The following is a 114,890-nucleotide window of genomic DNA, read 5'->3' as shown; positions in this document are numbered from 1 at the left end:
AAATACCTAGAAACGGGTAGTCCCCATGCAAGGCGTGAAACAACTCAATCGTATGGGTATAGTCTTTCGGATGCCCGGGACCGGGTGACAACACGATGGTTGTCGGGTGCATGTCACGAATCTGTTGTTCCGTTATAGCGTCGTAGCGAATAACTTCAACATGCTCCCCGAGTTCCGCGATGTACTGGGCAAGATTATAAGTAAACGAATCGTAATGATCGATGATCAAAATCATTGGAACACCTCCAATAGTGATTTTGCTTTGTGCAAGGTTTCTTGGTACTCACTGAGCGGGACAGAATCGTAGACGATACCAGCTCCTGCTTGAATGTCGATGAGGCCGTCACTGATGACAGCCGTGCGAATCGCAAGTGCTGCATCTAAATTGCCCCCTGCACTGAGGTACCCAACAGCTCCAGCGTACACTCCGCGTTGTACATCCTCCAGTTCGTTAATCAGTTGCATGGCACGGATTTTAGGTGCACCAGAAACCGTACCAGCTGGTAAACAAGCGGTAAACGCGTCAAGAGGATGAACGTCTTCTCGTAGCGTGCCTTCGACTTCTGAAACCAAATGCATGACATGCTGATAACGTTCGATATCTTGGTACTTTGTCACTTTGACGGTACCGGGGACGCTTAGTTTGCCTACATCGTTGCGGGCCAAGTCGACGAGCATATCGTGTTCAGCCCGTTCTTTTGGGTCGTTTTTGAGACTCTCTGCGTGTTGAATATCTTCCGCGTCGGTCTTTCCTCGAGGACGTGTGCCGGCAATGGGGTTCGTCTGTAGCTTCCCATCTGCGACACGGATGAAGCTTTCCGGAGAAGCGCCTAAGACAACGGCATCGTCAAAATCGATGTAGAACATGTACGGAGAAGGATTCACTCGCCGTAACTTTCGGTAATACGCAAATGGCTTCTGATCAATGGTGGCCGACAATCTCTGTGAAAGCACCAATTGAAAAATTTCGCCTTGTCGAATCCATTCCTTGACCTGGTCTACTTGCTTGAGAAAATGGGCTTCGGTCACGGAAGAAGTAAAGCTAAGTGAAGCTGCCTCATCCGGAAGTTCCGTGTCTGGATACGTTTGAAGTGCCTTCACTACACGCTCGACTTCCGATTGATTTCCTTCACTATTTAAAACGGTGACGGTATGTGACTGGTGATCGTACACGACGATGGTCGGGTACCACAAAAAATAAAGGTCTGGAAGCGTTCGGTCTTTTGTTAAGGTCTTTCCGGTCGGTTCGTTATGTCCGAGCACTTCATAGCCGACATAGCCAATCGCCCCAGTGGAAAACGGAAATGGTGAAGGGGAGAGAGGTGCAGGTAAATGCTGTTTTAACAGGGTCATCGCATCTCCAGAAAGTTCTTGTCTCTCGCCGGTTTGCAGGGAGGTGATTGTCAGTTTTCCTTTCTCTCCTCGGTAACTCTTAGTGGGTTCACTACCGATAAAAGAGTAGCGCCCCGATTTTTCGTGTTTCAATGAACTTTCTAATAAAAAATGGTGGCTTCCCGGAAGGCGATGAAAAATCGATATCGGGGTTAACGAATCTCCATTGATGGATTGTTGGATGTACATATATAAACTCCTCTCATTCAGGAGCAGAGCATGAAAAAAAGCCCTCCACAGGAAAAATCCTGCAGAGGGCGACGGGTCGCGGTACCACCTCTGGTTTAGAGTCAACCGACTCTCTCCACATCCGTTAACGGGGATGATCCGTTCTCCCTTTTCAGGAGACACTCCAAAGTCCATTCCATCAGCTGTCATGACCGGCTTGCACCTACCGCCGGCTCTCTATACATCACACACTGTGTACTCATCTTTGTCGAGGATTTCTCAGCTCTGCTCATGCTCTTCTCTACTCAACTCACACTCGGTCTAACGGGCGATGGCGGCTCTCCGGCATCTTCTACCCAATCCGAACAAAAAGTTTCATTTATCTTATCGCGTATGAAATAGAATGTCAACTATTCAAATTGTTTCATTTGGACAGCTAGTTTTGAAAGATAAGCTGCCGCGTCTTTCATCTTCGAGCCGTACCAAAACATCTCACCCTCTACCAAAATGCTTGGCGTATCTGGTAGAAATTCGGCAAGTTCCCGTTGGTGTTTCTCTGAAAAAGGAAATGGTTCACTACTTAACAACACAACATCAGGGTCGAGTTCTTTGAGCAGTTCAGGAGTGATAGCGGGGTAACGGCCTTCTAAATGTTTCGCGGTATTTTCTATTCCCAAGTGATCCATTACGGACTGAATATACGTGGTATCCCCAACGACCATATATGGCTTCCGCCACATCATATAAACAGCTCGTTGCCCAACTACCTGTGGCAATGCGTTCCAAGCCTGTTGAATTTCGTTCACCAATGCTTCAGCAGCTTCCACACGCCCAATCAATCTTCCTACATCTCGAATGAGCCGGTAGGAATCTGACACAGTTTGAACTTCTAGTACAGCTACTGGGGCGATTTGTTCAAGCGTTTCCACATTTTCTTTCGTATTCTCTTCTTTTTCCGCTAAGATCAAGTCGGGGGAGAGAGCACGCACCTTTTCCGGATCTGCATCCTTCGTTCCACCTACGACAGAAATTTTTTCGACTTCTTTTTCCGGAAAAATGCAGTATTTCGTTCGACCGACAACTGCACTTCCTGCTCCTAACGCATGCAAGGTTTCAGTAATGGCTGGACAAATCGAAACGATTCGCTGGGGAAACTTGGGTACATTCATTTCCCTATTCAAATGGTCCGTAAACATGAATTCCACAAAAAATCCCCCTTTTATGTTTAAGTATAACGTAAATAGGGGAAGTATTAATGGTGAGGATTTTTTATCTAGCCTGATTTTTCCTCAACTGCATTAGGTAAAAAACAAAAATCTCCCGGCAATGAATCATTCGAAGGAGTTAATAAATCATGAATTGGTATACAAAGTTAAATCAATATTTCCCAGTAGAAGAAATGAAGTCACGTGAGCATATGGAAACATTGCTCAAAGAAAAAGATAAAGTGTATCGTAAAGACGAAGGACCAAACCACGTATTAATGTATGTGGAATTTGAAGATTTTATATTCGTTGACTACCTTTTTGTTTCAACATAAGCACGCGGAGAAGGGCTCGGTCGCAAGTTGTTACAAAAGTTAAAAGACACAGGCAAAACGATTTTACTTGAAGTGGAACCCGTTAATTATGAAGATACAGACACGGAAAAGCGTCTTCGCTTTTACAAGCGTGAAGGCTTTGTCCACGCCACACAAATCGGGTACAACCGTCGTTCATTAGCAACTGGCGAAAACACAGTTCTCGAGATTCTTTACTGGACGCCAAAGCCTCGAGACGAGAAAGACGTCTACGAAGCGATGAAATGGACATATGAAAACATTCACACATATAAAGACGAAGAGTTTTACGGTGAATCATATGACCCGACCAACAAAGTCTTAACATACCTTACAGATACCCGCGATTCCATTTTAAAAGACTAACTAAAGTTGCCCGTCCTGCGTCTGCAGGGCGGGTTTTTGATGTGACGACCGTGACGGCGACACGGTCGGACCCAGGGTCGCCGGGTAGGAACGCGGGTAGGACGCCGACACGGTCGGACCCAGGGTCACCGAGTAGGAACGCGGGTAGGACACCGACACGGTCCGACCCAGGGTCGCCGAGTAGGAACGCGGGTAGGACGCCGACACGGTCGGACCCAGGGTCACCGAGTAGGAACGCGGGTAGGACGGCGACACGGTCGGACCCAGGGTCGCCGAGTAGGACCGCGGGTAGGACGCCGACACGGTCGGACCGAGGGTCGCCGAGTAGGAACGACCGTCCCACGTACCGTCGGTCCGACCGTGTCAAAACAAATATCTTGAATTCGAGATAATAATCCGCTATACTCAAAGTACAAGATCAAAAGGAGGCACGACACATGAACGAATTAAAAGGAATTCACCATGTCACTGCAATCACAAGCAGTGCAGAAAAAAACTATGAATTTTTCACGTATGTATTAGGTATGCGTCTTGTGAAGAAAACGGTCAACCAAGATGATATCCAGACCTATCATTTATTTTTCGCAGACGACCGTGGAAGTGCAGGGACCGATATGACATTCTTCGATTTTCCTGGCATTCAAAAAGGTTCGCACGGGACCAATGAAATCTACCGCACGTCGTTCCGCGTTCCGACAGATGCAGCTCTTGAGTATTGGGTGAAACGTTTCGATCGTTTGAAAGTGAAAAATCAAGGGGTTGAAGAGCTCTTTGGCCGCAAAGTCGTGAAGTTCTCAGACTTTGATGACCAGCGCTACCAGCTCATTTCCGATGAAAATAATAAAGGGGTTGCTTCGGGTACGCCTTGGCAGAACGGACCGATTCCAGTGGAATTTGCGATTACAGGTCTTGGACCGATTGTGATCCGCTATGACCGCGTGGACTTCTTAAAAGAGATGTTGGATAAAGTACTTGGCTTCCGCGAAGTAGCAACTAAAGGCGACTTGACGTGGATGGAAGTTGGTGAAGGAGGCAACGGGGCAGCCGTCATCATCGAAAAGAATGTGATTCTGCCACCAGGACGCCAAGGATTTGGAACGGTTCACCACGTGGCGTTCCGCGTAGAAGATACGGATGCCCTGAACTTCTGGATCAACCGGTTGAATCAAATCGGTATCCCGTCTTCCGGGTACGTCGACCGGTTCTACTTTGAGTCACTCTATGCGCGTATTGCGCCGCCGCTCCTCTTTGAGTTTGCGACAGACGGCCCTGGATTTATGGATGATGAGCCGTATGAGACACTGGGTGAGAAGCTTGCGCTTCCGCCAAAACTTGAAGGGCGTCGCGAACAGATTGAAAAGCTCGTTCGTCCGATTGACACCATACGCAGCACAAAAGATATTCAAAAAGAATACGAATAAAAAGATGCTCGTGGCCCAAGAGAGGGTCACGAGCTTTCGTCGTTATTTTGAGATTTCGTAGGTGGTCACAAAGCTAGGTCTTGAGAAGATAGATGGGCGTTTGTCTATGCCTTCGTCTGTCCCGCGTTTTGCATGGGCTTTGGAATAGGCTTGCGATGTTTGCCAGTCTTTGAAGTTCTCTTCTTTTTCCCACTGAGTCAAGATGACATACGTATCGGAGTTCATCGGACGCATGACACGAATGGCTACAAATCCGGGTTCGTCCTCAATAGCACGAGCGCGGTTCATGAAGCGTTGTTCAAAGACCGGACGCCCTTCGTCGGTCACAGGAATATTGTTCAGTACAAAAAATCCTCGTGTCTCAATTTCACCAGATGCATCGATGACTTCATAGCTATGTCCAGCGAGCTCTTGTAAGGTTTCGTATTCGCCTAAGTGACGTGTCGTTTCGCCTTCGAGTGTAAAGGAATTTACTTGTGGTTCATCGGTTAAATAAATGTACATGGTATCCTCCTTATCCCACTTCCATGGGCTGCAGATTTTTTAAAGCTTCAAGAGCTTCTTTTAATCGTTCGGTATCTTGTACAAGAGCAATGCGCGCAAAACCTTCACCTTCTGTTCCAAACACAGAGCCAGGTACCATGACGACGCCTGTGTGGCGCAGCACATGAAACACGAATTCCATGTCTTTCATTGGGAACGGGTACGCGGCCCAAATAAACATGCCACCGTTTGACGGAGCGACTTTCCAGCCGAGGTCCTCGAGTCCTTGGCGGAGAACTTGGTGGCGTTCAGAAAACACCTTTCGCAACTCGTCCGTCAACTCGTCCGCCATAGAAAGGGCAGTGATGGCTGCTTCTTGAATTGGTTCAAAAATGCCGTAATCGAGATGAGATTTTAAACTTTTCATGATGCCAACGAGTTCTGCATTCCCGGCAATGTACGCAATGCGAGCACCAGCAAGACTGAAGGTTTTCGATAAGGAGTTGATTTCAATCCCTACGTCCATCGCACCAGGCGTGGCAAGAAAACTTTTCGGTCCACTATTGTCAAAATAGAATTCAGCGTAAGCCGCATCGTGTAGTACGATGACATTATATTTCTTCGCAAACGCCACAACTTGTTCAAAAAATGCGGCGTCGGGTAAAGCAGGCACCGGATTTCCTGGTAAATTCAAGATCATCAGTTTGGCGCGCTCTGCGATATCTTCCGGAATACTAGCAATATCGGGTAAGAATCGGTTAGTTTCATCTAAAGATAAATAATATGGTTCTGCACAGGCTAAATGGATCCCAGCATCATACGCAACATACGCCGGATTGGTCGTGATCACGATGTCGCCTTCATCACAGAATGCGAGAGGGAGGTGGACCAGTCCTTCTTGAGAACCCATAGTCTGGACGATCTCTTTTGCAGGGTCGAGTGTGACACCCATCCTGTTTTTGTAATAGCCAGCGACCGCTTCATAGAAACGCTCGGTGCCTGTCAGTGTATAGCCATAGTAAGCGGCCCCGGCACTTTTGTCAGATAGGGTTTTGCGCACCGCATCAGCTGGTGGCAGGTCAGGACTACCTAAGCTCAAATTATAGACAGGGAGTCCATTTGCTATCCGCGTGGCGGCGGCTTTTTTTAGTTCACCGAAAATAGATGTTGGAAAGCGTTCCATACGCTTCGCTTGTTGAAATTGCACGTTGCGTCACTCCTATCTAGATGTCAGATACTACTTTAGTATAGCAGATGTGAGTAGTGTGTACGCGAGGGACAGACAATTGTTCTTATTTTTTAATACGCTCGTAAGCTGCTAATGCGCGAGCGCGAGCTTCTTTATGGTCCACGATTGGCGCGACATCTTGGTCCTTGGTAAATTCGTGGACATATTCTCCATTCGAATCAAATTTCTCAAGTTGGGTTTCCGGGTTAAATATCCGGAAGTAAGGAGCGGAATCGATTCCTGTTCCCGCCACCCATTGCCAGCCCATTGCATTATTCGCTTCGTCATAATCGACAAGGGTCTCTTTGAACCAATCAGCTCCCCATTGCCATGGTAAGAGTAGGTGTTTTGTTAGGAAGGAAGCGGCGACCATTCGCACACGATTGTGCATCCAACCTGTCTCCCACAGTTGTTTCATGCCTGCATCGACTAGGGGATACCCGGTCTCTCCACGTTTCCATTTGTCGAAATCACTTTGGCTATCGCGCCAAGGGAATTCGTTGAACTCGGTTCGGAGCGGCTTTGTCTCGAGTGTCGGGTGTTGCATCAGCTGTCTACGGGCAAACTCTCGCCATACCAGTTGACGAAGATACGGTTCCGCATGCTCCCGTCGACTGGCAGCATAATAGACGGCTCGCACACTAAGATTTCCCCAGGTCAAGTAGGGAGAGATCCGAGAAGTTCCGTCTGCATCCGGAAAGTCTCGCATCTTTTTGTAATCAGCGATATCATCATCAGCAAATTGTTTGAACTGCTCGATACCGGCCTGTTCACCAGGTGTCCAGTACGCTTCAAACTTTTTGTACCAGTCTCTCTCAGGGAGAAGCTTCAACTCGTCGAGCGATTTCAATGCGTCTACTTGAATGCTTTGCCAATCTTCCTGAAGAGCTACTGGACGTTTTACAGTCTCTTTTTGCGACCGTTTATAAAAAGGCGTAAAGATGCTGTAGGGGTCCCCGTTGTCTTTTGTCAGTTCATGTTGAGGAAACAAGACGTCACCGTAACAAGCTTCATACGAAATGCCAGCTTCTTCGAGTACCTTCTTTAGCGCCACTTCTTCTTTACGCTCATCCGTTGTATAGCTGTCGTTCCAAACCACCTGGTTGATTAAATAAGTCTTCACGAGTTTAGGTAGGACAGACGTAGGATTTTCATCTGACAACAACAAAGTGACCCCTTGTTCATGAAGGGCTTTCTGCAGAGAGAACAACGAGTGGTGCAACCACCAACAGGAAGCCTCGCGCTTACGCATGTCATCTGAAACGGTAAAGATAGCGGCCACGGGTCCTTGTTCAAGGGCTTTAGCAAGCGCCAGATGATCGTGCAGACGCAGGTCTCGACGGAACCAGACAAGAGTACGTTTAGTCATGGGCAGCAACCGCTTGTTCTTTGGATTCTTCTTTTAATACGCCATCTGTCATTTTGAAGACACGGTCACAGTAGTCGATGAGACGCGTGTCGTGGGTGACAACAAGAGTGGTCGTCTTCTTTGCCTTTGTTTCTTTTTTCAATAAATCCATCACTTCGTAAGCACGGTCCGAATCGAGTGAAGCAGTCGGCTCATCCGCGAGGAGGATGGAAGGGTTCGTATACAATGCTTTCGCAATCGCCACACGTTGGCGCTCCCCTCCGGACAGATCGGAAGGATATTTGTTTTTCAATTCTTCAATACCCAGGTCACTGTAAAGCTCCTGAAGCTTTTGATCATCTAATGTATCTTTTTTTACTTTCTTCAGTAATTTCATTTGGTTGTCGACGGTTAAGAAGGGTACCAAGTTGGACGCTTGTAGAATAAAGCCAATTTCGTTCAAACGTACTTTAGACAGCTTTTTTTCATTTAACTTCGCAAGTGAGGTCCCATTAATAATTACGTCTCCCTCCGTTGGTGTCTGAAGACCTCCGGCAATAGTTAAAAACGTACTTTTTCCGGACCCGGAAGGCCCTATGATCGCAATCATTTCCCCGGCTTCTGCTGAGAAGTCTGTTGTTTTCAATGCTTCCACTTTCGTACGTCCGCTACCAAATGTTTTATTGGCACCTTTCAGTTCAAGAATAGCCACATTCATCACGCTCCTATCGCTTTTAATGGGTCGATTTTTACAATGGTCCAGACAGAGAAAATGGCACCAAGAATCGCAACGGCAATAAGTACGACGCCGTATATCGCCATCGCCACTAAATCAAATTGGACGGGTACGGCATTTGGTAAGAATAGACCCGTAACAATTGTTAAGACGTAGCCAAGAGTCACACCGACAGCTGCGAGTATGAAGGTCTGAGCTACGACGGAGCGCGCTAGATAGCCGTTTGAAATCCCTTGTGCTTTCATTACGCCGAACATGTTTATTTTCTGTACAGTCAAGACATATAAGAAAATCGCAACAATCGTTGCAGAGATGATAAATAAGAAATAAATCATGAAGTTCAGTGTTAAACTTTGTTCTGTATAACCTGGAAGATTTTCTATGAATGTTTCAGTATCCACAATGGCGAAGTCACTACCAGCATCAAGGGCAGCCAAATCATCCGAGCGAATCACGATGCCGTTCACTTGGTCTGCATTCTGTTCCGCAGCTTCCCCGAAGCGTACTTTCTGAAACGTTTCTAATGTCGCATATAGCACGGGTGCCGCGTTAAATCGTGCGTCTTCTGTAAATCCAACAATCGTCAATTCTTCATCAGAAGAAGAGAGGGTCAATGTGTCACCAATTTCAAATCCTTCTTCTTGTAAGTAGTCAGCAGCGACCACTTCATTTTCTGTTGCGAACAACTCACCTTCTGACACGTCAGGGGTAATGAACTCTTCTTCTCGGATTCCAAAGATTGCAACACCTTGTTTGAGGTCACCGCTTGTGACGATGGTGTTCAGTTGACCAAGTACAGCGGTTTCCGCATCAAGTGAATCCGCTTCCTGTACCGTCATAAAGGATTGCGGTAAGCTCTGGTCGGAGTCTTCTGTCAGCAGAATGCCATCCCCGTCCCACTTATCGACGGCTTCTCTATTTAAGTTGGCTAGTCCGTTTGCAAGACCTGTGAGGAAAAAGACCAGATACGCAACTAAAAACAATACGCCAACAACGAGCGCGAATCGTAGTTTATTTTTCTTTATTTCATTCCAAGCTAAAAACATATGTGTTCCTCCTTACGATTTGTTGAATCTTTGTAGAAGCCATGCGAGGGCCCATCCGTAAAGTAAGTGTCCCGTTAGCCACCAGAATAAAGCACTTCCATCTGTCACTTCCGGGGTACGACCTGAGAATCCTGTGGTCGGGTAAATGACAAGACCAATTACGAGCGAAGTCACCACTGTCCATAAAAAAGGTCGTTTCCATTTGGTCCATAAAAATGTATAAGTACCCGTGAGTACTAGCGAGACAATCAAGTGAAAGCTGATTTCTATCCATTCCGGAAAGGCGTAATTCTTTAAAACAGGAAAGTAGTCGACATTTAAAAGCAGTGTATATACTTTGTCACCTGTCATCCGCTCAATCAATTTAAAATAGTAGTTTAAAAGGAGTCCGGTACTGAAACCGATGCCCACTATGCTCATTACCTTTTTCATCTGTCCCTCACATCCTTTCCAATGATTATACAGACGGTTTGTTTTGAGCGTCAAATTATTGTATAATGTTTTCGTGAAGAAGTGATACAAGTATTGTATAAACTAGGGAAGGGGGAGGACGTTGAAAGGCAACTACAACATTCAGCAGGTCGCTGATGTAACGGGACTCTCAAAACAAGTCATTCGAAAGTGGGAGGAACGGTACCAGCTGATTGTACCTGAGCGGATGGATAACGGGTACCGTATTTATCAAGATCACGATATTGCCACACTACTTCGTGTGAAGCGCTTATCCGATGAAGGCTATTCAATTAAACAAGCGGCGATTTTGATTGCTAAAGAGCGAGAAATTGGAACCTCCAGCGAGGCGTTGACGCCGCTTCCACATGTTGAGGAATGGAATGAGTATGTTTTCCAACTGCTTGAAAACGGAGCAAACTGCGAAGAACTTGAAATCAACCGGATTCTCCATCAAGCTCATCAGGACCTCGGACTGGATAAATTTTTGAACAATGCCGTTTTGCCGTTTTTACGTGAAGTAGGGACACGCTGGGAAAAGAAACAGTGGGACGAGCACCAAGAGGCAGTGTCGAGTATGGTCGTCCGAGATTTTCTGGTGCAGATTCGCAGGAACTATCCGTATCGTGATGACGCCCCACTTGTCTTAGGGGCCTGCCTCCCTGGGGAGCTGCATGAAGTGCCTCTTCATATTTTGTTGCTTCAATTTATGGTACGTGGATGGAAGTCGTTTATGATTGGTGCATCCCCAGCTCCGGGATCGATAGAGGCTCTGATTGAGCGTCTACGTCCAAAGATTGTCTTATTGTCCGCGTCGACATCTGTTCCTCTTCTTGAGCATCCGGAAACACTTGAGAAGCTCGACTTGTTCGCAAAAGCCTATCCGAAAATCAACTTTTATGCGGGCGGCATAGGGATAGAAAAGTACTTAGAGACCCACCCGCTTGATGCCATTCACTATGCGCCAGATTTAGTGTCCGTTTTATCTAAACAGAACACAGTACACTAAGACCTGTCGCGTGGTGACAGGTTCTTTTTTTTGTGCTACACTCAAATTAATAGTAGGTACTAATAACAGTTAACAATGGAGGTCCATATGCGCGATTTAATTAATTTGTCTGGAAAAAATGTAGTGGTCATGGGTGTCGCCAATGAACGTAGTATTGCTTGGGGTGTGGCAAAATCTCTTTTTGATGTAGGAGCGAATGTGATTTTTACATACCGTAAAGAACGTTCTCTCGGAAAGATTCAGAAAGTACTTGAAAAAGAAGGCCGTGAAGCAACCGTCGTGCAATGTGACGTGAACAATGACGCCAGCATCAAGCAAGCGTTTACTGAAATTGGGGAAAAGTTTGACGTTATCCATGGCGTCGTGCATTCGATTGCCTTTGCTCATGCGGAAGATCTGCACAACAATTTCTTGCAGACGTCTCGTGATGGATTTGCATTTGCGCAGGATACGAGTGCATACTCGCTGATTGCAACGGCTCGAGAAGCAAAACCGTTTATGACAGAAGGCGGCTCTATCATCACGATGAGTTACCTAGGTGCAGAGCGTGTACTCGATGGCTACAATGTCATGGGTGTGGCGAAAGCATCATTAGAAGCATCCGTTCGCTACCTTGCCAATGATATCGGAAGAGACGCTATCCGCGTCAATGCCATCAGTGCAGGTGCCATCCGTACACTGGCTGCAAAAGGCGTTCCGGCATTCAATGAAATTCTGCATCAGATTGAAGACAAAGCGCCTTTAAAGCGTAATGTGACACAGCAAGAAGTTGGGGACATGTCTGTTGCTCTCCTAGGAGATACGGGTCGTGGCGTGACAGGCGAAGTTATTTATGTCGATAGTGGCTATCATATTATGGCGTAATTTTATAAGCTGTATCATTGGGAAACCTATTCAAAAATAAATAGAATAGGTTTTTTTCTTTGTGAATAGGGAAGAGAAAAATGTAATGAACAGGTAAGTCCCTATTTAAAAGGAGGAAGCCCATTGAACAATAATGAACCAAACAAGAAGCAACAGCAACTCGATCAGTTCCGTGTCAATGACAAAGACAAGGCCCTCACAACCAACCAAGGACTCAAAATGGCCGAAGATGAATTCTCCCTTAAAGCTGGAGAACGTGGCCCAACCCTTATCGAAGACTTTCACTTTAGAGAAAAAATGACCCACTTTGACCACGAACGAATTCCAGAACGTATTGTCCATGCCCGCGGAGAAGGGGCGCATGGGGAATTCCAACTCTATGAATCTCTTGCAGAGTATACAAAAGCAGACTTCCTAAACGATACATCTAAAATTACACCCGTATTTGTGCGTTTCTCAACGGTAGCAGGATCGCGCGGGTCAGCTGACCTAGCCCGTGATGCACGAGGATTTTCAACCAAGTTTTATACCGATGAAGGAAACTACGATCTGGTCGCAAACAATATTCCGGTATTCTTTATTCAAGATGCCATCAAGTTTCCGGATCTCGTGCATGCGGTGAAGCCTGAGCCACACAATGAAATGCCGCAAGCTTCAGCTGCCCACGATACGTTTTGGGATTTTGTTGCGAACAATCAGGAATCAGCTCATATGGTGATGTGGGCGATGTCGGACCGTGCGATTCCGCGTAGCCATCGTATGATGGAAGGGTTTGGTGTACACACTTTCCGCCTTATCAATAAAGAAGGAAAGTCACACTTCGTGAAATTTCACTGGAAGCCTGTGCTCGGAACACACTCTGTTGTCTGGGATGAAGCTCAAAAGATCAACGGAAAAAATCCAGACTTCCATCGTGAAGATCTGTGGCAAAACATTGAAGATGGAAACTTTCCGGAGTGGGAGCTCGGTCTTCAAATCATTGGCGAAGATGATGAATTCAAGTTTGATTTTGATATTCTTGATCCAACAAAGCTATGGCCAGAAGAAGAGGTACCAGTCAAATTGGTCGGGAAACTGACCCTTAACCGCAATCCGGACAACTTCTTTGCGGAGACAGAGCAAGTGGCGTTCCATCCAGGGCATATCGTACCGGGTATTGATTTTACAAATGATCCACTTTTACAAGGTCGCTTGTTCTCGTATACAGATACGCAGTTGATTCGTCTGGGAGGACCCAACTTCCATGAGTTACCGATCAACCGTCCTGTATGTCCATTTTATAATAATCAGCGTGATGGGTATGGTCGTCACACCATCAATGTCGGACGCGTGAGTTACCATAAAAATTCGCTGGCTGGCAATACACCTCATACCACACCGGAAGAGGAAGGTGGATTCAGCCACTACCAAGAAAGAGTAGAAGGACACAAAGTCCGTGCGCGCAGCGAGAGTTTCAAAGATCACTTCTCTCAAGCGACGATGTTCTTCAACAGTATGTCTGAACCTGAGAAGAAACATTTGATTGACGCCATGAGTTTTGAGCTTGGTAAATGTAAAGAGCCGAGTATTCGAGAGCAAGTGGTGGAAATGTTTAGTCACGTGCATATTGACTTGGCGCGTCCAGTGGCGGAAAGTCTTGGTATACCAGTGCCTAGCGACAAAGGACCTTACAATGACAAAAAGTCGCCAGCGCTTAGTCAGTTGAATACAGTGATGAAACCAGATACACGTAAAGTAGCTCTACTTGTCTCTACACAAGATGCTGGTCAAGTTCAGGCGGTGAAAGATCAACTGGAAGCGTCCGGCATGACGGTGGAAGTAGTGGCAGAGCGTCAAGGGAAACTAGATGGCGGAGTAGTAATCGACCACAAGTTCTTAACGGCAGATTCTGTTCTATATGATGCGGTTGTCGCCCTGAGCAGTCCGAATGCTTCCGACGTATATAAGAAAGAAGCATCGACATTCTTGAAAGAAGCATTTGACCATGTGAAACCTTTAGGGGCCGCAGGAGAAGGAAAAGCACTTCTTGACGAACTCGGATTCACAGGTGAAGCAGGGGTCATTGGAAATGTTCTAGAAGGATCATTTGCAGATGTTGTAGCGAAACATCGCTACTGGGAACGTGAACTAAGCGGGAAAGCGAATAACAAACAATAATAGCGTCGATCCGCCTGACTTCGTGTCAGGCGGATTTTTTGCGTGAGTATATTGCAGGAACTTTTGGGGTAGAAAGAGAATAACGCTAAAAAGGAGAGTGGACAGAATGAGATACGTCATCATTGGAGGTGATGCGGCAGGTATGAGTGCCGCAATGGAAATTGTACGCAATACGGAAAAGCCCGAGATCACCGTGCTTGAACAAGGCCATATTTATAGTTACGGACAATGCGGTCTCCCCTACGTCATCAGTGGAGAAATTGAGAAATCATCTGACGTCATTGCCCGAAGTGTCGAAGAGTTTCGTGACAAATACGGAATCGATGCCCGAACTGGCCATGAGGTAAGGGAAGTCGATACGCAAGCGAAAGTGGTACGGGGCCAGATTTTACACTCTCTTGAAAATTTCGAAGTAGCGTATGACAAACTGTTAGTGGCAACGGGAGCGGCACCCATCTGGCCAGCTTGGGAAGGAATACAGTTGAAAGGTATTTATCCGCTCAAAACCATTCCTGACACGGAACGAATCCTGACGCATCTGAAAAAAGACGTGAAGCATGTGTCCATTATCGGTGGAGGTTACATAGGGCTAGAGCTCGCGGAAGCGTTTCGCGAACTGGATAAAGAAGTGCGTATATTCCAGCGAGGTCCGCAGCTTGCAAACATCTTTGACCCAGATATGGCGGAACTCATTTTGCGCGAAGCCGAACGGAAAAATGTACATGTTCACTTAGAGGAAGAAGTAGTGTCGTTCAGTGGGGATGAGACCGTCCGAAAGGTTCATACGAATAAGGGAGAGTATGAAGCGGATCTCGTTATTGTGGCCATCGGAGTTCGCCCGTCGACTCAGTTTATTAAGAATGTGGAGAAGCTAGAAAACGGTGCGATTGTGGTAAATAAACATATGCAGACGTCCATTCGCGATATCTATGCAGCGGGTGATTGTGCAAGCCACTATCACTTGTTAAAAGAAACGCCGGACTATGTGCCACTTGGAACCACGGCGAACAAACAAGGTCGCATTGCAGGGCTTCACATGATTGGCTTCAACAATTCATTTAAAGGTATCCTTGGCACGTCCATTCTCAAATTTTTTGATTTGGACCTCGGAAAGACAGGGTTATCCGAAAAAGAAGTAAAGAGGATGGGTATTGACTATGTGACGAATACACGTGTTGGTCACGATGTCGCAGGGTACTATCCAGGAAAAGAGTCGCTCTATACCAAATTAATTTGGGAGAAAGAGACTCAGTGCTTGCTAGGGGCCCAGATTATTGGTGGGGACGGTGTCGATAAGCGCATTGATGTGCTCGCTGTCGCCATCTCTCAGAAAATGTGCCTCGGCGAGATGCTCGACCTTGACCTCAGCTATGCACCTCCCTACAACGGAGTCTGGGACCCTGTCCAGCAAATTGCGAAGCGGAACTGGAAGCTAGTGAAGGCGGACGGGGAGCATGGATGATTTAAGAAAGCTCCAGATGTTTAGTCATATAAAATAATGAGAAAAAAACAGAGGTGAGCCACGCATTTCTTGCATGGCGCACCTCTGTTGTTATTTCTTCTTTTTTAATTGTAGTCGTACCAGCGGGCTCTTTACTAATCCACGCCTTGCAAAAGTTACTCATCTTTCTACGGGTATGGGCTACCAACAAAGCTTACATTAGGATGTAAAAGATTTTGTGCAAGCGCTTGCATAATGCCGGCTGAAGCATTAAAATGAGAGAAAGCAAAACTGGGGAGGCATGCCACGTGACACAAACCGCATGGTGGAAAACTAGCGTCGTCTATCAGATCTATCCGCGCAGTTTCATGGATTCAAACGGTGACGGCATCGGAGACATTCCTGGGATTCTCTCGAAACTCGACTACCTGAAACACCTGGGCATTGACGTTATCTGGTTGAGTCCAGTGTACGATTCACCAAACGACGACAATGGCTATGACATTCGAGACTACCAAGCCATTCATGAAGAGTTTGGGACAATGGAAGACCTCGAACAACTGATAGACGAAGCGCGAAAGCGTGGCATTCGCATCGTAATGGACCTCGTCGTCAACCATACATCAGATGAGCATGCCTGGTTCACACAATCAAAAGACCCAACCTCTCCTTACCGAGACTATTACATATGGAAACAAGGAAATCCCCCGAACAACTGGGGGTCTGTATTCTCTGGTTCTGCCTGGGAGCGAGCGGAAGACGATTGGCACTACCTGCACTTGTTCTCAAGGAAGCAACCGGACCTCAACTGGCGGCATGAGCCACTCCGAAACGATATCTATGACATGATGACATTTTGGCTGGAGAAAGGCATCGGCGGTTTCCGGATGGATGTCATTAACTTTATTTCAAAGCATCCGGAGCTTCCGGACGGAAAGCAAGACGACGGTGAGGCGTATGGAGACGGCAGCCCGTACTTTATGAACGGACCGGAAATCCATGCCTACCTTCAGGAGATGAATCGCAACGTCCTGCGTCACTATGACATTTTGACTGTCGGAGAGATGCCTGGGGCGTCCACAGAGGATGCTCTTCTTTATACAGACCCTGAGCGAGATGAGTTAAATATGGTATTTACTTTTGAACACATGGATCTTGATTCGGGTCCTGGGGGCAAGTGGGACGTGAAGCCGCTCGCCCTTCCGGACTTGAAAAAGAATTTAGCGAAGTGGCAGCATGCCTTATTGGACAAGGGATGGAACTCGCTGTACTGGAACAATCATGATCAGCCGCGCGTGGTGTCACGGTTCGGGAATGATCAGGAATACCGTGAGCATTCCGCAAAGATGCTGGCGATTGTGCTGCACGGGTTAAAAGGGACGCCTTATATCTATCAAGGAGAGGAGCTGGGGATGACCAATATCCAGCTTCCTTCGATCGACCAGTATCAAGATATTGAAACGAAAAATATGTATAACGAACGACTCGCTTCGGGCGAGTCTCCGGAGTCTATTCTTCAGCGCATCTATACAAAAGGCCGTGACAATGCCCGGACACCGATGCAGTGGACGAAAGAAGGCGGGTTCACTACAGGCACACCGTGGCTTGCGATGAATCCGAATCACACCAAAATTAATGTGGAAGAGAGCCTTGCCAATCCGGATTCGATTTTCTATACGTATCAAAAACTGATTCAGATGCGAAAAGAGCATGCCATTTTGACAGAAGGCTCATTCGAATTAATGCTCGCTGACGATTCAGAACTGTTTACCTATAAACGATTTTACCAAGGGGAGACATGGCTAATTGTTGCCAACTTCTCGAAAACGACACGAACGGTTACGAGGGACGAGTTGCACATGCCGCATGATTCGTATACGCAACTGATTGGAAATACACATGTAAATGAGACAACCGAAGGGTTTCAACTGGCACCATATGATGCCTTCATTTTGTCATTTACAGAAGGAGACCTACAATGACACATGTATTAGGCATTGATATTGGTGGAACAAAGATTCGGATGGGTGTCGTGTCAACAGACGGACATGTGCATGCCGACTGGACGATTTCCACAGAAATTCCGCTCTACCCTTACCTCGAACGCCATGTGAAGGATGCGCTGGAAAAGCACCCAACAATCGTAGCAATCGGCATTGGGACACGGGGCATGGTCGAACCAGGCACCGGAAAAATCGTGTTTGAAATGCAACTGGAAGGCTGGGAAGGAACACCTGTAAAACAGTGGCTTGAAGCCGCGACGGGCCTCCCGGTCGAAGTCAATAATGATGCCAATGTGGCAGCCCTTGCAGAAGCCGTTCTTGGCGCGGGACAGGGCTACAAAAATGTAGTAGCTGTTACGGTGGGGACTGGTCTTGGCGGAGGTCTCGTGTTCGACGGAGAGATTATTGATGGCAAGCACGGAGGTGGCGGAGAAATTGGTCACTTAATCCTTTACCCAAAAGGACTTCCATGCGGATGTGGACGACAAGGATGCAGTGAACAATACGTATCCGGAAGTGCATTGCACCGCTTAATTAAAGAACACGATGTCCGCAGTGCGGAAGGGGAAGTAGTGTCTCCTCGAGACTTATTCCCATTGGCTGCTCAAGGCGATGTGAAAGCACAAGCTGTCCGGCACCGCTTTGTGGAAGACTTAGGAATCACCATCTCCACACTTCAAGCTATTTTAGATATGGATGTTGTTGTGGTTGGCGGAGGCGTCATCGACTCAAGCGACGCGTGGTGGGACGAGTTCATTAAAACTACAGAGCCTTTACTTCTTAAGCCATTGACGATAACAAGAGCACAATTCGGAAATGAAGCAGGTATGTTAGGTGCAGCGATGCTCGTGCGTAACGTAGCGGCTGACAGCGAGAAAGGACGTAACGTATGACAACCATTACTTTAAAGAATGTAACCAAACGCTATGACAATAAAGTGCAAGCTGTCACGGATTTTAATTTGGAGATCGAAGACCGTGAGTTTATCGTATTTGTTGGACCTTCCGGATGTGGAAAATCGACAACACTTCGTATGATTGCAGGGCTGGAAGACATTTCAGAAGGCGACTTCTTGATTGACGGCAAGCGCATGAACGATATTGCTTCAAAAGACCGTGACATTGCGATGGTGTTCCAGAACTATGCCCTCTATCCGCACATGAGTGTGTTTGATAACATGGCGTTTGGTCTGAAAATCCGTAAAGTAGCCAAAGACGAAATCAAACGTCGCGTGGAAGAAGCAGCAAAGATCTTAGGCCTGGAACAGTACTTGGATCGTAAACCAAAGGCTCTTTCTGGTGGACAGCGCCAACGAGTGGCATTAGGCCGGGCGATTGTTCGTGACGCATCGATTTTCTTGATGGATGAGCCGCTGTCTAACTTGGATTCCAAACTGCGAGTTCAAATGCGTTCAGAAATCATCAAATTGCATAACCGCTTAAAAACCACAACGATTTATGTGACGCACGACCAAACAGAAGCGATGACGATGGCAACACGCATTGTCATTATGAAAGATGGAGTCATCCAACAAGTCGGTACCCCAAAAGAAGTCTACGATGTACCGGACAATATGTTTGTCGGCGGATTTATCGGGTCCCCTTCCATGAATTTCTTGAACGGTACGGTGACCAATGGCGACTTCAAGATTGGCAACGTCACGATTCAATTAACTGAAGATCAACAGAACCGTTTGAAACCCTATGAAGGAAAAGAAGTCGTTCTAGGAATTCGCCCGGAACACGTAACAGATGAAAATGGTGCGTACGATGTGACGCATGCTCACCGTGTGCCTGCCCATATTGAAGTGGCGGAACTGACGGGTGCAGAACAAATTCTGTACGCAAATATCGAAGGACAAGACTTTATTGGACGTGTAGATGCGCAGAATGCCATCGAGCGTGGACAAGACATTGAACTGATTTTCCATATGGAACGTGCGCATTTCTTTGATAAAGATACAGAGCTTCGCATTGGCGCAGCTGTGCCCATTCCAACAATCTAACGAAAGGGGGCGATTGCTGTGGCTGTCACAATTATTGATGTAGCGCGGGAAGCGAATGTCTCTCCGTCTACAGTGTCTCGCGTCATTACGGACCACCCAAGAATCAGCGTAAAGACCAAAAAAAAAGTACGAGAAGTGATGGAACGTCTCCAGTATTATCCGAACTTCCAAGCACGCAACTTGGCGGCACGTTCGACGCAGACCATTGGCGTGGTCATGGCCAATTCGGCAACGCTCGCTTTTCAAAACCCTTTCTTCCCCGAAGTTATCCGGGGAATCTGCACAAAGGCCCATGCTGGTCAGTTGGGAATTTATTTGTCAACCGGCGGGACGGAAGAGGAAATCTTTCAAGAAGTCGTTGCTATGGTTCAAGGACAAAAAGTAGACGGCATCATTCTACTGTATTCTCGTGTAGATGATAAGACGCTTAATTATCTCCGAGAAATGAACTTCCCATTTACGATTGTGGGTCGACCTTATGAATATGAAAATCAGATTGATTTTGTGGATAATGACAACCGGAAGATAGCCCAAGATGTCGTTAATTATCTTGTGGAATTAGGTCACAAGAACATCTCCTTTATCGGTGGAGATTTGAAGTTCGTGGTCTCCAGCGACCGTTTAGAAGGTTATCAGTCGGCCCTCGCAAACCACGAATTGACGTATCAAAACCAGTATTTTATTCATGATTTTGCATATGAACAAGAAGGAAAAGAAGCGATTCGTCACTTGATGACGCAGGAAAACCCTCCGACGGCACTCGTTGCTCATGATGATTCTGTTGCGTACGAAATCATCCGCTTTTTAGAAGAGCTTGAGATTCGGGTACCTGAAGATGTCTCCATTATCAGCTTCAACAACCATGCTCTATCCGAGCACGTCAAACCGCCGCTCACGAGTGTGGATATTCACATTTTTGAACTCGGTATCAAAGCAACTGAGCTCTTGCTAGATCGAATTAAACAACCTGAGAGAGAAGCCGTTCATCAGTTTGTGGACACGACGTTGATTGTCCGCAACTCGTGCCGATCTCTTAATCCAAGGGAGAAGTAAGTGGGGGAACCTATGAAAAAAACATGGTGGAAAGAAGCGGTCGCGTACCAAGTGTATCCGCGCAGCTTTCAAGATTCAAATGGCGATGGAATCGGTGACCTGCAAGGTCTGATTTCACGCTTAGATTATATTCAAGACCTGGGAATCGATATTATTTGGATCTGTCCGATGTACAAGTCTCCAAATGATGACAATGGCTATGATATCAGTGATTATCAGGACATTATGGATGAGTTCGGGACGATGGAAGACTTTGATTTATTGCTCGCGGAAGTGCACAAGCGTGGCATGAAATTGATCATTGATCTGGTCATCAATCATTCATCAGATGAGCACCAGTGGTTTATCGAGTCTCGTCAGTCAAAAGATAGCGACAAACGCGACTGGTACATCTGGCGAGATGGCAAAGACGGCAAAGAACCAAATAACTGGGGAAGTATCTTTGGCGGTTCCGCGTGGGAGTATGATGAAACAACGGATCAATACTACTTACATTTGTTCTCTCGCAAGCAACCGGATTTGAACTGGGAAAATAAAGATGTCCGGAATGCGCTTTATGACATGGTCAACTGGTGGCTCGACAAGGGCATCGATGGTTTCCGTGTAGACGCGATCAGCCATATCAAGAAGGATTTGACGTTCTCCGATATGCCAGCAGAAGAAGGCAAAGAGTACATCCATGCGTGGTCGAAATACATGAATGTCGACGGTATCATGTCATTCCTTGAGGAACTAAGAGACAAGACGTTTGCGAACTACGACATCATGACGGTCGGTGAAGCAAATGGTGTCAGCAGTGACCAAATCTCAGAATGGGTGAACGAGCAAGACGGCAAGTTCGATATGATCTTCCAGTTCGAACATCTCGGATTATGGGATGACAACGGCTTAAATATTCTGGAATTGAAAAAGGTATTGTCACGTTGGCAAGATGCATTAGCAGCAGACGGCTGGAATGCCTTGTTCCTTGAAAACCACGACAAGGCTCGTATCGTATCGACTTGGGGCAACGATGATAAGTACTGGGCACAAAGTGCGAAGTCGCTTGCAACGATGTACTTCTTCATGCAAGGAACACCTTTCATCTATCAAGGTCAAGAAATCGGTATGACGAATGTGCAATTTGATACGATTGAGGACTATAATGACGTGTCTGCAAAGAACATGTACAGGGAGCGAATTGCAAACGGAGAGACACACGAAGCGATTATGCAAGATTTGTGGCAGACAAGCCGCGACAATTCTCGTACACCTATGCAATGGTCCGAAGAAGCTAACGCTGGCTTCTCGACAGGTGCACCGTGGATTGGGTTAAATCCAAACTACACAGAAATCAATGTGGATCTACAACTTGCAGATGAAGCGTCGATTTTAAATTACTATAAAGCGATGATTCGCCTTCGCAAAGAGCACGAGACGCTTGTGTACGGAAGCTACGAACTACTTTTAGCGGACGACTCTCAAGTGTATGCGTACTCTCGTACGTTGGAGGATTCACAGTTCGTTATTGTTACTAACCTGACGGATAAGTCCGCTTCCACCGAAGCCCTACTGGACTTGATACAGGACGCTGAAATCGTTCTCAGCAATTCCGATTCAGAAGGACTCGAGCTCGCACCATTCGAAGCCCGCGTCTACAAAACTCGCTAAGTTTCAGCCGTCCTTTCTTTCGAGAGGGCGGTTTTTGTATGGGTTTTATTAGAAAGGTTTTAGGACGCTAAGGTCTTTTAAGTGGGGAAAGACTTTCTAGGAAGGGCGGGGGTGGTGGATGCGAATCATCCCGCCCCAGTCAAAAATCGTACCATTCAAATCAAACGACACCCCCTACTTACGCTATACTGAAATGAGTAAGCATAAGGGAGGCAGCACTATGAAACTAGCCATATTTGGCGGCACGGGTCGCGTAGGGAAGCAAGTGTGTGAGCAGGCCATCGAGGACGGGCATCAGGTGAATCTTCTCGTTCGGGCCGAAGCGGATTGGATGCAGCACCCGAACATCCAAGTGACCGTTGGCGACGCGAAGAAAGCGGAAGACATCGAAAAGGTCTTAGACGGCGCGGACGCAGTATTCAGCGGCCTTGGCACGGACAAAACTACAACACTCACAGAGTTTAGCGAAGCCATCATACCGCTTCTCACTAAACACGGAATCTCGCGGATTGTCACCATCGGGACGGCGGGGATTTTAAATAGCCGCCACGAAGAAGGAAAGTACCGGTTCCAGACCAATGAGTCGAACCGGAAACTGACCTTTGCGGCAGAGCAACATGCGCATGTCTATGAACGATTTGCGAGAACAGATCATCAGTGGACCATCGTCTGTCCAACTTATCTCCCGGATGGTCTGATGACGGGCACGTACCGTACAGAAGTGGACTACCATCCGGAAGATGGCAATCAGATTTCTACAGGCGACACTGCGTACTTTGCCTACAAGCAACTCCACCAAAAAGACATAACTCCAAGTCGCATCGGAATTGCCTATTAAAAAAGCTCGCACCTTCCATTACAGAAGGTCGCGAGCTTTCGTTTTATTAATACCCAGGTTTATTGAGTATACGGAACATGTTGACTTTGTATTCTTCCACTCCGGGTTGGTCGAATGGATTGATGTCGAGCAAGTATGCGCTATACGCACAGCTCAGCATGTAGAAATAGAGCAAATAGCCAATTGTGTCTTCATCAAGAGCAGGAATGCTGAGCGTGATCAACGGTACGCCACCAGACAAGTGTGCTTCCGCAGTGGCTTGTTGGACAGCGCCGTTCACTTCATGTAATGACTTACCTGCTAAGTAGTTGAGTTCATCACTGTCATTTGCAGCTTGTTGCATCACGAGGTCGTCCCCAACTGATTCCACGTTCACGAACGTCTCAAACAACATACGCTTGCCGTCTTGCACGTATTGACCTAGAGAATGAAGGTCCGTTGAGTAGAGAACAGAAGCAGGGAAGATCCCTTTGCCTTCTTTTCCTTCACTTTCCCCAAACAGTTGTTTCCACCATTCTTGCACAAAGGTCAAACGTTCTTCGAAGACTGCCATAATTTCTACCGGGTAACCTGCACGGTACAAGTGGTCACGTAAAATCGCGTACTGGATGGCTGGGTTTGTATCCGTATGGACTTCCACAAGTTCTTGTTCTGCACGTTTTGCTCCAGATAGTAGGGATTCAATCGAATACCCGGCTGCAGCAATCGGTAGTAACCCGACGGATGTAAAGACGGAGTAACGACCGCCGATATCATCCGGCACCACAAATCGTGCGTAGTCTTTTTCTTTTGCCACGTCTAGAAGTGCCCCTTTTTCCGCATCGGTTGTTACATAAATACGCTCAGCCGCTTTTTGGCCGTAACGTTTTTCCATATAGTCTTGCAAGAACCGGAAGGCGATTGCGGGCTCCGTCGTTTTTCCGGATTTCGAGATGACATTGACAGCGACTTCTTTGCCATCAAGGTAGGTCATCAAGTTTTTAAGATACGCGCCACTCACTAAGTGTCCTGCAAAAATAATTTCAACCCCTGTTGCGGATTTGAATGGCTCACGTAACGCCTCGAGTACAGCTTTCGACCCAAGATAGGATCCGCCGATACCGATGACGACAAGCACGTCTGCTTGCTGTTGGATTTTCTTCGCTGTTTCTTGAATGCGTGACACAAGCTCGGCATCGATTGTAGACGGCCAGTTTTTCCAACCTAAAAAGTCGGAACCGGCTGCTGTGCCATCGTTCATCTTGTTTGCGATTGTCTGAAGACGCTCCGTTAGTTCTGGGGAAACAAGTTCTTGATAATTTCCTGAAAAGTTTACGTTCACTGTCATGAGAAAACTCCTTTAAAATAGCTTAATTGTCTCTTAAGTATACCATAGAAAGCTTGTCAGACTGCGTTTTCCTTGAACTAGAAGGGAGTCGTTGTTTCGTGTATAATGGGGAACGACACAAAAGAAAGAGAGTGACCAACTATGGGACGTAAATGGAATAACATTAAAGAAAAGAAAGCATCCAAAGATGCCAATACGAGCCGTATCTACGCAAAATTCGGTCGTGAAATTTATGTAGCTGCTCGCCAAGGAGAGCCAGATCCAGTTTCTAACCAAGCCCTTAAAGTCGTGCTTGAGCGCGCGAAAACATATAGTGTACCAAAACATATCATTGATAAAGCGATTGAAAAAGCAAAAGGTGGAGCGGAAGAGAGCTTCGACGAACTTCGCTATGAAGGTTTCGGACCAGGGGGGTCCATGGTCATTGTGGATGCTCTGACAAACAATGTGAACCGTACAGCATCAGATGTACGTGCAGCATTCGGAAAAAATGGCGGGAACATGGGTGTCAGCGGTTCGGTATCCTACATGTTTGATGCAACAGCCGTGATTGGGGTCGAAGGGAAATCAGAAGACGACGTACTTGAACTTCTGATGGAAGCAGACGTGGATGCACGCGATATTCTTGCAGAAGATGACGCAGTGATTGTCTATGCAGAACCTGATCAGTTCCATTCTGTACAAGAAGCTTTCCGTGAAACCGGCGTGACGGAATTTTCTGTAGCCGAACTTACGATGCTCGCTCAGAACGATATCCACTTAAGTCCAGAAGAACAAGCGCAATTTGAGAAAATGATTGATGCAATTGAAGATCTAGAAGATGTTCGCCAAGTTTACCACAACGTGGATCTCGGCGAATGAGACGCACGTTTCTCCTAACCCTCGCATTTCTGATGCTCCCGATATACGCACTGGCGAACTATTCAGGTTTTTTTGTCGTGTACGACGAGCATGTCTATGAGCTTTCGAGTGAAAGTGTCGAAGAAGTCGGAGAAAAGCTTGGTGAAGTGACGGAATATGCGGACCGTGCAGAATTCTATAAGGGCAACTTTTCAAATGCCTATGAAGTGGGAACCTCCTACTTCGAAATTCCGGGAATCGATCCTACTGAAAAAATTGCAGTTGAGGAATCCCCAGGCGTTTATATTGTGGGTACCCGTACCGTTGAATTTACAGCAGAGGCTGTGAGAGAAAGCTCATTAAGTACACAAAATATTGGTTCCATCTTTTCATTTATCATCTTGGGACTCATCGGATTTTTCATATTCCGTCGAATCTCTCCGAGGCGCATGAAGAAAGAAGAGCGAGACTAACAAAATAGCCCGCATCCTTTTAACAACAAGGATGCGGGCTATTCACATTATGAAGAGATGCTTCGGCGGTATTTCCATTGTTGGTACTGGAATCGAATGAAACAGCCGACACAGAAGCCGGCTAAAGCGACTGCTGCAGCTACACCCACCATGATGCTTGCTGCAAAAAAGAGGAGGCTGCTTCCGAATAACGCGCCTGCAATGGCGACTGCTAAAAATCCGACCGCCATCATTTGGTTAAAACGGAGTTGGGCCACATCTTCTTGCACATAGGAAGACATGGGCTTTTTCAATAACTTCTTAGCGGGAGCTAAAATTGGATGGAATCCAAATACGAGACTCATACCGTTTGCGATAAACGGGACAAGTAATGGCCAAAAGGACTGAGTGACAAGCGCCAAGATTACAGCGACTACAATAATCCATTGATTGAGAGTCACAAGTGGTTTCGGAATTGTTTTCATGTATAAAACCTACCATTCATATATGATTAATTTTAATTTCAATCATACAAAGAAATGTACGAAAAGTAAATAACTCTGCTTATCTGAATAAAAATAAGTGAAAAACCATACATATTCTTGTACAATTAGCATTAGTACTTTAGGGAGGTAGTGTAATGAAGCAATTAGATGCATACGAAATTATTTCGTACATACAGCACGCAAAGAAATCCACGCAAGTGAAAGTTTATGTGAACGGAGACAATTTAGATACCCTTTCATTTGGTGAACATACAAAGGTATTTGGAGAAGGCAATTCACGCATTCTATTTGGCGAATGGTCGGAGATTCAACCAGCCCTTGAGGCAGCCAAGGATTCGTTGACGGATCTCGTCATTGAAAACGAAAGTCGAAATTCCGCGATTCCACTTCTTGACTTAAAAGAAATCAACTCACGCATTGAGCCAGGCGCTATTATTCGTGACCAAGTCCATATCGGCAGCAATTGTATCATCATGATGGGTGCTATCATCAACATCGGTGCAGCGATTGATGACGGTACGATGATTGACATGGGCGCTGTACTTGGCGGCCGTGCAACGGTTGGTAAGAACTGTCACATCGGCGCAGGAGTAGTTCTTGCGGGTGTCATCGAGCCGCCATCTGCGGATCCTGTTATTGTGGAAGATGATGTTTTGATCGGTGCAAATGCCGTTGTTCTGGAAGGCGTGAAAGTTGGTAAAGGTTCAGTAGTTGCAGCAGGAGCTGTGGTAACGAAAGATGTTCCTCCATACACAGTCGTTGCTGGTACACCAGCAAAAGTCATCAAAGACATCGATGACAAGACCCGCTCGAAAACCGAAATCATGCAAGAGCTACGCCAACTATAAATGAAACTGGAACTTAAAGAGTTACGACAAGCGTTTCACAAAATTCCGGAACCTGGTTTTCATGAATTTCAGACGAAACAATTGATTGAAGACGTCATTGCGTCGTTTCCGCAAGAGCATTTAGAAATCGTTCATTGGCGGACGGGACTGATCGTGAAAGTAACTGGTACGGAACCGACCCAGACCATTGGTTGGCGCACGGATATCGATGGGTTACCAATCACTGAACAGACCGGCGTACCGTTTGTATCGGAGCGTCCGGGGTTCATGCATGCCTGCGGTCACGACGTACATATAACGATTGCACTCGGCTTACTGGGTGCGCTGAGTGCACAACCAGCGAAACAACACGTGGTCATCTACTTTCAGCCAGCGGAAGAGTCTCCAGGTGGGGCCCTTCCGATGCGCGAGTGGGTGAAAGCGAATCGTCCGGATTTACTTCCGGATGCGTTTTACGCGCTGCATGTAGCACCTGAGCTTCCAGTAGGAACGATTTCAACAAAGCCTGGCATTTTGTTTGCGAATACGTCCGAGCTTTACATCGACCTGCATGGTGTAGAGGGACACGCCGCTTTTCCTCACCAGACAACGGATATGTCTGTTGCGGTGGCGCATCTGTTGATTCAGCTGCAGTCGATTGTGAGTCGCTCGATTGATCCGCTTGAACCAAGTGTCGTCACCATTGGCAAGATGACGTCCGGAACTGTGCAGAACATCATTTCCGGTCACGCACGGCTTGAAGGGACCATTCGGACGATGAACGCTGAAGTTATGACGCGAATTAAAAAGCGGATTGAAGCAATCGTCGCTGGCGTGGAACAAGCCTTCGAATGCGAGGCGACTATTGATTACGGCTCGTCGTATCATCAAGTCTTTAATACACCAGAACTCGCGGAAGCGTTTCAGGCATTTACGGAAGTGGACGGGGAGCTGGACTTTGTGGTTGCCAAAGAAGCAATGACTGGAGAAGACTTCGGCTACTTCTTGCAGGAAGTGCCAGGTGTCTTATTCTGGGCTGGAGCAGCGAGTGACTACGGATTGCACAACGCGAAGATGTTGCCAAATGAAGCGATGCTCGAACCTATAGCTGCCTTTCTAGAACGATTTTTCCGCAGCCAATAATGTAAAGCCTTTCCTCCTCACATGGGGGAAAGGCTTTTTTGTGAATAAAATGAAGTTTCACTTACCGAATCTGAAACTCAACGCCATACATTTGGATCCAGTCCTCCAACTGAATAAGGTACGCCATCAACTGCGGTGTTTGCATCAACTGGCCAAACCATGGAACGGTTGCTTTCGTCGATGTGTCCAGGAGCTCGTTGAAAAACGCTGGCTGAAACAACGAGGTAATCGCCCCTTGGCGAGCCACTACTTCTGATAATCTCTCCCTGACGAGCGATGTATAAACTGGATGGAAGGTCTTCGGGTACGGATTCTTCTTCCGTTTCAGCACTTTATCAGGAAGTACATCATGAAAAGCCGCGCGGAGCAACCCCTTCTCCTGACCACCCATCCGTTTTATTGATAGCGGAATGTTCCATACATACTCCCACAGCTCATGATCCGCAAAAGGTACCCGTACCTCGAGTCCACTGCGCATACTCATCCGGTCTTTCCGTTCAAGCAAGTTTTGCATGAAGTGCTGCATGGTTAAATAGCTCGCACCTTTATGGTTCGCAAGATGTTCAGGTTCACCGCGCTTCAATACTTCGTAGAGTAAGCTGCTACGTACTTCGCTCAGCACGTCCTCTAGTGGGAGCTTTTGCTGCAAATCCGGGTGCAAAAACTGGAAACGTTGCTGTTGATTGCGAATCCAAAAGAAATCCGGAACGCTCTGCTCCTCTTGAAGCCATGGATATCCTGCAAATAATTCATCCGCACATTCACCCGACAAGACGACAGTCGCATGGGGTTTGACCAGTCGACAAAAGGCAAGAAGGGAACTGTCGATGTCGCCCATTCCCGGGGCATCCCGTGCGACCATCGCTTCTTGAAGACCGTCGAAGAGCTGGTCGGATGTGAGTGAGATGTTCGTGTGATGAAGTCCATACGCTTCAATCATTGCTTCAATATACGCATGGTCACTGTCTGGTTGGAAGGAAGACGATTGAAAGTAGTGTTCGTTATCGACATAGTCAACAGAAAACGTGGAGAGTTGTATATTCTCTTTCGCAGCAATGGCCGTGATAATGCTAGAATCGATGCCCCCTGAGAGAAATGTTCCAATCGGCACATCACTCACGAGCTGTCGGCGAATCGCTTGTTCCGCTAAATAGCGGACTCGTTGGACGGTATCCTCTGCCGAATCAATATGATCATTGGTGGGAAGTTGCCAGTAGCGTTGCTGCATAAAACCTTTCTGCGGATGGAAGAAGGCACGGAATCCAGGACGCAGCTCCTGTATGTCACGGAATAAATCATGTCCGGGAAAGCGACCAGGACCGAGTGCGAAGAGAGAGGCCAGGCCTTCGTTCGTTACAACGGGCGAAACATCTGGATGGGTGAGGAGAGCTTTTGGTTCAGAGGCGAAGAGTAGTCGGTGTTGGGATAGGGAATAGAAGAGAGGTTTGACCCCAAGACGGTCTCTCGCGAGAAACAATTCACTCGTCGACTCATTCCATACCGCAAAAGCAAAGATGCCGTTTAAATGATCGACACAGGCAGCACCCCATTCCGCATAGGCATGAATCAACACTTCCGTGTCACTATAACTGTTAAATTGGTGACCAGCCTTTAAAAGCTCTTGACGAACGTCCTCCGTGTTATAGAGCTCCCCATTGTACACCATCCGATACGGCGCTAATTGAAATGGTTGTTTTCCACCTTCTGCATCGACTACGATCAGTCGTTTATGACCGAACGAACAATGCGCATCTTCAAAATAATCGCTCGCATCTGGACCTCGGGAATGAATGGTTTCTGTCATTTCCTTGAGGGTCGCTAGCCGACTTTCAGTAGAGCGGAAGTCAACGATTCCTGCAAAGCCACACATGGTATTCCTCCTCCATTTTTAGTGTATGGAGTGCGCATAAAAAAAGAACAGACGGGGAGGTCTGTTCTTACGTGTTATGTCGTGTGTTTGAAAACTGCACGGAATTTTTGAAGAATGCCACCTGTTGTGTAGGTCAATACGCTGCGTTTGTAGAAGTACATCGTGAAATAGAACAATACCGCAACGGTTACAGCAAGGATCAGAAGTGAAACGCCTGCTTCCCAGAGAGGCATATCTGTTGCGCCGATGCGTAGTGGCATGACCATGCCGGATGAGAACGGCAAGTATGAGAAGACTTTAATAAGCATCGTATCCGGATTGAAAGAGCCCGTAATGAGGACATAGAATCCACTCAAGGCCATCATCATTGCAGGTACCAGTGCTTGACTTGCTTCTTCTACTTTCGAAACGAGTGATCCGAGGAGGGCACCGAAAATCAAATAGAATAAGAGTGTCAGCATCAAGAACGTAGTCGTATAGGCGACATAAGCACCGGAAAGGCTACTTAGTACATCCCGGACGAAGTCCAGGCGAGAGCCGTCGTCTGCTACAAATAAGAGAACAACCGCGACAGCTGCGACAGCCGCAAGCTGTGTTAGAGCAACGAGCAAGGTCCCCATCACTTTTGCTAAAAAGTGAGTTGTTGGCTTAATCGTCGCGAGGAGTACTTCCAGTACACGGGAACCTTTTTCAGAAGCTACATCGGTTGTAATCATCGATAAGAACGTCATGACAAAGAAGTAAATTAAGAACCCGATGAAATAAGAAACACCAATTCCAGCAGCTTTCTGCGACTCTGACTTTCCATCAGCGGCATCTTCATTCACGAGCTCATAGGCAATCATGGCTTGCGCGCCAAGCACTTGCTCGGCTTGTTCCGAAGTCAAGTTCATTTGCTGAACGGCATACAGTTTACCAGCATAATCGAGCTGAGAAGAGAGCATGGTTTGATTCGTGAATGACAGCGGCTCATATGTATAGATCGTAGCTGCGAGATTCCCGTTGTCATCTGCAAGTGTAACAAGAATGTCGATTTCTTCTTCCATCACTTGCTGCTTCGCTTCCTCTTCACTCAATTCGGTGACAGACACGTCGAGGTCATCAGTCGACTGAATCAAGGCGGCAGCATCGGCATTCGTTTCGTCAATCACCGCGGTTTGCATTGGTTCATCGGAGAATAGGAATTCTGAAATATCATTCCAGAATAAAACCCCAGCCAAAATGACTGCATAAAGCGCAATTGTAAAGATAAATGATTTCGCTTTTACTTTTTGCTTATACAGTTGTTTCACGAGAAGCCAAAACTTCGGCATGGGATTCACCTACCTTATCTTTAAAGATTTCGTCGAGCGTCAAATAGTCTAAACTGAAACGTTCGATGTACTGACCTGCAGAAACGTAATCGAAAATAGATTGGGCGTAACTCTCATCTTTCAACGTCAGTAACACATGGTCTTTTTTCTGAATCGCAGAAGCGACGCCAGACAAGCTTGATAGTTCTTCCGCACTGTGTGGAGAACGCACAGCCAACTTAATTTTCCCGTACGACTTCTTCAAGTCGAGCAAACTTCCGGAAAATAATGCTTTTCCGCGCTTCAGTAGACAAAGGTGATCACACAATTCTTCCACATGATCCATCTGATGGCTCGAGAAGAGGATGGTGGTGCCTTGTTCTTTTAAATGAATGATGGCGTCTTTAAGTAAATCTTTATTGACAGGATCAAGCCCACTGAATGGTTCATCCAATATTAAAAATTCGGGTTTGTGGATAAAACTCGCAATCAATTGGACTTTCTGCTGATTCCCTTTTGATAATGTCTCTGCCTTATCTTTACGTTTCTCTACTAAATCGAAGCGATGAAGCCAGTACTCGACCGTTTCCTTTAACTCTTTGCGTTTCTTCCCGCGCAGTTCTCCGAAGAAATAAAGTTGCTCTTCCACAGGCATTGTCGGGAAAATCCCGCGCTCTTCCGGTAAATACCCAAGTAAGTCGCGATTTACTGAATTCATTGGTTTACCGTCCCAACTAATGGACCCTTCCGTCGTTTCTTGCAAATCAAGAATCATACGAAATGTTGTGGTTTTTCCTGCACCATTTTGTCCAATCAAACCAAATGCCTCGCCTTTAGGAATGGTAAAGCTTAGCTGATCAACGGCAGTAAATTTTTGATAGCGTTTCGTAACATGTTGAATAACGAGTGTCATCATGTTCACTCCTTCCATGATATACGATACGATTCGATGTTCGAAAAGTTTCACAAAAAAACCAGCGTTTCCGCTGGAAAGTATCTATTATTTGAGTAATTGTTTCATCAGTTCGATTGGAAGTTGTCCTGGTGCGGAAGGAGAGGCACCTGCGGCAAACGTGGCAGCGGACCCAAAATGATGACCGCCAAGCCGCGTGATAGCGCCAAGATTTCCCATCGACATCACGATAAAAGGTCGGTCTGCATAATGTTCTTTCATATGTTCGGCCGCATCTAGTAAAGAAAGAACGTCTTGAGGTCGTTTCGGCATGACCGCAATTTTCCCGATGTCTCCGTTAATGAGTTGCATTTCACGTAGTCGCCAGATCAATTCTTCTTTGGGAGGTGTCCGGTCAAAATCATGATTTGAGACGATTACTTTGCAGTTATGCTGCTGAATCGCGTGGACGAGCTCTTTACTATCTTCTGAAAACAATTCAACATCGACGAGATCACAAAATCCGGAAGCGGCTGTCATGGTTAGGAGCTCAGAATAGGCAGCCCCTTTCATGCACCCGTGTCCGCCTTCTTGATTGGTACGATATGTAACAAGCAGAGGAGTTGGGTAGGTCAATTCACGAATAAGCGCTAATGTTTCCGTTAGTTCGTTTCCTTCAAATGATTCTTGAAAATCGAGACGCCATTCCCAAATGTCCGGTTGTTTTGGTGCCATATGCTCAATCTCTTCCACCAGATTATGTCGAGTTGAACTGATTAATGAAACAATAATTTTTGGTGCACCTTGGCCAATGATGACATCACGAATCATCACATTTCTCATTTGATTCACCCGCCGTCTATTTTTCTTTCATCCTAGCACACCCAAGTCTAAACAACTAGATGTATTCATCGGGAAGGTCGTAAATGTCAAATTAACGTGTAAAAGTGTAAGTGACAGGGAATATAACTTTTAAATGAAAAATTGGACAGGAGGTTTTACTATTGATTCGACAATCCAAAGAGGATTCTGGGTTGGCTTACAAGCAAGTGGGACGTGGGGTGCCTGTAGTTTTTCTCCACGGATTTTGTGGAAGTAAAGCATACTGGAGTTCGATGGAAGCTGCTCTTAAATCACAAGTAGAAGCTTATTACGTTGATTTACCTGGTCACGGAGATTCTAGAACCTATCTAAAAACATCGATTGAGGAGTATGCAGAGCTTCTTCATACGTGGAAAACAGAAGTCGGTCTAGACCAATTCATTTTGATCGGTCACTCGTTAGGCGGATATATTGCCCTTACTTATGCGGAGAAATATACGCAGGATCTTCTTGGTTATGCTCTCATTCATTCCACCGCGTTTCCTGATTCAGACGAAGGAAAGGAGGGGCGGGACGCAGGAATTAAAAAAATTGAAAGCGAAGGGATGACGGCATTTATTAATGGATTGGTACCTAAACTTTTTGATAAAGAGTTTAGTCAAAAGCATTCGGAAGTACTCTATCATGCCAAAAAAATAGGGGCAAGTACCAATTCTGATCAAGCTATTGCGTTCTTAAAAGCAATGAAAAATAGGCATGACCGACGGGCTGTGTTGAAAAAAAGAGAGATTCCACATTTATTGGTGGCAGGTGAGAATGATAGTGTCATTCCGTCTTATAAAACGTTTATTAGTGAATCTCCATATGCTACGGAAAAATTAGTGAAAAATAGTGCACATATGAGTATGTATGAAAGTCCGGAAGTGTTGAGTGAGACAGTGATTCAATGGATTCAGCAATTGCGTATCCCTTTGAGAAACTAACTAAATACTAGAGGTTATTAAAGGAACTGGAAGAGCTCTAGTTCCTTTTCTTTATGCACAGAATGCAAGTGTATGTTGAAAAGTATGAAAAGACTGAAAATGTTTGCTTTTTTATTTTTTGTTTAGTATTATCGAGACTTGAGTAAATATGCAATATATCAATTGGAAAGTAGAGGTAGTAAGATGAACGAACGATTATCTTTTTCGAATCAACTAGTCATCGGTGTAATGTTATTCGCCTTATTCTTTGGTGCGGGTAACTTAATTTTCCCGGCAAGTCTTGGTCAGAATGCGGGAACCGCTCTTGTCTTCGCAGTTATTGGATTTTTAATTACAGGTATTGGGTTACCTTTCTTAGGAACGCTCGCTATGGGGTTCTCGAATAGTAAAAGTTTGCAAGATCTCGCAGGCAAAATTCATCCGATTTACGGGATTGCGTTTACGGTTGCGTTGTATTTAACGATTGGACCATTCTTTGCTCTTCCTCGTACAGGGGCTGTAGCTTATGAAATCGGCATTGCACCATTTATTAGTGAGTCCATGGTTTCATTCGGTCTGGTTGTTTTCACCGTCGTCTTCTTTGGAATTACGTTATGGTTGTCTCTTAACCCACTAAAAATTGTGGACCGTGTTGGAAAGTTGTTAGCACCTGTCATTATTGTGGGTCTAGCTGTATTGATTCTAGCGGCAATATTGAATCCAATTGGAACATTTTCTTCTCCAGAAGGAAGCTACATTGACAATGCCTTTATGACAGGATTCACAGAAGGATATAACACAATGGACGCCCTCGCATCTCTTGTCTTCGGGATTATCGTGATTCAGTCGATTCGTCGTCTTGGTGTGAACTCGACAAAAGATGTCTTAAAAGTTACCGCCAAGTCGGGTGGGATTGCCGTACTTTTACTTGGCTTTATCTATGCAGGTGTTGCTTACCTTGGGGCAACGACAACGAAAGAATTTGGAATATTTGATAATGGTGGTCCTGTATTAAGTACGTCAGCTGACCATTACTTCGGGGCATTCGGACTTGCTGCCCTTGCCGTAGTCATCCTTATTGCTTGTTTAACGACAGCTATCGGTTTGACAACGGCTACAGCAGAATATTTCCATTCATTGATCCCATCAATTAGTTATAAAGCATTTGTCGTGATTTTCATCGTTATGACGACCGTGTTTGCAAACTTTGGATTGTCATCAATCATTACGTATTCGATTCCGGTCTTGCTCCTTCTCTATCCACTTGCTATTACATTGATTTTACTGACATTTGCAGCTCCCCTTTTCGGGCATCAACGCTGGGTATTAGTTACTGTAACAGCTATCACGTTCTTGATCAGCATTATTGATGGATTTAAAGGATTTTACGGAGATAATGCACCGGCATGGTTAACATCGATTGTCTCGGTCTATGATTCAGTACTTCCGTTTTATGGAATCGGACTTGGGTGGCTCGTGCCATTCTTGATTCTTGTGATCGTCGGAATTGTCACTGGACGAACTCGCTGGACAACCACTGCATAAAACAAAAATGCTATGCCGCACAAATTGTGCCGCATAGCATTTTTTATAATTCTTCTAGAGTATAGAGCCAGTTATCCGTCATAAGCTTTGCAATATCCCCGGCTTGTTTGGATGTAAAGAGGGCAATGATTTTTCCATGTTGCTCAATCGATGATTCGCGTAATATGATTTTTTCGGAATAAAACAGTCGACGAACATGTGCTTGAAGGACTTCAACCATTTGAATAATATATGGATTGTTCGCCGTATCAATAATGATTTGGTGGAACTGTTCATCTACACGTAACGCTTCTGTAAAATTCTTCGCATGTAACGCATCTGCAAATTGTTGATTTTTTTCCTCCAGTTCCGCAATGACTTCTTCCGTCATATGGGGAACCGCAAGTTCTGTAGCGAGTGCTTGAAGAGAAGCAAGAGGTGGAAGCAAATGATTTATATCATCTTTTTCAACCGCTGTGACTTGTGTCGCGCGTCCGGGTTGCATCGTAACAAATCCTTGGGACTCTAATAATTGAAGAGACTCACGAATCGGCGTCCGGCTGACACCAAGCGCTTGTGCAAGTTCAATATCATTTAATTTTTCTTCCGGCTGTAGCGTACCATCAATGATCCAGTTCAAAAGCTGGTGATAGGCATGCAATTTCGCGGTTTTACGTATCGGTTTACTCATATCTGATGGAATCGGCATAGTCGTACAATCCTTCCTATATGTTCACAGATACTATCTATTATACAATATATTATGAAGCGATGTGCAGGATACGCGAGAAAGGGGAGAAAGATGTGAAGACAGTCATCGTTACAGGAGCCGCAAATGGTATTGGAAGAGGGATTGCTCAACTACTTGATGCAGAGGGTTACCAGACGATTTTACTCGACCGAGAGGAAAAAGCAGGGAAGCTTGTTGCAGAAGAACTGGAAAACGCCTACTTTTATCCACTCGATTTACAGGACGAAAAAGCGGTTCGAACGACATTTAAAGAAGTTTTGAAGAACCATGGCACACCCTACGGACTCATTAATAATGCAGGCATTAGTAAGTTTATGGACTTCTTTGAGATGTCAATGAGCGACTGGCAAGAAGTCATTCAAACTAATTTGACAAGTGTCTTTCTCTGTTCACAACTGGTGGCATCAGAGATGAAGAAATCAGGTGGTGTGATTATTAACATGGCATCTACGCGCTCGTTCATGTCTGAACCGGATACGGAGGCATACGCTGCTAGTAAAGGTGGCATCACGGCAATTACTCATGCGCTTGCCCGGACACTCGGTCCCTATCACATCCGGGTGAACAGTATTGCTCCAGGCTGGATTGCAACAGAAGGCTATGAAGAGTTAAGGGAAGTGGATCACAGCCAACATCTTTCCGGTCGTGTAGGGAAACCTTCGGACATTGCCCGGATCTGTTCATTTTTACTCGATGAACGCAACGATTTTATCACGGCAGAAACGATTGTCGCAGATGGTGGCATGACACGTAAGATGATTTACGAGCACTAGATTGTTTTAGAAATTTCGAGTTCGGGTATCCTTTCATTATCATTTGTTTTTGCAGATAAGGGAGGAAACCGGTTATGAATACAGCGCCATTTAAAAAACAATTAGAAGAACGAAAGGCAGAAATACTTGAACATCAGCCGTCTCACGAGGAATTTGAGACGACCGAGCTTTCGAATTATGATAATCATCCAGCAGACAATGCGACGGATTTAACAGATCAACACACACAGCTAGCTTTAGATCGTCATGAGGAAGAGGAGCTTGAAGCGATTGACGAAGCGCTTGAAGCTATCAAAGAAGGCACGTATGGAACGTGTAATGTCTGCGGTGAAAAGATTCCTAACGAACGATTAGAAATTGTTCCGACCGCTCTGACATGTGTCGAGCATGCAAACGAAACTTCTGGAACAGACGCTTCAACGGAAGATCGTCGCCCGATCGAAGAAAAGATTTTAGATGCAGCTACTGAACGCGAAGACATGGACAACAGCTTTGAAGACGTCGAGAACTTCGGTAGTTCTGATACCCCTTCAGATAAATAATGAATGAAAGCCGAACCGTGCATATTTGTACAGTTTGGCTTCATTCTTTATACTGAGAGAGAAGGAGTGAGGCACATGACAGATTGGTTTATCGGACTCGTGATTGCTGTGGTGATCTCATTCATTGTCATTACGGAATGGATTACGCGTAGAGATTAAGGAGAGACAGACAGAATGAGTGGAAAAAAACTAGCGGTTGGACTTGTGGCAGGCGTCGTTATAATGGTTGGGCTCATTATGATTGCCGTTATTAGTTTTTTCAATGCCAATCCAACACAGGACGCGGCGGAAGGAACAAATGAATTTACAGGTTATATCATCGCCATGGAAGACGAGCGAATTCTCGTCGTTTCAGGAACAGAAGATGAGGTCAGTGGGTTAACCAATGAAACAATTTTAGATTCTAGACTTCCGGCTATTTGGTTTTCAGTGACGATGGATCAACGGAAGGAGCTTGAAGTTGGGGAAGAGGTCCGCGTAACACATAACGGAGTAGAAGATTCTTACCCAGGCCAAAGTGCAGCTGTGACAGTAGAACCGACGATAGGTTTAGACCACTAAAAAAAGACCCAATTGGGTCTTTTTTTATGGGGTCAACCTTGTTCCGTTTCTCCGTCCCACTCGAGCATGCCGCCCGTCATGTTCGTTACATTGTAGCCTTGGCTATCAAGGAACATGGTTGCTTGTCCGCTACGGCCGCCAGAACGGCAAACCATGATGTATTCTTTGTTTTTATCGAGTTCGTTCATGCGGAATTCAAGGACACCTAAGGGAATGTGCGTGATGCCTTTGATGTGACCAGATGCTACTTCGTCTGCTTCACGAACATCGATTAAGTTCAATTCTTTACCTTCATTTAATTGTTGTTCAACTTCTTGTGGCGTAATCGTTTTCAATGGAAACACTCCTTCATAGTTGGTTTGTTTTTTTGCTGGTCACAGTCTTTCCTGTGAATAGCCGAGAAAAACTTAACGGCTACGGACAAGGAGCTGGACTGCTTCTTTTACATAGGCATCGGAAGAATCACCATCTTCTTCTGCTTTGCGGACACAGTTGACGAGGTTCTCGCTGACGATAACGCCTATCGTCCGGTCAATCGCCGAACGGGAAGCAGATAGTTGTGTTATGATGTCTTTACAATCTTTCTCTTCTTCCATCATGCGTAGAATTCCGCGTAGTTGTCCTTCAATACGTTTAATCCGGTTTTTCGTCTTCGCATCATAGTTCATGGTGTACCCTCCCGAATTCCTTATTGCAGAAAAGTATAGCACAAAACGAGGTGATTGCCTTGTAACGACTATATTATACCTATAGGGGTATGTAGTCAAGTGGGAGGATTCAAAATATAGGGGAATTCATGGATGCTCACTAGAATTTAAATGAGTTGCTCCTGAGTTGCAGAACACGATTTTCTAAGAATAAGGAAATAGGAATAGGGGTGAATTGTGTATGTTTTGAGCACAATCCACCCTATTTTCAGTAGGAAAAACATCTAGAGAAACTTCATTCATTTAATGACCAGTAGCATTCTTAATGCAACCCGCCCGCCTTGTATGGGCCTTTGCGGAATGGCAACCACCAGTTCCATTTGCCGAATAGTTTCATTAAGCTCGGTACGAGCAGCAGTCGGATGATGGTTGCATCAATGGCAATGGCAATCGCAATGCCGACACCAATCTGTTTCACCGGCATGACGTCCGTGAACGCGAACGCACCTGTAATGACAATCATGATGAGCGCAGCAGATGTAATGATTTTACTTGTCGACACGAGGCCAGTAATGGTTGATGCCGTGTTGTTCTGGGTCTTCACATATTCCTCTTGAATCCGTGAAATCAAGAACACTTCATAGTCCATACTTAGTCCGAACACCAGACTGAACACGATAACCGGAATGATCAACGCAATCTCGGTTTCCGGAAGGCCCAAATGACCGTACTGGAAGATGTACACGAGAATTCCGAACGTCGCGGCGAGTCCAATGATGTTCATGATGATCGCTTTCAATGGAATCAATAAGGAACGGAACGCAATCATAAGAATGATGAATGTCGACCCAAGAATGATACTCAGTAGTAGCACGATTTTACTAGAAATCTCATCAAAGATTTCTTGGTTGAATTTTGGTTGTCCACCGATAGACAGCGTATAGTCAAATTGCTCTTCTCCAAAATCGCGCACCCATTGCTGAGCCTCTGAAGCAGAGCCCTCATAATTGAGTGTCACCGGAACAAAGAGCAGTTCGTCTTGGATGAAGCCTTCAAACGCAGGTTCTAGGGCAGCCGCAGCTTCCGGTACAGCCAGCTGTTGTTCAAGTAAGGCTGGATCTGGAATGTCAGTGGCCGTATAGATAGTTGCCACATCTGTCACGGCTTCGTCTTCAAGCAGCTGTTCCTGCAAATCAAAGATGTCTTGACGTGCTTCTTCATTATCCCAACCTTCAGGACGTTCAGCAAGAAGGTAGACAGTCGATTCTTCACCAAAGGCGAATGTCTCGTCAAGTAAGTCGTAAGCTTGTCTTGAGTCATACTGTTCCGGTAATGAGTCGATTTGTGGAATCGATAGACTCATGTCTTTTACTGGCACAATCGCGATACCAAGTAATAGTAAGGCGACTACAATTAAAGATACCGGACGCTTCATGACGAATGCCGCAAATTGTTGCCAACGCGTTGAACCACCCGGACGCACCCGAAGAATCATCCATTTATTGATTCGATCACCGATCAGCATGAGCAGGGCAGGAAGCAAGGTGAGTGAACTTAATACAGCGAGTGTCACCACAAGTGTTCCGCCGAGCGCGATGTTCATGAAGATATCGACCTTCATCACGAGCATAGCGCCAAGTCCGATAAACACGCAGATCGCAGAGAAGATGATGGAACGACCGGATGTACGAACGGCTGTCTGCACTGCTTCCGAAATAGAAGAATTTAAACGTTCTTCTTTGTAGCGGTTGATAAAGAGTAAAGCAAAGTCAATGCTAAGGGCGAGTCCAAGCATCGGAATGATATTCAAGATGAAGATGGATAAATCAAGTGAACCAGCAACAATTCCTAAAATCCCTAGCGAAATTACAACGGTCATAATTCCGATGATGAGTGGTATGAAGGAAGCCATGACACTACCGAACGCGAGAAGTAGAACAACAATGGCTATTGGAAGTCCAATCGCTTCGGCGCTTGCTAAGTCTTTTTGACTGGCGGTATTGATATCTTGGTTGATGACCGGCCCACCTGTTAGCGCCATCGTTTCTTCTCCGTCGATAATGTCGCGAAGGTCTGCCACAATGGCTGTAATATCTTCCTGATCTTCAATGTAATGAAGCTGTGCATACGCAACGTCTCCGGAACGAAGACTGTCGTCCTCTAGAGGGGAAACGATTTGGTCAGCGAGACCTTGACGATCGACTTCTGCAAGAGTGTCTGCGATGACCGTGTCATCTGTTCCGTCAAACACCACAAGAATGGTATCATGCGGGATATCAAATCGTTCCGTTAAGGTTTCCATGACTTGCTCATGTTCGCCATCTGTTCGGAAACCATCGCCTTGTAGTTGGCTAGGTAGTTGAATCGCAAAGAATACAGCTCCAATCAGTAGCAATACCCAAAATGCGATAATGGATTTATAAAAGCGTGTCACAAATGACGCGAGTGCTTTCACGAGAGTTCCTCCTTTTTGCGATTACTCATCCATTTTATAGTAAGTTCTTCCATGAATCGAATTTAAAGTCGATACGGAATCACATGATTTGTCCATTGTATGGACGCACGGTATGATGGAAATGGATATTCACTGGAGGAGGAATTTTGATGGCGTATCGAATTGAAAAAGATTCAATGGGAGAAATTCAAGTTCCACAAGACAAATTATGGGGGGCGCAGACGCAACGCAGTCTGCAAAACTTTAAAATCGGCACAGACCGCATGCCGCTGGAAGTCGTATATGCACAAGCGACAGTCAAAGCAGCAGCTGCAGCAGCAAGCTATAAACTTGGAAATTTGTCGCAAGCCAAACACGATGCCATTCTAGAAGCTGCTCGCGAAATTCGAGAAGGAAAATGGGATGAGCATTTCCCGCTCATTGTTTTTCAGACAGGGAGCGGCACGCAAACGAATATGAACGTCAATGAGGTCATTGCAAACCGAGGCAATCAGCTGTTAGAAGAGCAGGGAAGTGACGAACGCTTACATCCAAATGACGATGTGAACAAATCTCAAAGTTCGAATGATACCTTCCCGACAGCACTTCATATTGCGGGAGTCCTTGCTGTAGAAGACCAGCTTTTACCGGCAATCGATGCCTTACACGCGACGCTTTCGAAGAAATCTGAGGAATTCATGGATATTGTCAAGATTGGCCGTACGCACTTGCAAGATGCTACACCATTATCTCTTGGACAAGAATTCAGTGGATGGGTACGTATGCTTGAAAAGTCGAAACAGATGATCGAAGCCACGCTTCCATTTATGCGTGAACTCGCCATCGGTGGAACAGCTGTAGGTACAGGAATCAATGCACCGAAAGGGTTTGGCGACCACGTAGCGAAAGAAGTAACAGCACTTGTTGGCAGTGAATTCACGTCGGCGTCTAACAAGTTCCACTCGCTCACGTCCTACGACGATGTGGTGGCTGTACACGGTGCTATAAAGGGGCTTGCTGCGAACTTAATGAAAATTGCGAACGACGTGAGGTTGCTTGCAAGTGGTCCACGTTCCGGAATTGGGGAGTTAACTATTCCTGCGAATGAGCCAGGAAGCTCCATTATGCCAGGAAAAGTGAACCCGACGCAAAGTGAGGCAATGACGATGGTCGTCACACAAGTGATGGGGAACGACGCAACGATTTCATTTGCGGCGAGTCAAGGAAACTATCAGCTCAATGTCTTCAAGCCGGTGATCATTTTCAATTTCTTACAATCTGTACGCTTGCTATCTGATGCGATGCATAGCTTTAACGATAACTGTGCAATCGGTATCGCACCGAACCGTGACGTCATTGCTCGTCACGTTGAAAATTCATTGATGCTCGTAACAGCACTTAATCCGTACATTGGTTATGAGAATGCTGCGAAGATTGCAAAGTATGCCCATGAAAATAACACGACGCTTAAAGAAGCAGCGTTGCACTTAGAACTGCTTACAGAAGAGCAGTTTGATGAATATCTGCAGCCACAGAAAATGATTTAATGGATATAAAAAATACCGGTAGCAATAGAGGGCTGACCCGACTTTGCTACCGGTATTTCTATTTCATCACATCGTCGACCGTATGGAGTAGTACGCAACCACAAATAAGGCGATGATGGCGACATTCCACATAGTGTAAGCATTTCGGGAAATGGGACGGTCGAGAAACGTCCATTTCCGGATGACGAGCACAAGGCTCGTGGTTAATAAAATGGCGATAATCACGGTCACGACAGGCCCTAAGTCAAATACGGCAGCAGCGAGGATGGCGAGTAGGACCGCTGGGATCAAGATGGCACCGTTCATCACTTTACGAATCGTATACGTCTGCTCATTCATGATAGCACCTCTTTCAATTCTTCTTTCAATTCATTTGCTAAAAATGGTTTGGCGTTTAAGAACTGAAGGAATGCTTTGGTCTCTTCGACGGTTTGCGCGTCCGGATTTTTCCCGGTATAGTACGCACGGATCAAAATGTTTTTCGGTGTGTTCTCAAGATTCACGAATTCAACGAGCTGCGTATCGTATCCGACTAAATCGAGAAGCTGCGCCCGAATCGAATCGGTAGCGAGAGAGGCGAACCGCTCTTTAATCAAACCGTGTTTGTTCATGACATTCAAAGCAGGTGAATCAAGCTGTGTGAACAGCTCATGCTGACAGCACGGGACGCTGAGAATGACTTTGGCCCCCCATTTGACGGCACGACCAAGGGCCATGTCTGTTGCCACGTCACACGCGTGGAGCGTAACGACCATATCGATTTCTTGCGAAGCGTTGTAGTCACTAATATCACCGACTTGGAAAGTGAGTCCAGTGTAATTTAAATCTCGTGCAATCTCTGCACAGTGTTCGATGACTTCTTTTTTCAAATCGAGGCCTGTTAACTGTACCTCGTAGCCTTTCATCTCATGAAGGTAATGGTAAAGAGCAAACGTCAAATACGATTTTCCTGAACCAAAATCAATGATTTTTAGTGGACGGTCTGTCGGCAAATATCCGAGAGCATCTTCTGCAAACTCGATGAAGCGATTGATTTGTTTGAATTTATCTTGCTTTTGACTTTTAATTTTTCCGTCTTTCGTCTGAACCCCAAGTCGCACAAGAAACGGATGAACCTCATCCGGATCTAAAACATAGTTCTTTTTCCGGTTATGCGAAAGGCTTGCCGATTGTTGGTCATTTGGAGACGAAGAGACGCTTACTTTTTTCTTTTTCGTCAATTGAATATGCAACGATTCCCCTGCAAAAACCAGTTGGAATTGACGGTATTCATCGGTAAGAGTCGCTACTTTATGTTCAATATCAGTTAAGGTGATGTTTTCATGTTTCATGGTCTGGCCATACTGGTATTCCATTTGAATATGATAGATTCCTTTTAGTTCTACAGGCTTCCATTTTATTTTCGGAGCGGACTCGGTTTTACTACGGGGTTGGCTGATGACGCCGGAAATGAGTTCCTTTGCTTGCAATCGTTTCGTCAAGTCGTCAATAAGTTGTTGTTGGTCCATCGAACTTCTCCTTTACGCGGATGTCTATTCCTCATCATAGCATATTGAATTTCTCTCAGAAACGAAAGATGTCCGTCAGAATTTTGTGATAATATGGAAGGAACAACAGGACAAAGGGGAGAATTGACATGTTAAATGAACGGACGATTGGGGAAGTCTTACGAGAGACGGCACAAACGTTTCCGGACCAGGAAGCGTATGTCTATCCTGAGCTTGGAATTCGCAAGACCTATAAGGAATTTGATGAAGAAACAGACCGCCTCGCCCGTGCATTCATGGCGCTTGGGATTCAAAGAGGGGAGCATGTGGCCATTTGGTCCGATAATAAACGCGAATGGTTACTGAGCCAGTTTGCGACGGCGAAGATGGGAGCGGTACTTGTCACAGTCAATACGAGTTATCAATTAAAAGAGTTAGATTACTTATTGAAACAATCCGATAGCACCACACTTATTTTGGCAGAAGGGTTCAAGGGTACGTCTTATTTTGATATCGTGAACCGCTTGTGTCCGGATTTAAAGGACCAACAGGCGGGAGAATTATCTTTTCAACATCTCCCACACTTGAAGCGTGTCATTTCAATGGAAAGTTACGACCTTCCAGGCATGATCAGTTGGTCGGAGCTTGAGGCACAATATAAAGAAGTATCAGAAGAAGACTTAGAAGCTCGTTTTCAGTCGTTACATAATGACGACGTAATCAACATGCAATACACGTCGGGAACGACAGGATTCCCTAAAGGTGTGATGTTGTCACACCGCAATATCGTCAACAATGCGCAACTTGTCGGTGATTATATTCATCTCTCCGAAAAAGACAGATTGTGTATTCCTGTGCCATTCTTTCACTGTTTCGGTTGTGTGATGGGGACGTTATCGAGTGTCATCCATGCGACGACGATGGTGATTCTCGAGCAATTTGAGCCGAAAAAAGTACTCAAAGCGGTCCAAGATGAAAAATGTACAGGATTATATGGTGTACCAACTATGTTTATCGCCGAACTGAATGACCCAGACTTCAAAAGCTTTGATTTGTCCACTCTGCGCACGGGCATCATGGCAGGATCCATCTGTCCGATGGAAGTCATGAAAAAAGTGATGAATGACATGGGAGCGAGTGAAATCACGATTGCTTATGGGCAAACGGAATCATCGCCTGTGATTACACAAACAAAGACAGATGATGCGCTTGAAAAGCGTGTCAGCTCCGTCGGAAAAGCCCATCCTGGTGTGGAAGTGAAAATTATTGATCCGGTGACAGGGGAAGAGTCACCAACAGGTGTACCTGGAGAGCTGTGCACACGAGGGTATCTCGTGATGAAAGGGTACTATAAGAACGAAGAAGCGACAAAAAATGCAATCGACCATCATGGGTGGCTGCACACGGGCGACATTGCCGTTATGGACGAGGACGGGTATATCGATATTACAGGGCGTATTAAAGATATGGTGATTCGCGGCGGTGAAAACATCTACCCGAAAGAAATTGAGGAATTTCTTTACCAGCATCCAGGTGTTCAAGACGTACAAGTCGTGGGCATTCCGGACCGGAAATATGGAGAAGAGTTAATGGCATGGATTATTTGTAAAGAAGGCATCACATTGACCGAAGCAGACATTCGTGAATTCGCAAAAGGCAATATTGCACATCATAAAATCCCGCGTTACATTGAGTTTACAGAAGCCTACCCCATGACGGCTTCAGGAAAGATCCAAAAGTACATGTTACGCGAACTTGGCCAACAAAAAGTGACAAACTAAACCAGTTATTTCCCGGGAAATAGTCAATACTCGACAAGGAGGAAATTATGCAACTAGATCATATTGTTCACTATGTAGAACGCACGCCACAAGCCATGACCGAGCACGCTCTCACGCACGGGTTTCATGCAGTTATTGGAGGAAAACATGCCCAGTGGGGAACTGCAAATGCCTTGCATTTCCTTGCTTCCTCATACATTGAGTGGCTCTCACTGGAAGATGAAAAAGTCGCGCGTGAAGCGCAACATCCACTGACTCAACTCCTCTTGCATGACCGTCAGGAGGGACCTGGATTTTTGACCATTTGCCTTCGCCCGGACGATATGGAGGAGTTAGAGACGAAGTTGGCGAGGAAAGGTGTGGAGACCACAGGTGTTTTACACGCATCCCGTCAAACACCAGACGGCCAAACGCTTCGTTGGAAAATGCTCTTTATCAAAGAAGCCATCACGGATGCCTTGCCGCTGCCATTTTTCATTGAATGGAGCCAAACGCAGCAAGAGAAATATGCGGATTTAGGTGCCGCTGGTCAGCTGGCAGCCAATGTTGTCTACCAACAACTCGAAAAAGTGACGCTTCATACGGATCACCCTGAAGAAACTGCGAAATATTGGGGCAAACTATTTGATGTGGAAGTGAACGGGCACGAAATTGTCTTAGAAAACACAATACTTGTCTTTGAAACTTTGCAAAGCGGTAAAAATCGTGTGCATCAGATTGACATAAAAGGTACAGGGGTAGAGAATACTATAGAGATGGAAGGCGCAACGTACCGGCTCCTTCCGTAGGAGGTGTCCCTGAATGGAACAACAAGAAAAAGCCATACTCGTAGGGGTTCATAAACAACTGGACCATCACTTTGAGTACGAAATGGAAGAACTACAAAACCTGGCAGAGGCTATCGGTATTGAAACAGCAGGCATCGTAACACAAAATGTCGAGCGTATTCATGCAGGTACCTATGTAGGGACAGGTAAAGTAGATGAAATCAAAGGATTATTTGAAGCGCTCGACGCAGACCTTGTCATCTTTAACGATGAACTATCGCCTTCTCAAATCCGAAATTTAGAAGCGGCGTTAGAATGTGAAGTAATGGACCGGACGATGCTCATTCTCGCCATTTTCTCTCGCCGTGCGAAAACACGTGAAGCGAAGATGCAAGTTGAACTCGCGCAACATCAATATATGTTGCCACGTCTTGTTGGTCTTCGCGCATCGCTATCTCGTCAAGGAGGAGGCACGGGTGGCGGATTTAAAAACCGCGGGGCCGGGGAAACGAAACTCGAGCTCGATCGTCGAAAAATTGAAGAGCAGATTTCCCGTATCAAGCGTGAACTTGAGACTGTTAAAGGTCAACGAGACACGCAGCGGAAACGTCGGCAAAAACAAGGGCTTCCTGTTGTATCCCTTGTGGGCTACACGAATGCGGGTAAGTCGACTATCATGAATCAGTTAATGCGTGAAACAGGAAGAGAAGAAGACAAGCAGGTTTTTGAAAAAGATATGCTGTTTGCGACGCTCGAAACATCGGTTCGCCAAGTGAAACTCGAAGATCAAAAGGAGTTTTTACTCACAGATACCGTCGGATTTGTTAGTAAACTGCCGACTCACTTGATCAAAGCTTTCCGGTCGACACTGGAAGAAGCGCGTGATGCGGATTTACTATTGCATGTGGTCGATGTATCGAATGAAGAATACCGGTATATGATGGATATTACATCGAAAACGCTTGAGCAAATTGGTGTAGAGGATGTCCCAACTCTTTACGTGTTCAATAAGAGTGACTTAGCAGGGCGAGAGTACCCCACATATAAAGACGATCAGCTCTGGATATCTGCCAAAGAAGGCGTCGGTATTTCAGAGCTCGTTGACCAAATCAAACAACGGATTTTTACAGATTATCAAACCGTCAATTTGGTCATCCCATTTGATCAAGGCGACATCGTCAGTTATTTGAACGCAAACGCGAATGTATTGGAAACCGAGTATGAAGAGACAGGAACACGCCTTAAAGTAGAAGTGTCATCGAAAGATGCTGCACGTCTAGCGCAGTTCCAGTCCTAAAGAAAAAGCCTTTTCCCAACGACCGGGAAAAGGCTTTTGTGTTTATGCTTTTGTAATTCCGAGTTTGGATTCTCGGAATTGACTATGGTGAAGCTTCGCAAACACACCATTCTGAGCGACGAGCTCATCATAGCTGCCTTGCTCTTCAATCCCGTTTTCAGTGACCACAACCACGCGGTCCGCATCACGAATTGTTGCTAGACGGTGCGCAATAATGAGCGTCGTACGATTTTCTGCAAGTTCCGTAAGTGCTTCTTGAATGATTTGTTCAGTTGCTGTATCAAGTGCAGACGTAGCTTCATCCAAAATCAAAATCGGTGGATTTTTCAAGAACATCCGGGCGATCGCCAAACGTTGTTTCTGGCCACCCGAAAGTTTTAATCCGCGTTCTCCGATTTGTGTTTCATATCCCTCAGGCAAGCTAGCAATAAAGTCTTCTAAGTGTGCTTTATGGGCAGCCGCTAGAATGTCTTCGTCAGACGCCTCTAAATCTCCATACGCAATATTTTCTCGAATGGTTCCTGTAAACAAGAACACATCTTGCTGCACAATACCAATTTGGTGACGGAGTGACTGCAGCGTCATGTCTTGAATTGGTATTCCATCAATAGAGATTTCTCCTTGGTCTACATCATAAAAACGTGGAATCAATGAACAAATCGTTGTTTTTCCAGCTCCAGATGGTCCGACAAAAGCAACCGTTTCTCCTGCAGGAATCGATAAATCAATGTTTTTTAACACCGATTTGTGCGAATCATAACGGAACGAAACATTCGTAAATTCGATATCTCCTTTTAGAACAGGTGCCGGTTTTGCATGAGGAGCGTCCTGGACTTCCGGATCTTGTTCCATCAGTTCCATGAACCGTTTGAAACCGGCCATCCCTTTCGGATACAACTCAAGTAGTGCAGTGATCTTGTCGACAGGTTTAATCAGCACGTTGACAAACAAGACAAACGCAACAAAATCTCCGTAAGACATACTTCCATTCAAAGTGTAATAGGAACCAACCACTAGAACAACGAGTGTTACAAAGCGAGTCATCATAAAAATGCTCGAGTGTGTTCCGGCCATGACTTTATAAGCGCGAAGTTTAGCCAAGCGGAATTCTCCATTGTCCTTTTGGAAACGGTCCATCTCAAATTGTTCGTTGGTGAACGACTGTACGACACGTACACCAGACACACTATCTTCGACACGTCCATTGACATCCGCAATCTTCCCATACATCCGTTTCCACGCTTTGTTCATTTGGATATTTCCGTAGGTGGCAACAATAGACAGGAACGGCACCATAACGATAGCAATTACCGCAAGCTCCGGATGAATGTTGAACATAATCAAAAAGGCCCCGATCAATGTCATCACGGCAATAAAGATATCTTCTGGACCGTGGTGAGCGAGTTCTCCAAGGTCGAATAAATCGTTCGTGATTCGGCTCATGATGTGACCAGTTTTTGTATTGTCAAAAAACCGAAACGATTGTTTTTGCACATGATTGAACAGTTCTCTTCGCATATCTGTCTCGATGTTGATTCCGAGTTTATGCCCAAGGTAGTTGACGATAAATTGCATAAACGTACTGAGCATGTACACGAGGAGGAGCAGGATGCTCGTCTGGACAATCAGTGACCAATTTCCGCTTGGAAGAAGGTCGTCGATAAACCACTGAACAGCTAATGGAAAGGCCAGTTCTAAAAGTGCGACAAACACGGCACTTGAAAAATCAATAATAAAAAGCCGTTTATGGGGCTTGTAATAGCTAAAGAATTTACGCAGCATAGGTATTCTCCTTTCATCAATACTATTTAGTATAGCGAAACAAGCAAAAATGTCGATGAAAAATTAAATGAGAATGATTTTCTGGTTTGTTTTGACAGACACCAGGGTTTCTCTCGAAGAACTCCTGGTCAAGAAAATTCGACGCGGGGACGAACGGGAAGAAGAGTCGGGCACATATTGATGGTTATAAAGCGAAAATAAGAGAGGGCAAGCAAAAGCCCGAGTATTTGATTGATAGCCAGCATGGATTATACTACCAAGCGTAGTAAGCAGGCGCCTTATGTTCTCCCGGGAACATAGGCTTTTCGCGTTTTAGAAAAGACGTAAGTAGGGTAAGGATATGAATAGGGGAAAGGGTGGTGAAGCATGTGAAACAGTGGAAGTATATACTGGCAATTCCGACACTGGCATTATTTTTTATCTTTCTCTATTATTACATTCATAAAGATGAACTTTCGACCGATCGTACATTTAACCATCTGTTTGAAGGGAATATTGTTCTCGGGTTCTTCAGTATCTTTGCTGATCCACCTACTATAATCATTGCCTCACTGCTTCTTCTCGTTTATTTATGGGTTCGAAAGAAAAATTACCGGGGAATGTTATTTGTCCTCTTTGCAGTAGGTGGTGGAAACGTAGTAAATCAAATGGTTAAGAATTTGATTGACCGCGAACGGCCGGAACTTGAAAATCAATTGCTCTCCTATAGTTTTCCTTCAGGACACGCGATGACGGGCTTAATTTATTTATTCACAATTGCTTATTTTATGACGGCAGAAAGCTATGACCGAAAACGTAGCATAATCATCTGGGGCACGACTTTAGTGCTTGCTCTGTTAATAGGACTTTCCCGCGTCGCCAACATTCACCACTACGGCTCTGACGTGGTTGCTGGATGGGCTCTTGGATATACATGGTTTGCCCTTATCATGTGGTGGTATGAACATCGGAAACGACAATTTCAAAAACAAAACAAAGCCTTTTCAGGATGAATCTGAAGAGGCTTTTCTAATAGGAGGAAGCGATATGCATTTTCAAATCCCCGAAAAATTGATGGAACTGGGAAAGAAGCGAATAGAAGGACACGCTGTTGAAGGGTTTGTCAGGGGCGGAGGTCCTCTGAAACCGAAACTACTACTAGTAGGAGAAGCACCAGGCGAAAATGAAGCGATACAAAGCAAACCATTTGTTGGACGAGCGGGAGTGGAACTTGATAAATCCCTTGAAAGCATCGGACTTACACGTGAAGACGTATACATGACAAGTCCAGTAAGAAGTCGACCTTATCAATGGAAGAAGAAGAAACTACGAACGGGGGAAGTCATTCAAAAAAAATATAACCGGGCACCGAATAATCAAGAACTTCTTGCGCACGCACCAATCCTTGATTATGAGATTGACCAGCTCGATCCGGTTCTCCTCGTGCCTCTTGGCAATGTTGGGCTTCAACGGCTACTGGGAAGAGGCTACAAAGTATCTGAATGGAATGGCAAGTTGATCACGCATCCGATTCGTCGGTTAACTAATTTAGAAACCGATGAATTTAACTGGACGCAGAAAAGTTATACGATTGTCCCTACTTTCCATCCCGCGGCCGTCTTTTACAATCCAAAGCTTCGTCCGCAAGTAGAAGAAAACTGGAAACAAATTGGATACTTTTTAAAGAAAATGGAGAATTGATTTCACTAGACGAAAAAAGTTGCGCTAAGGAAACATTTCGCATATACTAATAGAAAATACTGAAAAGTAGGATGATAGTATGGATGGAAATGTTCTCTTTGCCCTTGGATTAACAGTGTTTGCTGGGCTTGCGACAGGGATTGGTAGTCTGCTCGCTTTCTTCACTTCACGAACAAATAAAAAATTCCTATCTGTCGCTCTTGGATTTTCAGCAGGCGTCATGATTTTTGTGGCCCTTGTAGAAATTTTCTTTAAAGCAAAAGATGCCCTTGTTGCTGAACTCGGTACTACGAACGGGTACTGGATGACACTTGTCGGCTTTTTTGGAGGGATGGTCTTCATTGGTCTGATTGACCGCTTACTGCCGTCTCTCGGAAACCCACACGAAGTGAAATCTGTTGAAGCGATGGATATTCAACCTACATCGCATGAACACGCCCGACTGATGAAAATGGGTATGTTTACGGCGCTTGCCATCGGAATTCATAATTTTCCTGAAGGTATCGCAACGTTTATGTCTGCGATGTCAGATCCAAACTTGGGAATTGCCATCGCTATTGCAGTGGCCATTCATAATATTCCGGAGGGAATTGCGGTCGCTGTACCTATTTACTATGCAACGGGTAGCCGAAAACGTGCCTTTAAATTGTCATTTTTATCAGGTCTTGCCGAACCAGTTGGCGCGATTGTTGCTTTTTTAATTTTGATGCCTTTTTTATCCGATATGATGTTCGGTATCGTCTTCGCAGGAGTTGCGGGAATCATGGTCTTCATCTCACTCGATGAATTATTACCAGCAGCAAAGGAATTCGATGAAACCCATTCCTCCATTTATGGTGTGGTAGCTGGCATGATGGTCATGGCGGCGAGCCTTGTGTTATTTAGCGTATAACTAGAAAAGCAACTTTTTCCGACTGCCGGAGAAAGTTGCTTTTTTATGGACTACTTCGCTATCTGTTTTGTTTCTAGACCTGCACCCCAAGTCGTCACAATAGAGAGAGAAAGGTGTGGATAAAGCGACGACAATTGTTCAATAGGAAATTCTGCAGGCACGAGTGACAGAAGAGTTGGACCAGCTCCACTGATGGAGGTGCCAAATGCTCCGAGCCTCTTCACGTCGCGACGAAATGCTTCCGCATGCTCAATGAGTGAAAAACGATAGGGTTCATGAAAATTGTCTTGCTCCATATAGAAACCTACTTTTTCCGCATCACCAATTGAGAGTGCAGCGACCAGCATATTGGCTACTGCACTGCTTTTTACTGCCGTATCTCTTTGATACGTATCGGGTAACACTCCACGAGCTACGGATGTCTTTAGCTCGTTGTTTGGAATCGCTACTAACCAATAAAAGTCAGCCGCATGAAGTTTCATTACTTCTGTTCGTGAGCCTAAATCAATCGCTACGACCACTTCTCCGTAAACGGCAGCTGCGACATTATCCGGGTGTCCCTCAAGTTCAGAGGCTAAATGGACGATTTCTTCACAAGAAAGCTTTAGATTCGCCATTTCGTTTGCTAGTTGAATGCCTCCGACAATCGCAGCAGCACTGCTACCTAGGCCGCGGGCTAGTGGGATTTCGCTCGACAACTCTACGTCACAGGGAGGCAATGACTGACCATACTTTTCTGCAGTCCATAGCGCCGTACGAACGAGTAAATGATCTTGTGGCTGTAGACCGACCGGTAGATGCTCGGTTTGATTCGTTATTTTCCACTTTTCCGAAGGACTCGCGTGGACAGTTAAGAAAAAAGGAAGGGCTAAGCCGAGACAATCAAAGCCGGGACCTAAATTCGCTGAACTGGCAGGCACACGAATTTCGACTGTCATGATTGCAACACCTCAGCCAAATAGTTCTCAAGAGCAGGTGCAGATGACTCCAGTTGATATGGTTTGATTTCTTTACATTCTATTGCCGTCTGTGGATCTTTTAATCCGTTCCCGGTTAACACGGCGACCACCGTGGATCCTTTTGCGACTTCACCAGATTTTACAGCTCGTAATATGCCTGCCACTGATGCACTCGATGCAGGTTCTACAAATACGCCTTCACGACTCGCGAGAAGTTGATATGCCGCAAGCATTTCCTCATCTGTTACCGATTGGATCACTCCGTGTGAGTCATCACGTGCAGCTTCCGCTTGCTTCCAAGATGCAGGGTTCCCAATGCGAATGGCCGTTGCAACCGTTTCTGGTTCTTCAATTGGATGCCCTTTGACAATCGCAGCGGCACCTTCTGCTTCAAAGCCGAACATTTTTGGAAGTCCCGTGCCTTTCGCTGCATGATATTCTTTGAATCCCTTCCAGTACGCTGTGATATTCCCCGCATTTCCAACAGGAATCGCAAGGATGTCAGGTGCTTTACCAAGAGCGTCACAAATCTCAAAGCTTGCTGTTTTTTGCCCCTCGATACGATATGGATTTACAGAGTTTACTAGAGTGATAGGGGAGGTTTCACTAATTGCACGTACCATTTCAAGAGCCTGATCAAAGTTCCCTTTGATTTGAATGACCTCTGCTCCGTACATATAAGCTTGTGCAAGCTTTCCAGCAGCGACTTTTCCTTCCGGGATGACAATGACCGCTTTCATGCCTGCACGCGCTGCATAGGCAGCAGCGGCTGCTGACGTGTTTCCTGTTGATGCACAGATGACAGCCGAACTTCCTTCTTCTTTTGCTTTCGCAACAGCCATCACCATTCCACGGTCTTTAAACGAACCTGTTGGATTGGCGCCTTCTAATTTTAAATAAAGCTGAATGCCAAGTTCAGCAGAAACGTTTTCTGCGTAGAGAAGCGGGGTATTGCCTTCTAATAGTGATAATTTCGGTGTATGTGGGGTTACCGGTAGAAATTGTTGATATTCATTTAACAGTCCAGTCCATGTCATGTTGAGTTCCGCCTCTCTGTTCTCTTTAAAAAAACAAATGTCTTTCAATAAAGGACATTTTACAGTAGAAGTTCCTCAATTTCAATAGTAATTTGTATTGTCTATTCGAATAAAAAGACATATAATCATATAGTACTGACAACTGTAAAGACAGGAGTAATGATATGAACAAACAAAGAGGAAATCCACCTATCTCGAGAAACAAGCTTTTAGCTATTGCGGGACTTGGCTGGATGTTCGATGCCATGGATGTTGGCATACTGTCCTTTATCATCGCAGCTCTTGCGATTGAGTGGAGTTTATCACCAGAACAAATGGGCTGGATCGGAAGTGTTAACTCGATTGGAATGGCTGTCGGAGCTGTGTTCTTCGGATTGGTTGCAGATAAAATTGGACGCAAAAATGTCTTCATGATTACCTTATTATTGTTTACACTCGCGTCCGGTGCATCCGCACTAGCTGGCGGGCTTGCTGTGTTCTTAATCCTTCGCTTCTTTGTTGGAATGGGACTTGGGGGAGAATTGCCGGTAGCATCGACACTTGTTGCTGAATCGGTACCTGCAGAAGAACGTGGAAGAGTAGTCGTATTACTCGAGAGCTTTTGGGCGATAGGTTGGATTTTAGCAGCCCTAATTGCATACTTTGTGATTCCGGACTATGGATGGCGCTGGGCCCTTGCCTTAACGGCGTTACCTGCATTTTACGCCATTTATTTGCGCATTAAACTTCCTGATTCTCCGCGCTATGAAAAAGTGGAGAAAGTGAAACGGACCGTCTGGCAAAATGTCCGGGACTTGTGGAAGCCAGAATATCGTCGCCGCACATTCATGTTGTGGATCCTATGGTTCACTGTCGTGTTCTCTTATTACGGGATGTTTTTATGGTTGCCAAGTGTTATGGTCATCAAAGGATTTAGTTTGATTAAGACGTTTGAATACGTGCTAATTATGACACTTGCTCAACTTCCAGGATACTTTACCGCGGCTTGGTTGATTGAACGCGTCGGCCGGAAGTTTGTTCTGATTACGTATTTACTTGGGACCGCAGCAAGTGCAGGTGTGTTTGGTATGTCTGAAACACTTACGATGCTGATGGTTTCAGGGATGTTGTTGTCGTTCTTTAACTTAGGGGCCTGGGGTGCTCTTTACGCCTATTCACCTGAACAATACCCAACTGTCATCCGAGCTACAGGTTCAGGAATGGCGGCAGGTGTCGGCCGAATCGGAGGTATATTAGGACCGTTACTTGTCGGTTCGATGGTTGCGGCTAATTATGGTATCGGTAGTATCTTTGGTATTTTCTGCGTGGCCATCATCGTAGGTGTCGCAGCTGTGGCCTTCTTTGGAACAGAAACCAAACAAACGGAATTACAAGATACGATGTGAAATGGAAATCACCACGCGAGTGGTGGTTTCTTTTTTTCTGTCGAAAAATCCAGTACACTACTATTATATAGATCTTCTAAAGGACGTGACCCCATGACAACTGAATTAACAAAACAACAAGTCATTGAACGGATTCCTGCACAAGCAGACATCGTATTACCTCTCACGAACGGCGAACCAAATCTTCTACTCGACTATCTAGAAGAAGCGCAGGAACAGTTACAGGAAGTTCGTGTTCACCAGCTTCTTGCATTAAAGAACCGTTCGTATATGGCGAATGAAGCGTCCACCCATTTGAAACTTATCAGCTACTTTTTAAGCGGAGCGAACCGGAAAGAGTTTCATCAAGGGGCAACGGACCTCATGCCAAATAATTTTCATGAAGTCCCGAAAATTATTCGCAAAGTGAGCCGCAACATGGTGGTGTTTGCCGTTGTATCTCCTATGGATGAACATGGCTATTTTTCACTGGGCACTCAAGCAGACATCGTCAGTGAGTTTATTGGTAAAGTACCATTTATCGTCGAAGTGAATGAACATATGCCGCGTACCTTTGGTCAAAATCAGATTCACAAGAATCAAATTGAAGGATATGTGGTCAATCATCAATCGCTCGTGAGTGAAGAACCTGCACCTGTTTCAGAGTTGGATATGAAAATTGCTTCATATGTAGCGGAACGCATTCAAGATGGTGATACCTTACAGATTGGGATTGGGGGAATCCCGAATGCGGTGGTTAGCCAGTTGAAGACGCACCGTCATTTAGGTATTCACACGGAGATGTTCGTCGACGGCATTATCGATTTAGTCGAGGCAGGAGCCATCGATGGCTCTCAAAAGTTTACAAACCAAGGTAAAATGATTGCCACGTTTGCCCATGGCTCAAAACGTCTCTATGACTTCATTCATGGCAATCCCGCTCTTCAGTTCCTGCCTGTAAGTATGGTCAACGATCCACGGGAAATCGGCAAAGAAGAGAATATGATTTCCATCAATGCGACAACGGAAGTTGACCTTTACGGACAATGTGCAAGTGAGACGGTGGCTGGACGGTATTACTCCTCTACAGGTGGACAAGCGGATTTTGCACGAGGGGTGCGCTTTTCGAAAAACGGAAAAGGCTTTATTACGATGACATCTACCGTAAAGAACGGGGAAATGTCCCGAATTAAATTAGCCCTGACTCCTGGTTCAATTGTGACGACGAATAAAAATGATGTCGATCATATCGTAACGGAATACGGGGTAGCAGAGATGTTTGGGCGACCGATTTCTGAACGGGCAGAGCAACTGATATCGATTGCCCATCCGAATTTTCGAGATGAGCTGCGGTTTGAAGCGAAGAAAATGGGGCTGCTTGTTTGATGAATATCTTGTCACCAAGTTTTTATCAACAGCCTACACTGGAACTCGCGAAAAACTTACTAGGAAAGCTACTTGTCCACGAAATGGCAGATGGCCCTGTATCAGGCTACATCGTAGAGACAGAAGCGTACATGGGTGCACTAGACCAGGCCGCGCATAGTTTTGGTGGCCGGAAAACAAAGCGCACAGAGATTATGTTTCGCGAACCGGGACATATCTATACGTATCAAATGCATACGCATACGCTCCTTAATGTCGTAGCAGAAGATGTGAATGAACCCCATGCCATTCTGATCCGAGCGGTAGAACCCGTTGAAGGGTTAGAACAGATGCGAGAAAGACGAAATGATTTACCGATGAAACAGTGGACGAACGGACCAGGGAAGCTGACAAAAGCGATGGGTATTACCATGGAACATTACGGGGCATTGTGGTATGAACCGCCCCTCTATATAGCGGAAGGAAAACCAGTTACGGATATCTCTGCAGGACCTCGCATCGGAATTGACAATGCAGGAGAAGCCGTCTATTATCCTTATCGCTTTTGGGAATCTGGGAACCCTTATGTATCCAAATACCGAGCACCAAAAAAATCCGGACAATAAGTTGTCCGGATTTTTTACGTATCGATCATCTTGCCCATATAAAATTCATCTACATAGTGGTCATGGATGCGCAATGCATTTTTTCGTGTCCCTTCCATTTCAAAACCTAGTTTGTTGTAAAGCTTCTGGGCAATCATATTTTCTTTGATGACGGTGAGTTCCAATTTCTCGATACCCACTTCTTTTGCCCAGTTTTCCCCGTGATACATCAAAGTCGAAGCAATACCTTTATTAGAAAATGCTTGCTTGACGCCAATGACGACAGACGCACGGTGAGACGCGCGTGGAGAAGGACCGCCGATAATGACCAGATACCCTGCGTATTCGCCGTTCATAATCGCTAAAAATAGATTGGAGTTACGAGATTGTTTCCATTCTTCTAACCGTTTTCGAATGCCCTGGACGGATTGCTTCTTTTCCGATTTTCCATATAGCATGAAATCAGTTTCGGAATAGATGGCTTCTTGCAGTTGAATGAACGCTCGCGCATCTTCCGTTTCCGCTTCTCGAATGATGAGAATATCCTGCTTTTCTTGCTTCGATGAGGTGTCATGCTCATGAATGGAATTGCGGAAAATAATATAATTCCCGAGATCAATTTCACTCACGCTGAAGCCGTTGTCCACCCAGGCAAAATAATGAAGGGCAGGGGGTTTGGTCTTCTTCCACCAGCTTTGGCTTAAATAAGCCGTGTTTGGTAGAGGTTGTCCAAGAATTGCCTCCATTTGTTCAAATGAAAGTGTCACTTCCCGTTGGTTAGTGACTTTAAAATATTCAAAAAGCGGTATGTATTTTGCTTCTGTCGTTTTTGCCATCATCTCACCCTTTGTTCAGCTAAAATAATATTCTAAGTATACCACTAAAATCATTTCAACAAGGGTTCGGATGGCCCCCTTTTTGAAGCTACTAAAAATATGCTAAACTAAAGAAGCAAAAATTAGAAGGAGGCCTATTTCCATGGCAAAAACATTGGTATTCGGACACAAAAATCCAGACACGGACTCGATTACATCGGCCATTGTCTATGCGTATTTAAAAAATCAAACTGGACATGGTGCAGAAGCTGTGCGACTTGGTGACGTGACAGAAGAAACCGCGTATGCTCTTGAACAGTTCAATGTAGAAGCACCACGTGAAATTTCATCGGTTGCCGGAGAAACTCAGACGGTCATCTTAGTGGACCACAACGAGCGTCAACAAAGTGCAGACGGAATTGAAGACGTTCAAATACTTGAAGTAATCGACCATCACCGAATTGCAAACTTTGAGACGGAAGCGCCACTTTACTACCGTGCCGAACCAGTCGGATGTACGGCAACGATTCTTTTAAAGCTTTTCAAAGAAAAGCAAGTGGATATCCCGAAAAACATGGCTGGCCTGATGTTATCTGCCATCATCTCGGATTCTCTTTTGTTCAAATCGCCAACTTGCACAGATGAAGACCGTCAAGCTGCGAAAGAACTAGAAGCGATCGCAGGAGTGAATGCAGAGGAATATGGTCTTGCGCTGCTTAAAGCGGGTGCAGATGTTTCTCAAAAATCGATAGATGATCTACTCACGTTGGATGCCAAAGAATTTGGAATGGGTGACTATAAAGTAGAAATCGCTCAAGTCAATGTGGTAGATCCAGCAGACGTACTGAATCGTCAACGAGAGTTAGAAGAAGCCATCTACGAACGCATCTCTGAAAAAGAACTCGACCTCTACTTCTTTGTTGTGACAGACATCATTAACAATGATTCGGTTGCTCTTTCCCTCGGGAAAATGGCAAACAAAGCGGAAGAAGCGTTCCAAGTAACATTTACGAACCACACAGCTGTATTAAAAGGTGTAGTTTCACGTAAAAAGCAAGTTGTACCAGCACTTACAGATGCATTAACAGCAGAAGCTTAATTCATTGCTTTTTGAAGAAGGACAAATTATGCTGACTAAAGAGGTGATGGTATGGAAATCGCAATTTGGTCAGATTATGTTTGTCCTTTTTGTTATATTGGAAAACGACGTTTAGAACAAGCTCTAGAAGACACGGGTTATGCGTCACAAGCAAAACTTCAGTTAAAAGCGTATCAGTTAGACGCTTCTACTCCGGAAGTAGTAACGGAGAGTGTGTATGAGTCGTTGGCCCGTAAATACGGAACGTCGATCGAGCAGGCTCGTAGCATGACGGCGAATGTGACAGAACAAGCGAAAACAGTAGGTTTAGAATATAATTTTGACGATATGAAAGGGGCAAACACTGCCCGTGCACATCGTCTAGTAAAATATGCGGATACAGAAGGTAAGGGGTATGACCTTGGTGAAAAACTACTGAAGGCACACTTCCTTGATGGACAGAACGTCAATGACCCTTCTCTTCTTGCCCAGCTTGCTAGTGAAGTTGGCTTGGAACAAAAGAAAGCACGTGAAGTAGTAGAGTCCAATCAGTTCTTCCCGGAAATTCAAATTGATCAGACGGAAGCTGCACAGATTGGAATCCAAGGCGTGCCATTCTTTGTTCTTAACAATAAATATGCAATTTCAGGGGCGCAGCCAATCGAAGTCTTTAAAGAAGCGATCGAGAAAGTTGCACAAGAAGAAGGACTAAAGCCGACACCGAAACTTCAATTTGTTGGGGAGCCTGGCGCTGTTTGTAAAGATGACTCATGTGAAATTTGATGAAAAACCTGCCAACCGGCAGGTTTTTTGTTTGTCTTTCTATCAAAAAGGGGTATGAGTAAAAAAGACCTATAAAGATAGGAGGAACTTTTATGGAATGGGTAAATTCCTTAGTGGACTGGGCAAATAATTACTTATGGACGTACATATTGATTGCTCTCTTAATTGGTGCAGGCCTTTATTTTTCGGTTCGCACAAAATTTGTTCAGTTTCGCATGTTTGGGGAAATGTTCCGTGTCATTACGGAAAAGAAAGAAACAGATACAGGCGTCTCTGCTTTCCAGGCGTTTACAATTAGTACTGCCTCTCGTGTGGGGACAGGGAATATCACAGGAGTCGCGCTGGCTATCGGTATTGGTGGTCCGGGAGCAGTGTTTTGGATGTGGCTCATTGCCATTATCGGAATGGCTACTGCTTTTGTGGAGAGTACACTTGCTCAAGTGTACAAAGTCCGCGATGGTGATGAGTTCCGCGGGGGACCTGCATACTACATGGAAAAGGCTCTTGGCCAAAGAAAAGTGGCTATCGTGTTCAGTATTTTACTGACACTGAGTTTCGGATTTATTTTTAATGCCGTACAATCGAACACCATTGCGGTTTCGGTAAGTGATGTATTTAACATTCCGACTTGGGTGATCGGTCTTGTACTCGTTCTCTTATCCGCTGTCATTATTTTTGGTGGTGTTCACCGAATCGTTAAAGTGACGCAAATCATTGTACCGGTGATGGCGGTATTATACATCGCTATTGCTCTTTTCGTGGTCTTTACTAATTTATCAGAACTCCCTGGGTTTTTCTCCTTAATCTTTAGTCATGCATTTGGACTCCAAGAAGCTGTTGGAGGAGGCGTGGGGGCAGCCATTATGCAAGGTGTGCGTCGTGGATTATTCTCAAATGAAGCGGGGATGGGCTCCGTACCAAATGCAGCTGCCACTGCCAATGTTTCTCACCCGGCGAAACAGGGACTCGTGCAAAGTTTAGGTGTATTCTTTGACACGATTATCATTTGTACCGCGACGGCGTTCATTATACTCCTATCCGATTTCTATAAGACAGCTACAGACGACGGCATCATCTTAACGCAAAATTCTCTAGCGGATCATGTAGGAAGTTGGGCACCATACTTTGTGGCGATTGCGATTATTTTCTTCGCTTTCAGCTCGATTGTGGGGAACTACTATTACGGAGAAACCAACATTGAACTAATTAATGCACACCGAGGTTGGTTACAAGGATACCGTATTCTCGTTCTTGCGATGGTGATGTTTGGTGCACTTGCCAAAGTGCAATTAGTTTGGAACATGGCCGACCTTTTCATGGGACTCATGGCCGTCATCAATATTGTCGTCATCCTTATTCTCGGTAAACTTGCCGGAAAAGTACTCGATGACTATGTCGCCCAGCGTAAACGTGGACTGGATCCACAATTCTATGCCAAAAATATTGCGGGCCTGACGAACACAGAATGTTGGGATGAAGATGCTCCGGAAACAAAATAACCATCACTATACCTCTCCGTTTAGGTTACAAACGGAGGGGTATAGTTTTTTAGAACCATGTAAAGAATTATTCAGACGGAGGTGACGAGGATGAGTGACATATCACATCCAATCGTGAAACAAGCATTAGAAGCCTTACTTGCAAAAGAAGATTTTTTGCCAGTTTGTAAAGGAGAAAGTAGAGAAAAAGCATTCAAATCGATGGAAGCTATTCTGTCTACTCCAAACCAAATTCACAAGGCATACATACGAATGCCGCTTGAAAATGGCGAAGTTGTACGTATACCCGCATTTCGTGTGCAGCATAACAATGCGTTAGGACCATATAAAGGCGGAATTCGGTTCCATGAATCAGTCAACGAACACGAAGTCGAGAACCTGTCCTTCCTCATGACATTGAAAAATGCCCTACACAACGTACCATACGGTGGCGGAAAAGGCGGAATTGTTATAGATCCACGGGCTTACAGTGAGCGTGAACTGCACCGACTTTGTATAAAATATGTGCGAAACTTTAATGATGTACTAGGTCCGGATAAAGACATTCCCGCTCCAGACGTTGGCTCTGGTGAACGTGAGATGGATTGGATGATGGCGGAATATAAAAAAATTAATCATGGGCAACCGTACCTAGGCAGCTTTACTGGGAAAAGTGTAGAGAATGGTGGATCATTAGGACGCCGCGAAGCGACAGGGAAAGGCGTCTATTTCTCAATGCGTTATCTTCTTCATGATTATGTCGAGCAGAATCGAACGACTCTAGAGGGCAGTGATAATGCCTTTGCCAAAACTACGCTTGAACACGCAGGGCGTGCCCTCAAAGTAGCCGTACAAGGTTTTGGAAACGTGGGGTCTGTCACAGCGCTTGAAGCATATCGTGATAAGAAACTGCAAAACAAAGTGGTGGCTGTCTCCGACCGAAATGTTACTTTAGTCAATATGGATGGCCTTGATATTCCTGCACTTGTAGAATATACAAGTAAGAATAAAGGGGACTTACCAGTAACGGATGAGCTCCTGAAGGAAATCAATGTCGAGGCAAAGATTGAATCTCGTGAAGCAATTTTAACAATGGATATTGATGTACTTATTTTAGCCGCACTAGAAGATCAAATTCATCAGGATAACTGGAAAGATATCAATGCTCGAGTGATTGTGGAAGGGGCGAACGCACCTAGTACAGCAGAAGCGGATGACCAGCTGGCTAAAAAAGGCGTCGTGATCATTCCAGACATTCTAGCAAATGCAGGCGGGGTCATTGTGTCGTATCTAGAGTGGTTGCAAGGGCGTGAAACTCAGTTCTTTACGGAAGAGGAAGTGTTCCAGAAGCTTTATGAAAAAATGGGTCACACAATGGAAACAATTTTACCTCAGTACTATGCAGATCCATTTGCTCTCCGACAAAATGCGTTTATTCATGCGGTTGGAAGGTTGTCCGAAGTGCTGTACCGACAAGGGAAGTTATATTAAAAAAGAGAAGGCTCAGTGAACTGAACCAAAAAAGTTAGACACTCGTCTAACTTTTATGGGGCAGTTCTAATCAGGCCTTCTCTTTTTCAATGTCTGCAAGAATCGGGTCTTTTATATAGGGAGGCTCCAGACGTTTGGCTTCTAGTTCGAGGCGCATCTTTTCCGTCTCTAAAACAAAGTTTTCGTTGCGAAGGCGTTCAAGCTCTAGTTCCTCTTTCAAATGACCAATTTTTAGCTCTTCTAACTTTCGTCTATTTTTCATCCAGCTGTCAATAAGACCAGCACCCACACTAATTGCCACAATTGCTACAATCCACCACATTCGGCATGCCACCTTTGTCTGTTTCTATATCTATACGGTAAACGAGGGAGAAAGTTTCATTAAAAAAACGAGTGAAATAAGGGGAGTGACCCAAATAAGGGGTTCATTGATACCAAAGGATGCTTTCATTGATACCAAAACCACCTCATTCTGAGAATTGATCAAAGTATGGGAGGGATTTGTGTCTTAATCGAACCAAACACAGGGTCGAATGATACCAAAGGATGCTTTCATTGATACCAAAACCACCTCATTCTGAGAATTGATCAAAGTATGGGAGGGATTTGTGTCTTAATCGAACCAAACACAGGGTCGAATGATACCAAAGGAGTATTAGATTGATACCAAATAATTAAAACAGTCAAATTAGATAGTCATTTCCTTGTTCGTGAAGGAAAAAAAGGACGAGAATAGAGTATGCCCTATTCTCGCCCTGTTTTCAATTCTATTGTTGATCAGATGTATACATCTAGCTTATGCAGGGTTTAATTCAAGCTCAATATCAATTTTGATATCTTCGCCTACAAGAACGCCACCTGTTTCAAGCGTTTGGTTCCAAGTTAATCCGAAATCTTTACGGTTGATTTTTGTGTCCGCAGAGAAAGCAACAACTTCTTGGCCCCATGGGTTTGTGCCTTTTCCTTCGTATTCAGCATCAAATGTAACTTCTTTCGTTACATCTTTAATCGTTAGGTCGCCAGTCACTTTGTACTCGTCGCTTCCTTTTGATTCGATGTTTGTTGCTTTGAACGTGATAGAAGGGTACTGCTCAACATCAAAGAAATCACCAGAACGTAAGTGGTTGTCACGGTCTGTGTTGTTTGTATTGATAGAAGCTACATCAATTGTGAATTCAATTGTAGCACCTGTTAGATCTTGTTCGTTTCCTTCAATGTTTGCTGAGAACTCATTAAAGTTTCCGCGAACTTTTGATACCATCATGTGTTTAAGTGAGAATCCGATGCTAGAGTGTGCTGTGTCGACTGTGTACTTTGTCATTTGTTTTTCTCTCCTTTAAATTCGTAATTGTCAAAAAGTATACCAATCATTTATTTCGAAATCAAGATATATGGGCAAAAAAATAAATAACTGGTTACTTTACGTAACTTAATATATAATAATTATAAAGGCACGTCAAGTAATTAAATAATGTTTTTTGCCAAAATCGTTATTTTTTTTTATACTACTATCTAGAGGAGTGGAAATCATGAAAGAGACTGCACTTTGTCCTCGACTATCGAATGCAATGGATTTGTTAGGAAAACGCTGGACAGCATTAATTTTATATCAGCTATTAAATGGCCCTAAACGTTTCAATGAAATTGAATCTTCCATGCCAATCAGTGGACGGTTGTTATCCGAACGATTAAAAGAACTTGAAAGCCAAGGCCTCGTTACACGTGAAATTTATTCTGAAGTACCTGTACGCGTTGAATATACGTTGACTGAAAAAGGTGGCGCATTGCGTCAAGTGATCGAAGGCATAGAACAATGGTCACAACAGTGGACATAAGAATTGGTTCTTGCCACGTTCTTCGTTCCATACCATACTAGAACGTAACGTATTGTTTTTTTATAGAAAGGATTGGCTTTATTGTCTAAACAAAAATGGTTTGATGATTTATCTGCCCTACTACCTGCACATACAGTGAAGATGAATGAACTCTTATCTCTTCATACCATCACTCGCATGGGTGGACCGGCAGATGTATTTGTATCACCTGAATCACAAGCACAAACAATTGCTGTTGTGAATTACGCAGCACAGTATAAAATTCCACTGCTTCTACTGGGCAACGGCTCGAACATGGTCGTGCGTGACGGGGGGGTTCGTGGAATCGTTCTTCAATTGACAAAACTCACTGAAATTACGATCACGAATACACACGTCTATGCAGAAAGTGGTGCAGCAATTATCGACGTATCCAAACAAGCAGCCGCTAAAGGATTGACAGGGCTTGAGTTCGCATGCGGCATTCCAGGCACAGTTGGCGGCGCTATGGTTATGAACGCAGGTGCCTATGGCGGAGAAATTCAAGACGTCATATTACAGTGTACGGTGTTGACACCTGAAGGAGAACTCTTAATTTTAAAGAAAAACGATCTTGACCTTGGGTACCGAACGAGCATTATCGCGAAAAAAGGATATTACGTTTTATCTGCCGAGTTTGGCCTGACACAAGGAGAACAACAAGCTATCGATGAGAAAATTGAGGATTTAACGTTTCAACGGACATCGAAGCAACCGCTTGAATATCCATCAGCTGGTAGTGTGTTTAAACGTCCTCCGGGGTATTTTGCAGGAAAGCTGATTCAAGATAGCGACTTGCAAGGAAAAGGGTTTGGTGGAGCAGAGGTTTCCACAAAGCACGCAGGGTTCATCGTCAATAAAAATAATGCAACTGCAACAGATTATATTGAAACGATTCGTATGGTGCAACGTACGGTGAAAGAAAAATTTGGTGTGGAATTAGAATTAGAAGTAAAAATCGTAGGAGAAGAGAAGTGAGCCGACTGGCTTGCTTCTTTTTGTTTATGAGAAGGAAATTCATTTCTACTGTCGAATGAAAGATGGTAAGGGGGAATTCGACATGAAGCAGGGAAGGAAAATCACGCTTTGGGTGTTAGGCATCATCGTTACTCTTGCACTCATTGCCGTACTGATAGTTAACTGGTTCATCGGCAGTACAAAACCAGTTATTGAAGGGGAACTCGCAATGCCTAGTCTGGAGGAAGAAGTCCTGGTTACACGGGATGAAGAAGGGGTGCCACATATTGATGCGAAATCGGATGCGGACCTTTACCGTGCGCAAGGTTTTGTTCAGGCACAGGATCGATTGTTTCAAATGGACCTAGCCCGTCGCCAAGCAAGTGGACGTTTGGCAGAAGTCGTCGGAGAAGCGGCCTTGTCTACGGATCAATTTTTTTTAACGTTTAGTCTTCGTGACGCTGCTAAAAAATCTTACGAGGGATACAGCGAAGAAGCAAAACAAGTTCTTGCCTGGTATGCAGAAGGAGTCAACGATTTTATTCGTTTCGCTAAAGAAGACAGCCAATTGAGTTACGAATTTACATTGCTCGGCTATGAACCAGAAGAATGGACACCTGTAGATTCGTTAACCATCGGTAAATACATGGCCTATGACTTAGGTGGAAACTGGTCGACACTTGCGATTCGTCACTGGGCACTTCAAAACTTAGCAGAATCAAAAGCGCAAGAACTATTTATTACCTATCCAGATGTGTCACAAGCAATTCTAGAAGCGAATAAACAAACGCCAGTGCAAGTAGGGGCAAATTTCCCGACAGATATCTTGCCTCATCCATTCAACGGAAGCAACAACTGGGTAGTAGCAGGCAGTAAAACCGCCTCAGGGGAACCACTTCTTGCGGACGACCCACACTTGGGTCTTAGCACTCCCTCTATTTGGTATCAGATGCACCTTATGTCTCCTGAACAAAATGTCAGCGGTGTTATCTTTGCAGGGGTTCCAGGAATCATTCTTGGCCATAATGAAGAAGTGGCTTGGGGTGTGACAAATGTAGGTCCGGACGTACAAGACCTTTATATTGAAAAGCCCAACCCGGAGAATCCTTATGAATTTTCATATGACGGAGAATGGGAAGAGGCGGAAGTCAGACACTACGAAATTGGTGTAAAAGATCAAGATTCCGTGTCTTATGAAGTCGTAGTAACACGTCATGGACCGGTCATTTCCGATGTCTTGTATGACGAATCGAATCCAGAGGCAGTCTTCTCGATGCAGTGGACCGCCCTTGAACCGACGCAAGAACTGCAAGCCATCTTGGAGATGAACAAGTCGTCGAACTGGGAAGAGTTTGAATCAGCACTGGAGCAGTTCCACGCGCCTGCACAGAACTTTGTATTTGCTGCAAAAGACGGGACCATTGCCTACAAAGCAAATGGTCGATTCCCATTACGTAAGCAAGGTGACGGGCAACTTCCTGTACCAGGAGACTCATCAGATTATGGCTGGGATGGCTATGTTCCATATGATGAACTTCCACGTACAGTTAATCCGGATGAAGGATTTGTCGCCACGGCGAACAATCAAGTGATTGAAGAAGAGTACCCGTATCACATCACTGATTTTTGGGGACAGTCGTACCGTTACGAACGAATTGCAGAAGTGCTTGAAGCACAGGATGACCTTACAGTGGGAGATATGATGGCGCTTCAAATGGATCAGCACAACTTACAAGCACGGAGATTCTTACCACAAATGTTGGATGCACTCGAAGGTTCCCACCTAGCTACTGACTATGCGGAGTTATGGCAAAGTTTACGAGCGTGGGATCAAATCGACAATAAAGAAATGGCGCAACCTCTCGTCTTTAACAAATGGATTCGAAAATTGCCTGATGTGCTGTTCAAAGATGACATTCCGGAAGATATCTATGCCATGATGCCTGGGAAAGCCAATATCACAGACCAGCTACAGCAAAACTATGCAGATGGAGAGACAAGTGTATGGGTAGAAGAATTCGGTGGGTATGAAGCATGGTTAGAAGCTGCATTTAAAGAAATGATGGGCGAAATGTCTGAGAAACACGGAGCGGACTGGCAAGACTGGAAGTGGGGCGAAGAACATCAGCTGACGTTCAAGCACCCATTGTCTGCAGCCTCTCCGATTCTTGCCAAACTGCTCAATCCAACGCCTGTTCCAATCGGCGGGTCTGCAGTGACGCCTCAAGCAGCTGCTTTCAATGATGCAGGAGAAGTTACACACGGGGCTTCTTGGCGCTTTGTTGCAGACTTAAGTGACTTAACATCCGCATATCATATAGTGGGTCCAGGACAAAGTGGCCATCTGAAATCGAAGTGGTTCCATAGTCAAGTACAGGACTGGGCAGAAGGAAATTATCACAACACGTCCATTACAGGAAACTATGAAGAGTCGTTTGAACTGATTTTGGCACCTGTAAACTAAAAGAGGAAGTCTGTCCAAAATGGGCAGGCTTTTTTAGTGAAATAGATTGCAAATTAAAGAGGAAACGTATATTCTTTGCTTTAAATGATTGTTACATAGGAGGTCCACATGAGGCTTACAGAATGGACAATGGAAGAACAAGAACAGCTCATTCATTTTTTAACAACGAACTCTTGGCCATTCCATGGCAATGCAACACCCGAACGGGAATTGATTGAAAAGACGATTGACGAAGGCGGCTATGAGTCTGATGAGGTCAAGACGTTCTGGGTCGAAAATGAACATGAAGAAAAAGTGGGCATTGTGAAAATTCACGACTTACAAGATGAAATCCCTCTCTTTGACCTTCGAATTGCGGAAGCGGCTCGTGGAAAAGGGTATGGTTCGAAAGCATTGAAACTCGTGACAGAATACGTCTTTTCGTTACCAGAATCAAAGATACGATTAGAAGGGCATACACGACTCGATAACGTGGCGATGCGTAAAACTTTTGAACGGGCAGGGTTTGTTAAAGAAGCGCAACTGCGCCAGGCATGGTTTTCTCCTAAAGAAGACCGTTATTATGATGCAGTTACTTACGGAATGACGCGGGAAGACTTTTTGAAAGGGACGTCTACCCCTGTAGCATGGGACGGTATCATGAGTGTGGAAGACAAACCCACCCGTCCTCTTGTTCCGGAGGAGCTAGAAACAGAGCGACTGCTTGTTCGTGCGCCACGACTCGAGGATGTGCCACTCGTGTGGGAAGCTATTACAGAAAGCTTAGATACATTGAAGCCGTGGATGATTTGGGCGCAACATCATCCGAAGATCGAAGAGACAGAAGCGAGTCTTCGCAAAGCGATGGCTGCCTATCTCACGCAAGAAGATTTCCGGATGCATCTTTTTGAAAAAGAAACTGGAGATTTTGTAGGATCAACAGGCTTTCACCGGATCGATTGGAACCTCGGACGCTTTGAAATTGGCTACTGGTTACGCTCGACATATGAAGGAAAAGGGTACATCACAGAGACTGTCCAGATGCTCACAGATCTTGCGTTCAAAGAACTGGGAGTAAACCGATTAGAAATTCGCTGTGATGAAGACAATCAAGGTAGCCGACGTGTCGCAGAACGTTGCGGCTATCAATTAGAAGGCGTTTTACGAATGAACGCACGCAAGGCAGATTCAAGCGCACTGACAAATACATGTATTTATGCACGTGTAAGACAATAAAAAAAGGGCCACAGCTCAGAAAAGCTGTGGCCTTTTTCTATACCGATCGTTTGCCCATCAATAACTGAACAACGAAAATGATACCAGCGATAATTAATAGGGTGTGGATTAATCCGCCACCAAAATCAAGTAAGAATCCAAGTAACCAAATAACAATAAGTACGACAATCACTAGCCATAAAATTCGGCCCATACTAAACACCTCCTTATTTTAATAAAATAGTATTTGCTTGGCTAGTAGTAAGATACCCCTGGTTTTTTATTCATAAACCTATCTAGTAAAAAAATATAGCGAGTTTGTCGCGTCTCCATTAGTATAGTAAACTTAAGGAACTGAGATGGAGAGGAAGAAGAGACGTGCCGACACCAAGTATGGAAGACCACATTGAACAAATTTATCAGCTGATCGAACAAAAAGGCTATGCACGTGTTTCTGATATTGCAGAAGCGCTGATGGTCCTTCCTTCATCAGTGACGAAGATGGTTCAAAAGCTAGATAAAGACGGATACTTACATTATGAAAAATATCGGGGTTTAACGTTAACACCGAAAGGCAATAAGTTAGGAAAAAAGCTTGTCAAACGACATGATTTACTAGAAAATTTTTTACGTTTGGCTGGCGTCTCCGAGGAATTGATCTATCAAGATGTAGAAGGAATCGAACATCACTTGAGTTGGGAATCCATTGATCGCATCGCGGATCTTGTGTTGTTTTTTGAAGAAAACAGCGACATTCAACAACGCCTCGAAGATTTCCGTAACGATACAAAAATAGAAGAGTAGAGGAGGGTCATTATGGCTGAGATTGAATTTGCAGAAGTACTATCCGTTGAGCTCACAGAAAAAGATGGCTCGAAATGGATCGCTGTAACAGAGACACGAGACGTCGTCGTCATTAATGAATCAGAAGCAAAAGATGATTGGGAAGAAGGTCAACAAGTACAGGTACTCATTTACCGTGACCGAAAAGGAAATGTAGCAGCAACAGGTTATCTACCGACCATTCGAAAAGGAACATATGGCTGGGCGAAAGTTGTTAAAGTGACAGATCGAGACGGCGCGACTGTAGATATTGGAAGTACGCAATCGGCTGTCGTCAAAGCAGAAGACCTCCCAAAACTTCGTGAGTTATGGCCTCAAGTAGGTGATTGTATATTCATGACGTTACGCACGGACCGCGAAGGCGGGTTATATGGCCGCTTGGCTACAGAAGAAAAAATCGAAGAATTGTACGTGGAAGCACCCACTACAGTGTACAACTCAGATCTTGATGCACGTGCCTATCGTTTACTTCCTATAGGAACCTTCTTATTATCGGTCAAAGGCATGTACCGAATCTTTGTCCACCAATCTGAACGTGAGAAAGAACCCCGTTTAGGTGAAGAAGTAAAAGTACGTATTATTGAAGTAAAAGAAGATGGAACGCTGAATGGATCCATGTTGCCGCGTAAACAAGAACGACTTTCAGATGATGCTGAAACTATCTGGCGCTACCTTCAATCAGTAGGTGGAAAAATGCCGTTTGGTGACAAATCTACCCCGGAAGAAATCAAAGAAATGTTTTCTTTAAGTAAAGCTGCGTTCAAACGTGCTTTAGGGAAGTTGATGAAGGATGGAAAAGTAGAGCAACACGACGGATGGACCATTTCAAAATTGTAAGGAAACTTTTCGGATGGACGAACGTTTACTACTTTGAAAGGGGAAACGATGATGAAAAAAATCCTACTGAGTATTCTCGCACTTATGTTGCTTTTACCAATTTCTGCACTAGCAGATACTGAAAAAAATCAAGAAGTTATAGATGAAAAATTAGGCGTCCCAATTGTTGTCTATGGTGCTAACCTTACAGCTGAACAGAAAGTAAGCGTTCAACAGGCGTTGAAAGTATCCGAATCCGCTACTATCGAAGAGATTGAGGTGACTGGGGCGGACCTTGCGACGTATATTAAAGACGGAAACCCTTCTGCACGCATGTTCTCTTCAGCCAAGATAACCCGTACCGAAGAAGGGAAAGGGCTTGTTATATCTATTGTGACACCAGATAATATTACTCAAGTAACGAATGAAATGTACGCAAATGCCATGCTAACAGCAGGTATTGAAAATGCGACAGTTGAAGTAGCTGCACCAAGTCCGGTGACAGGTCACTCAGCACTTGTGGGAATCTATAAAGCCTATGAAGCTACAGGTGAACAATTGGATTCAGAAAGAACAGATGTAGCTAATGAAGAATTATCTGTAGCGACAATCCTGTCGGAAGAATCCGGTGTGGATCAGGAGAAAGTAAGTGAATTGTTAACTGAAATTAAAAAACAGATTGCTGAACAAAATCCAGCCACTCGAGAAGATGTCGAACAAATTGTTTCGGATCAATTATCTCGTCTACAAATTGAACTGTCTGAACAGGATCGCCAATTGTTGATTGATTTGATGGATCGCATTCGTCAGCTCGATATAGATTTTAGCCAGTGGTCGACCCAATTAAATGATCTTAGCAAAACGATTCAAGACCAGCTTACTACGATTGTGGAAAACGAGGGCTTTTGGAACAGCGTTCGGAAGTTTTTCGACGACTTAATGACGTCCATTCGCTCCATTTTTAACTAACGATTACTAGAAGCATCCTTACAAGGGATGTTTCTTTTCTTTTTTTGTGAAAGTGCGTATACTACAACTAATCTCGAATTCAAGATAAGGGGAAATCGTATGAAACTTGCAGGGATTCACCACGTGTCAGCCATCACAAAAGATGCAGTGAAAAATCATCACTTCTTTACACATATTTTAGGTATGCGTCTTGTTAAGAAGAGTGTGAATCAAGACTCTCCATCCACTTATCATTTATTTTATGCAGACGCTGTCGGAACACCAGGTACAGATATGACGTACTTCGATATTCCAATGGCCGGTAAAACCTACCCAGGAGTATCGAGTATCAGTAGCACAGGCTTCCGAATCCAATCAAAAGAAGCCTATGATTTTTGGTATGACCGCCTCACGTCATTTAAAGTTCCAAATGTTAAGAAATCGGAGGCTTTTGGTCGCCCCGTGATCTACTTTGAAGACTTTGAAGGGTCCCGGCTCCATCTCGTTGTTGACGAGGGAGTAGGTATTCCATATGGAGAGCCTTGGGTAACGCCCGAAATTTCGGAGGCATTTGCCATTGTAGGGCTCGGGCCGTCGTATGTAACCGTACGCCATGCTGAGCGGACAGTTGCAACGTTAACAGACATTTTAGGATTTGTGAAAGCAGGGAGTTATCCATCAGATGTTCCGAATATGCCTGATGTAGAGGTGTTAACGACGGGTAAAGGAGGTCCTGCTGGGGAAGTCCATGTTTATACAAGGACAGATTTACCACCAGAACGTCCAGGACGAGGCAGTGTCCATCACGTCGCATTTCGTATACCAAACATGGAAGACTATCCGAAGTGGCAAGAGCGACTGACGAAGGCTGGATACCAAACGTCTGGATTAGTCGACCGCTATTATTTCAAATCCATTTATTTTCGTGAGCCGAGTGGCATACTCTATGAATTAGCAACGGATGAACCTGGTTTTGCCACGGATGAACATCTTGAAAAACTTGGAGAACAGCTCGCGCTTCCGCCATTCTTAGAAGGGAAGCGACAAGAAATTGAAGCCAAACTTCGTCCGTTGACGTTCTAATGTGAAAATATGATAGACTAAGAAAAAGGAGTGATGATTCATGGAATTTCAATACACGGAATTAGGAAATGATGTCTTTGCTTATCAGGCTCGAGAAGGTAATGAAAAAGTGGGAGAGATTACGTGGACATTGTTGGGCGATATTATGGTCATGGATCATACATTTGTTTCTCCGAGCGTGCGCGGTGGTGGAGTAGCTAAGAAACTACTGGATCAAGCTGCTGACTATGCACGAAAAAATGATTATAAAATGGAAGCGGTATGTTCCTATGTGGTAACTGCATTCGATCGATACAAAGAGTACGATGACGTGAAGGCATAATAAAAGGCAATCCGGTTCGCTCAGAACTTGGATTGCCTTTATCTTGGACGTTGGTTCATCATATAAAGAATACCACAAGTGCAGTCAGTCCAGTTGCGCCTGCTAATGTATAAAGAAAATCTCCTTGTGAAAACACGAGTTTCTTTTCCATGTCATTCATCCTCTCTTAGTGTAATATTGTCTACTTTTTAAATACCCGCGAAGAAGGCGCTTAATCTAGTTTTTTTGTCCTATTTTATGGGTATACCGAGTTTAGATGAAACATTTTTATCTAATAAACGTACATGTACTGTACAATTCAACAGGGAGGAATCTACATGAACTTTTCAAGAACAGGTGAAATCGCACTTGGTATTATCGGTGCAGTCTTCACATTTATCTCCATTATTTTAATGGTCTTATTTGTTTCTGGCGGAAGCGCTGCTTTTCAAGACGAGGCGGTCCTACAAGAAATTGAGAGTGAGTTAGCAGCTGATCCAACGCTTGCCGGTGAGGATTTAGATGTCATTATGCAAGGTGTTGGAGGATTTATTGATGTCTTTGGCATTTTTGGATGGACGCTTGTCGTGCTGCTTGTCATTAGTTTGATTTTCAATATTTTAGCCATCATCAATATCTCGAAAAACAAGAATCCAAAGCGTGCGGGAATCTTCTTTATCATTGCTGGGATTTTTGCATTCTTCTTATCTTTAACATCTATTCTTCTCTACATTGCGGCGATTATGAGCTTTGTACGCAAACCACCCTTTAGCGATGACCAAATGACGACAAAAGATGATTTGACTTATTACGAACCAAATCGTCCACTATAAAAAAATGGCCCCAACCTTTAGCTGAAGGTTGGGGTTTTTAATGGGTATTGATATTGAGCTGTTGTGACTTGATGACCTTCAAAATACTCCTCGAATTCATCCACAAGTTGAAAACCAATTTTTTCATAAAAAGCTCTTGCAATCTCATTCGTGCTTTCTACATAGACGTGCAATTGCTCGCCAGTCGCACGCAACTCTTCTAGACCATGTGCTACAAGTTTCGTCCCAAAGCCCAGATTCATCTTGCTCGGCATTATGTAGAGGGCCGTCAACTCTGAGTCGCCATCCTCATCAACTTTAGTAAAACTTACAAAGCCACAAACGATTTGCTGATCTTCTATCACGTACATAAGCGTTTTTTCAAGCTGTTTACTTAGCATAGCTGCAGAATAGGTGCGTTCAAACCAGTCTTCCTGCACTTCTACTGGAAACAGGGAAGCATAGGTTTCTTTCCAACTGGCAAGAGCAACTTCGCGCACGGCAACTATATCGTTATCAGTCATTCTCCGGATCAAAACCATCACCTCTAAACTATTTCAGTCATCATACCAAATTTCTGGTTGACATGCTAGAATATATGTCATAATTGAACCAAAATGAGGAGGAATGCCGAGTGTGGACATCTAGTGAATTTGATGCATTATCCACGAAAGAACTGTATGAAATCTTAGAGCTCCGAGTCAATGTGTTTGTGGTTGAACAGACATGCCCATACCCGGAACTTGATGGAATGGACTATGATGCCATACATATTCAGTACAGAGAGCATGGTAAGCTTTTAGCATATTGCCGGGTGCTCCCCCCAGGAAAATACGCAGAACCTTCTATAGGACGTGTGATTGTTGAAGAATCTAAGCGCGGAAGCGGTTTGGCAAATGACCTCATGATACGTGCTGTAGAGGAAACCGAGAATCGCTATAAAGAAAGTTCTATTCGACTGTGTGCACAAGCGCATCTACAATCGTTCTATAGAAGATTTGGTTTTGAAACGGTCTCTGAAGAATTTTTAGAAGATGGGATCCCGCATGTCTATATGATTCGAAATTAATTTTGCAAGACAGGTTAGTTTTTAAAAGATCAGGGTACTAATAGAATATGAATTCAGATTTAATATGAAAAATTGGAGGGAATAGATATGGCTAAAAAATCAGGTGGATCTAACTTATTAGTAGCAGGTATTGCTGCAGCGGCTTATGCTTACTTCAGCAAGAAAGAGAATCGTGATAAAGCGATGGTTCAATTTAATAACTTAAAAACGAAGATGAACAACTATATGGAAAACTCATCGACATCTAAATCATCTTATGGAACAGCGGGTCATCCCGATCCACAAGATGTGGACGATAACAAAATGGTGGATGAAGGCGCGATGACAAGTGTGCAGTACTATAACGAGGAAGTTCAAGATAAATCAAAAAAGAAAAAAGATACAGATGTATCCAATAAAGAAGTTGATTACAACTAAAAAAGGGGCTCCCTCGAGCCTCTTTTTTTTGAAAGAATTTATAAAGAGGAGAGTTGAGCATGAAACGAGCTGTCATAATTTATAACCCTTCTTCAGGGAAAGAACTGGCAACAGAATACAAGGATCGGGTCATTGAAGTATTAGAATTTATGCAGTATGAAGTGTCTACTAAGGAGACAACTGGACCGGAAGATGCAACCAGGTTTGCTAAAGAGGCTTGTGAAGAAAAAATCGATTTTGTGGTAGGCATGGGTGGTGACGGCACGATCAATGAACTAGTGAATGGGATCGCTGAACAAGATCATATGCCACTGTTTTCTTTTATACCGCTTGGCACAGTCAATGATTTTGCACGCGCACTTGGGATTCCTCTTGATGCAGAGACGGCTATCGAAGCACTCAAAGTAGGGAAAGAGAAGACAGTAGATATCGGAAAGATAGGCTCATCGTATTTTATGAACATTGTTGCCATTGGTGAGATTGCTTCAAAGGTTGCGGATACTTCCGTAGAATCTAAGACTCGCTTAGGGTCACTAGCGTATCTGTTAGAAGGGACCAAAGCGATTCTTCAAGACAATGAAGTGACGATGACCATTACGCATGATCACGGCAAGTGGGACGGAAACATGACACTTGTGTTAATTGCTTTAACGAATTCCGTGGGCGGTTTTGAGAAGTTAGCGCCAGATGCCAAGGTAGACGATGGATTCTTACATGTATTTATCGTTCATGAATCAGGAATTCCTGGATTTTTACGTGTAGGAACCAAATTGTTGCAAGGGAAAATCGCAGAAGATGATGGAGTAGACTATATTAAGACATCTAAAGTACACATTGAGACCTCCGAAGAACTATTTTGCAATGTGGATGGAGATGAAAGAAACTGTACACCTGTAGAGATTAAGGTGCTTCCTCGTCATTTACGAGTCCTAGTTCCGGTAAAATTGGAAAATATTTAGTACGAAGTATTGGTTAACCGATAAAAATGTATTAAAATAGAGAGATAAAATGTGTGAAAGAAAAAGAGGTCAGGCCAAATGCTAACAAAAATTCATAAAAATCCACTTTCATCTGACAAATTATTTCTTGAAACTTTTTCCAGTTCTTTCTTGGAATACAGTGCAGATTCTTCAAATGATGTTCTCGCAGAACGCTATTTCCTGTTAGAAAAAGAAATGTTCCATGATATGCAGACACTGGATATTGCCCAAGCAAGGGAGCGGTTACGCCTTATCATTGATGCGCTGAGTCAGTTAACAGGCAAAGAGATGATTCGAGCCGCTCGTCTTTTTTACATCCATTTAGCTGCAACAATGGCGCGAAAATTATTAGATAGCCAAGTACCAGCATCTAAATCATTTGCTTTTAGTAGAGCATGCATGGAAGTCATTGATAACCGTATGAGCGATGTGCTCTTTTTACAATGTGGGGAAGAGCTTATTGAATTTTACATTCATGTTTTATCTGAACGTACAAAGCCTCAGTTCAATCATCAAACCGTTAATAAAGTGATTTTATACATAAACGATGAAATCGAGACCGATCTTTCCGTAGAAGCTATCGCCCAGCGTTTCAATATAAGCACAAGTCATTTGTCTCGTATATTCCGTGAACATACAGGCATTACACTCGTCGAATATTTAAATGTGCGTAAGGTAGAGGAATCTCAATACTTCCTGCGGCATACATCAAAATCCATTGCAGATATCTCAGAACAATTCCACTTCTGCAATCAATCTTACTTTACACGCATTTTCAAAAAATATACGACAGTGACACCTAAGCAGTTCCGGGACCACTCGGAAACGACATTCTTTCAATTTTCATTTGAAGAAAGTGTCAACTGAGTGAACTTCCCTATTAGCGTTTGATTAATAGGGAAGTTTTAGTATATAGTAGGGATAGTTTGAAAAATGAAGGTGACGAGATTGAAGAAAAAATGGAGCTTGGCCGGATTGCTAGTGGCCACAGTCCTTTTCCTTGGCGGCTGTGCCGGCGTTGAGAACAAGGAAGGGAATTTTTATAACATCTTTGTCCGACCGTTTGATTGGGCATTAGATTATTTTGGAACATTGTTTAGCGGAAGCTATGGTCTTGCGATCATCGCCATTACTGTGATTATTCGTCTTGTCCTTATGCCACTTATGTTACGCAACTACAAAGCGCAACAAGGTATGAAAGTAAAGATGGATGCCCTGAAACCGGAAATGGACGACATTCAAAAACGCTTAAAAGCTGCCAAGAATAAAGAAGAGCAAATGGCACTCCAGCAAGAAATGATGGGACTTTACCGGAAACACAATGTCAACCCACTCAACATGGGCTGCTTGCCGATTCTAGTTCAGATGCCAATCATTATGGGACTGTATTTTGCGATTTTGTATTCAGAAGATGTCAAAACCCATGAATTCTTGTGGTTTAGTTTGGGGTCACCTGATGTCGCCATGACATTAATCGCAGGTATTGTGTACTTCTTACAAGCCAAAGTATCACTTTGGACTGTACCTGAACAACAGAAGCAACAAATGAAAATTATGATTTGGATTTCTCCAATCATGATTATGTTGATTTCCTTCACGTCCATGGCAGCTTTGCCACTTTACTGGACGGTCGGTGGTCTCCTGTTGATTTTCCAAACGTACTTAGGGCGTAAATTCTATTCGCAACAACCCGAGAAAGCAGTTGATGCCGCATGAGTGAAAAATTACCTTCACGAACGCGAAATTGGGCATTCGGGATTCCTGTCGTTGCTTCGAGTCTACTTGCGATTTATTTTGTTGTGAAAGGAAATATTAACCTTGCTGTCTTGTTTATGACTCTGGTATTTGTTTTTACGAACAGCTATCGTGCGATTACGTTTAAAGAACGTGGCATGGGAAAAGAAGCAAAGTGGATGAAAGGGATGGCCATCTTTTTTGCCGTTGCTTTCGCTGTCGTTCTAATCATTATTTTGACATAAGAAAAGCGTGTGTTTCCTTAAACTCAAGGGAACACACGCTTTTTTAGATGGTTAACTGTTTTCGTCTTATGACAATCATCAAGAGCGCAGGTAACGAAAACACGAGCATACCTAAGAAGGCATATCCAGGTTGGATATCATAGAGATACCCTCCTATGAAAGTGAGCATTGCACTGCTCAAACTCATCGCAAATGCGGCATATAATCCTTGCGCGGTAGGGATGGAAGCTTTATCGAGTGACCTGGCAATAAATTGAATGAAGGCAAAATGAGCAAGGCCAAAGGATATGGCGTGAAGTACTTGGGATGCGATAAAAACGGAAGCGATAGGAAATAGCCAAATCGCAATCCATCGGACATTTGCTCCGATTGCCGCAATAATAAACATCGTCATAACTTTCCGTTCGCCAAAGAGACGGTCAGCTGCCATGAAAAGCACAATTTCTGCTAAAACAGCAATATTGATAATGACACCGATCCATGCATTGCTAACGCCAATATCTTGAAGGTAAATGAAACTATAGCTATTGTATGAAGCATGCGACCCTTGAATAAGCACAACGATCACGAGAGCAGCAACAAACTCTTTTTGCTTCATTAACACTTTGGCAAGTTGCCAGGTGCTTTGTTGATTTTCCCGAACCGGTTTATCAACCAATGTTTCGGGGGCTTTCCATGCCGTTGCAATGACCACAAATGTCAATGCGCCAATCATGACCCATAGAATCGCTTGTTCTCCGAACCAAGATGTCGTGAAGCCAATAGTGAGTACGGCGGCCATAAATCCAGCAGAACCAAATGAACGACTCCGACCATAATGAATGCGGTCGCGCTGCATGAGAAGTGACGCACAGCTTTCCATGGCAGGTAATAGGTTCGGATACACTAAGCTAAACAAAATCGTGATGATCATCAACATCGCGAAAGAGGATAGTGGAATATACAGAACAAACGTGATGAGTGACCCGATTGCCAATATTCGAAGGAAAATATGTATACTGTAGCGTTTCGTTAACTCAGGGAATAAAACAAGAGTGGAAAAGGCTCGAGCAATCATACCTGCGCCCATGATAATACTGGCAGCGTACACACTCATGTCTTTCACGTTTGTTAAATACCCCGTCCAATAAGGGAGGAACACTCCCCATGTAAAGAAGAAAATAAAAAATTGCAGCGACATCCATTTTTGAGAATGCATTTTACCGACTCCTAACAAATTACCGTTCAATTCTTCCATTATACGCCACCCTTTCGGGAAAGAAAGAATTTTTTCAAGAACCATGGTACACTTAAACTAATTTGCATGAAGGAAGAAGGCTTTACATGAATACGCGATTACAGCTCTACCAAACCAAGAAAAAAAAGAAATGGCCGTGGATTGTTGTGCTTGTCCTTTTATTTGCGGCAGGAGGGGGTACCTATTATGCCACGCATGCTGGGTTGATCAATTGGCAACAGCTGATGGCGAACATCAATACTACTCAACCTACTGAACCAGCTGCACCAGAAGAACCTGCACCAGAAGAACCTACACCTGTCGAACCCCCACCACCTGTTGAGGAAGAAGAGCCAGAAGTAGCAGATCCGTTACCTTTAGAGGAGATTGATCACTCGGGAGCCAAAGGTTATGAAGGAAATGAGACCTTACCGTTAGAACCAACATACATCGATGGGATTCTGATGGCGAGCAAACAATACCCACTGCCTTCTGGTTACGCACCTGGTGAAAGCCCAGAAGCACGAGCTGCGTTTAATGAAATGGCTGCGGCTGCACTTCTTGACGATATTCGATTGGTCGCATTCAGTACATATCGATCGTTTGAACGCCAACAAGAGATTTATGCCCGTTACGTAGGCAACGACGGACAGGAAGCTGCAGACCGATATAGTGCTCGCCCTGGTTATTCGGAACACCAGACAGGACTTGCATTTGATATAGGCGAAGAAAATGCAGAACACCATTTTGCAAGAGAATCGTTTGGAGAGACGGCCGCAGGAAAATGGGTAGCCGAACATGCTCACACTTACGGATTCATCCTCCGGTACCCAAAAGGGAAAGAGAAAATCACAGGGTACATGTACGAACCATGGCATTTTCGTTACATTGGAAAAGAGAAAGCGCAAGCAGTGTATGAATCTGGTCTGACTCTCGAAGAATACTTAGAACAAAGATAATAGTTGTTCTTTCATAGTGAACATCACCTTCGGAAGAAAGAAGTTAACTAGAAAGGGACCTATTTGATATACCGGATTAACTTAAGGAGAGAAGGATATGAGTACATCATTTATTGAACAAGTACATTACATTAGAATTCCTGTAAAAGATTTGGATCTGTCTGCACAATGGTATAGAGATGTGCTAGGGCTCCAGTTACTAAACCATACGGAATCACTTGCCGTATTAAAAGTAAATGAAGGACCTTTCTTACTTATCTTAATACCTACCAAAGATGAAACATTTGCACATTTTACAATTGATAATGAGCAAGAATTTAGCATTGGCTTTACAAGTCCAGAACTATCAAAATTTCATCAACACCTAATTGATAATCAAGTGAAGGTCGAGAATATAAAAGAAGATAAGGGACATGCCTTTTTCCATTTTTATGACCCAAATGGGAATAAACTTCAAGTACACTGGTAAGATTAAAATAGATTAATTACCTTATTTCATAAACAGGTTCAGTAACGAAAAAGAACGGGAGCGTCCATATCAGACGTTCCCGTATTTTTTTACTGAAAAACAACCATACTATTTAACAAAGACAACAATAAAAAAGACCATAGACAAACTCAAAATTGATGAGTTTATCTGCAGTCTGAGTAGACGCACTTAGGTGTGTGCTACTTTTTTAAAGTATTGGGGATAAGAGACGCGCAATTGATTCTTTCGCTTTGATCATGCGCGTACGATTTAAATAAATTTCTTTTGTGAGTTCCGTCGAATATGTCATGTCTTCCTCGAATAACAGAGCGAGTTCATGGGACGTTTCTCGATCATAAATGAACGCATTGACTTCAAAGTTTAATTTGAAGCTACGAACGTCAATATTGGCTGTGCCTACCGTTGATGCTTCATCATCAATGACAATCATTTTTGTATGCAGGAACCCATTTTGATATATAAAAATTTTGGCGCCAGCTTTCAATAAATCACCCACATGCGAATATGTAGCCCAGTAAACAAAAATGTGATCGGGCTTATTGGGAATCATAATACGCACATCGATACCTGACAAGGCGGCGATGCGGAGGGCATCCATAAAACTGGCATCCGGGATGAAGTAAGGTGTCTGGATGTAGACATACTTTTTAGCAGATGTGATGAGCTTTAAGTAGCCATTCTTGATCTGTTCCCATTCTTCATCAGGACCACTGGATACGATTTGAAGACCTACAGATCCTTTCATCGGAATCGCAGGGAAATATCTTTCATCATATTCGATATCATGTTCTGAAGAGGCTTGGTTCCAGTCAAGGATAAAGCGAGTTTGTAGTGGGTGAACAGAACTCCCTTCAATACGCAAGTGCGTATCGCGCCAGTACCCAAATTTTCGGTCCAGCCCCAAATACTCATCCCCCACATTGAACCCTCCGATATAACCAATGCGACCATCAACAACTACAATTTTGCGGTGGTTCCGGTAATTCAACCGCATATTAATCATCGGTAAAATAGCTGGAAAAAATGCTTCCACACGCCCACCTAGATCAATAAGTTCTTTAAAATGCCGTTTCTTTAATGTACGCGATCCCATTTCATCATAAAGAATGCGTACTTTGACACCTTGGCGCGCTTTTTCAAGGAGGACATTGTAGATTTCCATTCCAAGATTGTCTAACCGTAAAATGTAGTACTGCATATGAATATGATTCTTCGCTGCACGCATATCCTCAATCAGTGCATCGAATTTTTCCCGCCCATCATTAAAGATACGGACGGAATTGTCTTGAGTTAAGACAGCCTGATTGTTGTTTAGATGCATCACAATCAAGTCTTTAAAGTGTTGTGCATCATCGAGACGGAATTCAAACCGATCTTCTTCGATTGCCGTCTTTTGATAAGTAATCAGCTGATCAATCCCCACTTTTTTGCGCCCTTCCCAACGAAACAACGTCTTTTTCCGAAGTTGACGGCCAAAAAACAGGTAAATGATAAAGCCGAGGATAGGAATAAAGAATAAGACCATAATCCATGCCCATGTAGCACTTGCATCGCGGCGTTCAAGAAAGATTAGAGCGATAGCTAGGAAAATATTTAGAACAATAACGACACTTGCGGCAATATTGAAAAGATTGGCTGTCATGTCAAATCCTCCTTTTCTTGCGACTTTCTACTCTCAGTATAACGAAGCAAAGAAAAATAATATAGTTTCTTAGTAATTCATACTTTACAGATAGGAATTACGAGAATAGAATAGAGTACATCTTGAAAAAATAAAGGAGGAACACATGTGTTTATATGGATAAATGTACTTGCTCTGCTTGCACTTATTGGTCTGCTTATCTGGATGAAACGTAAAAATAAATCATTTTCCACACGCGTATTCACGGCTCTTGGCCTAGGGATTGCACTCGGACTTATTTTAAATTTTGTGTATGGAGCCGATTCAGAAGTTTTAACTGAAACATCTAATTGGTATAACGTGGTTGGCGTAGGTTATGTACGCTTACTACAAATGATTGTTATGCCGCTTATTTTCATTTCTATCATTGGAGCCTTTGCGAAATTGAAGCTTGGTAACCAACTTGGGAAAGTTGCGGGGATTATTTTAGCGATTCTGATTGGGACAACGGCAGTAGCCGCAGTTGTCGGTATCTCGTCTGCTGCATTATTCGACTTGAATGCAGAACAAATCTTTAGTGGGGAAGCGGAAGAATCTCGCGGACTTTACATTGAGGAACGTTCAGCAGAAGTGGCAGATCAAACCTTCCCAGAACAATTGATTAGTCTATTACCGGCGAATCCATTCTTAGATTTCACTGGGGCTCGTCCAACTTCAACGATTGCGATTGTTATCTTTGCAGCCTTTATCGGGTTTGCTTACTTAAGCGTCGTTCGTCGCTCGCCGGAAACTGCAGCGGTGTTGAAAAAAGGAATCGATGCGTTGTATGAACTTGTAATGGGAATCGTTCGTATCGTTCTTCGTCTAACTCCTTATGGGATACTTGCTATTATGGCACGTACAGTGGCGACTTCAAACTTTGAAGCCATCTATACATTAGGAAAGTTCGTCTTGGCATCCTATGTCGCCCTTGCTGTGATGTTCTTGATCCATTTGTTGATTCTATTGATTTCTGGCGTCAATCCAATTACGTATGTGAAAAAATCGTCGGAAGCGCTATTGTTCGCTTTCACTTCTCGTTCAAGTGCGGGAACTTTACCGATTAATATTCATACGCAGACGCACAAGTTAGGTGTGCCGGAAGGGATTGCTAACTTCTCTGGATCTTTCGGTTTATCCATTGGGCAAAACGGATGTGCTGGGGTCTATCCAGCGATGCTGGCCTTTATGATTGCGCCAACTGTCGGAATCAACCCGCTGGATATCGGATTTATTCTCACAGTCGTTGGGATTGTGGCCATCAGCTCATTTGGTGTAGCAGGAGTTGGCGGAGGGGCTACATTTGCAGCCATCCTCGTATTATCAGCTCTTGATCTACCCGTTGCTTTAGCTGGTCTTCTCGTATCTGTGGAACCATTGATTGACATGGGCCGTACGGCAGTCAATGTAAGTGGGGCAATGACAGCTGGAGTTACTACAGCGAAAGTCACAGGAGAACTTGATCAGACTGTTTACAATCAACCACAGTCTGAACAAACTGTAGAAAATTACTAATCCACACAAAGAGCCATTCCCGGTTGGGAATGGCTCTTTGGTTATTTTGCGAGAAGTTCATCTCGCAATTGTTTCATTTGCACCTGATAAGGTGTTTCAAAGAAAGTTTGGAGAGTTTTCCAACTTTCTTCAACGATTGCTAATGCTTTTTGTATTTCTCCACGGTCTGCATAAATTTTCGCTAAATAATACTCCCTCTCAGAATAGATGCTTAAGTCAATAGGATGACTGATATAGGAAGGTGTTTCGTTTTCCAGAAGAAGTTCCAATGCTCGATGCTCTTCTCCTTTATAATAAGCGATTTTCGCCATCTCCACTTTTTCAGAATTAGAATCCTTGTCTTCCTCCATAGTATTCATCAGTTCATCAAGGAGTTGTTCCGCCTTTGGTATATCACGTTCAAATGTAGTGTAATAATGGATCCATAAAAAAGCGATAAATCCATGGGTTTCTGTATCATCTGTAAAATCAGCATAGGCTTCGAGACGTTTTACATATTGTTCAACTTGCTTTTTATCCATGGCCATTACTGCATGAACTGCTGCCAACCGGTAAAGGTGGTCTAAGCGGTATAAGATTTTTTGAGATTTTGAAAACTCGATTGCAGTATGCATGGTTTCTAATGCTTTCTCTTCCTGTCCTACGGCGTAATAAAAGATAGCTTCTGTATAATCCAAATCTAAACGAGTGAGAGGGTCGCTCCACGCGTTACTTTCCTCCAATTGTTGCCGCTCTTTCAATAATAAATCCAGTGCCAATTCATACTTTCTCTCACGGAAATTCGTTAAGATACGAAAAAGCTTGAGAGAAATTAATCGTCGAACGATTTGATTTTCTTCATAGATATGAATTGCTTTCTTCGAATACTGTTCCCAATCAGATTGCCCCAGTTCATACGCTGCGCGGCTGTAGAGATCTAAGAGGCGTCCGTCGATATACCCCCTAGAAAGACTAGACAGGTACGGTGTGATAAGTGTGAGAATTTGTTGTAAAACGGGGACATTCGGAAAGTCTAAGGGAAGAAATAAATCCTCTACCATTTTGACAAGCGCTTTTTTCTCTTGAGAAGATTCTTCGAGTAACTCACTAACGGTCACACCGAGCATACTCGCAATGTGTTGTAAGCTCTCCATAGAAGGTTTGGCTTTATTATTTTCAATGAGGCTAAGCATGCCTTTTGTGATGGCATCGCCAGCTAATTGTTGAAGTGTCATTTTTCGTGCTTTTCTCAGTGTGCGAATCCGTTCTCCTAAAGTCATCGTTATCCCTCAACTTTCATTGTTTAATTATATTAAACTTTGTACTTGTATTCAACTTTTTTACATGATATAGTAAGTTTAATAGAATTAAACTTTTAGGGGGATCCCCATGACTGACGCATGGAAAGTAAAAAAAGCGACGCAGCATCTCTGGACATTCACCATAAGCAAATTGATTTCTACCTTTGGTGCATCCGTTTATACATTTGCAATCAGCTTTTATATTCTGCAAATGACGGGTTCTGCATCCAGTTTTGCCATGAACCTTATTTTTAGTATCTTGCCACGAGCCATCCTCGGCCCATTTGCAGGCTATGTCGTAGATAAGTATAATCGGAAGACTATAGTTATTTTAGCGCAAGTTACGATCGTAGGGACAATTTTAGGTTTGATTGCTTATATGACGATGTATGGGCTATCTCTTCCAGCAATTTATACGGTAACTGCCATCTTAGCCATGGCGTCTACTTTCTCAGGTGTCGCTTTCAGTTCTTCGATCTCCAGCTTAATTGACGAACCGCGAATTCAAAAGGCGATGTCATTAAATCAGATGTCCATTTCGTTTGCTGCCATCGCAAGTCCAGCAGTAGGGGGAATCCTGTATGGAACGGTGTCACTCGAAGTCTTCTTAATTGTGTTTGCGTGTGCCTCTGCAGTTGCAGTTGTCCTCGAGGCCACCATGAATTTCACTCTTTTCTCTAAACGTAAAGATGTAGTTGAGGGAGAGGGAGAGAAGATGCTTGATAGTATGAAAGCCGGTCTTTCCTATGTGAGAAACCAGCCAATTCTTATGTCGCTCATGATCATAGCACTTGCTGTAAACTTTATTTTCGGCGCATTCCAAGTGGGATACTCCTATGTCCTCATTGATCAGTTAAAGATGTCCGCTCAGCATTTTGGGTTCACGGAAGCGGCATTTGCCATTGGAATGTTACTGACGTCCGTTTATTTATCTTCAAGTAAAGATTTTAAATTTCCACTGTTAATTTCTAAACGGGGAATCCTTGTTTTAGGAATCATGCTTGCGACAATTACTATGCCGCTTCTCATTGCCATGAGTTATGGTCAGATGCTAGTGTTCTACATCGCTATTATGTTCATCCAAGGTGTAACGATTATTTTCATAACTACACCCATGCAAGTGTATTTTCAAAAAACCATTGATGACGATTATAAGGGCCGTGTCTTTGCCTTGCTCGAGACGTTTGCCATCGCATTGATTCCGTGTGGTATGGTGCTGTTTGGGTTCTTGTTCGATGTCTTCCCGCCAGAACCGATTTTCCTGATTTCGGCTATGGCATTAGTCGTTTCAGTTTTGTACTTGGCACGTCCAGCGATCCTACACCGTGCCCACCCCGAACTAGCAGAAAAGAAAGGAAAGTCATTAAAAGAAGAAGTCCAACCCTCTTAAAGAAACAGCTAGTCCCACATGGGGCTAGCTGTTTTGCTGTACTAATGGATCTCGTAATGTGGCCTGATTCTTCCGGTAGAAGACGATGAGAAGAATGCTTGCAAGAGATAAGGCGGCAGAGACGACGTAGAGAGTATTAGGTAGCTGTGTGAAAATCATCGCAAACGTGAGTGGACCGATAATCCGACCTAAGTTGTCCATAGAATAACTCACACCCGCAGCTGTTCCGTAGTTTCCACCAGACTCTTTGGTTGTCAGCGCAACAAGTGTTGTACGTGCTAGGGCGTTTCCGGCCGTGAAAATACACAATGTAAGACCGGCCATAAACAGACTGTTTGTAAAGAAAGTAAGTGCAAGGCCGGTAGCAGCAATGACTTGTGACCAAATAATCCACGTTGTCTCGGTCCCGTTTTTGATTCGTCGAACAATCCCACCTTGAACCACTGCATCCACAAGGCCACTAAATAAAAAGAGGTAGCCAAGTTGAAGGGGAGTGATTTGAATTCGTTCAATATGGAACAACTGGAAGGTCGCCTCGAGTCCGGCCAGTAACAAGGTCACCATAAAGGAGAACAGAAACAAATATTTTATTCGGTAGGACCATAAGGTGGAGGCCCCTTTAGGTAACAGTTGTCGTTTGTTGGCTTCTCCTGTTCGCACAGGTTCTTTCAAAATAAATTGGGCATAGCCCATCAATACGAGTGTCAGTACAGCAGATACGATAAACGGAAGCTGCAAGGAAACGTCCCCAAGAATTCCGCCAATCGCTGGGCCGAATATAAAGCCAAGACCAATAGACATTCCAAGTAACCCTAGATATTTGTTACGGGTCTCTTCCGTCGAGATATCCGATGCATAACCTGTAACAGCACTATACAAAGCTCCAGAGAAAAGCCCACCTACGATTCGAGATAGGTAAAGTAGGAATAAGGAATCAAAGGAAAAGGCAAAAATCCAGAAGCTTATGCTAAATCCGAATAAGCCTATGAGAATCAATTTTTTCCTTCCAGTTTGGTCAGAGTATTTCCCCCACAAGGGAGCCGTAAAGAAAGAGGCTAATGCATAGACGGACAGTAATGCACCTACATGCACCTCAGAATAGTTTTGTTCCAGAATGACTACTGGCAAAACCGGAATGATAATGCCAAAGCCCAAGTAGACGAAAAATTGTACCGACATCAGGAGGGCAATCGATTGTTTCATGTGAAAACCTGCTTTCTTCAATCTGAAGACTATTTTACACTTTTTTTAAGAAGAAAAAAACCACCTCATGACAAGGTGGTTTACGGTTTCACGCGTTGTAAACGAAGAGCATTTAAGACAACAGAAACTGAACTGAATGCCATGGCAGCTCCTGCAAGCCAAGGGGCTAAAAAGCCGGCTGCTGCGATCGGTATACCCAAACTGTTGTAAGCGAATGCCCAGAACAAGTTTTGTTTAATATTTCGCACCGTCAAACGGCTCATCGTGAGGGTGTCTGGAAGTGACATGAGGTCTCCTTGCATTAAGGTCACGTCAGCTGTTTCCATAGCAATCGATGTTCCGGTGCCCATAGCAATACCAACATCTGCAGCAGCAAGGGCAGGGGCATCATTGATACCGTCACCGACCATGGCCACTTTATGCCCTTTATCTTGCCACTCTTTCACCACATCGGCTTTCCCTGCTGGAAGTACGCCAGCAACGACATCTTTAATGCCGACTTCATTGGCAATGGCATGAGCTGTTTCCGGTTGGTCTCCTGTCAACATGACCACGTTCAACCCCATCTCATGGAGTCGAGCGATTGCTTGTTTCGAAGAATCTTTGATTGCGTCTGCTACCGCAATAGTCGCAGCATACTTGCCATTTACTGCCATGTAGAGAACACTCTTCCCTTGTTTTTCCCAGGTCGCAACTTGAGAGGAAGGATCACCCGTTACGTGTTGTTCGTTAAGTAACATGCGAGTTCCAATGAGTAATTGATGTTGACCGATTGTTGCTTGGATTCCTTTACCAGGAATCGCTGAGAACGCATCCACTTCGCGAAATGTTCCGTGATAAGCGGTTGTTATAGCGCGCGCTATCGGATGTTCACTGGACTGTTCGGCAGAAGCAGCAAGAGCAAGCATCTCGTCTTGATCAAATTCCGGTGCCGTCTCCATGTGAACAAGTTCTGGAACGCCCTTCGTGACGGTTCCTGTTTTGTCTAAAATAACGGTGTCAATATGTTTTGTCTGTTCCATCGCTTCCGCAGTTTTAAAAAGAATACCAAGCTCAGCGGCACGTCCAGAGCCTGCCATGATGGAAGTCGGTGTCGCGAGTCCAAGTGCACATGGACAAGCAATCACGAGAACAGAAATGGTATTGATTAAGCTGGTTTCAAAATTTCCAGGTGTGACAACAAAGAACCATATCAAGAATGTAATCAGTGCAATTCCCACCACGATGGGAACGAAGATTCCTGAAATCTTATCAGCAAGTCTCTGAATTGGCGCTTTCGATCCTTGCGCTTGTTCGACGACACGAATGATGGAGGATAACATCGTTTGTTTTCCGATGCCGGTAGCTTTCATTCGTAACGAGCCATGCTCATTGATTGTTGCAGCATAGACGAAATCACCAGTTGCCTTTTCAACAGGTAAACTTTCACCAGTCAACATGGATTCATTAATCGATGATTGACCCGAGATAACAATGCCATCTACAGGGATTTGTTCACCTGGACGTATGATCACGACATCTTCTTGTTGAACGTCTTGGATTGAAACTTCCTGAATCACACCATCGCGTTCAATTGTTGCAACAGTAGGCTGAAGCTGCATTAATTTCTTAATGGCTTCCGAAGATTGCCCTTTGGCACGTGCTTCAAATACTTTGCCAAGAATAATTAAAGTAATCAGTACTGCGCTGGTCTCAAAATATAGACCTTGGTGATGTCCGGCTCCATTCAAGGTCAAATAGACACTATAGAAATACGCAGCAGATGTTCCAAGAGCGACGAGTACATCCATGTTGGCGCTTCCGTTACGAAGTGCATTGTATGCGCCTCGGTAGAACATTGCCCCGACATAAAATTGGACTGGAGTTGCCAGTGCCCACTGTACATAGGGGTTCATCAATAAGTCAGGCACATACATCCACTGTGTGAAGGAGAAATGTCCGACCATTGTCCATAATAAGGGGAGAGAGAGTAGGGCGGAAAATATAAATAATCGTTTCTTATGTTCATAGGCAGCTAGTCGATGATCGACCGGTTCGGTATCTTCCTGTTGCAAGGTTGCCCCATACCCTAGTTTTTCTATCTTCTCAATCAATTCTTGAGCAGAGATAGCGGATGGGTTGTATTTAATTTGGGCGGTCTCCATGGCTAAATTGACAGTTGCCTGGGAAACACCATCCATTTTGGTAAGACCTTTTTCGATACGTGCGGAACAAGCTGCACATGTCATTCCTTCGACTGCTAAATTAGCGGTTTCGTAAGCAACGCCATAGCCAAGTTTTTCAATGGTTACCGCTAAATCAGCAGATGTCACTTTTGTCTCATCAAAGGTAACATGGGCTTTTTCATTGGCAAAATTGACAGACGCCTGTTCGACACCTTCAACCTTATTGAGTCCGCGTTCCACGCGATTTGAACACGCGCTACACGTCATACCCGTAATTGGAATCTCAGTGGACTGCATACTGTTTCACTCCTTCTTATACTTTATGGGGGTATATATTTTCCGAAAAAATAACTGCTTGTCAGCAGTTATTAGCTATTAGAATGATTTTACTGTGTACCCTTCGTCTTCAATGGCTGCGATGATTTCGCGAATTTCCACTGCTTCTGGATCAAACTCGATATCAACTTCACCTGTTTCTAAGTGTACATCGACTTCGTCCACTGCATCAAATGCTTTTACGCGATCATGGACTGCTTTTACACAGTGACCACATGTCATACCTTCTACATGTAATTTAACCGGTTGAATCATAGAAAAATCCTCCTTATTTCTTTATCAATTTTTGAACGGTGACAAGTAGTTCATCCAGAATTTCTTCATCACCCGAGAGCATTTTATTGCGGACACAACTCTTCAGATGTCCTTCAAGCAACAAGTTCGCGACGCTATTCAGTGCAGCTTGAGTTGCAGAGATTTGTGTGATGACGTCATCACAATAGGCATCACGTTCAATCATCCCTTTTATTCCACGAATCTGGCCCTCAATCCGATTTAAGCGGACGGTTAGATTACGTTTTGTTTCTTGAGAATGATGACTTTTGCGCTCTGGTAGAATAGGTTGAAGATTTTCCATTTGACCACCTCGACTCTGGATTACTGCCATTATAAGATACCCTTGTGAGGTAAGTAAAGAGAAAGGTTTTTGGTTTTAACTTGACAATTTACAAAAAACATCATTTGTAACAAAATTGAAAGATTTCTTTTGTCTAAAACGTGGTAAACTGAAGAAGAATAAAACTTGTACGGGTGTTAGACAAAATTGGAAAGGGTGAGGTAGATTGGCTACAGAATTAGATGTGAAGCATCTCATGAGTAACTTGGCTAAGTTAGGAGTGAAAGTAACCAAGACAAAGTCCCGCCTAGAAATCTTAAAAGCGCTTGCGCCACCTTCGACACCGAAGCCGCAGCATAGTTGATTGCTCCTCAACTTGAGGGGCTTTTTTTATGCGAAAAAACCTCTCCGCTAAAGGAGAGGTTCGAAACAAGCTTCTCTGTTCACGCTGCCATTTGACAGAATTTCAGAACAGCCTGCTCCACATCTTGAGAGGAATCGAGTTGCGCCCCCTAGAAACACGCTCCAAAATCAGTCGCATCCAGTGAGGCAAAGAGCGCCTCATTGGCTCCGCCTGATTTTCTCGGAGTTTCTGGAGCAGGGGGCTCCACATCTAGAGCTTAATCATCCTCATTATTCCCAAACATATACGTCTTGTGATGGAACTTCATGCTGAAGATGAGGCCGAGAGCGAGCATGTTGCCCATCAGGGAACTTCCTCCGTAACTGATGAACGGAAGAGGAATTCCAGTGATTGGTAACAGCTGAATCGTCATGCCGATATTTTCAAAGACGTGGAACGTGATCATAGCAATGATTCCCGCTGCCACATAGGTGCTGAATGGATCTTTCAATTGAAGAGTTAACTTGGTTAAGTGATAAATTAAAACAAAGTAAAGAACAATGACAAGACTTGCACCGACAAAGCCAAATTCTTCTCCAATGACGGCAAAAATAAAATCGGTATGATTTTCAGGGACATACACCTCTCGTCCCTGATAGCCCTTACCAAAAATTTCTCCAGATCCAATGGCGTTCAACGAACTGATCAAGTGCAGTCCTTCATTCGATGCATAGGAATACGGATCAAGCCATGAGTAGATACGGGCACGTTGATAAGGGCTCACCCCAAGTGTGTTAATAAAGAAGTCTTGCATGTAGAGGGCCATCCAGATAAGCCCGCCACCTAGCCCGGCGCCTGCCCCTAAAATGGGAAGGATGATCTTCCAAGTGATTCCCGCGACGACTATTAGGGCGACCGTAATCGCAATAAATACGAGACCTGTTCCTAAGTCCGGCTGGGTCATAATGAGCAAAAACGGCACAATAAAGAGTGCGCCGATCTTTACTAAGAGTAAAAAGTCACTTTTTGTTGTCTTCAATGGATAGTTCTCATGATGCTTCACAATCACCCGTGCGACGGCTAAGATATAGAAGGTTTTCATGAATTCGGCTGGTTGGATGCTTCCGATGCCAAAAGGTAAGTGGAACCAACTCTGAGCACCATTTCGTTCTGCTACAACTTCAAGCGATCCAGGTAAGATGGCTAAAACTATAAGTGGAACTAGGCCGATGCCATAGATGATCCAGGCCATACGCTTATATTGTTCCGGTTCTAAGAACATGGTCATTGCGATAATGATCATCCCGATGATATACCAGAACAATTGACGAGGAATAAAGTTGATGCCGTACTGCCCTGTTGTCTGTGCAGAGGAAATAGCCATAAGACTGATTATTAAAAAAAGCAGTAAAAGGAAACCTAAGACCCAATCGAAGCGGTCTGTAAATTGTTTATTTGTATTCATTTTGTCACCTACATCTAAATTTCATCCCCCTATTATAACGTACCGAAGGGGAATGTGCTTGTTTCATTAGACGCATGTTTAGCTGATGATGTTGCATGGCCTAAAAAGGTGATAAACTAATAAATAGGAGGGACGTCTATGAGAAAGATGAAAGCAGCCGTAGTCGATGAATATTTGCACCACTTATTTGTGCATGGGAACGAATCCCATAATTTTGCCTTGTTTAGCGGAATGGCGTTCCCATCGTTTATCTCTTATTATTCGGACGCCCAAGTGCTATTGCTACTTGAACATGGGTATGCCGACGCTTCTTTTGACATGCATACACAGTTTGAGTACATTGAACAAACTGAAATCCGGGATTTTGTAAGGTCTCTTCAAGATCAAAAGACGAGACTTTGTCTGCTGGATATCGTAGAAGAGAAGCGCTTACTACAGCTTTCTCCACAAGAACAGGCAGAACTTCTTTACGTTGCCCATAAAAAAGAGACGTTTCGTAGTCCGTTTTATCATGTATTAAAAAATCGGTTTGTCTTTTTAAGTGACGAACAGGACAGGGTTTCAAAGGTCTACTTTCGGGAATACGACGATATGATGAAACTAATCGTCCATGTCTGCAATCAGTTTGCTGTTCAACGCAGTCGAAACTCGTTGTTTTTTAGACGACGTGTCCAACAAGTGGTACCAGAGCTTCCAATGGAAGAATTTCAAAAATTTGAGGACATACTAGAAGATGGGACGTTATTATCTCTTGCCAAGATGGATGACGGAACGTACCGTCTTGAACTTCGTGAAGTCCAAGACCCCTCGTTCCCAGATGAAATCATGGAAGACATCGAATCCTATCTATCTCAACCAACACTCGGGGTGATCGCATTTATTGCACGCCCTAAATTGGAGGAATCACAATGAAGAAATTAGGCGTCATTTACGGTGGAAAATCAGCAGAACACGAAGTCTCTCTCATGACTGCAAAAGCAGTGATTGGGGCACTGGATTTTTCTGCGTATGACATTACACCGATTTACATAACTATTGAAGGCGAGTGGGTGTGTGGGGAGTTGCTCACAACAGCACCTTCTAATCCGGAAGAACTTCGATTCGCGGGAAAAGGTCAAGCTGACTCAATTTTAGAATTTGTTCAGCGTGCCTCAGACCCGACAACACGTTTTGACATCGTATTTCCCGTCCTTCATGGACCGAATGGGGAAGATGGAACAATCCAAGGGTTGTTTGAAATGATGAATCTCCCTTATGTGGGGAACGGCGTTCTTGCTTCTTCGGCAGGGATGGACAAAGTCACAATGAAACAACTTTTCCATCAAGCGGGATTAAATCAAGTCCCTTATGCATATATAACTCATTTTGAGTACGATAATGACCCAGCTGCGTTTGTTGAGAAGTGCGAAAACGAATTAACGTACCCACTCTTTGTAAAGCCAGCCAACCTCGGCTCGAGCGTGGGGATCACGAAAGCCAAAAACAAAGCAGAACTTGAAAAAGCCATCGATTTTGCTTTCCAATATGACCGTAAAATTGTGGTGGAGCAAGGAATTACAGCGCGTGAAATTGAACTGAGCATACTAGGGAATGATAAACCAACTGTATCCATTGCGGGAGAAGTACTCCCTACAAAAGACTTTTATGACTATTCCGCTAAATATGTAGATGGCACAACGAATTATGCCATTCCTGCTGAAGTTTCAGAACAAGAGCTTCATAATTTACAACAGGCTGCAATTGCTGCGTTTAAAGTGTTAGATGGAGCAGGGCTTGTCCGAGCGGACTTTTTCTTAACGCAAGATGGAGAAGTCTATATTAATGAGGTCAACACGTTACCAGGCTTTACACCGATCAGCATGTATCCAAAACTTTGGATAGCGACTGGAAAGACGTATGCTCAGCTCGTGGAAGAGTTGATTCAGTTCGGGCTTGAACGGTTTGAGGAAAAGCAAAAACGTGCGTATACACGAAGTGAGGAAGAAAACGCATGAAAAAGACATTACAAGAAATCGCTGAATGGCTCAATGTAGATGCAGGCCCATTTGCTAATATCGTCGTGACAGGTGCATCCATCAATACACGGACGCTAGAAGTCGGTGACTTGTTCATCCCTTTTCGCGGGGAGCAAGTAAATGGCCACCAGTATGTCGAACAAGCTTTTGAAAACGGAGCAAGTGCGGCACTTTGGTTAGAAGGCGAGCCAAACCCACCTCAAAATCGACCAATTCTATTTGTGAAAAATTCAGCGGAAGCGTTACAAAGAATAGCTTCTTGCTACCGCTCGGAACTTCGTGCGACCTTTATTGGAATTACCGGATCAAACGGTAAGACATCGACAAAGGATTTAGTAGCCGGATTGTTATCTACGAAATTCAAGATAATCAAAACACAAGGGAATTTCAATAATGAACTGGGATTGCCTTTAACTATCTTGGCAATTGAGCCAGATACCGAAGTGGCCGTGCTTGAAATGGGCATGAGTTCGTTTGGAGAGATTGAATTTTTATCGACCCTTGCGAAACCTCAATTTACAGTGATCACAAATATTGGAGAAGCCCATCTGCAAGACTTAGGCTCACGAGAGGGAATTACAAAAGCGAAAATGGAAATCATCACTGGAATGCCTGAAGACGGAAAGCTCTTTTTTGATGGAGACGAGCCGCTCCTTCGACAAGCAGTCGCTGAAATCCCGAATATAAAAGCCGTACCTTATGGAAAAGAAGAGGCGAATGAACTTTGCTTGAAGAACACATCTTTTACTGCAGAAGGCACAACCTTTACAGTAGAAGGTCTTGTAGAAGGAGAGTTTATGCTTCGTGTTTTAGGTGAACATCAGGCAAAGAACGCCCTCGCAGCTATTTTGATTGGCAAGGAGTTAGGACTCTCTACAGATGAAATTCAAAGTGGATTAAAAACGGTCCAATTAACAGATATGCGCATGCAAGTGATAGAGACCAAGGGACCTACTTTCATCAATGATGCATACAATGCAGCTCCAACTTCTATGAGAGCAGCCATCCAGTTCTTAACGGCTGCTGACTTCGGGAAAGCCAAGTGGCTTGTTCTAGGGGATATGCTTGAACTAGGAGATGAGGAACTGGCATACCATCGAGATCTAGCAGGTGATATTTCAGTGGATTCATTCCAAGGTGTAGCACTTTTAGGGTCACGCATGAAAGAGTTGTATACCGCTTTAAAACCGACATTTGGGGAACAAGTGTATTGGTCTGAGGAAATGAAGGATATACAAAATTTCTTGAAGCAACATGTTTCAGAAGGACAATTGGTTTTACTTAAAGGTTCAAGAGGTATGAAGGTAGAGAGGGCAATCGAGCCCTTCATCTGAGTACAGGAGGAAGAGCCTATGAAAGTTGGCGTCTTATTTATACATGGCTACACAGGGGCTCCCTATGAAGTGGAGCCTTTTGTGAATTACGTAAAAGAACATACGGACTGGGAAGTTTCTGTCGTCACTCTACCTGGTCACGGTGAAGAACTTGAACTTCGGGAAATGCTTGCCGAGGACTGGACGATGGAAGCGGAAATTGCCATTCGGAAGTTAATGAACCAAGTAGACCGCATACATGTGGTCGGGTTTTCTATGGGTGGATTGATTGCTCTTTACTTGTCTCTTCGTTATCCTGTAGAACGGCTTTTGCTTCTCAGTGCAGCGGCTAAATACATTGCGCCAGGGCAGATGCTTCAGGATATAAGGGACATTACAGTCGATCTATTAAAGAAACAAGCGGACCAAAATCCCGTTTATATGCGTTATCGTCAAAAAGCAGGGAAAACACCTTTGCGGTCCGCCTATCAATTCACTCGAATTGTCAAACTGGTGGAACCTTACTATGAAAAAATCAGAATTCCCGTTTGTCTCGTTCAAGGTAAGAAGGACGGAATTGTTCCATTTCAAGCTGCCGAATATCTTTATGAACAATTGGGCTCTGAAGAGAAACAGCTGATTTATTCCGAATGTGGAAAACATCATATTTGTTACAGTGATGATTGTGACGATTGGTTCAAGCAGGCGCTTGCTTTTTTAGATCAACCGATACCAATGCCGGAAGATACTATTCCTTCGGTGTCTTAAAGAACTGTGCATAAAAAGTGAAAACTTGCATAGACTAACAAGCACATGCGTTGCTTTTTTGAGCAGCGCATGATACACTGTTTTGAGCAATGGATACATTTTGTGTAAAGACTCTTCTATCGTTTGTCGAAGAGTGCTTTTTTTTTGAACTTAACGGTTGGTTATTTTTAATGCGTATGAAACGCAGATTACCAACCGCTCGGCAATCACCGGGCTTTCCTTTTATTAAATTACCTCTCGTGAAACCCACAGAGATTTTCGTAACGGAGACGTTCCTCTAGTAATTGGCTCGAAATTTGCCGCCAGTCATCTGAAAATGTAACCATTTGTCAAAACAGATACAAAGGAGATTAACACTTTGACAAATTTTTCAGAATTAAACATCAGTGCTTCAACATTAAAATCCATTAAACGTATGGGCTTTGAAGAAGCAACCCCAATCCAAGAAGGTACAATCACTCATGCTATGGAAGGTCGCGACGTCTTAGGACAAGCACAAACAGGTACAGGTAAAACTGCTGCGTTTGGTATTCCTTTAATTGAGAAGATTGACCCCAAAAACCCAAATATCCAAGGACTTATCATTGCTCCAACACGTGAGCTTGCGATTCAAGTATCAGAAGAGCTTTACAAACTTGGCTATGATAAGCGTGTAAAACTTCTATCTGTATACGGTGGACAAGATATCTCTCGTCAAATCCGTGCACTTAAAAACAACCCGCAAATTATTGTCGGTACACCAGGTCGTATTCTAGACCACATCAACCGTCGTACATTGAAGCTTGAGAACGTCAACACACTTGTATTAGACGAAGCAGATGAAATGTTGAACATGGGCTTCATCGAAGACATCAACACGATTCTTTCGAACGTTCCAGATACACGTCAAACACTTTTATTCTCAGCTACTATGCCAGGACCGATTCGCAAAATTGCAAACACGTTCATGAAAGAGCCAGTTGAAGTGAAAATCAAGTCAAAAGAAATGACTGTTGAAAATATTGAACAGTTCTTCGTAAAAGCAGCAGAACGTGAAAAATTTGATGTGTTATCACGTATCATCAATGTTCACCAACCAGAACTTGCGATCATCTTTGGTCGTACAAAGCGTCGCGTTGATGAACTTTCACATGCTCTTAGCATTCGTGGGTATTTAGCTGAAGGAATCCACGGAGACCTTAGCCAAGCAAAACGTATGTCTGTGCTTCGTCAATTTAAAGAAAACAAAATTGACATTCTTGTTGCTACGGATGTAGCTGCTCGTGGTCTTGATATCTCAGGCGTTACTCATGTATACAACTTTGATATTCCACAAGATCCAGAAAGCTATGTTCACCGTATCGGTCGTACAGGCCGTGCAGGGAAAAGCGGAATGGCGATTACGTTCGTAACGCCACGTGAAATGGGCTACCTTCGTATCGTGGAAGAAACAACGAAAAAACGTATGACTCCTTTACGTCCACCAAGTGAAGATGAAGCTCTACTTGGCCAACAACGCATTGCAATGGAAACATTGACAGAGCTTGTTGAGAAAAATGACCTTGGAGATTACCGTGCACTAGCTTCTGAGCTTCTTGAAAACTTAGATGCAGTGGATGTGGTAGCAGCAGCTATCAAATCAGTGACGAAAGAACCAAGCGATCAGCCTGTTACGATTTCTGAAGAACGCCCGTTACCGATGCGTGGCGAACGTTCAGGTGGAGGCCGTGGTGGTTACCGTGGTGGAAACCGTTCAGGTGGTGGAGGCCGTGGAGGTCGTCCAAGCGGTGGTTCAAGCGGAGGCCGCGGTGGTTCAGGCGGAGGCGCACGTCGCTCTTCAGGTCCACGTGACGGATCAACTCGTCGCTCTGCACGTCCAGCACGTCGCAACGACTAATCTATGGACTTTAGCTTCTCTCCTTCACCGGAGGGAAGTTTTTTTTGTGAAAAATTTGATTGGTATAGCAAAGAATAAATTCACAGAGACCACGAAGACTTCCGAAGGATCAGAGTGCTACCGAGACCCCACAGTGGGGAGCAAAGCGCAAGCTTTGGGTAACCACGAGGAGGCTTGGGAGTGCTCCCTTGGAAAAGCGAAGTGGTTTCTGTGAATTTATGATGACTCCAACCTCTTGATATGTAGACAAAACCTATGATTATGATGAAACTTATCCGCACGCTATGTCGTATACTATCCTAAGGAGGGTTTCTTTATGCAAAATGCTAAGCACTTATCACAAAAAGGGTTAACTGTCTGGCGAATTTACGGCCTCATACAAACACTTGTCTTATTGTTACTCGCGGTGGGTGTCGGTGCATTCAACTATTTCTTTTTTGAAACGACGTGGATTTACGTCGTAGCTGTGACCATTCTGATTTTACTAGGTGTCGCCATTATAGGAATCATTCCAAATGTCAGATGGAAGCGTTGGCGCTATGAAGTTCGAGAACATGAGATCGAATATCAACACGGTCTATTTGTCATTAAACGTACCATCATTCCAATGGTTCGCGTCCAACATGTCGATTCCGAACAGGGTCCGATTTTACGAAACTACCATCTCGCCTCTATACATATATCGACAGCAGCTACGCAGCATACCATTCCATTTTTAAACGAGCAAGAAGCAGAAGCCATGCGGATGCGTATTTCAGAGCTGGCAAGGGTGGCGGAAGATGATGTCTGAGACTCGTTATAAACTTCATCCCGTTTCCGCAGTCATTTCCTTCGTCAAAGGGTTGAAGGATTTGATTTTCCCAATCGTTATCTTATTCTTTGTCGGAGGTTCTGGTGGCTCAGATGGCGGGTTCTTTAGTTACCTTCCCTACATTTTTACTGGACTTGCACTTTTGCTCTATCTGGTTTCTGGGTTAATTAAATGGTGGAAATTCGTCTATTGGTTTGAAGATGGGGAGCTCCGGATTGAGTATGGATTATTCGTCAAAAAGAAACGCTATATTCCGTTTGAACGTATTCAAAGTCTTGATTACACCGAGTCCATTTTTCATCGTCCGTTTGGTCTTGTGAAAGTAAAAGTAGAGACGGCCGGAGGGGGGATAGGGGAAGCCGAAGCAGAACTGACCGCGATTCGTTTAGAAGCGGCAGAACAGATTAAACAAGAGATGCTAGCAGCGAAACGACAAACTGTCACTGTCTCTGGTGAGGAAATGGTTCCTGAAAATGAGTCACCACCCATTCAAGTAAAGGTCCCGACTGATACTCAAGTACTCTACAAGATGACGACGAAAGATTTATGGGTTTTGGCTATTACGTCAGGAGGAATCGGACTGATTTTTTCAGGGGCGGCGTTCATTTTATCGCAGTTCTCCGAATTCATTCCGTATGAGGCCATTTATGACGAAGTCGTACAGTTCTTACGTTTTGGCGTTATGATTGTTGCGGCTGTCGCCTTTGCTGTTCTTCTCATTACATTCCTTATTAGCGTGGGCCTAACGTATTTACAAAACTACGGCTATACGGTCACGCGCGATGAACGAGATATTTTGATTCAACGAGGACTTCTTGAAAAAAAACGCACCACTATCCCGATGAAACGAATTCAAGGGATTCAACTCGTCGAAAATCCGTTGCGCCAGCTCTTCGGCTATGTCACCATCGTGATCGATAGTGCAGGAGGCTCGGTAAAAGAAAAAAGTGAAACGGTAAAACTTGTTCCGTTACTGAAGAAGGAGAAGGCCGTAGAACTTCTTACGGAACTCTTTCCGGAGTGGGAATGGAATCCTGAATTTGTCCGTGCGCCAAAGCGAAGCAAGAAGTTTTATTACCGTATCAACACGACGAGTCTACTCGTCGTTGGTGCGGTTCTGAGTTACTTCTTCTATCCATATGGACTATTGTTTTTCCTCTTGGTTCCTCTAAGTTTTGCGCTTGATCTATGGAGCCACCGTTCTACAGGTATTGCTGTTTATCCAAGCTACGCTGTCATGCAGTACCGCTTCATCTCGCGAAAGACTGTGTGGCTTGAGAAGAAACGTATTCAAGCACAAGTGCAAACTCAAACGTTTTTTGAGAAACGAGCAGATGTGGCTTCCCTCCATGCGACCATTAAGTCAGGCGCGTTAGGAAGTCATCACAGTTTGAAAGCGATGGGTGCGACTGTCGTCAATGAAACGATGCAGTGGTTTCTGCCAAAACGATAAAAAACCGCGGGGCACTTCTATTGTCGAAGTGCAGGCCGCGGTTTCTTCTTTTTCCAGTTCCCAATCCGTTTCGGGTTGAAATAATAAAATCCTAAGACAAATCCTGTGAGCAGTCCCCCTAAGTGGGCTGTTATATTGATGTTCGGCATAAGGAAGGTCATGATGATACCGATGGCAAGAATCGGAAGGATAATCTGTTTTAACTGTGGCAATACAGTCCCTGTGTAATAGACAAGCGCGGCAAATGCCCCGAAGATTCCATAAATGGCTCCACTTGCTCCGAGATGCATATAGTCACTGCCTTCAAAAAGATAAGAAGCGAGACAACCGACGATTCCGGATACAAAGTAAATCGTCAAAAAGCGTGCCTTTCCTGCCAGTCGTTCGAGTTCTGGGCCAAAAAGGAAAAGGGAAAACATATTGAAGAGCAGATGCATGAATCCCCCGTGTAAAAAGATCGGCGTAATAAGGCGCCAATACTCACCGTTCGCAATCGATCCATTATGACCAATTCCAATTCCATAAACATAGGGTCCGATAATCGGGAGGTTTGCTATAATGTGAATAGCGATTGTGACGATAAGCAATGTGAACACAACCGGATAATACGTACGATATTGATTAAAATTTTCATGTCGAATAAACATGGATGTCTTTCACCTCATTTGTTTTAAGTATACATGGGAGAGAGGAGCTTTAGAAGCTATATGATTAAAGGGATAGGTCTTGATATTATTGAACTTCAACGAATTGCCCAACTGGTCACAAGGTCCCCGCATTTTTATAAACGGATCCTCACTGAGAATGAACGGCGTTTTTATGAATCTTCTATTCCGAGTCGTCAAATTGAATACTTGGCGGCACGGTTTGCTGTAAAAGAAGCGTATGGCAAAGCGCTCGGTACAGGGATTGGAAAAGGTTGTAGCTTTCAAGATATTGAAGTGGCGAAAGAGCTGGGTGGCGCACCGTATCTATTATTTCGCGGTGAAGATGTGAATGGGTACGTGTCCATCACGCATACGAGAGAGTATGCCGCAGCTCAAGTGATCCTACTGTCATAGCTCGGTTTGCTTTGCCATATAGTGTTACAGGATGGTAGAGGAAAGGATGAATCAACTGAAGAAACGGCTACTTTTCATGATGATTGGAGCAGCCATGGTATTTGCGGCATGCGGAGGTTCAAGCGAAGAGAAAGTTCGTAAACAAATTATGGCCAAGTGGGAAGAACAAGATGGGTATGAAGTAAAGGCGGAAATGGTCGTTCAATCTCCTTCCGAAACAGCTACTTATTCTATTGATGTATGGCACACGAAGCCGGATTACTATCGTGTATCTGTCAATGATGCCAATCCGGAAAAGAATCAACTGATCATCCGGAACAAAGAAGGTGTTTTTGTCATTTCTCCGCACCTGCAGAAGTCGTATCAGTTCAAAAGTGATTGGCCACTAAAACATAGCCAGGCCTATTTGATTGAATCTCTTTCCCGAGATATTCAAGCGGACCCCGAAGCTGAATTTACAGAGCAAGAGAAAACCTATACGTTTGTAACGAAAACAAAAGCAAGCCATGAACAATCTTTACCTCAACAGACGATTGAAATCGATAAGAAATCTCTTCTGCCGAAGCGCGTTGTCATTCATTCAGAAGATGGCCAAGAGAAAATGGAACTGACATTTACAAAAATTGAACTGGGCAAAGTACACTCGGCTGCAGATTACGAGGCAGACCCATTTGAAAAAGCAACAGATGGCAATGAAACGGCAAGTGCCGAAATGGACGACACTGAATTCCAAACATCTTATCCTACAGTACAACTAACTGGCGTTGAGCTTCTTGAAGAAAAGACAGCAGAAGGTCCAAACGGCAAACGGGTCATCCTCACCTATGGAGGAACCAAAGCATTTACACTAATTCAGCAACCTTCACCAAAGAACACACTTCTACCGGTTCATGCACCTGGAGACCCAGCGCCAATTGGTATGCAGATGGGTGGCCAAACGGAGCATTCCTTGCAGTGGGAACAAGACGGGAAGCTGTATTTCTTGGCCTCTACCAGCTTGACGGAAGATGAGATGCTTGCGGTTGCGGCTTCGATGCAAACGCCATCCCTAAAATAACAACTTGACCGCTCGAAAGAAATTGATACGATTAGTAAAAAAGAAAAGAAGGTAGACCGCTGTGCCACAACCCTCATTCTATCGACCAACCTATTTAGAAATCGACACCACACAAATTCTATTTAACATTGACAAATTGAAAGAGACATTGAAACGGGAAACAACCGTTATTCCAGTGATCAAAGCAGATGCATATGGGCATGGAGCAGTTGAAGTCGCTCGCGTACTCGAAGAGCACAGCCTGTCATTTTTTGCAGTAGCCACACCTGATGAAGCAGTCGAGCTGCGGCACGCAGGCATCCAAGCCACGATACTCGTGATGGGTGCCTCTCCGCACCGATTTTTAGACTATGCCTGGCAACAAGCCATTCATGTGACGGCACACTCATTAGAGTGGTTAAAGACAATTCCAGCTAAAGTGAAAGCCCATCTTCATATCAAAATGGATACCGGAATGGGTCGTTTAGGGCTGCGTTCAACAAGTGAAGTGAGAGAAGCAATCGAGTTTGTAAATAGCCGACCTGAACTTCAAATCGAAGGTGTGTACACCCACTTTGCTACAGCAGATGAAACGGAAAATGAACATTTTATAGAGCAAAGTCGCTTGTTTACCGAATGGCTTGACTTATTTCCTGAACGTCCTAAATGGATCCACGCGTCAAATAGTGCAGCAGCCATTCAGCATCCTACAATGCATTTTAATGCAGTGCGTTTTGGTATCTCTATGTACGGAATTGCACCATCAGATTGGATTCGAGAGACCTTCGATTTCCCGTTTAGACCTGCCATGCGTCTCGTCACAGAGCTGGTGCATGTCAAACAAGTTGAAGTGGGTGCAACAGTCGGGTATGGAGCCGCGTACCGAAGCGAGAAAGAAGAGTTTATAGGCACCCTTCCGATAGGCTATGCGGATGGGTTTTTAAGAGGGCTTCGTCACCTCCAAATTCTTATTGGGGAACAACGTGTTCCAATTGCAGGGAAAATTTGTATGGATCAAACCATGTTAATCTTACCTGAAGCGTTTAAAGTTGGAACAAAAGTGGTATTACTAGGGTCAAACGGAAATAAAACCATTCCTGCAGAAGAATGGGCGGAGCATCTCCAAACAATTCCGTATGAAATCTGCTGTCAAATTTCCAAACGCGTTCCGCGTGTTTACCCACATTCTGACAAGAAAAACTAGTACTTCCTGCGCAAAATTCGCATTTATTGTCGAAATCATCTTCCTTGAAGGTGAAATCGATGGTAAGATGATAGAAATTGGCGTATAGAGGAAAGTTTTGTCGGAGGTGTTTGCTGTGGGGGGAAAGTCAGATAAAATAGAAACAGTTTATCTGTTAGCAGATTATATGGAGGAAGTCCGTCCCGTATACGGAAAACGTGTTTTTAAACAACACGTTACGAAACTGCAAGGACAAACAACAATTATACGAGAAGCGATGATACAGGGTTACCTGGAAATGTCTCATATTAATTTGTCTATTTGTAGTGAATGTCTTCATGCAGAGTATGAGGCGCATGACACGACCGAGCGACTCGTAAGTGGAGGCTGACAATTTGATCGTCAAACGAGGAGATGTCTTTTTTGCAGATTTATCACCAGTCGTCGGGTCTGAGCAAGGTGGAACACGGCCCGTCCTGGTATTGCAAAACGATATTGGAAACCGATTTAGTCCGACTGTTATTGTAGCTGCGATAACAGCGCAGATTCAAAAAGCAAAGTTGCCGACTCATGTCGAAATCAATGCAGAAAAGTATCACTTAGAGCGCGACTCCGTTGTGTTACTCGAACAATTACGCACCATAGACAAATCACGACTGACTGACAAAATTACGCATCTAGATGAAGATGTAATGGAAAGCGTGGACCACGCGACTGCCATTAGTCTCGGGTTGATTAAATTTTAATACATACATAAAACAGACAAAGCTACGATATGTACGTGCTTTGTCTGTTTTTATTTCGGTGGAAGGTTAGGAGTGCGCATTTGCTTACTTTCCGCTACAATAAAACTAATACCTATTTTGAAGGAGTGTCTCCTACTCATGAATGCAACACTAGCCAATTATATTAGCGAGAATATGAACTCGATTCTTGAAACATGGAAACAATTAATGGAAGAAGAAGAAGACGGCAAATTTTTTCAAATCATGTCCGATAGCATGATTGATTCGACGGCTCGTGAATTTGGCGACTTGATGATTGTCAGCCTAACTGAAAATGATAAAGACTTTACGAAGCAGATTGAAGATTTTTCAGTGAAAATCTCACGCCATGGATGGTCTATTTCATTTGTCATGAAAGCAATGACAAATTTTACTGAAGCAATCTATCATAATATGGAACAATCTGGTTTCCTTAACAACTCAAACTCAGCAAGCTACATACGTTTAATGAACAAGTGGTTGACTCCGCTAAACCATAGCATCGTCGAAGCATACTCGAAAACATGGGAACGCACCGTGCAGCTTCAGAAAATGGCTCTGCAAGAATTATCTGCCTCTCTCATTCCGGTATTCGACAAAATTTCAGTGATGCCGCTTGTAGGCACCATTGACACGGAACGTGCAAAACTGATTATGGAAAACTTGTTGCAGGGTGTGGTGAAACACCGTTCAGAAGTGGTTCTCCTTGATATCACAGGTGTTCCGGTCGTCGATACAATGGTAGCACATCATATCATTCAAGCAGCAGATGCCGTTCGTTTGGTCGGAGCAAAGTGTATGCTCGTGGGCATCCGTCCAGAAATTGCTCAGACAATTGTGGCTCTTGGCATCAACTTGAATGACTTTACAACAACCAGCACTTTGCAGCGCGGAATGGAACAGGCGCTTGCCATTACCAAACGACAAATTGTAGAGGTGGAAGAAGAATGAGAACTAGAATTCCGATATTAAAACTCCGAGACACATTGATTGTTTCGATCCAGTGGGAACTTGATGATCAAATGGCACTCTCTTTCCAAGAAGATTTACTCGATAAATTACACACGACAGCAGCGCGTGGCGTTGTCATTGATTTGACATCCATCGATTTTATTGACTCATTTATAGCAAAAGTATTAGGCGACGTGATAAGCATGTCCGGTCTTATGGGAGCAAAAGTCGTTATCACCGGTATCCAACCTGCTGTCGCGATTACTCTGATTGAGCTGGGTATCCGTTTGGAAGATGTAGCCACAGCCCTTGATTTAGAGAATGGATTGGAAAAACTAGAACGAGAATTGGAGGACTAATCCATTATGAGCATCGAGTCTTCTGTAGATATCATTACGGAATGGGATATCGTTGCAGCGAGACAGCTTGGACGTAACGAGGCAAAGGAAGTCGGTTTCGGAACTGTTGACCAGGCTCGAATCACAACAGCGATAAGTGAACTGGCCCGTAATATATACTTATATGCCGGGAAAGGCAAAATTACAATTGAACGGATAGCAGATGGTGCGTTGAGAGGTCTCATCATCATTGCGGCTGATCAGGGACCTGGAATTCCAGATTTACGAAAAGTCATGGAAGATGGCTATACGACATCAGGTGGGCTCGGGGCAGGAATGCCAGGGGTAAAGCGATTGATGGATGAATTTAAGGTGGATACTGAAGTTGGACAAGGAACGACGATAACAGCTACAAAATGGTTGCGTTAAGGAGTGAAGGTGAATGCCTCAAGAAGTGGAAAGGCAATATAGAGCTATTCTGCGAAATTACCTTGAGAATCAAAATGAATTAAACCTTTATGAAGGGCAGACGTTCAGTAAACAGCTTATCCAAAAGAATATTTCTCCAGAAGAGATGATTGGAATACATAGATCGGCACTTGAAGAGATATCTCCGGATATTCCAACAACAATTCATCATTCATTTGATTTACTAATTGAGGTGATGGTTCGCTACGGACTTGCCCTGCATGAACACCAAAACTTGATTCAAAAACAAGAGAATTTTCGGATAGAAATGGATTTAGCTGCGAATGTTCAAAAGACATTGCTGAAAACTTCTGTACCTGAAATTGAAGGTGTGGACATCGGCATGCTTTCTGTACCATCTAAAGAGATGAACGGAGATTATGTGCACTTCTTATCAGATGCAAAAGCAGTAGGAATTGGTGTGGCAGATGTCATCGGGAAAGGGATTCCAGCTGCCCTGTGCATGTCCATGATTAAAAATGGAATGGACAGTGTGGACGGGGCCGATAAAGATCCATCTCTCGTCCTGGATATCATCAATCGCATCGTCGAGCGAAGTGTGACGGATTCGATGTTCGTTTCCATGGTATATGGAGGGTACAATACTGCGACGCATGAATTTTTATATGCATCCGCTGGGCACGAACCTGCTCTTCATTATTCCGTGCGTGAGAAGGCCTTTCACGAACTATTCGTAGAAGGTCTTCTTCTCGGTGTGTTGCCTAATACGACGTATAAACATCAGTCCGTCCACTTAGAGCCAGGTGACTTTATTGTTCTAATGACAGACGGTGTCACGGAGTGTCGATCCCAGGAAGGTTTTATTGAGATGGAGAAAGTGATGCAAATCATTGAAGATGTCAAAGATGAACCTGCCCAAGACATGGTGGAGTATGTTTATAAGGAACTTATTTTGTTACAAGACTTTGAACTTCGTGACGATTTTACGCTTGTTATATTAAAAAGAGCTGCCTAAATGTTTACTCCTTCTCACGGGAGGGGTATAGAAAGTTAAACTTTATATAATAGAACAGGGGAAAATGACATGAATATTTCAGTAGATTTACAACACCAAGAAAGTAAAGTATTAGGTTTTATTGAAGGAGAAATTGATGCGTTCACTGCTCCAATGCTCCGTGAAAAATTGACGGAAATTACACTCGATGATTCCAAAGAAATTATTTTAGATTTTTCTGAAGTTTCCTATATGGATTCAACAGGACTTGGCGTGATTGTAGGATTCTTTAAAAAAGCAAAAGCGGAAAATGCGAAATTGAAACTTATCGGGTTATCTTCCCGTTTAAAACGTTTATTCGATATAACTGGCCTCGGAGAAATTATGGACATAGAATCTGCACCAAGAGAGGTGAATTAAGATGAAGCCATTTGATTACGTCGAAATACGAGTGCCTGCTAAAACACAATTCGTCAGTGTGGCTCGTCTAACTATTTCAGGTCTGGCGAATCGTCTAGGGTTTTCTTATGACGATATTGAAGATGTGAAAATTGCAGCAAGCGAAGCGATAACCAATGCGGTTCAACATGCCTACGCGGAAAATGAAGAAGGCGAAGTCGTCATCGGCTGCGCACTTTACGAAGAAAAAATGGAAATCATGGTAGCTGATCATGGGAAGAGTTTTGATTTCCAAGAAACACGTGCTAAGCTCGGACCCTACTCAGAATCTGAGGAAGTATCCTTTATGCGTGAGGGAGGTCTTGGGCTTTACCTGATTGAGACGTTAATGGACGAAGTAAAAGTTCATCATCAAGAAGGTGTCACGATCTTCATGACGAAAAACGTCAGATCTGAGCAGGTGAACGGTAATGTCGAAAACGTCTTATCCTAATCAAGCTTCCAAAGAGCAAGTACTCGATTGGCTTCGTGACTATCAAGAAACGAACTCGGAAGAAGCTCAGACGCAATTAGTGCTGCACTACCAACGACTTGTGGAATCGATTGCTCGGAAATATTCAAACGGTAAATCATACCATGAAGATATCGCTCAGGTGGGGATGCTCGGATTGTTAGGTGCGATGAAACGATACGATGCTAGTTTTGGTCGAAGTTTTGAAGCCTTTGCTGTCCCTACTATTATCGGTGAAATTAAAAGATTCTTACGAGACAAGACATGGGCTGTTCATGTGCCAAGGCGCATCAAAGAACTCGGTCCGCGTATTCGTGCGACTGCTGAAGAGTTGACGACTCAATTGCAAAGGTCTCCACAAGTTGCAGAAATCGCTTCTTATCTAGAAGTGGATATAGAAGATGTCCTAGAAGCAATGGAGATGGGGAAAAGCTATCAGGCGCTTTCAATGGATCACTCTCTAGAGGCGGATTCTGAAGGAAGTACCATCACGTTATTTGATGTCATCGGACAAGAAGACGGAGAGTTTGAAAAGACCGACCAACGTATGCTTGTAGCCAATGCATTAAAATACTTGTCTGACCGTGAGAAGGAAGTTATTCAGCTTACCTATATCGAACAGCTCAGTCAAAAAGATGCTGGTGAACGCTTGGGTATTTCGCAAATGCATGTCTCCCGTATCCAGCGTAAAGCGATTAAAAAGTTACAAGACGCTATTTTGTCTGCGGGTGGAATGGACTAATGGAAGAAATCCATTCGTCTTCGATTCATGTCCGCGTATATAATGAAGCGAAAAATGGGAATCGTCTCTCAGGAGATACATATTATATTGCGGAGCATCCTGAATTTTTTCTCTGTGCCATTGCAGATGGTCTAGGAAATGGGCCGGTGGCTAAAGAATCAGCAGATGTTATCCCGGAAATTTTAACAGAGTATGCTGATGAATCGATTGATCAGTTGATACAACGTTGTAATGAACAAATGACGTATAAGCGAGGCGCGGCAGTTGCTCTAGTTAAGATTGATTATAAGCAAAAGACACTTTCCTACAGTTGCGTAGGAAATGTGAAGTTCTATATGTATCAAAAACGCTTTGATAAGATGGTCTACCCACTACCCGTAATGGGGTATTTGTCAGGGCGCAAGCAAAGCTTACGAACTCAGACGTATCCTGTTTACTCAGGCGACGTTTTTCTTCTTCACTCTGATGGGGTGGACATCCGCAATCCGAAAGGCTTACTGAAAGCATCAAGTTCTGCGGACCAACTTTACCATCATGTGATGAAAGATATGAAGTTTGGTGATGATGCGACATTTATCGCTGCTACTTACCACCAATCAGAAGAATGACCTCTACATCCTGTAGGGGTCTTTATTTTGTGGTATTCTAAAGGGTAGCTGAAGTAAAGGATGTGTCCAAATGAACGTTGTACAACTAATCGCCAAAGAACTGCAAATCAAACCGTCACAAGTGGAGCAGGTGATTGCGCTCCTCAAGGATGGCTCGACAGTCCCGTTTATTGCACGCTACCGTAAAGAGCAGACGGGCTCTTTAGATGAAGTACAAATTAAAGCGATAGAAGATCGCTATGCCTATATGAATCAACTTGCGGAGCGCAAAGAAGAAGTCCTACGCTTAATTGAAGAACAAGGGAAGTTAACAGAAGAGCTGAAACAGCGAATCAATCAAGCGACAGTCCTTCAACGAGTTGAGGATCTTTACCGCCCATACAAGCAAAAACGTCGCACCAAGGCAACGGTTGCAAAAGAACGGGGACTTGAACCACTTGCACAAAAATTACTCGAATTCCCCTCTGTAACATTGGAAGAGCTCACCACCCCATTTTTAACGGAGGAAGTAATCTCTACAGAAGCAGCATTGCAAGGGGCATCCGATATACTTGCCGAGCAGATTGCCGATGATCCGGAGCTTCGTACTCGTCTTCGTACACACTATCTGAAGCATGCAATTATTACTTCTTCTATTAAAAAAGGTGCAGAAGATGAGAAACAATCATTTGAAATGTATTATGACTATCAGGAACCTGTCGCGAAAATCGTCCCCCATCGTACACTTGCACTCAATCGTGGGGAGAAAGAAGGCGTATTACGTGTCGAGGTAGATGTGGATCCGGTTCTAACCCAAGGACTGATTGAAAAAGACTGGGCACCAGAATCCACTCACACACTGTACTCTTATATGCAGTCCGTGATTCAAGATGCATGGAAACGATTGTTGCATCCTGCCCTTGAACGAGAAGTTCGCACGACGCTTACAGAAGTGGCTGAAGAACAAGCAATACATATCTTTGCAGAGAACTTAAAGAGTTTGTTGCTCCAACCGCCACTCAAAGGAAAAGTCGTGCTTGGAGTCGACCCAGCATACCGGACAGGTTGTAAATTAGCCGTTATTGATGAGACAGGAAAAGTACTAGATATACATGCTATCTATCCACATCCACCGATTAACAAAGCACGGGAAGCAGAAGAGAAAGTTCGTCAGCTCCTAAAGAAATATCCAATTACGCTCATCGCCATCGGAAATGGAACGGCTTCTCGTGAAACCGAGCAATTCATTGCAAATGTTCTTCAAAATACGGAATCTGAAGCAGCGTATGTCATTGTAAATGAAGCGGGAGCTTCTGTTTACTCAGCCTCAGAAGTCGCACGGCAAGAGTTTCCGGATTTACAGGTAGAACAGCGAAGTGCGGTATCCATTGCACGACGTATTCAAGATCCACTTGCCGAGCTTGTGAAAATTGAACCTAAAGCAGTAGGCGTGGGCCAATATCAACATGACGTGTCTCAAAAGAAACTGACAGACTCTCTTCAGTTCGTAGTTGAAACTGCGGTTAACCAAGTAGGTGTAGACGTCAATACTGCCTCCGCATCGCTACTTCAATACGTAGCGGGCTTGTCGCGCACTGTTGCAGAGAATATGGTCACCATGCGTAACGAGAATGGGAAATTCATCTCGCGTGCACAACTGAAGAAAGTGCCAAGGCTTGGTGCAAAGACGTATGAACAAGCCATCGGGTTTTTACGTGTGCCTGAAGCAAAGAATCCATTAGACAAAACGTCCATTCACCCGGAGAGTTATGGTGCGGCGGAACAAATTATGAAAGAAGCGGAACTTAAGCCAGCTCAACTAGGTACGGCAGAAGCTCGGTCTGCATTAGAAGGGATCCGCTATCAGGAAACGTTTGGTATCGGAAAAGAGACGTTTCTTGATATTGTGGAGGCACTCAAACGTCCACTACGAGATCCGCGCGATGCATTCCCACAACCGCTCTTAAAGAAAGATATTTTGAAGATGGAAGACCTGAAACCTGGAATGGAGTTACAAGGAACCGTTCGGAATGTGGTCGATTTCGGTGCATTTGTCGATATTGGCGTAAAACAAGATGGTCTTGTTCATATCTCGAAACTCAAAAAAGGATTCGTCAAACATCCTTTGGACGTTGTTTCACTCGGTGATATTGTGACGGTTTGGATAGAAGATGTGTCCGCAAATAAAGGTCGTATTGCCCTTACCATGCTTCCACCTAAATAAACGAAACAAAGGGCCTCTCTTATCGGAGGCCCTGTTTTTAAAGGAGTACCCCAATGACTGATCAAGAACTACAGCAACTCGTCGAAGAAATTTCTATGCGCGATTTTCGGAAACCTTTCCGTCATATCGCTACATTTAATGCGCGCTTACGGACGACCGGGGGAAGATATATGCTCGCTGACCACCGAATAGAAATCAATCCAAAGTATATTTTGGCATTTGAGAGCCAAGAACTTGTTGGAATCATCCGTCATGAATTGTGCCATTACCACTTACATTTGGAAGGAAAAGGGTATCGTCATCAAGATTTAGACTTTAAACGTCTACTTGAGGAAGTTGGTGCGCCTCGCTTTTGCCGAGCATTACCTACTGAAAGACCTTTCGTAAAAAAGAAAATTCATCTGTATATTTGTTTGAAATGTGGGCATAACTATAGTCGGAAAATTCGAATGAATACGGATAAATTCAGGTGTGGCAAGTGTTGGGGGACTCTCCAATATAGAGGTGAAAAAAATAAAGGAAAATATCTTTAAAAACAGTTGACGTTCTTTATAGCCCTGTCTATAATAATAAAAGTCAGCTGATGACGCCGACAACAAATCACACGATTCCGAAGTAGCTCAGTTGGTAGAGCATCCGGCTGTTAACCGGCAGGTCGCAGGTTCGAGTCCTGCCTTCGGAGCCATTACATGGCCCCTTGGTCAAGCGGTTAAGACACCGCCCTTTCACGGCGGTAACACGGGTTCGAATCCCGTAGGGGTCATTCTTCAAATATTTTCTTTTATACATAGGTCCCGTGGTGTAGCGGTTAACATGCCTGCCTGTCACGCAGGAGATCGCGGGTTCGATTCCCGTCGGGACCGCCATTTTAATACTGGGGTATAGCCAAGCGGTAAGGCAATGGATTTTGATTCCATCATGCCTAGGTTCGAATCCTAGTACCCCAGCCATTTTACGAGCCATTAGCTCAGTTGGTAGAGCATCTGACTTTTAATCAGAGGGTCGAAGGTTCGAGTCCTTCATGGCTCACCATTTACCCTTGACACAAGGTGTAAGTTATCGTAAAATAATATTTGTCGCAAAAGCAATTATATTGACTACGCGGTCGTGGCGGAATGGCAGACGCGCTAGGTTGAGGGCCTAGTGGGAGAAATCCCGTGGAAGTTCGACTCTTCTCGGCCGCACCATTCATATTAATGCGCCCGTAGCTCAATTGGATAGAGCGTCTGACTACGGATCAGAAGGTTGTGGGTTCGACTCCTGCCGGGCGCGCCAATGTAATTTCATATAATCATACTACGCGGGTGTAGTTTAGTGGTAAAACCCCAGCCTTCCAAGCTGGTGATGAGGGTTCGATTCCCTTCACCCGCTCCAATTTATTTAAACCTTGAACATTGAAAACTGAACATGCAAGACGTTAAAACAACCTTTCGAAGCTAACCCTCGTTAGTGGAGAAGGATATTTTTTTGGACATCATTAAGATGCCAGCAACTAACTAGAGCTTATATTAAGTTCTCTATTATGGAGAGTTTGATCCTGGCTCAGGACGAA

The 114,890-nt window shown here is 44.2% G+C and carries 116 protein-coding genes, 8 tRNA genes, 1 pseudogene and 1 other annotated feature (1 of these 126 running past the window's edge); of the genes and pseudogenes, 86 read left to right on the top strand and 39 right to left on the bottom strand.

What is annotated here, in order from left to right:
- The 3 genes from ACFO0S_RS07795 to ACFO0S_RS07785 form a co-directional block, all read right to left on the bottom strand.
- A protein-coding gene (locus ACFO0S_RS07795; protein ID WP_378141242.1) for an anthranilate synthase component II crosses the window boundary here: on the bottom strand, positions 1-235 show its 5' portion. 344 nt of this gene lie to the left of the window's left edge; only the first 235 of its 579 coding nucleotides appear in the window; it begins with the start codon at positions 233-235; the stop codon falls past the left edge of the window.
- Positions 232-1,581, bottom strand: coding sequence for an anthranilate synthase component I (gene trpE / locus ACFO0S_RS07790; protein ID WP_378141241.1), 1,350 nt, complete (start codon positions 1,579-1,581; stop codon positions 232-234). The genes ACFO0S_RS07795 and trpE overlap by 4 nt, the downstream gene beginning before the upstream one ends.
- A 61-nt stretch (positions 1,582-1,642) precedes the next feature.
- Positions 1,643-1,841: a binding site (T-box leader), on the bottom strand.
- A 129-nt stretch (positions 1,842-1,970) separates the two neighbouring features.
- Entirely contained in the window at positions 1,971-2,756 is a 786-nt protein-coding gene (locus ACFO0S_RS07785; protein ID WP_378141373.1) for an ABC transporter substrate-binding protein, read from the bottom strand.
- Positions 2,757-2,914: 158 nt separating this feature from the next.
- Here ACFO0S_RS07785 and ACFO0S_RS07780 point away from each other — a divergent pair.
- Positions 2,915-3,484: pseudogene (locus tag ACFO0S_RS07780) on the top strand (GNAT family N-acetyltransferase).
- Here the strand turns inward: ACFO0S_RS07780 and ACFO0S_RS07775 are convergent.
- Complete coding sequence (locus tag ACFO0S_RS07775) at positions 3,450-3,851, bottom strand: hypothetical protein (RefSeq protein WP_378141240.1); 402 nt, start codon at positions 3,849-3,851, stop codon at positions 3,450-3,452. The pseudogene ACFO0S_RS07780 and the gene ACFO0S_RS07775 sit on opposite strands and share 35 nt — an antisense overlap.
- Positions 3,852-3,921: 70 nt before the next feature.
- Here ACFO0S_RS07775 and ACFO0S_RS07770 point away from each other — a divergent pair, with 70 nt between their 5' ends.
- Entirely contained in the window at positions 3,922-4,905 is a 984-nt protein-coding gene (locus ACFO0S_RS07770; protein ID WP_378141238.1) for a ring-cleaving dioxygenase, read from the top strand.
- A gap of 42 nt (positions 4,906-4,947) precedes the next feature.
- Here ACFO0S_RS07770 and ACFO0S_RS07765 read toward each other — a convergent pair whose 3' ends face one another.
- The 6 genes from ACFO0S_RS07765 to ACFO0S_RS07740 all read right to left on the bottom strand — a co-directional run bounded on the left by ACFO0S_RS07765 (position 4,948) and on the right by ACFO0S_RS07740 (position 10,178).
- Positions 4,948-5,409, bottom strand: coding sequence for an antibiotic biosynthesis monooxygenase family protein (locus ACFO0S_RS07765; protein WP_378141237.1), 462 nt, complete (start codon positions 5,407-5,409; stop codon positions 4,948-4,950).
- Positions 5,410-5,419: 10 nt separating this feature from the next.
- Entirely contained in the window at positions 5,420-6,595 is a 1,176-nt protein-coding gene (locus ACFO0S_RS07760) for an aminotransferase class I/II-fold pyridoxal phosphate-dependent enzyme (RefSeq protein WP_378141236.1), read from the bottom strand.
- 85 nt (positions 6,596-6,680) lie between these two features.
- Positions 6,681-7,985, bottom strand: coding sequence for a cryptochrome/photolyase family protein (locus ACFO0S_RS07755; protein WP_378141235.1), 1,305 nt, complete (start codon positions 7,983-7,985; stop codon positions 6,681-6,683).
- The gene (locus ACFO0S_RS07750; RefSeq protein WP_378141234.1) at positions 7,978-8,676 is read right to left on the bottom strand and encodes an ABC transporter ATP-binding protein; all 699 of its coding nucleotides are present in this window, start codon (positions 8,674-8,676) and stop codon (positions 7,978-7,980) included. Before ACFO0S_RS07750 ends, ACFO0S_RS07755 begins: the two co-directional genes overlap by 8 nt.
- Before the next feature lie 5 nt (positions 8,677-8,681).
- Positions 8,682-9,746 (bottom strand): ABC transporter permease, encoded by a 1,065-nt coding sequence (locus tag ACFO0S_RS07745; RefSeq protein ID WP_378141233.1) that lies wholly within the window; start codon positions 9,744-9,746, stop codon positions 8,682-8,684.
- Between the two features lie 12 nt (positions 9,747-9,758).
- Positions 9,759-10,178 (bottom strand): hypothetical protein, encoded by a 420-nt coding sequence (locus tag ACFO0S_RS07740; RefSeq protein ID WP_378141231.1) that lies wholly within the window; start codon positions 10,176-10,178, stop codon positions 9,759-9,761.
- A 121-nt stretch (positions 10,179-10,299) separates the two neighbouring features.
- Here ACFO0S_RS07740 and ACFO0S_RS07735 point away from each other — a divergent pair, with 121 nt between their 5' ends.
- The 10 genes from ACFO0S_RS07735 to ACFO0S_RS07690 all read left to right on the top strand — a co-directional run bounded on the left by ACFO0S_RS07735 (position 10,300) and on the right by ACFO0S_RS07690 (position 23,216).
- On the top strand, positions 10,300-11,205 hold the full coding sequence (locus ACFO0S_RS07735; protein ID WP_378141229.1) for a MerR family transcriptional regulator: 906 nt from the start codon (positions 10,300-10,302) through the stop codon (positions 11,203-11,205).
- Between the two features lie 87 nt (positions 11,206-11,292).
- Entirely contained in the window at positions 11,293-12,069 is a 777-nt protein-coding gene (locus ACFO0S_RS07730) for an enoyl-ACP reductase FabI (RefSeq protein ID WP_378141228.1), read from the top strand.
- A 123-nt stretch (positions 12,070-12,192) separates the two neighbouring features.
- A complete protein-coding gene (locus ACFO0S_RS07725; RefSeq protein WP_378141227.1) occupies positions 12,193-14,226 on the top strand; it encodes a catalase in 2,034 nt (677 codons plus the stop codon).
- A 106-nt stretch (positions 14,227-14,332) separates the two neighbouring features.
- A complete protein-coding gene (locus tag ACFO0S_RS07720; protein ID WP_378141226.1) occupies positions 14,333-15,688 on the top strand; it encodes an FAD-dependent oxidoreductase in 1,356 nt (451 codons plus the stop codon).
- Positions 15,689-15,975: 287 nt separating this feature from the next.
- Positions 15,976-17,649: a glycoside hydrolase family 13 protein gene (locus ACFO0S_RS07715; protein WP_378141225.1), complete on the top strand. Its 1,674-nt coding sequence runs from the start codon at positions 15,976-15,978 to the stop codon at positions 17,647-17,649.
- Positions 17,646-18,563, top strand: coding sequence for an ROK family protein (locus tag ACFO0S_RS07710; RefSeq protein ID WP_378141224.1), 918 nt, complete (start codon positions 17,646-17,648; stop codon positions 18,561-18,563). Before ACFO0S_RS07715 ends, ACFO0S_RS07710 begins: the two co-directional genes overlap by 4 nt.
- Positions 18,560-19,675, top strand: coding sequence for an ABC transporter ATP-binding protein (locus ACFO0S_RS07705; protein ID WP_378141223.1), 1,116 nt, complete (start codon positions 18,560-18,562; stop codon positions 19,673-19,675). The genes ACFO0S_RS07710 and ACFO0S_RS07705 overlap by 4 nt, the downstream gene beginning before the upstream one ends.
- A gap of 18 nt (positions 19,676-19,693) precedes the next feature.
- Positions 19,694-20,728, top strand: coding sequence for a LacI family DNA-binding transcriptional regulator (locus tag ACFO0S_RS07700; protein ID WP_378141222.1), 1,035 nt, complete (start codon positions 19,694-19,696; stop codon positions 20,726-20,728).
- Positions 20,729-20,740: 12 nt separating this feature from the next.
- Positions 20,741-22,378 carry a glycoside hydrolase family 13 protein gene (locus tag ACFO0S_RS07695; RefSeq protein WP_378141221.1) on the top strand — a complete coding sequence of 546 codons (1,638 nt, stop codon included), beginning with the start codon at positions 20,741-20,743 and terminating at the stop codon, positions 22,376-22,378.
- 220 nt (positions 22,379-22,598) lie between these two features.
- Complete coding sequence (locus ACFO0S_RS07690) at positions 22,599-23,216, top strand: NAD(P)-dependent oxidoreductase (RefSeq protein ID WP_378141220.1); 618 nt, start codon at positions 22,599-22,601, stop codon at positions 23,214-23,216.
- Between the two features lie 46 nt (positions 23,217-23,262).
- Here ACFO0S_RS07690 and ACFO0S_RS07685 read toward each other — a convergent pair whose 3' ends face one another.
- Positions 23,263-24,543: a glucose-6-phosphate isomerase gene (locus tag ACFO0S_RS07685; RefSeq protein WP_378141219.1), complete on the bottom strand. Its 1,281-nt coding sequence runs from the start codon at positions 24,541-24,543 to the stop codon at positions 23,263-23,265.
- 141 nt (positions 24,544-24,684) lie between these two features.
- On the opposite strand from ACFO0S_RS07685, the gene ACFO0S_RS07680 reads away from it, so the two are divergent.
- Positions 24,685-25,404, top strand: a complete 720-nt coding sequence (locus ACFO0S_RS07680) for a YebC/PmpR family DNA-binding transcriptional regulator (protein WP_378141217.1) — start codon at positions 24,685-24,687, stop codon at positions 25,402-25,404.
- Complete coding sequence (locus ACFO0S_RS07675) at positions 25,401-25,856, top strand: hypothetical protein (protein ID WP_378141216.1); 456 nt, start codon at positions 25,401-25,403, stop codon at positions 25,854-25,856. Before ACFO0S_RS07680 ends, ACFO0S_RS07675 begins: the two co-directional genes overlap by 4 nt.
- A gap of 47 nt (positions 25,857-25,903) precedes the next feature.
- Here ACFO0S_RS07675 and ACFO0S_RS07670 read toward each other — a convergent pair whose 3' ends face one another.
- Positions 25,904-26,320 (bottom strand): DUF4395 domain-containing protein, encoded by a 417-nt coding sequence (locus ACFO0S_RS07670; protein WP_378141215.1) that lies wholly within the window; start codon positions 26,318-26,320, stop codon positions 25,904-25,906.
- A 155-nt stretch (positions 26,321-26,475) separates the two neighbouring features.
- Here ACFO0S_RS07670 and dapD point away from each other — a divergent pair, with 155 nt between their 5' ends.
- Both dapD and ACFO0S_RS07660 read left to right on the top strand, forming a co-directional pair.
- Positions 26,476-27,189, top strand: a complete 714-nt coding sequence (gene dapD, locus ACFO0S_RS07665) for a 2,3,4,5-tetrahydropyridine-2,6-dicarboxylate N-acetyltransferase (RefSeq protein ID WP_378141214.1) — start codon at positions 26,476-26,478, stop codon at positions 27,187-27,189.
- Positions 27,190-28,311: an N-acetyldiaminopimelate deacetylase gene (locus ACFO0S_RS07660; protein ID WP_378141213.1), complete on the top strand. Its 1,122-nt coding sequence runs from the start codon at positions 27,190-27,192 to the stop codon at positions 28,309-28,311.
- Between the two features lie 61 nt (positions 28,312-28,372).
- Here ACFO0S_RS07660 and asnB read toward each other — a convergent pair whose 3' ends face one another.
- The 4 genes from asnB to aroD all read right to left on the bottom strand — a co-directional run bounded on the left by asnB (position 28,373) and on the right by aroD (position 33,208).
- Positions 28,373-30,181 (bottom strand): asparagine synthase (glutamine-hydrolyzing), encoded by a 1,809-nt coding sequence (gene asnB, locus ACFO0S_RS07655; RefSeq protein WP_378141212.1) that lies wholly within the window; start codon positions 30,179-30,181, stop codon positions 28,373-28,375.
- 74 nt (positions 30,182-30,255) lie between these two features.
- Positions 30,256-31,494: an ABC transporter permease gene (locus ACFO0S_RS07650; protein ID WP_378141210.1), complete on the bottom strand. Its 1,239-nt coding sequence runs from the start codon at positions 31,492-31,494 to the stop codon at positions 30,256-30,258.
- Positions 31,457-32,386 (bottom strand): ABC transporter ATP-binding protein, encoded by a 930-nt coding sequence (locus ACFO0S_RS07645; RefSeq protein WP_378141209.1) that lies wholly within the window; start codon positions 32,384-32,386, stop codon positions 31,457-31,459. The genes ACFO0S_RS07650 and ACFO0S_RS07645 overlap by 38 nt, the downstream gene beginning before the upstream one ends.
- 87 nt (positions 32,387-32,473) lie before the next feature.
- Positions 32,474-33,208, bottom strand: a complete 735-nt coding sequence (gene aroD / locus ACFO0S_RS07640) for a type I 3-dehydroquinate dehydratase (RefSeq protein ID WP_378141208.1) — start codon at positions 33,206-33,208, stop codon at positions 32,474-32,476.
- Between the two features lie 161 nt (positions 33,209-33,369).
- Here aroD and ACFO0S_RS07635 point away from each other — a divergent pair, with 161 nt between their 5' ends.
- Positions 33,370-34,170, top strand: a complete 801-nt coding sequence (locus tag ACFO0S_RS07635; RefSeq protein WP_378141207.1) for an alpha/beta fold hydrolase — start codon at positions 33,370-33,372, stop codon at positions 34,168-34,170.
- A 183-nt stretch (positions 34,171-34,353) separates the two neighbouring features.
- Complete coding sequence (gene brnQ / locus ACFO0S_RS07630; RefSeq protein ID WP_378141205.1) at positions 34,354-35,694, top strand: branched-chain amino acid transport system II carrier protein; 1,341 nt, start codon at positions 34,354-34,356, stop codon at positions 35,692-35,694.
- Positions 35,695-35,737: 43 nt separating this feature from the next.
- Here brnQ and ACFO0S_RS07625 read toward each other — a convergent pair whose 3' ends face one another.
- Complete coding sequence (locus ACFO0S_RS07625; RefSeq protein WP_378141203.1) at positions 35,738-36,382, bottom strand: GntR family transcriptional regulator; 645 nt, start codon at positions 36,380-36,382, stop codon at positions 35,738-35,740.
- Between the two features lie 62 nt (positions 36,383-36,444).
- Between ACFO0S_RS07625 and ACFO0S_RS07620 the strand changes: the two genes are divergently transcribed.
- The 3 genes from ACFO0S_RS07620 (at position 36,445) to ACFO0S_RS07610 (ending at position 38,300) form a co-directional block, all read left to right on the top strand.
- On the top strand, positions 36,445-37,197 hold the full coding sequence (locus tag ACFO0S_RS07620) for an SDR family NAD(P)-dependent oxidoreductase (RefSeq protein ID WP_378141201.1): 753 nt from the start codon (positions 36,445-36,447) through the stop codon (positions 37,195-37,197).
- Between the two features lie 74 nt (positions 37,198-37,271).
- Entirely contained in the window at positions 37,272-37,739 is a 468-nt protein-coding gene (locus ACFO0S_RS07615) for a TraR/DksA C4-type zinc finger protein (RefSeq protein WP_378141199.1), read from the top strand.
- A 174-nt stretch (positions 37,740-37,913) separates the two neighbouring features.
- The gene (locus ACFO0S_RS07610; protein ID WP_378141197.1) at positions 37,914-38,300 is read left to right on the top strand and encodes a DUF3221 domain-containing protein; all 387 of its coding nucleotides are present in this window, start codon (positions 37,914-37,916) and stop codon (positions 38,298-38,300) included.
- A gap of 32 nt (positions 38,301-38,332) precedes the next feature.
- Here the strand turns inward: ACFO0S_RS07610 and ACFO0S_RS07605 are convergent, their stop codons facing one another.
- From ACFO0S_RS07605 to ACFO0S_RS07595, 3 genes are all read right to left on the bottom strand, one after another.
- Positions 38,333-38,635 carry a rhodanese-like domain-containing protein gene (locus ACFO0S_RS07605; protein WP_378141195.1) on the bottom strand — a complete coding sequence of 101 codons (303 nt, stop codon included), beginning with the start codon at positions 38,633-38,635 and terminating at the stop codon, positions 38,333-38,335.
- Positions 38,636-38,707: 72 nt separating this feature from the next.
- A complete protein-coding gene (locus ACFO0S_RS07600) occupies positions 38,708-38,968 on the bottom strand; it encodes a metal-sensitive transcriptional regulator (RefSeq protein WP_378141193.1) in 261 nt (86 codons plus the stop codon).
- A 301-nt stretch (positions 38,969-39,269) separates the two neighbouring features.
- Complete coding sequence (locus ACFO0S_RS07595) at positions 39,270-41,402, bottom strand: MMPL family transporter (protein ID WP_378141191.1); 2,133 nt, start codon at positions 41,400-41,402, stop codon at positions 39,270-39,272.
- Between the two features lie 149 nt (positions 41,403-41,551).
- Between ACFO0S_RS07595 and fumC the strand changes: the two genes are divergently transcribed.
- Positions 41,552-42,928, top strand: a complete 1,377-nt coding sequence (gene fumC / locus ACFO0S_RS07590; protein ID WP_378141189.1) for a class II fumarate hydratase — start codon at positions 41,552-41,554, stop codon at positions 42,926-42,928.
- 66 nt (positions 42,929-42,994) lie between these two features.
- On the opposite strand, the gene ACFO0S_RS07585 is transcribed toward fumC, so the two are convergent.
- On the bottom strand, positions 42,995-43,267 hold the full coding sequence (locus ACFO0S_RS07585) for a hypothetical protein (protein ID WP_378141187.1): 273 nt from the start codon (positions 43,265-43,267) through the stop codon (positions 42,995-42,997).
- Positions 43,264-44,436 (bottom strand): class I SAM-dependent methyltransferase, encoded by a 1,173-nt coding sequence (locus ACFO0S_RS07580; RefSeq protein WP_378141185.1) that lies wholly within the window; start codon positions 44,434-44,436, stop codon positions 43,264-43,266. The genes ACFO0S_RS07585 and ACFO0S_RS07580 overlap by 4 nt, the downstream gene beginning before the upstream one ends.
- Positions 44,437-44,564: 128 nt before the next feature.
- Between ACFO0S_RS07580 and ACFO0S_RS07575 the strand changes: the two genes are divergently transcribed.
- The 3 genes from ACFO0S_RS07575 to hflX are packed head-to-tail and all read left to right on the top strand — an operon-like array spanning position 44,565 to position 48,260.
- The gene (locus ACFO0S_RS07575; protein ID WP_378141183.1) at positions 44,565-46,196 is read left to right on the top strand and encodes an AMP-binding protein; all 1,632 of its coding nucleotides are present in this window, start codon (positions 44,565-44,567) and stop codon (positions 46,194-46,196) included.
- A 47-nt stretch (positions 46,197-46,243) separates the two neighbouring features.
- Positions 46,244-46,984, top strand: a complete 741-nt coding sequence (locus tag ACFO0S_RS07570; RefSeq protein ID WP_378141181.1) for a VOC family protein — start codon at positions 46,244-46,246, stop codon at positions 46,982-46,984.
- 13 nt (positions 46,985-46,997) lie between these two features.
- Positions 46,998-48,260: a GTPase HflX gene (gene hflX, locus ACFO0S_RS07565; protein ID WP_378141179.1), complete on the top strand. Its 1,263-nt coding sequence runs from the start codon at positions 46,998-47,000 to the stop codon at positions 48,258-48,260.
- Between the two features lie 42 nt (positions 48,261-48,302).
- Here the strand turns inward: hflX and ACFO0S_RS07560 are convergent, their stop codons facing one another.
- Complete coding sequence (locus ACFO0S_RS07560) at positions 48,303-50,042, bottom strand: ABC transporter ATP-binding protein (RefSeq protein WP_378141177.1); 1,740 nt, start codon at positions 50,040-50,042, stop codon at positions 48,303-48,305.
- A 359-nt stretch (positions 50,043-50,401) separates the two neighbouring features.
- On the opposite strand from ACFO0S_RS07560, the gene ACFO0S_RS07555 reads away from it, so the two are divergent.
- The 3 genes from ACFO0S_RS07555 to zupT all read left to right on the top strand — a co-directional run bounded on the left by ACFO0S_RS07555 (position 50,402) and on the right by zupT (position 52,614).
- Entirely contained in the window at positions 50,402-51,034 is a 633-nt protein-coding gene (locus ACFO0S_RS07555; protein WP_378141175.1) for a phosphatase PAP2 family protein, read from the top strand.
- Positions 51,035-51,068: 34 nt separating this feature from the next.
- The gene (locus ACFO0S_RS07550) at positions 51,069-51,722 is read left to right on the top strand and encodes a uracil-DNA glycosylase (protein ID WP_378141173.1); all 654 of its coding nucleotides are present in this window, start codon (positions 51,069-51,071) and stop codon (positions 51,720-51,722) included.
- Positions 51,723-51,801: 79 nt separating this feature from the next.
- Positions 51,802-52,614 (top strand): zinc transporter ZupT, encoded by an 813-nt coding sequence (zupT, locus tag ACFO0S_RS07545; protein WP_378141171.1) that lies wholly within the window; start codon positions 51,802-51,804, stop codon positions 52,612-52,614.
- A 50-nt stretch (positions 52,615-52,664) separates the two neighbouring features.
- Here the strand turns inward: zupT and thrB are convergent, their stop codons facing one another.
- Together thrB and thrC are read right to left on the bottom strand one after the other, a co-directional pair.
- A complete protein-coding gene (thrB, locus tag ACFO0S_RS07540) occupies positions 52,665-53,552 on the bottom strand; it encodes a homoserine kinase (protein WP_378141170.1) in 888 nt (295 codons plus the stop codon).
- Positions 53,549-54,610, bottom strand: a complete 1,062-nt coding sequence (gene thrC / locus ACFO0S_RS07535) for a threonine synthase (protein ID WP_378141169.1) — start codon at positions 54,608-54,610, stop codon at positions 53,549-53,551. The genes thrB and thrC overlap by 4 nt, the downstream gene beginning before the upstream one ends.
- Before the next feature lie 164 nt (positions 54,611-54,774).
- On the opposite strand from thrC, the gene ACFO0S_RS07530 reads away from it, so the two are divergent.
- From ACFO0S_RS07530 to ACFO0S_RS07520, 3 genes are all read left to right on the top strand, one after another.
- Entirely contained in the window at positions 54,775-55,995 is a 1,221-nt protein-coding gene (locus ACFO0S_RS07530) for an MFS transporter (RefSeq protein ID WP_378141167.1), read from the top strand.
- A gap of 93 nt (positions 55,996-56,088) precedes the next feature.
- Positions 56,089-57,360: an acetyl-CoA hydrolase/transferase family protein gene (locus tag ACFO0S_RS07525; RefSeq protein ID WP_378141166.1), complete on the top strand. Its 1,272-nt coding sequence runs from the start codon at positions 56,089-56,091 to the stop codon at positions 57,358-57,360.
- Positions 57,360-57,965, top strand: a complete 606-nt coding sequence (locus ACFO0S_RS07520; protein ID WP_378141372.1) for a DNA-3-methyladenine glycosylase — start codon at positions 57,360-57,362, stop codon at positions 57,963-57,965. Before ACFO0S_RS07525 ends, ACFO0S_RS07520 begins: the two co-directional genes overlap by 1 nt.
- A gap of 14 nt (positions 57,966-57,979) precedes the next feature.
- Here the strand turns inward: ACFO0S_RS07520 and ACFO0S_RS07515 are convergent, their stop codons facing one another.
- Positions 57,980-58,780 (bottom strand): GNAT family N-acetyltransferase, encoded by an 801-nt coding sequence (locus ACFO0S_RS07515; protein WP_378141165.1) that lies wholly within the window; start codon positions 58,778-58,780, stop codon positions 57,980-57,982.
- 142 nt (positions 58,781-58,922) lie between these two features.
- Here ACFO0S_RS07515 and ACFO0S_RS07510 point away from each other — a divergent pair, with 142 nt between their 5' ends.
- The 4 genes from ACFO0S_RS07510 (at position 58,923) to ACFO0S_RS07495 (ending at position 63,589) form a co-directional block, all read left to right on the top strand.
- Positions 58,923-59,858 (top strand): manganese-dependent inorganic pyrophosphatase, encoded by a 936-nt coding sequence (locus tag ACFO0S_RS07510; RefSeq protein WP_378141163.1) that lies wholly within the window; start codon positions 58,923-58,925, stop codon positions 59,856-59,858.
- Between the two features lie 51 nt (positions 59,859-59,909).
- Positions 59,910-60,620, top strand: a complete 711-nt coding sequence (locus ACFO0S_RS07505) for a DsbA family oxidoreductase (RefSeq protein ID WP_378141162.1) — start codon at positions 59,910-59,912, stop codon at positions 60,618-60,620.
- A gap of 92 nt (positions 60,621-60,712) precedes the next feature.
- Positions 60,713-62,119, top strand: a complete 1,407-nt coding sequence (locus ACFO0S_RS07500) for an alanine/glycine:cation symporter family protein (protein ID WP_378141160.1) — start codon at positions 60,713-60,715, stop codon at positions 62,117-62,119.
- Positions 62,120-62,209: 90 nt separating this feature from the next.
- Positions 62,210-63,589: a Glu/Leu/Phe/Val family dehydrogenase gene (locus tag ACFO0S_RS07495; protein ID WP_378141159.1), complete on the top strand. Its 1,380-nt coding sequence runs from the start codon at positions 62,210-62,212 to the stop codon at positions 63,587-63,589.
- 70 nt (positions 63,590-63,659) lie between these two features.
- Here ACFO0S_RS07495 and ACFO0S_RS07490 read toward each other — a convergent pair whose 3' ends face one another.
- Both ACFO0S_RS07490 and ACFO0S_RS07485 read right to left on the bottom strand, forming a co-directional pair.
- Positions 63,660-63,911, bottom strand: coding sequence for a hypothetical protein (locus ACFO0S_RS07490; protein WP_378141158.1), 252 nt, complete (start codon positions 63,909-63,911; stop codon positions 63,660-63,662).
- Between the two features lie 474 nt (positions 63,912-64,385).
- Entirely contained in the window at positions 64,386-64,910 is a 525-nt protein-coding gene (locus tag ACFO0S_RS07485) for a YceI family protein (protein WP_378141157.1), read from the bottom strand.
- 208 nt (positions 64,911-65,118) lie between these two features.
- On the opposite strand from ACFO0S_RS07485, the gene ACFO0S_RS07480 reads away from it, so the two are divergent.
- From ACFO0S_RS07480 to ACFO0S_RS07465, 4 genes are all read left to right on the top strand, one after another.
- A complete protein-coding gene (locus tag ACFO0S_RS07480; RefSeq protein ID WP_378141156.1) occupies positions 65,119-65,424 on the top strand; it encodes a winged helix-turn-helix transcriptional regulator in 306 nt (101 codons plus the stop codon).
- Positions 65,425-65,505: 81 nt separating this feature from the next.
- Entirely contained in the window at positions 65,506-66,420 is a 915-nt protein-coding gene (gene murB / locus ACFO0S_RS07475) for a UDP-N-acetylmuramate dehydrogenase (protein WP_378141155.1), read from the top strand.
- A gap of 82 nt (positions 66,421-66,502) precedes the next feature.
- Positions 66,503-68,863, top strand: coding sequence for a penicillin acylase family protein (locus ACFO0S_RS07470; RefSeq protein ID WP_378141154.1), 2,361 nt, complete (start codon positions 66,503-66,505; stop codon positions 68,861-68,863).
- Between the two features lie 108 nt (positions 68,864-68,971).
- On the top strand, positions 68,972-70,078 hold the full coding sequence (locus ACFO0S_RS07465; protein WP_378141153.1) for a GNAT family N-acetyltransferase: 1,107 nt from the start codon (positions 68,972-68,974) through the stop codon (positions 70,076-70,078).
- 37 nt (positions 70,079-70,115) lie between these two features.
- Here the strand turns inward: ACFO0S_RS07465 and ACFO0S_RS07460 are convergent, their stop codons facing one another.
- On the bottom strand, positions 70,116-70,271 hold the full coding sequence (locus ACFO0S_RS07460) for a lmo0937 family membrane protein (RefSeq protein WP_378141152.1): 156 nt from the start codon (positions 70,269-70,271) through the stop codon (positions 70,116-70,118).
- 164 nt (positions 70,272-70,435) lie between these two features.
- On the opposite strand from ACFO0S_RS07460, the gene mntR reads away from it, so the two are divergent.
- The 6 genes from mntR to ACFO0S_RS07430 all read left to right on the top strand — a co-directional run bounded on the left by mntR (position 70,436) and on the right by ACFO0S_RS07430 (position 74,881).
- A complete protein-coding gene (gene mntR, locus ACFO0S_RS07455) occupies positions 70,436-70,861 on the top strand; it encodes a transcriptional regulator MntR (RefSeq protein WP_378141151.1) in 426 nt (141 codons plus the stop codon).
- Positions 70,862-70,873: 12 nt separating this feature from the next.
- Positions 70,874-71,737 (top strand): CvfB family protein, encoded by an 864-nt coding sequence (locus ACFO0S_RS07450; protein WP_378141150.1) that lies wholly within the window; start codon positions 70,874-70,876, stop codon positions 71,735-71,737.
- A gap of 51 nt (positions 71,738-71,788) precedes the next feature.
- Positions 71,789-72,685, top strand: coding sequence for a DUF1002 domain-containing protein (locus ACFO0S_RS07445; RefSeq protein ID WP_378141149.1), 897 nt, complete (start codon positions 71,789-71,791; stop codon positions 72,683-72,685).
- A 99-nt stretch (positions 72,686-72,784) separates the two neighbouring features.
- A complete protein-coding gene (locus ACFO0S_RS07440; RefSeq protein ID WP_378141148.1) occupies positions 72,785-73,747 on the top strand; it encodes a ring-cleaving dioxygenase in 963 nt (320 codons plus the stop codon).
- Positions 73,748-73,787: 40 nt separating this feature from the next.
- Positions 73,788-74,069, top strand: a complete 282-nt coding sequence (locus tag ACFO0S_RS07435; RefSeq protein WP_378141147.1) for a GNAT family N-acetyltransferase — start codon at positions 73,788-73,790, stop codon at positions 74,067-74,069.
- Positions 74,070-74,386: 317 nt separating this feature from the next.
- On the top strand, positions 74,387-74,881 hold the full coding sequence (locus ACFO0S_RS07430; RefSeq protein WP_378141146.1) for a DUF4064 domain-containing protein: 495 nt from the start codon (positions 74,387-74,389) through the stop codon (positions 74,879-74,881).
- A 17-nt stretch (positions 74,882-74,898) separates the two neighbouring features.
- Here the strand turns inward: ACFO0S_RS07430 and ACFO0S_RS07425 are convergent, their stop codons facing one another.
- Positions 74,899-75,396, bottom strand: coding sequence for a GNAT family N-acetyltransferase (locus ACFO0S_RS07425; protein WP_378141145.1), 498 nt, complete (start codon positions 75,394-75,396; stop codon positions 74,899-74,901).
- 98 nt (positions 75,397-75,494) lie between these two features.
- Here ACFO0S_RS07425 and ACFO0S_RS07420 point away from each other — a divergent pair, with 98 nt between their 5' ends.
- The 6 genes from ACFO0S_RS07420 (at position 75,495) to ACFO0S_RS07395 (ending at position 79,305) form a co-directional block, all read left to right on the top strand.
- The gene (locus ACFO0S_RS07420; protein ID WP_378141144.1) at positions 75,495-75,929 is read left to right on the top strand and encodes a GNAT family N-acetyltransferase; all 435 of its coding nucleotides are present in this window, start codon (positions 75,495-75,497) and stop codon (positions 75,927-75,929) included.
- Positions 75,930-76,016: 87 nt separating this feature from the next.
- The gene (locus ACFO0S_RS07415; protein ID WP_378141143.1) at positions 76,017-76,346 is read left to right on the top strand and encodes a hypothetical protein; all 330 of its coding nucleotides are present in this window, start codon (positions 76,017-76,019) and stop codon (positions 76,344-76,346) included.
- 59 nt (positions 76,347-76,405) lie between these two features.
- Positions 76,406-77,305 carry a diacylglycerol/lipid kinase family protein gene (locus ACFO0S_RS07410; RefSeq protein WP_378141142.1) on the top strand — a complete coding sequence of 300 codons (900 nt, stop codon included), beginning with the start codon at positions 76,406-76,408 and terminating at the stop codon, positions 77,303-77,305.
- Positions 77,306-77,383: 78 nt separating this feature from the next.
- Entirely contained in the window at positions 77,384-78,193 is an 810-nt protein-coding gene (locus ACFO0S_RS07405) for a helix-turn-helix transcriptional regulator (RefSeq protein WP_378141141.1), read from the top strand.
- Positions 78,194-78,274: 81 nt separating this feature from the next.
- The gene (yidC, locus tag ACFO0S_RS07400; RefSeq protein ID WP_378141140.1) at positions 78,275-79,042 is read left to right on the top strand and encodes a membrane protein insertase YidC; all 768 of its coding nucleotides are present in this window, start codon (positions 78,275-78,277) and stop codon (positions 79,040-79,042) included.
- A complete protein-coding gene (locus ACFO0S_RS07395) occupies positions 79,039-79,305 on the top strand; it encodes a hypothetical protein (RefSeq protein ID WP_378141139.1) in 267 nt (88 codons plus the stop codon). The genes yidC and ACFO0S_RS07395 overlap by 4 nt, the downstream gene beginning before the upstream one ends.
- A gap of 43 nt (positions 79,306-79,348) precedes the next feature.
- Here the strand turns inward: ACFO0S_RS07395 and ACFO0S_RS07390 are convergent, their stop codons facing one another.
- The gene (locus tag ACFO0S_RS07390; protein ID WP_378141138.1) at positions 79,349-80,542 is read right to left on the bottom strand and encodes an MFS transporter; all 1,194 of its coding nucleotides are present in this window, start codon (positions 80,540-80,542) and stop codon (positions 79,349-79,351) included.
- 86 nt (positions 80,543-80,628) lie between these two features.
- On the opposite strand from ACFO0S_RS07390, the gene ACFO0S_RS07385 reads away from it, so the two are divergent.
- Positions 80,629-81,480: a M15 family metallopeptidase gene (locus ACFO0S_RS07385; protein WP_378141137.1), complete on the top strand. Its 852-nt coding sequence runs from the start codon at positions 80,629-80,631 to the stop codon at positions 81,478-81,480.
- Positions 81,481-81,577: 97 nt separating this feature from the next.
- Complete coding sequence (locus ACFO0S_RS07380; RefSeq protein ID WP_378141136.1) at positions 81,578-81,949, top strand: VOC family protein; 372 nt, start codon at positions 81,578-81,580, stop codon at positions 81,947-81,949.
- Between the two features lie 208 nt (positions 81,950-82,157).
- Here ACFO0S_RS07380 and cls read toward each other — a convergent pair whose 3' ends face one another.
- Positions 82,158-83,612, bottom strand: coding sequence for a cardiolipin synthase (cls, locus tag ACFO0S_RS07375; RefSeq protein ID WP_378141135.1), 1,455 nt, complete (start codon positions 83,610-83,612; stop codon positions 82,158-82,160).
- Positions 83,613-83,816: 204 nt separating this feature from the next.
- Between cls and ACFO0S_RS07370 the strand changes: the two genes are divergently transcribed.
- Positions 83,817-85,145 carry an L-cystine transporter gene (locus tag ACFO0S_RS07370; RefSeq protein WP_378141371.1) on the top strand — a complete coding sequence of 443 codons (1,329 nt, stop codon included), beginning with the start codon at positions 83,817-83,819 and terminating at the stop codon, positions 85,143-85,145.
- 41 nt (positions 85,146-85,186) lie between these two features.
- On the opposite strand, the gene ACFO0S_RS07365 is transcribed toward ACFO0S_RS07370, so the two are convergent.
- Positions 85,187-86,404 carry a helix-turn-helix domain-containing protein gene (locus ACFO0S_RS07365; protein ID WP_378141134.1) on the bottom strand — a complete coding sequence of 406 codons (1,218 nt, stop codon included), beginning with the start codon at positions 86,402-86,404 and terminating at the stop codon, positions 85,187-85,189.
- Positions 86,405-86,513: 109 nt separating this feature from the next.
- Here ACFO0S_RS07365 and ACFO0S_RS07360 point away from each other — a divergent pair, with 109 nt between their 5' ends.
- A complete protein-coding gene (locus ACFO0S_RS07360) occupies positions 86,514-87,815 on the top strand; it encodes an MFS transporter (protein ID WP_378141133.1) in 1,302 nt (433 codons plus the stop codon).
- 24 nt (positions 87,816-87,839) lie between these two features.
- Here ACFO0S_RS07360 and ACFO0S_RS07355 read toward each other — a convergent pair whose 3' ends face one another.
- The 4 genes from ACFO0S_RS07355 to ACFO0S_RS07340 form a co-directional block, all read right to left on the bottom strand.
- A complete protein-coding gene (locus tag ACFO0S_RS07355; RefSeq protein WP_378141132.1) occupies positions 87,840-89,018 on the bottom strand; it encodes an MFS transporter in 1,179 nt (392 codons plus the stop codon).
- 80 nt (positions 89,019-89,098) lie between these two features.
- Complete coding sequence (locus ACFO0S_RS07350) at positions 89,099-91,480, bottom strand: heavy metal translocating P-type ATPase (protein WP_378141131.1); 2,382 nt, start codon at positions 91,478-91,480, stop codon at positions 89,099-89,101.
- Positions 91,481-91,558: 78 nt separating this feature from the next.
- Entirely contained in the window at positions 91,559-91,774 is a 216-nt protein-coding gene (locus ACFO0S_RS07345) for a copper ion binding protein (protein WP_378141130.1), read from the bottom strand.
- Positions 91,775-91,787: 13 nt separating this feature from the next.
- Complete coding sequence (locus ACFO0S_RS07340) at positions 91,788-92,126, bottom strand: metal-sensitive transcriptional regulator (RefSeq protein WP_378141129.1); 339 nt, start codon at positions 92,124-92,126, stop codon at positions 91,788-91,790.
- Between the two features lie 175 nt (positions 92,127-92,301).
- Here ACFO0S_RS07340 and ACFO0S_RS07335 point away from each other — a divergent pair, with 175 nt between their 5' ends.
- Complete coding sequence (locus tag ACFO0S_RS07335; RefSeq protein WP_378141128.1) at positions 92,302-92,439, top strand: Lmo0850 family protein; 138 nt, start codon at positions 92,302-92,304, stop codon at positions 92,437-92,439.
- Between the two features lie 256 nt (positions 92,440-92,695).
- On the opposite strand, the gene ACFO0S_RS07330 is transcribed toward ACFO0S_RS07335, so the two are convergent.
- Positions 92,696-93,883 (bottom strand): FtsW/RodA/SpoVE family cell cycle protein, encoded by a 1,188-nt coding sequence (locus tag ACFO0S_RS07330; RefSeq protein WP_378141127.1) that lies wholly within the window; start codon positions 93,881-93,883, stop codon positions 92,696-92,698.
- A 138-nt stretch (positions 93,884-94,021) separates the two neighbouring features.
- Between ACFO0S_RS07330 and ACFO0S_RS07325 the strand changes: the two genes are divergently transcribed.
- The 7 genes from ACFO0S_RS07325 (at position 94,022) to ACFO0S_RS07295 (ending at position 102,119) form a co-directional block, all read left to right on the top strand.
- Positions 94,022-94,795, top strand: coding sequence for a hypothetical protein (locus ACFO0S_RS07325; protein ID WP_378141126.1), 774 nt, complete (start codon positions 94,022-94,024; stop codon positions 94,793-94,795).
- Positions 94,786-95,877: a D-alanine--D-alanine ligase gene (locus ACFO0S_RS07320; RefSeq protein ID WP_378141369.1), complete on the top strand. Its 1,092-nt coding sequence runs from the start codon at positions 94,786-94,788 to the stop codon at positions 95,875-95,877. The genes ACFO0S_RS07325 and ACFO0S_RS07320 overlap by 10 nt, the downstream gene beginning before the upstream one ends.
- Complete coding sequence (locus ACFO0S_RS07315; protein ID WP_378141125.1) at positions 95,874-97,232, top strand: UDP-N-acetylmuramoyl-tripeptide--D-alanyl-D-alanine ligase; 1,359 nt, start codon at positions 95,874-95,876, stop codon at positions 97,230-97,232. The genes ACFO0S_RS07320 and ACFO0S_RS07315 overlap by 4 nt, the downstream gene beginning before the upstream one ends.
- An 18-nt stretch (positions 97,233-97,250) precedes the next feature.
- Positions 97,251-97,979, top strand: a complete 729-nt coding sequence (locus ACFO0S_RS07310; RefSeq protein WP_378141124.1) for an alpha/beta hydrolase — start codon at positions 97,251-97,253, stop codon at positions 97,977-97,979.
- Positions 97,980-98,337: 358 nt separating this feature from the next.
- Positions 98,338-99,855, top strand: a complete 1,518-nt coding sequence (locus ACFO0S_RS07305; RefSeq protein WP_378141123.1) for a degradosome RNA helicase CshA — start codon at positions 98,338-98,340, stop codon at positions 99,853-99,855.
- Positions 99,856-100,171: 316 nt separating this feature from the next.
- Positions 100,172-100,645, top strand: coding sequence for a PH domain-containing protein (locus ACFO0S_RS07300; protein ID WP_378141122.1), 474 nt, complete (start codon positions 100,172-100,174; stop codon positions 100,643-100,645).
- On the top strand, positions 100,635-102,119 hold the full coding sequence (locus ACFO0S_RS07295) for a PH domain-containing protein (RefSeq protein ID WP_378141121.1): 1,485 nt from the start codon (positions 100,635-100,637) through the stop codon (positions 102,117-102,119). Before ACFO0S_RS07300 ends, ACFO0S_RS07295 begins: the two co-directional genes overlap by 11 nt.
- Positions 102,120-102,136: 17 nt before the next feature.
- On the opposite strand, the gene ACFO0S_RS07290 is transcribed toward ACFO0S_RS07295, so the two are convergent.
- A complete protein-coding gene (locus ACFO0S_RS07290; protein ID WP_378141120.1) occupies positions 102,137-102,766 on the bottom strand; it encodes a rhomboid family intramembrane serine protease in 630 nt (209 codons plus the stop codon).
- A gap of 60 nt (positions 102,767-102,826) precedes the next feature.
- Here ACFO0S_RS07290 and acpS point away from each other — a divergent pair, with 60 nt between their 5' ends.
- The 23 genes from acpS (at position 102,827) to ACFO0S_RS07175 (ending at position 114,712) form a co-directional block, all read left to right on the top strand.
- Positions 102,827-103,180 (top strand): holo-ACP synthase, encoded by a 354-nt coding sequence (acpS, locus tag ACFO0S_RS07285; RefSeq protein WP_378141119.1) that lies wholly within the window; start codon positions 102,827-102,829, stop codon positions 103,178-103,180.
- A gap of 46 nt (positions 103,181-103,226) precedes the next feature.
- Positions 103,227-104,237 (top strand): LolA family protein, encoded by a 1,011-nt coding sequence (locus ACFO0S_RS07280; protein WP_378141118.1) that lies wholly within the window; start codon positions 103,227-103,229, stop codon positions 104,235-104,237.
- Positions 104,238-104,298: 61 nt separating this feature from the next.
- A complete protein-coding gene (gene alr, locus ACFO0S_RS07275; protein ID WP_378141117.1) occupies positions 104,299-105,420 on the top strand; it encodes an alanine racemase in 1,122 nt (373 codons plus the stop codon).
- A gap of 115 nt (positions 105,421-105,535) precedes the next feature.
- Positions 105,536-105,790, top strand: a complete 255-nt coding sequence (locus ACFO0S_RS07270; protein WP_378141116.1) for a hypothetical protein — start codon at positions 105,536-105,538, stop codon at positions 105,788-105,790.
- 4 nt (positions 105,791-105,794) lie between these two features.
- Positions 105,795-106,145 carry a type II toxin-antitoxin system PemK/MazF family toxin gene (locus ACFO0S_RS07265; protein ID WP_378141115.1) on the top strand — a complete coding sequence of 117 codons (351 nt, stop codon included), beginning with the start codon at positions 105,795-105,797 and terminating at the stop codon, positions 106,143-106,145.
- Positions 106,146-106,283: 138 nt separating this feature from the next.
- Entirely contained in the window at positions 106,284-107,114 is an 831-nt protein-coding gene (locus ACFO0S_RS07260) for an STAS domain-containing protein (RefSeq protein WP_378141114.1), read from the top strand.
- Positions 107,111-107,473: an STAS domain-containing protein gene (locus tag ACFO0S_RS07255; RefSeq protein ID WP_378141113.1), complete on the top strand. Its 363-nt coding sequence runs from the start codon at positions 107,111-107,113 to the stop codon at positions 107,471-107,473. The genes ACFO0S_RS07260 and ACFO0S_RS07255 overlap by 4 nt, the downstream gene beginning before the upstream one ends.
- A 6-nt stretch (positions 107,474-107,479) precedes the next feature.
- Entirely contained in the window at positions 107,480-107,881 is a 402-nt protein-coding gene (locus tag ACFO0S_RS07250; RefSeq protein ID WP_378141112.1) for an anti-sigma regulatory factor, read from the top strand.
- 13 nt (positions 107,882-107,894) lie between these two features.
- Positions 107,895-108,896, top strand: a complete 1,002-nt coding sequence (locus ACFO0S_RS07245; RefSeq protein ID WP_378141111.1) for a PP2C family protein-serine/threonine phosphatase — start codon at positions 107,895-107,897, stop codon at positions 108,894-108,896.
- Between the two features lie 69 nt (positions 108,897-108,965).
- Positions 108,966-109,295 carry an STAS domain-containing protein gene (locus ACFO0S_RS07240; protein ID WP_378141110.1) on the top strand — a complete coding sequence of 110 codons (330 nt, stop codon included), beginning with the start codon at positions 108,966-108,968 and terminating at the stop codon, positions 109,293-109,295.
- Position 109,296: 1 nt separating this feature from the next.
- On the top strand, positions 109,297-109,767 hold the full coding sequence (gene rsbW, locus ACFO0S_RS07235) for an anti-sigma B factor RsbW (RefSeq protein WP_378141109.1): 471 nt from the start codon (positions 109,297-109,299) through the stop codon (positions 109,765-109,767).
- Positions 109,745-110,527, top strand: a complete 783-nt coding sequence (gene sigB, locus ACFO0S_RS07230) for an RNA polymerase sigma factor SigB (protein ID WP_378141108.1) — start codon at positions 109,745-109,747, stop codon at positions 110,525-110,527. The genes rsbW and sigB overlap by 23 nt, the downstream gene beginning before the upstream one ends.
- Positions 110,527-111,135 (top strand): PP2C family serine/threonine-protein phosphatase, encoded by a 609-nt coding sequence (locus ACFO0S_RS07225; protein ID WP_378141107.1) that lies wholly within the window; start codon positions 110,527-110,529, stop codon positions 111,133-111,135. The genes sigB and ACFO0S_RS07225 overlap by 1 nt, the downstream gene beginning before the upstream one ends.
- Positions 111,136-111,205: 70 nt before the next feature.
- Positions 111,206-113,338, top strand: a complete 2,133-nt coding sequence (locus tag ACFO0S_RS07220) for a Tex family protein (RefSeq protein WP_378141106.1) — start codon at positions 111,206-111,208, stop codon at positions 113,336-113,338.
- A 53-nt stretch (positions 113,339-113,391) separates the two neighbouring features.
- A complete protein-coding gene (locus ACFO0S_RS07215; protein WP_378141105.1) occupies positions 113,392-113,871 on the top strand; it encodes a SprT family protein in 480 nt (159 codons plus the stop codon).
- Between the two features lie 76 nt (positions 113,872-113,947).
- Positions 113,948-114,023 (top strand) — tRNA-Asn (locus tag ACFO0S_RS07210).
- Between the two features lie 6 nt (positions 114,024-114,029).
- A tRNA-Glu gene (locus ACFO0S_RS07205) sits at positions 114,030-114,101 on the top strand.
- A gap of 27 nt (positions 114,102-114,128) precedes the next feature.
- Positions 114,129-114,204, top strand: a tRNA-Asp gene (locus tag ACFO0S_RS07200).
- Positions 114,205-114,213: 9 nt separating this feature from the next.
- Positions 114,214-114,288 (top strand) — tRNA-Gln (locus ACFO0S_RS07195).
- A 6-nt stretch (positions 114,289-114,294) separates the two neighbouring features.
- Positions 114,295-114,370, top strand: a tRNA-Lys gene (locus tag ACFO0S_RS07190).
- Between the two features lie 69 nt (positions 114,371-114,439).
- Positions 114,440-114,525: transfer RNA gene (locus ACFO0S_RS07185), tRNA-Leu, on the top strand.
- A gap of 11 nt (positions 114,526-114,536) precedes the next feature.
- Positions 114,537-114,613, top strand: a tRNA-Arg gene (locus ACFO0S_RS07180).
- Between the two features lie 25 nt (positions 114,614-114,638).
- Positions 114,639-114,712, top strand: a tRNA-Gly gene (locus tag ACFO0S_RS07175).
- Positions 114,713-114,890 lie beyond the last annotated feature (178 nt).

This window comes from Chryseomicrobium palamuruense (assembly GCF_042649045.1).
GTDB classification, from domain to species: domain Bacteria; phylum Bacillota; class Bacilli; order Bacillales_A; family Planococcaceae; genus Chryseomicrobium; species Chryseomicrobium palamuruense.
This window is presented reverse-complemented; position numbering and strand designations above follow the sequence as displayed.

Excerpts from the sequence above, each read along its gene's own strand:
- trpE (WP_378141241.1), bottom strand. The coding sequence starts at position 1,581 with ATGTACATCCAACAATCCATCAATGGAGATTCGTTAACCCCGATATCG.
- ACFO0S_RS07785 (WP_378141373.1), bottom strand. The coding sequence starts at position 2,756 with ATGTTTACGGACCATTTGAATAGGGAAATGAATGTACCCAAGTTTCCC.
- ACFO0S_RS07770 (WP_378141238.1), top strand. The coding sequence starts at position 3,922 with ATGAACGAATTAAAAGGAATTCACCATGTCACTGCAATCACAAGCAGT.
- ACFO0S_RS07765 (WP_378141237.1), bottom strand. The coding sequence starts at position 5,409 with ATGTACATTTATTTAACCGATGAACCACAAGTAAATTCCTTTACACTC.
- ACFO0S_RS07755 (WP_378141235.1), bottom strand. The coding sequence starts at position 7,985 with ATGACTAAACGTACTCTTGTCTGGTTCCGTCGAGACCTGCGTCTGCAC.
- ACFO0S_RS07745 (WP_378141233.1), bottom strand. The coding sequence starts at position 9,746 with ATGTTTTTAGCTTGGAATGAAATAAAGAAAAATAAACTACGATTCGCG.
- ACFO0S_RS07740 (WP_378141231.1), bottom strand. The coding sequence starts at position 10,178 with ATGAAAAAGGTAATGAGCATAGTGGGCATCGGTTTCAGTACCGGACTC.
- ACFO0S_RS07730 (WP_378141228.1), top strand. The coding sequence starts at position 11,293 with ATGCGCGATTTAATTAATTTGTCTGGAAAAAATGTAGTGGTCATGGGT.
- ACFO0S_RS07720 (WP_378141226.1), top strand. The coding sequence starts at position 14,333 with ATGAGATACGTCATCATTGGAGGTGATGCGGCAGGTATGAGTGCCGCA.
- ACFO0S_RS07710 (WP_378141224.1), top strand. The coding sequence starts at position 17,646 with ATGACACATGTATTAGGCATTGATATTGGTGGAACAAAGATTCGGATG.
- ACFO0S_RS07705 (WP_378141223.1), top strand. The coding sequence starts at position 18,560 with ATGACAACCATTACTTTAAAGAATGTAACCAAACGCTATGACAATAAA.
- ACFO0S_RS07695 (WP_378141221.1), top strand. The coding sequence starts at position 20,741 with ATGAAAAAAACATGGTGGAAAGAAGCGGTCGCGTACCAAGTGTATCCG.
- ACFO0S_RS07690 (WP_378141220.1), top strand. The coding sequence starts at position 22,599 with ATGAAACTAGCCATATTTGGCGGCACGGGTCGCGTAGGGAAGCAAGTG.
- ACFO0S_RS07685 (WP_378141219.1), bottom strand. The coding sequence starts at position 24,543 with ATGACAGTGAACGTAAACTTTTCAGGAAATTATCAAGAACTTGTTTCC.
- ACFO0S_RS07680 (WP_378141217.1), top strand. The coding sequence starts at position 24,685 with ATGGGACGTAAATGGAATAACATTAAAGAAAAGAAAGCATCCAAAGAT.
- ACFO0S_RS07675 (WP_378141216.1), top strand. The coding sequence starts at position 25,401 with ATGAGACGCACGTTTCTCCTAACCCTCGCATTTCTGATGCTCCCGATA.
- ACFO0S_RS07670 (WP_378141215.1), bottom strand. The coding sequence starts at position 26,320 with ATGAAAACAATTCCGAAACCACTTGTGACTCTCAATCAATGGATTATT.
- dapD (WP_378141214.1), top strand. The coding sequence starts at position 26,476 with ATGAAGCAATTAGATGCATACGAAATTATTTCGTACATACAGCACGCA.
- ACFO0S_RS07660 (WP_378141213.1), top strand. The coding sequence starts at position 27,190 with ATGAAACTGGAACTTAAAGAGTTACGACAAGCGTTTCACAAAATTCCG.
- asnB (WP_378141212.1), bottom strand. The coding sequence starts at position 30,181 with ATGTGTGGCTTTGCAGGAATCGTTGACTTCCGCTCTACTGAAAGTCGG.
- ACFO0S_RS07650 (WP_378141210.1), bottom strand. The coding sequence starts at position 31,494 with ATGCCGAAGTTTTGGCTTCTCGTGAAACAACTGTATAAGCAAAAAGTA.
- ACFO0S_RS07645 (WP_378141209.1), bottom strand. The coding sequence starts at position 32,386 with ATGACACTCGTTATTCAACATGTTACGAAACGCTATCAAAAATTTACT.
- aroD (WP_378141208.1), bottom strand. The coding sequence starts at position 33,208 with ATGAGAAATGTGATGATTCGTGATGTCATCATTGGCCAAGGTGCACCA.
- brnQ (WP_378141205.1), top strand. The coding sequence starts at position 34,354 with ATGAACGAACGATTATCTTTTTCGAATCAACTAGTCATCGGTGTAATG.
- ACFO0S_RS07625 (WP_378141203.1), bottom strand. The coding sequence starts at position 36,382 with ATGCCGATTCCATCAGATATGAGTAAACCGATACGTAAAACCGCGAAA.
- ACFO0S_RS07620 (WP_378141201.1), top strand. The coding sequence starts at position 36,445 with ATGTGCAGGATACGCGAGAAAGGGGAGAAAGATGTGAAGACAGTCATC.
- ACFO0S_RS07615 (WP_378141199.1), top strand. The coding sequence starts at position 37,272 with ATGAATACAGCGCCATTTAAAAAACAATTAGAAGAACGAAAGGCAGAA.
- ACFO0S_RS07610 (WP_378141197.1), top strand. The coding sequence starts at position 37,914 with ATGAGTGGAAAAAAACTAGCGGTTGGACTTGTGGCAGGCGTCGTTATA.
- ACFO0S_RS07600 (WP_378141193.1), bottom strand. The coding sequence starts at position 38,968 with ATGAACTATGATGCGAAGACGAAAAACCGGATTAAACGTATTGAAGGA.
- fumC (WP_378141189.1), top strand. The coding sequence starts at position 41,552 with ATGGCGTATCGAATTGAAAAAGATTCAATGGGAGAAATTCAAGTTCCA.
- ACFO0S_RS07585 (WP_378141187.1), bottom strand. The coding sequence starts at position 43,267 with ATGAATGAGCAGACGTATACGATTCGTAAAGTGATGAACGGTGCCATC.
- ACFO0S_RS07580 (WP_378141185.1), bottom strand. The coding sequence starts at position 44,436 with ATGGACCAACAACAACTTATTGACGACTTGACGAAACGATTGCAAGCA.
- ACFO0S_RS07575 (WP_378141183.1), top strand. The coding sequence starts at position 44,565 with ATGTTAAATGAACGGACGATTGGGGAAGTCTTACGAGAGACGGCACAA.
- ACFO0S_RS07570 (WP_378141181.1), top strand. The coding sequence starts at position 46,244 with ATGCAACTAGATCATATTGTTCACTATGTAGAACGCACGCCACAAGCC.
- hflX (WP_378141179.1), top strand. The coding sequence starts at position 46,998 with ATGGAACAACAAGAAAAAGCCATACTCGTAGGGGTTCATAAACAACTG.
- ACFO0S_RS07560 (WP_378141177.1), bottom strand. The coding sequence starts at position 50,042 with ATGCTGCGTAAATTCTTTAGCTATTACAAGCCCCATAAACGGCTTTTT.
- ACFO0S_RS07550 (WP_378141173.1), top strand. The coding sequence starts at position 51,069 with ATGCATTTTCAAATCCCCGAAAAATTGATGGAACTGGGAAAGAAGCGA.
- zupT (WP_378141171.1), top strand. The coding sequence starts at position 51,802 with ATGGATGGAAATGTTCTCTTTGCCCTTGGATTAACAGTGTTTGCTGGG.
- thrB (WP_378141170.1), bottom strand. The coding sequence starts at position 53,552 with ATGACAGTCGAAATTCGTGTGCCTGCCAGTTCAGCGAATTTAGGTCCC.
- thrC (WP_378141169.1), bottom strand. The coding sequence starts at position 54,610 with ATGACATGGACTGGACTGTTAAATGAATATCAACAATTTCTACCGGTA.
- ACFO0S_RS07530 (WP_378141167.1), top strand. The coding sequence starts at position 54,775 with ATGAACAAACAAAGAGGAAATCCACCTATCTCGAGAAACAAGCTTTTA.
- ACFO0S_RS07525 (WP_378141166.1), top strand. The coding sequence starts at position 56,089 with ATGACAACTGAATTAACAAAACAACAAGTCATTGAACGGATTCCTGCA.
- ACFO0S_RS07520 (WP_378141372.1), top strand. The coding sequence starts at position 57,360 with ATGAATATCTTGTCACCAAGTTTTTATCAACAGCCTACACTGGAACTC.
- ACFO0S_RS07515 (WP_378141165.1), bottom strand. The coding sequence starts at position 58,780 with ATGGCAAAAACGACAGAAGCAAAATACATACCGCTTTTTGAATATTTT.
- ACFO0S_RS07510 (WP_378141163.1), top strand. The coding sequence starts at position 58,923 with ATGGCAAAAACATTGGTATTCGGACACAAAAATCCAGACACGGACTCG.
- ACFO0S_RS07505 (WP_378141162.1), top strand. The coding sequence starts at position 59,910 with ATGGAAATCGCAATTTGGTCAGATTATGTTTGTCCTTTTTGTTATATT.
- ACFO0S_RS07500 (WP_378141160.1), top strand. The coding sequence starts at position 60,713 with ATGGAATGGGTAAATTCCTTAGTGGACTGGGCAAATAATTACTTATGG.
- ACFO0S_RS07495 (WP_378141159.1), top strand. The coding sequence starts at position 62,210 with ATGAGTGACATATCACATCCAATCGTGAAACAAGCATTAGAAGCCTTA.
- ACFO0S_RS07490 (WP_378141158.1), bottom strand. The coding sequence starts at position 63,911 with ATGTGGTGGATTGTAGCAATTGTGGCAATTAGTGTGGGTGCTGGTCTT.
- ACFO0S_RS07485 (WP_378141157.1), bottom strand. The coding sequence starts at position 64,910 with ATGACAAAGTACACAGTCGACACAGCACACTCTAGCATCGGATTCTCA.
- ACFO0S_RS07480 (WP_378141156.1), top strand. The coding sequence starts at position 65,119 with ATGAAAGAGACTGCACTTTGTCCTCGACTATCGAATGCAATGGATTTG.
- ACFO0S_RS07470 (WP_378141154.1), top strand. The coding sequence starts at position 66,503 with ATGAAGCAGGGAAGGAAAATCACGCTTTGGGTGTTAGGCATCATCGTT.
- ACFO0S_RS07465 (WP_378141153.1), top strand. The coding sequence starts at position 68,972 with ATGAGGCTTACAGAATGGACAATGGAAGAACAAGAACAGCTCATTCAT.
- ACFO0S_RS07460 (WP_378141152.1), bottom strand. The coding sequence starts at position 70,271 with ATGGGCCGAATTTTATGGCTAGTGATTGTCGTACTTATTGTTATTTGG.
- ACFO0S_RS07450 (WP_378141150.1), top strand. The coding sequence starts at position 70,874 with ATGGCTGAGATTGAATTTGCAGAAGTACTATCCGTTGAGCTCACAGAA.
- ACFO0S_RS07445 (WP_378141149.1), top strand. The coding sequence starts at position 71,789 with ATGAAAAAAATCCTACTGAGTATTCTCGCACTTATGTTGCTTTTACCA.
- ACFO0S_RS07440 (WP_378141148.1), top strand. The coding sequence starts at position 72,785 with ATGAAACTTGCAGGGATTCACCACGTGTCAGCCATCACAAAAGATGCA.
- ACFO0S_RS07435 (WP_378141147.1), top strand. The coding sequence starts at position 73,788 with ATGGAATTTCAATACACGGAATTAGGAAATGATGTCTTTGCTTATCAG.
- ACFO0S_RS07430 (WP_378141146.1), top strand. The coding sequence starts at position 74,387 with ATGAACTTTTCAAGAACAGGTGAAATCGCACTTGGTATTATCGGTGCA.
- ACFO0S_RS07415 (WP_378141143.1), top strand. The coding sequence starts at position 76,017 with ATGGCTAAAAAATCAGGTGGATCTAACTTATTAGTAGCAGGTATTGCT.
- ACFO0S_RS07410 (WP_378141142.1), top strand. The coding sequence starts at position 76,406 with ATGAAACGAGCTGTCATAATTTATAACCCTTCTTCAGGGAAAGAACTG.
- ACFO0S_RS07405 (WP_378141141.1), top strand. The coding sequence starts at position 77,384 with ATGCTAACAAAAATTCATAAAAATCCACTTTCATCTGACAAATTATTT.
- ACFO0S_RS07395 (WP_378141139.1), top strand. The coding sequence starts at position 79,039 with ATGAGTGAAAAATTACCTTCACGAACGCGAAATTGGGCATTCGGGATT.
- ACFO0S_RS07390 (WP_378141138.1), bottom strand. The coding sequence starts at position 80,542 with ATGGAAGAATTGAACGGTAATTTGTTAGGAGTCGGTAAAATGCATTCT.
- ACFO0S_RS07385 (WP_378141137.1), top strand. The coding sequence starts at position 80,629 with ATGAATACGCGATTACAGCTCTACCAAACCAAGAAAAAAAAGAAATGG.
- ACFO0S_RS07380 (WP_378141136.1), top strand. The coding sequence starts at position 81,578 with ATGAGTACATCATTTATTGAACAAGTACATTACATTAGAATTCCTGTA.
- cls (WP_378141135.1), bottom strand. The coding sequence starts at position 83,612 with ATGACAGCCAATCTTTTCAATATTGCCGCAAGTGTCGTTATTGTTCTA.
- ACFO0S_RS07370 (WP_378141371.1), top strand. The coding sequence starts at position 83,817 with ATGAAACGTAAAAATAAATCATTTTCCACACGCGTATTCACGGCTCTT.
- ACFO0S_RS07365 (WP_378141134.1), bottom strand. The coding sequence starts at position 86,404 with ATGACTTTAGGAGAACGGATTCGCACACTGAGAAAAGCACGAAAAATG.
- ACFO0S_RS07360 (WP_378141133.1), top strand. The coding sequence starts at position 86,514 with ATGACTGACGCATGGAAAGTAAAAAAAGCGACGCAGCATCTCTGGACA.
- ACFO0S_RS07355 (WP_378141132.1), bottom strand. The coding sequence starts at position 89,018 with ATGAAACAATCGATTGCCCTCCTGATGTCGGTACAATTTTTCGTCTAC.
- ACFO0S_RS07350 (WP_378141131.1), bottom strand. The coding sequence starts at position 91,480 with ATGCAGTCCACTGAGATTCCAATTACGGGTATGACGTGTAGCGCGTGT.
- ACFO0S_RS07345 (WP_378141130.1), bottom strand. The coding sequence starts at position 91,774 with ATGATTCAACCGGTTAAATTACATGTAGAAGGTATGACATGTGGTCAC.
- ACFO0S_RS07340 (WP_378141129.1), bottom strand. The coding sequence starts at position 92,126 with ATGGCAGTAATCCAGAGTCGAGGTGGTCAAATGGAAAATCTTCAACCT.
- ACFO0S_RS07330 (WP_378141127.1), bottom strand. The coding sequence starts at position 93,883 with ATGAATACAAATAAACAATTTACAGACCGCTTCGATTGGGTCTTAGGT.
- ACFO0S_RS07325 (WP_378141126.1), top strand. The coding sequence starts at position 94,022 with ATGAGAAAGATGAAAGCAGCCGTAGTCGATGAATATTTGCACCACTTA.
- ACFO0S_RS07315 (WP_378141125.1), top strand. The coding sequence starts at position 95,874 with ATGAAAAAGACATTACAAGAAATCGCTGAATGGCTCAATGTAGATGCA.
- ACFO0S_RS07310 (WP_378141124.1), top strand. The coding sequence starts at position 97,251 with ATGAAAGTTGGCGTCTTATTTATACATGGCTACACAGGGGCTCCCTAT.
- ACFO0S_RS07300 (WP_378141122.1), top strand. The coding sequence starts at position 100,172 with ATGCAAAATGCTAAGCACTTATCACAAAAAGGGTTAACTGTCTGGCGA.
- ACFO0S_RS07295 (WP_378141121.1), top strand. The coding sequence starts at position 100,635 with ATGATGTCTGAGACTCGTTATAAACTTCATCCCGTTTCCGCAGTCATT.
- ACFO0S_RS07290 (WP_378141120.1), bottom strand. The coding sequence starts at position 102,766 with ATGTTTATTCGACATGAAAATTTTAATCAATATCGTACGTATTATCCG.
- acpS (WP_378141119.1), top strand. The coding sequence starts at position 102,827 with ATGATTAAAGGGATAGGTCTTGATATTATTGAACTTCAACGAATTGCC.
- ACFO0S_RS07280 (WP_378141118.1), top strand. The coding sequence starts at position 103,227 with ATGAATCAACTGAAGAAACGGCTACTTTTCATGATGATTGGAGCAGCC.
- ACFO0S_RS07260 (WP_378141114.1), top strand. The coding sequence starts at position 106,284 with ATGAATGCAACACTAGCCAATTATATTAGCGAGAATATGAACTCGATT.
- ACFO0S_RS07255 (WP_378141113.1), top strand. The coding sequence starts at position 107,111 with ATGAGAACTAGAATTCCGATATTAAAACTCCGAGACACATTGATTGTT.
- ACFO0S_RS07250 (WP_378141112.1), top strand. The coding sequence starts at position 107,480 with ATGAGCATCGAGTCTTCTGTAGATATCATTACGGAATGGGATATCGTT.
- ACFO0S_RS07245 (WP_378141111.1), top strand. The coding sequence starts at position 107,895 with ATGCCTCAAGAAGTGGAAAGGCAATATAGAGCTATTCTGCGAAATTAC.
- ACFO0S_RS07240 (WP_378141110.1), top strand. The coding sequence starts at position 108,966 with ATGAATATTTCAGTAGATTTACAACACCAAGAAAGTAAAGTATTAGGT.
- rsbW (WP_378141109.1), top strand. The coding sequence starts at position 109,297 with ATGAAGCCATTTGATTACGTCGAAATACGAGTGCCTGCTAAAACACAA.
- sigB (WP_378141108.1), top strand. The coding sequence starts at position 109,745 with ATGTCGAAAACGTCTTATCCTAATCAAGCTTCCAAAGAGCAAGTACTC.
- ACFO0S_RS07225 (WP_378141107.1), top strand. The coding sequence starts at position 110,527 with ATGGAAGAAATCCATTCGTCTTCGATTCATGTCCGCGTATATAATGAA.
- ACFO0S_RS07220 (WP_378141106.1), top strand. The coding sequence starts at position 111,206 with ATGAACGTTGTACAACTAATCGCCAAAGAACTGCAAATCAAACCGTCA.
- ACFO0S_RS07215 (WP_378141105.1), top strand. The coding sequence starts at position 113,392 with ATGACTGATCAAGAACTACAGCAACTCGTCGAAGAAATTTCTATGCGC.